Source organism: Edaphobacter sp. FHG110511_03 (genome assembly GCF_059115365.1).
Genome location: NZ_JBZYWL010000002.1, coordinates 288,358 through 403,700 on the forward strand (window position 1 = coordinate 288,358; position 115,343 = coordinate 403,700).

104 protein-coding genes (2 of these 104 only partly in view) are annotated in these 115,343 nt (G+C 58.1%); 56 read left to right on the forward strand and 48 right to left on the reverse strand.

Annotation, left to right across the window (positions count from 1 at the left end; genetic code table 11):
- A protein-coding gene (locus AC5S26_RS10635; RefSeq protein WP_494184869.1) for an IclR family transcriptional regulator domain-containing protein crosses the window boundary here: on the forward strand, positions 1-805 show its 3' portion. 62 nt of this gene lie to the left of the window's left edge; 805 of the gene's 867 nt are visible here — the last part of the coding sequence; its start codon lies off the left edge, out of view; it ends in the stop codon at positions 803-805.
- Between the two features lie 30 nt (positions 806-835).
- On the opposite strand, the gene AC5S26_RS10640 is transcribed toward AC5S26_RS10635, so the two are convergent.
- The 10 genes from AC5S26_RS10640 to AC5S26_RS10685 all read right to left on the reverse strand — a co-directional run bounded on the left by AC5S26_RS10640 (position 836) and on the right by AC5S26_RS10685 (position 15,264).
- A complete protein-coding gene (locus AC5S26_RS10640; protein ID WP_494184870.1) occupies positions 836-1,753 on the reverse strand; it encodes a type I phosphomannose isomerase catalytic subunit in 918 nt (305 codons plus the stop codon).
- A complete protein-coding gene (locus AC5S26_RS10645; RefSeq protein ID WP_494184871.1) occupies positions 1,740-4,532 on the reverse strand; it encodes a beta-propeller fold lactonase family protein in 2,793 nt (930 codons plus the stop codon). Before AC5S26_RS10645 ends, AC5S26_RS10640 begins: the two co-directional genes overlap by 14 nt.
- A 364-nt stretch (positions 4,533-4,896) precedes the next feature.
- Complete coding sequence (locus tag AC5S26_RS10650) at positions 4,897-5,457, reverse strand: DJ-1/PfpI family protein (protein ID WP_494184872.1); 561 nt, start codon at positions 5,455-5,457, stop codon at positions 4,897-4,899.
- Positions 5,458-5,617: 160 nt separating this feature from the next.
- Entirely contained in the window at positions 5,618-6,871 is a 1,254-nt protein-coding gene (locus AC5S26_RS10655; protein WP_494184873.1) for a hypothetical protein, read from the reverse strand.
- A gap of 386 nt (positions 6,872-7,257) precedes the next feature.
- Positions 7,258-8,115 (reverse strand): hypothetical protein, encoded by an 858-nt coding sequence (locus AC5S26_RS10660; protein ID WP_494184874.1) that lies wholly within the window; start codon positions 8,113-8,115, stop codon positions 7,258-7,260.
- Positions 8,069-8,995, reverse strand: a complete 927-nt coding sequence (locus AC5S26_RS10665) for a hypothetical protein (RefSeq protein ID WP_494184875.1) — start codon at positions 8,993-8,995, stop codon at positions 8,069-8,071. The genes AC5S26_RS10660 and AC5S26_RS10665 overlap by 47 nt, the downstream gene beginning before the upstream one ends.
- Positions 8,996-9,679: 684 nt before the next feature.
- Complete coding sequence (locus AC5S26_RS10670; protein ID WP_494184876.1) at positions 9,680-10,714, reverse strand: UDP-glucose--hexose-1-phosphate uridylyltransferase; 1,035 nt, start codon at positions 10,712-10,714, stop codon at positions 9,680-9,682.
- Entirely contained in the window at positions 10,711-11,883 is a 1,173-nt protein-coding gene (gene galK / locus AC5S26_RS10675; protein ID WP_494184877.1) for a galactokinase, read from the reverse strand. The genes AC5S26_RS10670 and galK overlap by 4 nt, the downstream gene beginning before the upstream one ends.
- Positions 11,884-11,968: 85 nt before the next feature.
- Entirely contained in the window at positions 11,969-14,551 is a 2,583-nt protein-coding gene (locus AC5S26_RS10680; RefSeq protein WP_494184878.1) for an ABC transporter permease, read from the reverse strand.
- Between the two features lie 2 nt (positions 14,552-14,553).
- Positions 14,554-15,264, reverse strand: coding sequence for an ABC transporter ATP-binding protein (locus tag AC5S26_RS10685; RefSeq protein ID WP_494184879.1), 711 nt, complete (start codon positions 15,262-15,264; stop codon positions 14,554-14,556).
- A 66-nt stretch (positions 15,265-15,330) separates the two neighbouring features.
- On the opposite strand from AC5S26_RS10685, the gene AC5S26_RS10690 reads away from it, so the two are divergent.
- Positions 15,331-16,077 (forward strand): arylesterase, encoded by a 747-nt coding sequence (locus tag AC5S26_RS10690; RefSeq protein ID WP_494184880.1) that lies wholly within the window; start codon positions 15,331-15,333, stop codon positions 16,075-16,077.
- Here AC5S26_RS10690 and truB read toward each other — a convergent pair.
- Genes truB through AC5S26_RS10715 form a run of 5 tightly spaced genes read right to left on the reverse strand, consistent with a single transcriptional unit; the run spans position 16,058 to position 19,543 of the window.
- Positions 16,058-16,930 carry a tRNA pseudouridine(55) synthase TruB gene (truB, locus tag AC5S26_RS10695; RefSeq protein WP_494184881.1) on the reverse strand — a complete coding sequence of 291 codons (873 nt, stop codon included), beginning with the start codon at positions 16,928-16,930 and terminating at the stop codon, positions 16,058-16,060. The two genes, AC5S26_RS10690 and truB, sit on opposite strands and share 20 nt — an antisense overlap.
- Positions 16,931-16,950: 20 nt before the next feature.
- Entirely contained in the window at positions 16,951-17,559 is a 609-nt protein-coding gene (folE, locus tag AC5S26_RS10700; protein WP_494184882.1) for a GTP cyclohydrolase I FolE, read from the reverse strand.
- A gap of 14 nt (positions 17,560-17,573) precedes the next feature.
- On the reverse strand, positions 17,574-18,002 hold the full coding sequence (locus AC5S26_RS10705) for a 6-carboxytetrahydropterin synthase (RefSeq protein WP_494184883.1): 429 nt from the start codon (positions 18,000-18,002) through the stop codon (positions 17,574-17,576).
- Positions 17,999-18,412, reverse strand: coding sequence for a 6-pyruvoyl trahydropterin synthase family protein (locus AC5S26_RS10710; RefSeq protein ID WP_494184884.1), 414 nt, complete (start codon positions 18,410-18,412; stop codon positions 17,999-18,001). The genes AC5S26_RS10705 and AC5S26_RS10710 overlap by 4 nt, the downstream gene beginning before the upstream one ends.
- A 51-nt stretch (positions 18,413-18,463) precedes the next feature.
- Entirely contained in the window at positions 18,464-19,543 is a 1,080-nt protein-coding gene (locus AC5S26_RS10715; RefSeq protein ID WP_494184885.1) for a glycosyltransferase family 2 protein, read from the reverse strand.
- A gap of 31 nt (positions 19,544-19,574) precedes the next feature.
- Here AC5S26_RS10715 and AC5S26_RS10720 point away from each other — a divergent pair, with 31 nt between their 5' ends.
- Complete coding sequence (locus AC5S26_RS10720) at positions 19,575-20,054, forward strand: TlpA family protein disulfide reductase (protein ID WP_494184886.1); 480 nt, start codon at positions 19,575-19,577, stop codon at positions 20,052-20,054.
- Between the two features lie 8 nt (positions 20,055-20,062).
- On the opposite strand, the gene AC5S26_RS10725 is transcribed toward AC5S26_RS10720, so the two are convergent.
- The 4 genes from AC5S26_RS10725 to AC5S26_RS10740 form a co-directional block, all read right to left on the reverse strand.
- Entirely contained in the window at positions 20,063-20,671 is a 609-nt protein-coding gene (locus AC5S26_RS10725; protein WP_494184887.1) for an HAD family hydrolase, read from the reverse strand.
- A 135-nt stretch (positions 20,672-20,806) separates the two neighbouring features.
- Complete coding sequence (locus AC5S26_RS10730; protein WP_494184888.1) at positions 20,807-21,583, reverse strand: SDR family NAD(P)-dependent oxidoreductase; 777 nt, start codon at positions 21,581-21,583, stop codon at positions 20,807-20,809.
- 27 nt (positions 21,584-21,610) lie between these two features.
- The gene (locus AC5S26_RS10735) at positions 21,611-22,120 is read right to left on the reverse strand and encodes a gluconokinase (RefSeq protein WP_494184889.1); all 510 of its coding nucleotides are present in this window, start codon (positions 22,118-22,120) and stop codon (positions 21,611-21,613) included.
- Positions 22,121-22,186: 66 nt separating this feature from the next.
- Positions 22,187-23,437 carry a tagaturonate epimerase family protein gene (locus tag AC5S26_RS10740; RefSeq protein ID WP_494184890.1) on the reverse strand — a complete coding sequence of 417 codons (1,251 nt, stop codon included), beginning with the start codon at positions 23,435-23,437 and terminating at the stop codon, positions 22,187-22,189.
- A gap of 276 nt (positions 23,438-23,713) precedes the next feature.
- Between AC5S26_RS10740 and AC5S26_RS10745 the strand changes: the two genes are divergently transcribed.
- Positions 23,714-24,232, forward strand: coding sequence for a PEP-CTERM sorting domain-containing protein (locus AC5S26_RS10745; protein WP_494184891.1), 519 nt, complete (start codon positions 23,714-23,716; stop codon positions 24,230-24,232).
- 86 nt (positions 24,233-24,318) lie between these two features.
- Here the strand turns inward: AC5S26_RS10745 and AC5S26_RS10750 are convergent, their stop codons facing one another.
- The gene (locus AC5S26_RS10750; RefSeq protein ID WP_494184892.1) at positions 24,319-25,593 is read right to left on the reverse strand and encodes a nickel-dependent putative hexonate epimerase; all 1,275 of its coding nucleotides are present in this window, start codon (positions 25,591-25,593) and stop codon (positions 24,319-24,321) included.
- 62 nt (positions 25,594-25,655) lie between these two features.
- On the opposite strand from AC5S26_RS10750, the gene AC5S26_RS10755 reads away from it, so the two are divergent.
- Positions 25,656-26,399: a dienelactone hydrolase family protein gene (locus AC5S26_RS10755; protein ID WP_494184893.1), complete on the forward strand. Its 744-nt coding sequence runs from the start codon at positions 25,656-25,658 to the stop codon at positions 26,397-26,399.
- An 18-nt stretch (positions 26,400-26,417) separates the two neighbouring features.
- Here the strand turns inward: AC5S26_RS10755 and AC5S26_RS10760 are convergent, their stop codons facing one another.
- The 4 genes from AC5S26_RS10760 to AC5S26_RS10775 form a co-directional block, all read right to left on the reverse strand.
- The gene (locus tag AC5S26_RS10760; protein WP_494184894.1) at positions 26,418-27,206 is read right to left on the reverse strand and encodes a CAP domain-containing protein; all 789 of its coding nucleotides are present in this window, start codon (positions 27,204-27,206) and stop codon (positions 26,418-26,420) included.
- Positions 27,207-27,492: 286 nt separating this feature from the next.
- On the reverse strand, positions 27,493-28,461 hold the full coding sequence (locus AC5S26_RS10765) for a GDP-L-fucose synthase family protein (protein WP_494184895.1): 969 nt from the start codon (positions 28,459-28,461) through the stop codon (positions 27,493-27,495).
- A gap of 19 nt (positions 28,462-28,480) precedes the next feature.
- Positions 28,481-29,566, reverse strand: coding sequence for a GDP-mannose 4,6-dehydratase (gmd, locus tag AC5S26_RS10770; RefSeq protein WP_494184896.1), 1,086 nt, complete (start codon positions 29,564-29,566; stop codon positions 28,481-28,483).
- A 43-nt stretch (positions 29,567-29,609) separates the two neighbouring features.
- Positions 29,610-30,866: a glycosyltransferase WbuB gene (locus tag AC5S26_RS10775; RefSeq protein ID WP_494184897.1), complete on the reverse strand. Its 1,257-nt coding sequence runs from the start codon at positions 30,864-30,866 to the stop codon at positions 29,610-29,612.
- Between the two features lie 100 nt (positions 30,867-30,966).
- On the opposite strand from AC5S26_RS10775, the gene AC5S26_RS10780 reads away from it, so the two are divergent.
- The 10 genes from AC5S26_RS10780 (at position 30,967) to AC5S26_RS10825 (ending at position 42,150) form a co-directional block, all read left to right on the forward strand.
- A complete protein-coding gene (locus AC5S26_RS10780; RefSeq protein ID WP_494184898.1) occupies positions 30,967-31,791 on the forward strand; it encodes an ABC transporter permease in 825 nt (274 codons plus the stop codon).
- 490 nt (positions 31,792-32,281) lie between these two features.
- Positions 32,282-32,770, forward strand: coding sequence for a hypothetical protein (locus AC5S26_RS10785; protein WP_494184899.1), 489 nt, complete (start codon positions 32,282-32,284; stop codon positions 32,768-32,770).
- Between the two features lie 5 nt (positions 32,771-32,775).
- Positions 32,776-33,255, forward strand: a complete 480-nt coding sequence (locus AC5S26_RS10790) for a metallophosphoesterase family protein (RefSeq protein WP_494184900.1) — start codon at positions 32,776-32,778, stop codon at positions 33,253-33,255.
- A gap of 313 nt (positions 33,256-33,568) precedes the next feature.
- Positions 33,569-34,294 carry an SAM-dependent methyltransferase gene (locus AC5S26_RS10795; RefSeq protein ID WP_494184901.1) on the forward strand — a complete coding sequence of 242 codons (726 nt, stop codon included), beginning with the start codon at positions 33,569-33,571 and terminating at the stop codon, positions 34,292-34,294.
- 343 nt (positions 34,295-34,637) lie between these two features.
- Positions 34,638-35,444 (forward strand): GNAT family N-acetyltransferase, encoded by an 807-nt coding sequence (locus AC5S26_RS10800; RefSeq protein WP_494184902.1) that lies wholly within the window; start codon positions 34,638-34,640, stop codon positions 35,442-35,444.
- A gap of 204 nt (positions 35,445-35,648) precedes the next feature.
- The gene (locus tag AC5S26_RS10805) at positions 35,649-36,863 is read left to right on the forward strand and encodes a cytochrome P450 (RefSeq protein WP_494184903.1); all 1,215 of its coding nucleotides are present in this window, start codon (positions 35,649-35,651) and stop codon (positions 36,861-36,863) included.
- Between the two features lie 386 nt (positions 36,864-37,249).
- Complete coding sequence (locus AC5S26_RS10810) at positions 37,250-38,140, forward strand: class I SAM-dependent methyltransferase (RefSeq protein ID WP_494184904.1); 891 nt, start codon at positions 37,250-37,252, stop codon at positions 38,138-38,140.
- A gap of 354 nt (positions 38,141-38,494) precedes the next feature.
- The gene (locus tag AC5S26_RS10815) at positions 38,495-38,830 is read left to right on the forward strand and encodes a hypothetical protein (RefSeq protein WP_494184905.1); all 336 of its coding nucleotides are present in this window, start codon (positions 38,495-38,497) and stop codon (positions 38,828-38,830) included.
- 8 nt (positions 38,831-38,838) lie between these two features.
- Entirely contained in the window at positions 38,839-39,408 is a 570-nt protein-coding gene (locus AC5S26_RS10820; RefSeq protein ID WP_494184906.1) for a hypothetical protein, read from the forward strand.
- A gap of 165 nt (positions 39,409-39,573) precedes the next feature.
- On the forward strand, positions 39,574-42,150 hold the full coding sequence (locus AC5S26_RS10825; RefSeq protein ID WP_494184907.1) for a hypothetical protein: 2,577 nt from the start codon (positions 39,574-39,576) through the stop codon (positions 42,148-42,150).
- A 35-nt stretch (positions 42,151-42,185) separates the two neighbouring features.
- Here the strand turns inward: AC5S26_RS10825 and AC5S26_RS10830 are convergent, their stop codons facing one another.
- Genes AC5S26_RS10830 through AC5S26_RS10840 form a run of 3 tightly spaced genes read right to left on the reverse strand, consistent with a single transcriptional unit; the run spans position 42,186 to position 45,355 of the window.
- On the reverse strand, positions 42,186-42,803 hold the full coding sequence (locus AC5S26_RS10830; protein WP_494184908.1) for a hypothetical protein: 618 nt from the start codon (positions 42,801-42,803) through the stop codon (positions 42,186-42,188).
- 36 nt (positions 42,804-42,839) lie between these two features.
- Complete coding sequence (locus AC5S26_RS10835; RefSeq protein ID WP_494184909.1) at positions 42,840-43,961, reverse strand: ABC transporter permease; 1,122 nt, start codon at positions 43,959-43,961, stop codon at positions 42,840-42,842.
- On the reverse strand, positions 43,958-45,355 hold the full coding sequence (locus AC5S26_RS10840) for a hemolysin family protein (RefSeq protein WP_494185407.1): 1,398 nt from the start codon (positions 45,353-45,355) through the stop codon (positions 43,958-43,960). The genes AC5S26_RS10835 and AC5S26_RS10840 overlap by 4 nt, the downstream gene beginning before the upstream one ends.
- Positions 45,356-45,454: 99 nt before the next feature.
- Here AC5S26_RS10840 and AC5S26_RS10845 point away from each other — a divergent pair, with 99 nt between their 5' ends.
- On the forward strand, positions 45,455-46,042 hold the full coding sequence (locus tag AC5S26_RS10845) for a hypothetical protein (RefSeq protein WP_494184910.1): 588 nt from the start codon (positions 45,455-45,457) through the stop codon (positions 46,040-46,042).
- A 72-nt stretch (positions 46,043-46,114) separates the two neighbouring features.
- Here the strand turns inward: AC5S26_RS10845 and trxA are convergent, their stop codons facing one another.
- The 3 genes from trxA to thrC all read right to left on the reverse strand — a co-directional run bounded on the left by trxA (position 46,115) and on the right by thrC (position 49,438).
- On the reverse strand, positions 46,115-46,447 hold the full coding sequence (trxA, locus tag AC5S26_RS10850; protein ID WP_494184911.1) for a thioredoxin: 333 nt from the start codon (positions 46,445-46,447) through the stop codon (positions 46,115-46,117).
- Positions 46,448-46,895: 448 nt separating this feature from the next.
- The gene (gene thrB, locus AC5S26_RS10855; protein WP_494184912.1) at positions 46,896-47,825 is read right to left on the reverse strand and encodes a homoserine kinase; all 930 of its coding nucleotides are present in this window, start codon (positions 47,823-47,825) and stop codon (positions 46,896-46,898) included.
- 125 nt (positions 47,826-47,950) lie between these two features.
- Positions 47,951-49,438, reverse strand: a complete 1,488-nt coding sequence (thrC, locus tag AC5S26_RS10860) for a threonine synthase (RefSeq protein ID WP_494184913.1) — start codon at positions 49,436-49,438, stop codon at positions 47,951-47,953.
- On the opposite strand from thrC, the gene modA reads away from it, so the two are divergent.
- The 3 genes from modA to AC5S26_RS10875 are packed head-to-tail and all read left to right on the forward strand — an operon-like array spanning position 49,438 to position 51,638.
- Complete coding sequence (modA, locus tag AC5S26_RS10865; RefSeq protein ID WP_494184914.1) at positions 49,438-50,166, forward strand: molybdate ABC transporter substrate-binding protein; 729 nt, start codon at positions 49,438-49,440, stop codon at positions 50,164-50,166. The two genes, thrC and modA, sit on opposite strands and share 1 nt — an antisense overlap.
- 46 nt (positions 50,167-50,212) lie before the next feature.
- Positions 50,213-50,899, forward strand: coding sequence for a molybdate ABC transporter permease subunit (gene modB, locus AC5S26_RS10870; RefSeq protein ID WP_494184915.1), 687 nt, complete (start codon positions 50,213-50,215; stop codon positions 50,897-50,899).
- Positions 50,900-50,915: 16 nt separating this feature from the next.
- Entirely contained in the window at positions 50,916-51,638 is a 723-nt protein-coding gene (locus AC5S26_RS10875; protein WP_494184916.1) for an ATP-binding cassette domain-containing protein, read from the forward strand.
- Between the two features lie 9 nt (positions 51,639-51,647).
- Here AC5S26_RS10875 and AC5S26_RS10880 read toward each other — a convergent pair whose 3' ends face one another.
- Complete coding sequence (locus tag AC5S26_RS10880; RefSeq protein WP_494184917.1) at positions 51,648-52,703, reverse strand: UDP-N-acetylmuramate dehydrogenase; 1,056 nt, start codon at positions 52,701-52,703, stop codon at positions 51,648-51,650.
- 123 nt (positions 52,704-52,826) lie between these two features.
- Between AC5S26_RS10880 and AC5S26_RS10885 the strand changes: the two genes are divergently transcribed.
- The 5 genes from AC5S26_RS10885 (at position 52,827) to AC5S26_RS10905 (ending at position 58,249) form a co-directional block, all read left to right on the forward strand.
- Positions 52,827-53,252, forward strand: coding sequence for a BrxA/BrxB family bacilliredoxin (locus tag AC5S26_RS10885; protein ID WP_494185408.1), 426 nt, complete (start codon positions 52,827-52,829; stop codon positions 53,250-53,252).
- A gap of 107 nt (positions 53,253-53,359) precedes the next feature.
- Positions 53,360-54,340, forward strand: coding sequence for a sigma-54-dependent transcriptional regulator (locus AC5S26_RS10890; protein ID WP_494184918.1), 981 nt, complete (start codon positions 53,360-53,362; stop codon positions 54,338-54,340).
- Between the two features lie 42 nt (positions 54,341-54,382).
- The gene (locus tag AC5S26_RS10895) at positions 54,383-56,215 is read left to right on the forward strand and encodes a DUF885 domain-containing protein (protein WP_494184919.1); all 1,833 of its coding nucleotides are present in this window, start codon (positions 54,383-54,385) and stop codon (positions 56,213-56,215) included.
- Positions 56,216-56,394: 179 nt separating this feature from the next.
- Positions 56,395-57,249 (forward strand): pyrroline-5-carboxylate reductase, encoded by an 855-nt coding sequence (gene proC, locus AC5S26_RS10900; RefSeq protein ID WP_494184920.1) that lies wholly within the window; start codon positions 56,395-56,397, stop codon positions 57,247-57,249.
- A 55-nt stretch (positions 57,250-57,304) separates the two neighbouring features.
- Entirely contained in the window at positions 57,305-58,249 is a 945-nt protein-coding gene (locus tag AC5S26_RS10905; RefSeq protein ID WP_494184921.1) for a COX15/CtaA family protein, read from the forward strand.
- 73 nt (positions 58,250-58,322) lie between these two features.
- On the opposite strand, the gene AC5S26_RS10910 is transcribed toward AC5S26_RS10905, so the two are convergent.
- The 4 genes from AC5S26_RS10910 to AC5S26_RS10925 all read right to left on the reverse strand — a co-directional run bounded on the left by AC5S26_RS10910 (position 58,323) and on the right by AC5S26_RS10925 (position 59,990).
- Positions 58,323-58,676 (reverse strand): hypothetical protein, encoded by a 354-nt coding sequence (locus AC5S26_RS10910; protein WP_494184922.1) that lies wholly within the window; start codon positions 58,674-58,676, stop codon positions 58,323-58,325.
- A 101-nt stretch (positions 58,677-58,777) separates the two neighbouring features.
- Positions 58,778-58,987, reverse strand: a complete 210-nt coding sequence (locus AC5S26_RS10915) for a hypothetical protein (RefSeq protein WP_494184923.1) — start codon at positions 58,985-58,987, stop codon at positions 58,778-58,780.
- A 53-nt stretch (positions 58,988-59,040) separates the two neighbouring features.
- A complete protein-coding gene (locus tag AC5S26_RS10920) occupies positions 59,041-59,364 on the reverse strand; it encodes a hypothetical protein (RefSeq protein ID WP_494184924.1) in 324 nt (107 codons plus the stop codon).
- Between the two features lie 38 nt (positions 59,365-59,402).
- Positions 59,403-59,990: an RNA polymerase sigma factor gene (locus tag AC5S26_RS10925; protein ID WP_494184925.1), complete on the reverse strand. Its 588-nt coding sequence runs from the start codon at positions 59,988-59,990 to the stop codon at positions 59,403-59,405.
- Between the two features lie 166 nt (positions 59,991-60,156).
- Between AC5S26_RS10925 and ppk1 the strand changes: the two genes are divergently transcribed.
- Positions 60,157-62,289, forward strand: coding sequence for a polyphosphate kinase 1 (gene ppk1, locus AC5S26_RS10930; RefSeq protein ID WP_494184926.1), 2,133 nt, complete (start codon positions 60,157-60,159; stop codon positions 62,287-62,289).
- Positions 62,290-62,362: 73 nt separating this feature from the next.
- Here ppk1 and AC5S26_RS10935 read toward each other — a convergent pair whose 3' ends face one another.
- The 5 genes from AC5S26_RS10935 to AC5S26_RS10955 form a co-directional block, all read right to left on the reverse strand.
- Entirely contained in the window at positions 62,363-65,140 is a 2,778-nt protein-coding gene (locus AC5S26_RS10935; RefSeq protein WP_494184927.1) for a protease pro-enzyme activation domain-containing protein, read from the reverse strand.
- Between the two features lie 337 nt (positions 65,141-65,477).
- On the reverse strand, positions 65,478-67,286 hold the full coding sequence (locus AC5S26_RS10940) for an acyl-CoA dehydrogenase FadE (RefSeq protein WP_494184928.1): 1,809 nt from the start codon (positions 67,284-67,286) through the stop codon (positions 65,478-65,480).
- 24 nt (positions 67,287-67,310) lie between these two features.
- Positions 67,311-68,492, reverse strand: a complete 1,182-nt coding sequence (locus AC5S26_RS10945) for an acetyl-CoA C-acyltransferase (RefSeq protein ID WP_494184929.1) — start codon at positions 68,490-68,492, stop codon at positions 67,311-67,313.
- 8 nt (positions 68,493-68,500) lie between these two features.
- Positions 68,501-70,987, reverse strand: a complete 2,487-nt coding sequence (locus AC5S26_RS10950) for a 3-hydroxyacyl-CoA dehydrogenase/enoyl-CoA hydratase family protein (RefSeq protein WP_494184930.1) — start codon at positions 70,985-70,987, stop codon at positions 68,501-68,503.
- Between the two features lie 281 nt (positions 70,988-71,268).
- On the reverse strand, positions 71,269-72,027 hold the full coding sequence (locus AC5S26_RS10955) for an OmpA family protein (RefSeq protein WP_494184931.1): 759 nt from the start codon (positions 72,025-72,027) through the stop codon (positions 71,269-71,271).
- 274 nt (positions 72,028-72,301) lie between these two features.
- Here AC5S26_RS10955 and uvrC point away from each other — a divergent pair, with 274 nt between their 5' ends.
- Positions 72,302-74,344 (forward strand): excinuclease ABC subunit UvrC, encoded by a 2,043-nt coding sequence (gene uvrC / locus AC5S26_RS10960; RefSeq protein ID WP_494184932.1) that lies wholly within the window; start codon positions 72,302-72,304, stop codon positions 74,342-74,344.
- On the opposite strand, the gene AC5S26_RS10965 is transcribed toward uvrC, so the two are convergent.
- Positions 74,295-75,173, reverse strand: coding sequence for an SGNH/GDSL hydrolase family protein (locus AC5S26_RS10965; protein ID WP_494184933.1), 879 nt, complete (start codon positions 75,171-75,173; stop codon positions 74,295-74,297). The two genes, uvrC and AC5S26_RS10965, sit on opposite strands and share 50 nt — an antisense overlap.
- 191 nt (positions 75,174-75,364) lie before the next feature.
- Between AC5S26_RS10965 and AC5S26_RS10970 the strand changes: the two genes are divergently transcribed.
- The 7 genes from AC5S26_RS10970 (at position 75,365) to AC5S26_RS11000 (ending at position 85,436) form a co-directional block, all read left to right on the forward strand.
- The gene (locus tag AC5S26_RS10970) at positions 75,365-76,603 is read left to right on the forward strand and encodes a Zn-dependent hydrolase (RefSeq protein WP_494184934.1); all 1,239 of its coding nucleotides are present in this window, start codon (positions 75,365-75,367) and stop codon (positions 76,601-76,603) included.
- Positions 76,604-76,663: 60 nt separating this feature from the next.
- Entirely contained in the window at positions 76,664-78,061 is a 1,398-nt protein-coding gene (locus AC5S26_RS10975; protein WP_494184935.1) for an NAD(P)-dependent oxidoreductase, read from the forward strand.
- Positions 78,054-79,433, forward strand: coding sequence for an NAD-dependent dihydropyrimidine dehydrogenase subunit PreA (gene preA, locus AC5S26_RS10980; protein ID WP_494184936.1), 1,380 nt, complete (start codon positions 78,054-78,056; stop codon positions 79,431-79,433). Before AC5S26_RS10975 ends, preA begins: the two co-directional genes overlap by 8 nt.
- 18 nt (positions 79,434-79,451) lie before the next feature.
- The gene (gene hydA / locus AC5S26_RS10985; RefSeq protein WP_494184937.1) at positions 79,452-80,855 is read left to right on the forward strand and encodes a dihydropyrimidinase; all 1,404 of its coding nucleotides are present in this window, start codon (positions 79,452-79,454) and stop codon (positions 80,853-80,855) included.
- On the forward strand, positions 80,852-82,306 hold the full coding sequence (locus AC5S26_RS10990) for an NCS1 family nucleobase:cation symporter-1 (RefSeq protein WP_494184938.1): 1,455 nt from the start codon (positions 80,852-80,854) through the stop codon (positions 82,304-82,306). The genes hydA and AC5S26_RS10990 overlap by 4 nt, the downstream gene beginning before the upstream one ends.
- 278 nt (positions 82,307-82,584) lie before the next feature.
- The gene (locus tag AC5S26_RS10995; RefSeq protein ID WP_494184939.1) at positions 82,585-83,790 is read left to right on the forward strand and encodes a dipeptidase; all 1,206 of its coding nucleotides are present in this window, start codon (positions 82,585-82,587) and stop codon (positions 83,788-83,790) included.
- A 98-nt stretch (positions 83,791-83,888) separates the two neighbouring features.
- On the forward strand, positions 83,889-85,436 hold the full coding sequence (locus tag AC5S26_RS11000; RefSeq protein ID WP_494184940.1) for an FAD-binding oxidoreductase: 1,548 nt from the start codon (positions 83,889-83,891) through the stop codon (positions 85,434-85,436).
- Positions 85,437-85,488: 52 nt separating this feature from the next.
- Here the strand turns inward: AC5S26_RS11000 and ypfJ are convergent, their stop codons facing one another.
- Positions 85,489-86,358 (reverse strand): KPN_02809 family neutral zinc metallopeptidase, encoded by an 870-nt coding sequence (gene ypfJ / locus AC5S26_RS11005; RefSeq protein ID WP_494184941.1) that lies wholly within the window; start codon positions 86,356-86,358, stop codon positions 85,489-85,491.
- A 147-nt stretch (positions 86,359-86,505) separates the two neighbouring features.
- Between ypfJ and AC5S26_RS11010 the strand changes: the two genes are divergently transcribed.
- Complete coding sequence (locus AC5S26_RS11010; protein ID WP_494184942.1) at positions 86,506-88,098, forward strand: ArnT family glycosyltransferase; 1,593 nt, start codon at positions 86,506-86,508, stop codon at positions 88,096-88,098.
- Between the two features lie 22 nt (positions 88,099-88,120).
- Positions 88,121-89,485 (forward strand): APC family permease, encoded by a 1,365-nt coding sequence (locus tag AC5S26_RS11015; protein ID WP_494184943.1) that lies wholly within the window; start codon positions 88,121-88,123, stop codon positions 89,483-89,485.
- Positions 89,486-89,620: 135 nt separating this feature from the next.
- Here AC5S26_RS11015 and AC5S26_RS11020 read toward each other — a convergent pair whose 3' ends face one another.
- Positions 89,621-90,574, reverse strand: coding sequence for an aldo/keto reductase (locus AC5S26_RS11020; RefSeq protein WP_494184944.1), 954 nt, complete (start codon positions 90,572-90,574; stop codon positions 89,621-89,623).
- A 405-nt stretch (positions 90,575-90,979) separates the two neighbouring features.
- Complete coding sequence (gene glgA / locus AC5S26_RS11025) at positions 90,980-92,428, reverse strand: glycogen synthase GlgA (RefSeq protein WP_494184945.1); 1,449 nt, start codon at positions 92,426-92,428, stop codon at positions 90,980-90,982.
- Between the two features lie 80 nt (positions 92,429-92,508).
- Between glgA and rsmA the strand changes: the two genes are divergently transcribed.
- Positions 92,509-93,312, forward strand: a complete 804-nt coding sequence (gene rsmA / locus AC5S26_RS11030) for a 16S rRNA (adenine(1518)-N(6)/adenine(1519)-N(6))-dimethyltransferase RsmA (RefSeq protein ID WP_494184946.1) — start codon at positions 92,509-92,511, stop codon at positions 93,310-93,312.
- A 19-nt stretch (positions 93,313-93,331) separates the two neighbouring features.
- Here rsmA and AC5S26_RS11035 read toward each other — a convergent pair whose 3' ends face one another.
- The 3 genes from AC5S26_RS11035 to AC5S26_RS11045 form a co-directional block, all read right to left on the reverse strand.
- Positions 93,332-94,066 (reverse strand): hypothetical protein, encoded by a 735-nt coding sequence (locus AC5S26_RS11035; protein ID WP_494184947.1) that lies wholly within the window; start codon positions 94,064-94,066, stop codon positions 93,332-93,334.
- Positions 94,063-94,572 carry a crossover junction endodeoxyribonuclease RuvC gene (gene ruvC, locus AC5S26_RS11040; protein WP_494184948.1) on the reverse strand — a complete coding sequence of 170 codons (510 nt, stop codon included), beginning with the start codon at positions 94,570-94,572 and terminating at the stop codon, positions 94,063-94,065. Before ruvC ends, AC5S26_RS11035 begins: the two co-directional genes overlap by 4 nt.
- Before the next feature lie 63 nt (positions 94,573-94,635).
- Complete coding sequence (locus AC5S26_RS11045; protein ID WP_494184949.1) at positions 94,636-95,406, reverse strand: thiazole synthase; 771 nt, start codon at positions 95,404-95,406, stop codon at positions 94,636-94,638.
- 400 nt (positions 95,407-95,806) lie between these two features.
- Between AC5S26_RS11045 and AC5S26_RS11050 the strand changes: the two genes are divergently transcribed.
- From AC5S26_RS11050 to AC5S26_RS11060, 3 genes are all read left to right on the forward strand, one after another.
- Positions 95,807-96,028: a DUF3185 domain-containing protein gene (locus AC5S26_RS11050; RefSeq protein ID WP_494184950.1), complete on the forward strand. Its 222-nt coding sequence runs from the start codon at positions 95,807-95,809 to the stop codon at positions 96,026-96,028.
- Positions 96,029-96,109: 81 nt separating this feature from the next.
- On the forward strand, positions 96,110-96,772 hold the full coding sequence (locus tag AC5S26_RS11055) for a metal-dependent transcriptional regulator (RefSeq protein WP_494184951.1): 663 nt from the start codon (positions 96,110-96,112) through the stop codon (positions 96,770-96,772).
- Positions 96,773-96,833: 61 nt separating this feature from the next.
- The gene (locus tag AC5S26_RS11060; RefSeq protein ID WP_494184952.1) at positions 96,834-98,168 is read left to right on the forward strand and encodes an Nramp family divalent metal transporter; all 1,335 of its coding nucleotides are present in this window, start codon (positions 96,834-96,836) and stop codon (positions 98,166-98,168) included.
- A gap of 12 nt (positions 98,169-98,180) precedes the next feature.
- Here AC5S26_RS11060 and AC5S26_RS11065 read toward each other — a convergent pair whose 3' ends face one another.
- Positions 98,181-98,456, reverse strand: coding sequence for a metal/formaldehyde-sensitive transcriptional repressor (locus AC5S26_RS11065; protein ID WP_494184953.1), 276 nt, complete (start codon positions 98,454-98,456; stop codon positions 98,181-98,183).
- Positions 98,457-98,552: 96 nt separating this feature from the next.
- On the opposite strand from AC5S26_RS11065, the gene AC5S26_RS11070 reads away from it, so the two are divergent.
- The 17 genes from AC5S26_RS11070 to AC5S26_RS11150 all read left to right on the forward strand — a co-directional run.
- Positions 98,553-98,825, forward strand: coding sequence for a hypothetical protein (locus AC5S26_RS11070; protein WP_494184954.1), 273 nt, complete (start codon positions 98,553-98,555; stop codon positions 98,823-98,825).
- The gene (locus AC5S26_RS11075) at positions 98,825-100,249 is read left to right on the forward strand and encodes a carbohydrate porin (protein ID WP_494184955.1); all 1,425 of its coding nucleotides are present in this window, start codon (positions 98,825-98,827) and stop codon (positions 100,247-100,249) included. The genes AC5S26_RS11070 and AC5S26_RS11075 overlap by 1 nt, the downstream gene beginning before the upstream one ends.
- 21 nt (positions 100,250-100,270) lie before the next feature.
- On the forward strand, positions 100,271-101,218 hold the full coding sequence (locus AC5S26_RS11080; protein ID WP_494184956.1) for a prepilin peptidase: 948 nt from the start codon (positions 100,271-100,273) through the stop codon (positions 101,216-101,218).
- Positions 101,219-101,290: 72 nt separating this feature from the next.
- Positions 101,291-101,698: an NADH-quinone oxidoreductase subunit A gene (locus tag AC5S26_RS11085; RefSeq protein ID WP_494185409.1), complete on the forward strand. Its 408-nt coding sequence runs from the start codon at positions 101,291-101,293 to the stop codon at positions 101,696-101,698.
- Positions 101,699-102,181: an NADH-quinone oxidoreductase subunit C gene (locus tag AC5S26_RS11090; protein WP_494184957.1), complete on the forward strand. Its 483-nt coding sequence runs from the start codon at positions 101,699-101,701 to the stop codon at positions 102,179-102,181. It abuts the gene before it with no gap.
- Complete coding sequence (gene nuoD / locus AC5S26_RS11095; protein ID WP_494184958.1) at positions 102,181-103,452, forward strand: NADH dehydrogenase (quinone) subunit D; 1,272 nt, start codon at positions 102,181-102,183, stop codon at positions 103,450-103,452. Before AC5S26_RS11090 ends, nuoD begins: the two co-directional genes overlap by 1 nt.
- A 102-nt stretch (positions 103,453-103,554) precedes the next feature.
- Positions 103,555-103,857: a transcriptional regulator gene (locus tag AC5S26_RS11100; RefSeq protein WP_494184959.1), complete on the forward strand. Its 303-nt coding sequence runs from the start codon at positions 103,555-103,557 to the stop codon at positions 103,855-103,857.
- 78 nt (positions 103,858-103,935) lie between these two features.
- Entirely contained in the window at positions 103,936-104,445 is a 510-nt protein-coding gene (locus AC5S26_RS11105) for an NADH-quinone oxidoreductase subunit NuoE family protein (RefSeq protein ID WP_494184960.1), read from the forward strand.
- A gap of 1 nt (position 104,446) precedes the next feature.
- Positions 104,447-105,778, forward strand: a complete 1,332-nt coding sequence (gene nuoF, locus AC5S26_RS11110; protein ID WP_494184961.1) for an NADH-quinone oxidoreductase subunit NuoF — start codon at positions 104,447-104,449, stop codon at positions 105,776-105,778.
- Between the two features lie 141 nt (positions 105,779-105,919).
- Positions 105,920-108,313: a molybdopterin-dependent oxidoreductase gene (locus AC5S26_RS11115; protein ID WP_494184962.1), complete on the forward strand. Its 2,394-nt coding sequence runs from the start codon at positions 105,920-105,922 to the stop codon at positions 108,311-108,313.
- 25 nt (positions 108,314-108,338) lie between these two features.
- Positions 108,339-109,397: an NADH-quinone oxidoreductase subunit NuoH gene (gene nuoH, locus AC5S26_RS11120; RefSeq protein ID WP_494184963.1), complete on the forward strand. Its 1,059-nt coding sequence runs from the start codon at positions 108,339-108,341 to the stop codon at positions 109,395-109,397.
- 101 nt (positions 109,398-109,498) lie between these two features.
- A complete protein-coding gene (locus AC5S26_RS11125; RefSeq protein ID WP_494184964.1) occupies positions 109,499-110,005 on the forward strand; it encodes an NADH-quinone oxidoreductase subunit J family protein in 507 nt (168 codons plus the stop codon).
- Positions 110,006-110,120: 115 nt separating this feature from the next.
- On the forward strand, positions 110,121-110,318 hold the full coding sequence (locus tag AC5S26_RS11130) for a hypothetical protein (protein ID WP_494184965.1): 198 nt from the start codon (positions 110,121-110,123) through the stop codon (positions 110,316-110,318).
- A 2-nt stretch (positions 110,319-110,320) separates the two neighbouring features.
- Positions 110,321-110,626, forward strand: coding sequence for an NADH-quinone oxidoreductase subunit NuoK (gene nuoK / locus AC5S26_RS11135; protein ID WP_162401703.1), 306 nt, complete (start codon positions 110,321-110,323; stop codon positions 110,624-110,626).
- A gap of 17 nt (positions 110,627-110,643) precedes the next feature.
- Complete coding sequence (gene nuoL, locus AC5S26_RS11140; RefSeq protein ID WP_494184966.1) at positions 110,644-112,623, forward strand: NADH-quinone oxidoreductase subunit L; 1,980 nt, start codon at positions 110,644-110,646, stop codon at positions 112,621-112,623.
- A 47-nt stretch (positions 112,624-112,670) separates the two neighbouring features.
- On the forward strand, positions 112,671-114,320 hold the full coding sequence (locus AC5S26_RS11145) for a complex I subunit 4 family protein (protein WP_494184967.1): 1,650 nt from the start codon (positions 112,671-112,673) through the stop codon (positions 114,318-114,320).
- On the forward strand, positions 114,320-115,343 hold the 5' portion of the coding sequence (locus AC5S26_RS11150; RefSeq protein ID WP_494184968.1) for an NADH-quinone oxidoreductase subunit N. The gene runs 476 nt beyond the window's last position; only the first 1,024 of its 1,500 coding nucleotides appear in the window; it begins with the start codon at positions 114,320-114,322; its stop codon lies beyond the right edge, outside the window. The genes AC5S26_RS11145 and AC5S26_RS11150 overlap by 1 nt, the downstream gene beginning before the upstream one ends.

A 115,343-nucleotide genomic window follows, 5' to 3' on the forward strand; every position in this document is an offset into this window, starting at 1 on the left:
GCCTCCTGTTCAAAAACAAACGCCGGCATCCTCTCTCGATGTCTTTACTGGAGATCCCAATTTCATGACCTCGCTTGCGCGAGGTCTTATCGTTATCCAGGCCTTTACCCAGCAAAATCCTCAGATGACGATCTCGCAGCTCAGCGTGCGCACCGGACTCTCCCGCGCCGCGGTCCGTCGCTGTCTCTACACCCTCACCAAGCTCGGCTTCGCTGGTGCCGAAGACGGATCGCGCTACTCCCTGCGTCCGCGCATGCTCACGCTCTCGCACACTTACACCGCGTCCAGCACGCTTTCCTCGGCAGCCCAGCCCATCCTTGAGCGCATGTCTGCCGCGCTGCGCGAGTCCTTCTCGGTAGCCACTCTTGATGGCGATGACATCGTCTACGTCGCCCGTACGACTGTCAACCGCGTCATGGCCGTCGATCTCCACATCGGCAGCCGCCTTCCTGCCTACTGCACCAGCATGGGACGCATCCTGCTCGCCTATCTCTCCCCTGAGCAGATCGAGGCCTACCTTTCCCGTGTCTCCCTCGTCCCCCATACCACCCGCACCGTCACCTCGGTCGAAAAGCTGCGCATGCTCCTGCGCAACATTCGCCGAAACGGCTATGCCCTCTGCGATCAGGAGTATGAAGTTGGTCTTCGCTCCCTGGCTGTGCCTGTCCTCGCGCCCAACGGACGCGCCGTAGCCACCATCAACCTCAGCGGCAGCGCACCACGCATCTCCGCGCTCGAGATGCAGACCCGCTTCCTTCCGCACCTCCGCAACGCAGCCGCAGAACTGGCAGTCTTCCTGCGCTAAACTCCCTGGATGCCTTGCCGTCTCCGCAGATTAATCTGCGGAGACCGGAGCCACGCACCGCACAAACGTCGCCCCCTCTTCCGCATCCACGATCACCTCGCCGGTGCCCTGCGGAATCACAACAGCCTTACCTGGCTCCAGCTCGACCTCTTCGCCCGGCGTTATTACCCAGGCCTTCCCCTTGAGCCCCACCAGGCATCCAGCGCCGTCCAGCGTCAAGCTCCGCTCTTCCATCCTGCCCAGTTCAAACCGATCCACCACAAAGTACTTCTGTTCGATCAGCCGCGTGAACCCCGCCATCTCTTTCGGTGCAACCTTGCCAGCAGCCGTCTTCGGCTTGATCACCTTTAACCCCTGCTCCAGGTGCAGCTCTCTCGGACGCCCATAGTCGTACAGCCTGTAGGTCACATCGCTCGTCTGCTGCGTCTCCAGCAACACTACGCCGGGCTCGATTGCATGCACGGTGCCCGCATCCACGAACAACATGTCGCCCACGCTCACAGGAACCTTCTCCACCAGGGATTCCATCGTGTTGTCGGCAACCGAGGCGGCCAGCATCTCCGCATCCACGCCGGGCTTGAGTCCCAGCATGACCGAAGCGCCCGGCTCCGCCTCCAGCACATACCAGCACTCCGTCTTGCCCCGAGCCTCACCTGCAGCCTGCGCCTGCACGTCGTCGGGATGCACCTGCACCGACAGCTTCTCGTTCGGGAACAGCAGCTTCACCAGCAGAGGAAACTCTCCGCCTAACGTCTGTGAAAGCGACTCTAATGTCTTACCTTCCAGCTCACCCTCTTCCACAACGCATTGCGGTCCCGTCAGCCAGGCCTCGCCTACTAGTTCATTCGTTCCCGTCTCTTCGTACCATGGCTTCAGGCTCTTCCTTCCCCACGGCCGCTCGCTGAACCACGGCGTCAGCCGGAACGGTGCAATCCTAGTCGTCGTCATCGTCATCTTTCTTGACCTTCTTTCTCTTCTCCAGAAGCATCTGCGGCACGGGCCGGTCGCCCATGGCATCCTTCCATAGGATAACGTTTAGCTTCGCCGGATCGGCACGGTCCGCATGACTGAAGTCGAGTTTCGACGACTCCTTCGCTCCCACCGCTGTCGGCTTATTGGCCGTATAGATCATCCCGTTCTTCTCATTTTTGTAGTCGGCCGTAAAAGGAGCCTGATCCCCCGGCCCCGTAAACAACGGGCTCATCATCGAGCTGAACGCGTCGTTATTGTTCATTGGAGGCAGCCCCAGCAGCGTTTCCATCGTCCGAATTACGCTCACCGTCGAATAGAATCTGCTATCTACAAACGCTTCCCCATCCTTCACCCGTGGCGAATACTTACTGATCACCAGCGCCAGACTCCTGTGCGCGTCCACATGATCTGCGCCCGCCTGAGCATCGTCCTGCAGAATGAAGAACGCCGTATCGTCCCAGTACTTCGAGTGCGACACCCCATCCACCACCCGCCCAATCGCCAGATCGTTGTCCGAGATCGAAGCCTCAGGCGTCGGCGCCCCTGGAGTCGTACCCAGCGTATGGTCGTTCCCCATCCGCATGAGAATGAAGTTCGGCATCGTATCGTTCCCCGCCTCACGATCCTTCACCCATCCATCGAAATGCCGCAAAAACACGTTAGCCCGAAGCTGCTCCGGAACCTTCGGATTGAAGTCCGGCTGCTCCTCCGCAAAGTGCCCCACCAACTCCGGCTTAGTCGCGATATTCTTTGCCAGCAGCGGAATCGGCCACTGGTATTTGCTCGCGCCGCCGCCCCACTCCGCCGGAATCTCCTCACCCGGGTTCACGTTGTTGTGCGCGCACTTCAACCCCTCCAGCAAAGGTCCCTCCTGCGAGCTTCCACTCTTCTTCGCTCCGCAAAACGTCGAAGAGATGTACTCCCCAAAGTGGTAATACGTCTTTCCGTGCCGCGCCAGATTGCCCCACAGATACCCGCTCGAAGGCTCGTTCACATCGGGAATCTTCTGCAACAGCGGATATCCCTCCGCCACCACCCCCTCGAAGTCGTACGTCCTCTGCGATCCGCGATAGCTTTGCTCCCAGGTCTTCTCCAGATAATCGGTGCCGATCGCCGCCGTCGACCACACATGTCCGTCGCCCGAAACCTCGCCTGAGTCGTAAAAATTGTCCAGCACGCCAAACTGCAGCACCAGCGCATGCTGGTTCGGAGTGATGTCCTTGCCATACATCGTCAGGCTGGAATCGCCATTGCCCACGCGCTTCCCGTTCTGCTCCAGGTCTCCAAACACCTGGTCGTAGGTCCGGTTCTCCTTGATGATGTAGATCACATGCTTGATGCGGCTCTCCGTCCCGTCATAAAAGCGGATCTTCTCCTCTGCCGCCTTCATCCGGTTCGACTCCAGTACCTCCGAGGTCAATCGCGGCAGTTCGCTCTCTATCGTCGGCACATCCAGTGAAGCCAGCGAGCCATAGATCAGCGTCCCGATATACGTGAACGTCCGCTTCGGCCTGCCCTTCGTCTCCTCGGTCGCACGCTGAGGAAAGTTGTTCGGTCCCGTTCCCTTCCCTTTCGCTGTCGCAAGATACAGCTTGCCTTTGACTAGAGCCATCGAAACCGGCATCCACTCCGTTGGCACAAACCCTGCCGGTTCCACCATTCCCTGGCTGGCGGCCTTCTTCGTCAGCTTCGCCGTATCGATCACCGCCACCGCATCCGAGGCCGCATTGCCCACGTACAGCCGCTTTCCGTCCGGTGAAATCGCCAACGAATCCGGCTCCGCGCCAAAGTAGCTCTGACCAGGCAACCGCGTGTCGAAATATCCCTTCACCGCGAATTGCTCCTTGTCGAGCTCTACGGCTGCCACCGCGTCCCGGTTCGCCAGCGCTACATACAACGTGCGGCCATCCGGAGCAATCTCCAGCGCGCAGGGATGGGTTCCCGCGGCAATCGGCGACTTCGGCTTCAACAGATCCAGGCGCCGCCCCACCTTTCCCGTCTTCAGGTCCAGCTCCGCGATATCCGATCCATTCCACAACGCGACAAAAGCCCTGCTCTCATCGTTGGTCACCGCCAATGCCACCGGGTAGACCGAAGGCACCGCATTCGTCTCCGCCAGATCAAATCGCTTCTCGATCGCGCCCGTCTTCGCGTCCATCAGCCACACATCGTCGGAGAGATTTCCCGCCACCAGCAGCTTCTCCGTCCCACTCTTCCCCAACACCGCAATCGCCGCCGGAAACGGAACCCCCTGATCGCCCTCCTTGCCATCCACCAGCATCGTCTTCTTGCCTGGGGCAAGCTGTTGCATCGGAATCTTCAGCAATCTGTCGCGAACGACCTTCCCCTCATGGAAGTCGTAAACGATAACTCCGCTGCCCATCTCCTTTTTGCCATCGCCCAAGGGGTCCGTCTCCGACCCAAGACTCGCGTATACATGGCTTCCATCTCCACTAAACGCCAGCCCCGAGTACAGCGTCTGCTTCGCCCCCACCAGGGTCCAGTCGTCCGGAAAGTCCTCGACCTTACCGGTCTTCGTATCCAGAACCGAAAGCGACTGCATGTATCGCGACTCGTAGGTCCCATACCCGGCATTCACCGTCACCACGTAACGCTTATCCGGCGAGACCGCCATAGAGATGGGGAGACTGTTGACCCTCTGCGGTCCGCCTGGAACCGGCGGCAGAATCTGCTTGCTGGTGGGCAGATCAATCGGCTTCTGCGGCCCCTTCTGCGCCCAGGCCATCCCAGCCATGCCCAACCCCACAATCGTCCAACCCGCAAACCTACACTTCGCCACTCCTCGAATCACTCGCCCCCCCAAAAAACCCAGCCCTGCCCAAACCGGGCAACGTTGGCAAAATCTATCTTCTTCACGACATTTCAACCCAGAAGGATTAACTAAGGATAACCGCCGAAAGCATGGGAGTTGGGAGTGCGGGAATCTAAAAAGCGCTTTCAAAGAGGAGTGGAAAGAGTCGATAGCTGGCAGGCTTCATTCCTCGTCATCTCCAACGAGACTGCCATAACCAAAATCTGCCACAGCGCGCTACTGAAAAGAACGGCGCTTCTCGAGATTTTACGCTCGATAGGATCTGCGATTCAGTGAACGCCTGGCTTCAGGACCTACGTTCGGACGCCAGGCAGGCAAAGACCTCCCGATAGAACTCGGGGTGCGATTGCCAGGTCTGTCCAGTGACCATTCGGCCATCACGAACGGCTTGTTGGTCCACAAATGTAGCTCCAGCTTGCTCCGCTTCGAAGCGAACGTGTTCATAGCATGTAATACGTTTGCCTTTCGTAAGGCCTGAGGCGGCGAGTATCTGGATGCCATGGCAGATGGCAAAGATCCATTTCTGCTTCGCATCGAACTCGCGGACAACTTCGAGCAACCGCCGGTCATTGCGGAGGTATTCAGGAGCGCGACCTCCCAGAATGAGGATGGCGTCGTAGTCCTCCACATTGATCTGGTCGAACGAGATGTCGGACTCTAAGCCGTAACCCGGGCGCTCGACGTATGTATCCCACCCCGGCTCGAAGTCGTGCATTACGAGATGGAGGCGACGAGTCGAAGGAGCGGCAACGGTGGTGTGCCAGTATTCCTCTCGAAACCGATGGACAGCGTAAAGCGCTTCGTAAGATTCGCCGGCATCGCCGGTAACAATCAATATCTGTGGCATTTTGGGGCCCAGTTTATCACCTCAGGCAAACTTGAGCCCCGGCTAGAAGAGAGAATTCAAAATGTCTTTCGCGTCCGCAGAGCCACTAGCCCCAATAAGATTTTCCTTGCCGGTTCCGGAGGAGCCTTGGATGCGGACGCGTCGACAGTGTCAATCGGGATTATTGCTGCGTGAGTAAGCCCCAGTTGAATGCGAAGGTTTTCGAGCCATTCAACACGGCGGGAATTGGATTGCCTGTGGGGTTGAACGGCAGAATGTTTGTCGCGGTTGCCGTAGGCATGCCATTCTGCCCATAGGACGCATACTTGTGACACGAGATGCAGGAGGATGCAGCGACTGTGCCGTTCCCAACGATGCCTTCGATGACCGAGTTTCCGAGCGTGTATGGCGTGCCATCCGGCGCGGTGAAGTCGACCTCGGTTGATTTCAGGCAGTAGTTTTGCCACACCGAAGAGAGATTCGCTTTTTGCATCAGCGCTTTCAACGCAGGCGTTTTTTCGCATGCTCCGTAACCCTTGTTGAATTCCTTGCGATTTGGCAGCACCACGGCGTTTTTTGCTCCATACGTGTCAAAGCAACCCATATAGTCGCATCGGCCTGGATTCCTCTGATGTTCAAAGGTTCCCCATACCCAATTAGGATTCTGCCTGCTCGCCACATGGATGCCGACCAGCGCGTATACCGTCCCGTTTGACTCCGCAGTGTAGTACTCGTTATGAACGTCGTCCGGACGAAGCCCTGGAATCCACTGCTGCAGGGTAGGCACTGGAACCCAGTCACCTTTGATCGCAACAGAATCTGGATCCATCTCAAACTGCATGCCTAACTTGTATGCAGCCGCCCGTCCCGCCTGAGTGTTCATATTCCTATTTACGATGTTGTTGTAGTTGGTGCGATTGCGGAAGACCTGTTCTGCAATGCATGGGACCGGGTTGCCAGTGGTTGGGAAATCGCCTGAGGCTGCGCCCTGAGGAGGCTTGGGGGGGTCTCCACCACACGGCACGTCAAGCAAAGCCTTTGCGTTGCTCAAAGTAGCCGCCAGCGGGCGCGTCCCATCTGCCTTCTTCATAAGCTCCAGGACACTTGTATGAAGTTTGAGAGGCTCTACCCCGGATGGCCAATGCGGCTTCGACGTGAATGTGTCCGCATCCGTCGCCCAGGTCTCGAACACCACGTGTGACGGAGCCGTGGGGGCCGGCGCAGCGAATTGTGTGAACACGTCCCATAGGAAGGCATCCGAATTCTCAGTCTTGCCTTCGACAGTTCCAGCCTGTGCTGGAACTGCGACCGACGGTAACGCAGTCGCAGCCGTAGCAACGCTTGCAGGCGCAGCTTTGGGTGCTTCGTTATTGCAGCTTGTAAGGACTAAGGAGGCGCACGAGACCACACCCACCAGGAAACTTCGTATAAGCATTGACATATTCAGCTCCGCGAGTCATGTAGCTTACGAACGAATCGTTGTATGGAAAAACTGCAACAGTATTGCTTCATCATTGTGAACAAGCAAGAACTTTCTTTGACAACGTGCCACAGCACTCTTGCACCTGAGCTGCTCTTCGAGGCGCTGCGCTTGCTAGTGGCCGACGTTTCGCCACCTTATGCAGATCGTCCGTCTGCCAGTTGGCGTTTGGTACGAATGCAAACGGCTTCTTCCCTTCCATGGTCACGCGATTCTTTCAGACGCGAGCTACAGAGGTACTGAGAAATCGGCTTGTAGGAACTGACCGGCTAGCCCCAACACTTCCGCTATCGGCGTTTATCGGGAGTGATCCTGACAATCCAAACTCCGTCAAGAATCGTTTAGAGCTTGTGCCGATTCATATACTCCGGTATCACTTTGTGCTCCCAGTCGTCATAGTCGCGCTTATCAATGCTTTGGGGATCGGCGCCCTCCTTCATGAGCCGTACTCGTAGTATTCCCAGCGTTCCAGCGCCGTAGCGAGTCCACAAAACGAGAACTGCAGTAATGGGTCCTCTGTCGAACTCTCGCTTGAGCGTGGTTTGCGCACGCTGATCGAAGCCGCTCAACCCGATGTGTAGAATCTCCGCCAGCCACATGCCGTCTTCAACGATTCTGCCACCGGTGTGATCCAATTTGATGCGTTGAAGGAATAGTTCGACATGACTGTTCTTCGGTTCGCCCACTATCTCGGCGAGTCGGTTCGAGAGAGAAGCGAAGGCTGTATCTGCGGAATACACCTGAACGCGCTCACGCTCTTTGTCTTCGGCTTTGCGTCGCTCCTCTTCGTTGATCTTGAGGATCGTGTCCTTCGCAAATCTCAGGTAGGAACCTTTCTTGGGCGACACCTTCTTCGTAATGGTCATGAAATCCAACTCGCCACTGTTTTTCGCATCGTGCTCGTCAGACGGGGAAGCAGCAGAGACCTTCTTTGCCATCTGATCGATGGCCTCAAGCACTTCTTTGGGAAAGTCTCCCATCGGCGTCCGCGGTTCGCGCCACTTCGGTAAATACTTGTCCCACAGCCTCGTGGTCAGGAACGAAGTGTCTTCCGGAGGATGCGCGGCAAAGCCAATCAAACCCTTATTCAGCTCATGCTCCGGCAGATGTTTGTAGCGCTCATCGAGACGCTTGAGATCCGTCCTCAAATCGTCACCGTGAACGAATGTCTGGAACGGGTCCATAAATAGGGGGGCCATCTGGACATGAAATTTGTCGCGGGGACGTGAACACGGTGCAGAAAGGAAGGTAGTAGAGGTAAGCCAGGTCTATCGCGTGGCTCTGCTTTACTTTCTTCAGTAACTTCGCCGAAAGTGCCAGTGCAAAGAAGATGTTGATCGAAAGCATGTGAATGAAATACGGCAGATATGAGCGGAGAGTGGGACGGGCATCTTTCTTCCAACGAGACACGGCCCATTCCGTCGCTTCGGGAACATCGAGAATGTGAAGGCCGAACTTTAATAGCCATTCCTGATCGACTGAATCGATGATGCTATCAGTGACCGATTTGGCTTCTTTCAACGAAGTCGGCTTTCTCCGAATACCAGTTGCATTCAAGATGTTGGCATAACCCGCATTCAGTTTGATTCGTTCAATCGCCTGACGCCACTGTTTCGCGACGTCGTGTTCCAACTCCCAGAACTCGCGTCTTGACCAGCGATGGATAGCTTCTTCTTCCTCGCTCTCCCGGAACATGACCCCCTTGGAGTTTCCAGTCGCCACAGGCTCACCTCTCCCCCTCAGTGGGCGGAAATGAACCGTAGTCAGGTCGAACTTACCTGCGAGTTCGCCCTTCAGAATTTGCATGTGAAAGACGTTCCCGCATGCCTGTGAATCCGGTGTCTTTCTGGCCACCGAACCGACCATGCTCTCGGGCGACCCCTTAGACTTCGCACCCTTCATATCGCGGTCAAGATCGGCGAGACATTCGGCGATGAAAACTGGCGTGATATTCGACATATAGAAGTTGTCGAGGAGGACTGCCTCGTCGTCGGTGAGGCATTGAAGCGTCGATTTGTCGAAGATGATTATCGGGCCTTGCGCCATAGAGGAATAATATTCGTGACGAAAGCGGAACATCCCGCATTCCCTGATCGTGTGAGCGCAATTAGCAGCTCCTGGCGGAGGGAACGGCAACGCCCAAGGCCATGAGTTCGAAATAGCTCCACAAGGCCGAATCGCCGAGGCACTCAGCAAAGCCGGATTGGGAACGATAAGTCGGTTTCTCGGTAGCGATGGGCTTGAGTCAACAGAAGGGCGTTTATAAGAGCGGCGCCTCATTCACCGCGCAGTCTCACGAGACATGGGTGGCAATTCGTGCAAGGCGCGAACCGCTTCTAAGTACGCTTGGCTTGGTAGCCCGGCGCTTCAGCATTGGGTTTGTTGGTCCTCTAAAACCCGAGGCTGAAAGCGCAGATCACACAGCCGTAAGCCGGCGCGAAGCCCAAAGACCCGAGTTCCCAACAAGCTCGCTCCTTGGGTGGAAAGGCGAAGCGACCGCCGCCCGGCGCAGCCATGAAAGTCTGTCAAGCCCCAAACCAACCTAACTCAAACAAACGAAACACACATCCGCCTGCCGATCAGTTCCATCCATCCTGCTAAAGTTAAACAAGAAGAAAGAAAAGCCCGGAGTTCTATCTCCGAGCTAAATTACTTGTATTCAATACTTTACAGACAATATCTTTGTTTTGAATACTTTGCAGGTTTAGTCCAAAGCTAAACCAAATAAAATCAAGACTTTGAGCAAAAAACAGGCAGTGGGCCTTACCGTTCCGCGGCCTTCCTGAGCGTCTCGGCTGCAGACTCTGGCGTGATGTCCCTCTGCGGTGAACCCAGCAGCTCAAAACCGACCATGAACTTCCGCACCGTCGCTGACCGCAAAAGCGGCGGATAGAAGTGCAGGTGAAAGTGCCACTCCGGATACTCCTTGCCATCGAACGGCTGCGGATGGAGTCCCATCGAATAAGGAAACGGAGTATCGAAGACCTTATCGTAGGTCGAAGTCACCGACTTCAGCATCGCAGCCAGATCGTCGCGCTCCGCATCCGTCATCGCCGCAAGATCCGCAACATGACGCAACGGCAGAATCATCACCTCGAAAGGCCACACCGCCCAGAAAGGAACCACGGCAACAAAGCTCGCATTCGAAGCCACCACACGCTCGCCGCGCGCGACCTCCATCTCGCGGTACGCGCACAACAGGCAGCAGCCGTGCTCCTGGAGATAAGCCACCTGTGCCGCCTGCTCAACAACAGCCTCATTCGGAACCGACCGGCTCGCCCAGATCTGGCCATGCGGATGAGGATTACTCGCTCCCATCATCGCGCCGCGGTTCTCGAAGACCTGCACGTACGCAATATCGTCACGCGCGCCAAGCTCCTGCGTCTGCGAATCCCAAAGGTCTACGACCTTGCGGATGTCCGCGACCTCCATCTTCGCCAGCGTCAGGTCGTGGCGCGGCGAAAAGCACAGCACGCGGCAGACGCCGCTCTCGCCCTCGGCGATCAGCAGCCCCCGGCCCTCCTCATCGTCGAGAAAGCGAGGAGCATCCGGCTTCAGCGCCGCAAAGTCGTTCTCGAAGACGTAAGTGCTGGCGTAGTTGTCCGTGCGTAGCCCGCCGGCGCGCATGTTGCCGGGGCAGAGGTAGCATTCGGGATCGTACTTCAACGCGGCGGGCTGAACCGGCTTCTCCACCTGTCCCTGCCACGGACGCTGCGTGCGATGCGGAGAGACCAGGACCCACTCCCGCTTCAGCGGATTGAACCTGCGATGCGGATTCTGCTGTGCCAGTGGATTCAAGCGACACCGCCCTTCGAAGCCAACGCCAGGGCTCCGTCGGTCGGCTCGCAGATGAAGCAATCCGCGTCAATTGCAGTGGCCTGGGCATACTCGCGCCGCACCGCTGCAACGAACTCTTCTGCTCTGGATTCGCTCACGACATTCACGGTGCAGCCACCGAAGCCGCCGCCTGTAATCCTCGCGCCGACGCAACCCGGCTGACGCAATGCGATCTCGACCAGCGTATCAACCTCGGTGCAGCTCGCCGCAAAATCATCGCGGAAACTCGCATGAGCCTTCACCATCAGCTCACCGAACCGCTTCATGTCTCCTGCCAGCAAAGCTTCGCGAGCCTCGAGCACGCGTGCGTTCTCAGTGATGATGTGCTTGCACCGCGCAAAGCTTTCGGGAGACATCTTCTCCCTGCACGATTCCAGGTCTGCCACCGAAGCATCGCGCAGAAGTTCGCGACCCAACTCGCTTCGCAATACCGCCTGGCCTGCCTCTACTTCATCGCGGCGGCTTCCATACTCGCCCGTAGCGACTGCATGCTTCACCATCGAGTTGGCGATCACAACCAGCATATCGTCAGGAAGCGGCAGCAGGTCAAACTCCAGCGAGCGACAGTCCAGCATGATCGCTCGATGGGCCACCGCGCCCGCCACGACGAACTGGTCCATGATTCCGCTCTTCGCGCCGACAAACTCGTTCTCTGCACGGCGACACAGCGTAGCAACCGTCTTGAGCGGGAGCGAGACGCCAGCGAGCGCCTGAATCGCCATCGCTGCCGCGACTTCGACCGAGGCGGAAGAGCTGAGCCCTGCACCAAGCGGAACATCGCCAACGAGGGTCATATTGAAGCCGCCAAACTTCACGCCCTCTTTCCGGAGGCTCCAGGCGACGCCTGCAGGGTAATCGCTCCAGTGCCCACGCCGACCGCGCTCCAGGTCTTCCTTTTCAAAGACGCTTTCGGCCTCGTAGTTTTCGGAGTAGAAAAGCATGCGATCGTCCTCACGGGGACTGATGACCGCCGCGGTATGGAAACCAATCGCCATCGGCATCACAAAACCGCCGGTGTAATCGGTATGTTCCCCGATAAGATTCACTCGCGCCGGGGCTTGAAACAGCCTTCCCTGCTGTCCAAACCGATTCTGATGCGCAAGCAGGACCGCTTCGTTCTTAACCTTCATTCACAGCACCGCAAAGATTTCAGAGATTGCAAACCTCCTCCATCCTACAGGCTGTCTACATCCAAGCTCTACAGCGTTCAGGCGGTTACTCCTCCCGAAGCACCTCGAGCGGCTTTTGTCCGAGAACGCGAAAGCTCGCGGCCCAGCCGGTTGCAACCGTGGCTGCGGCAGTGGCCAGCAGGGCGATCGCTGCCCAGCTCCAGTGGAAGTGAAACGGAACCGACATTCTTCCGAGCAGAACGCGCGCGATCAGATTGGCAAAGGCGATCCCGACCAGGCCTGCAACCAGCCCGAGGACAGCAAATTCGATCGAGAAGACGGCGGCGATGCGCGACCTGGTGGCTCCCAGCGTCTTCAGCACGACAACCTCGCGAACCCTGCGATAGCGTGTTCCAGCAATGGCACTCGCCAGAATGACGATTCCCGCGAAGACGCTGAACGCCGCGAGAAACTGAATCACATAGGTGATCTGGATGACCACGGAGCGAACAGTCTCCAGCGCCTGGGCGACGTTGATCACCGTGACCGTGGGATAGGCCTGGTACAGGGCTCGCTGCAACTCGCCCACTCGGTTCGGATTGGCGTGGATCCCGCCATACCAGACGACGGGAAGCCCTTTCAGAACCGCGGAAGGCATCACGAATTCGGCGCGCGAGTATGTATGCTGTCCGTCGGCCTTCGTCAACGCGACCACAGTGGCGACGATCTCCTCGTCCTGCGCGGCAAAGGTCACCTTCGATCCTGGATGGACGTTGAGCCGCTCAGCCTGATGCTGGCCAATCGCAACCACCGGCCTCGTCTCACCGGCTGCCCACCACTTTCCCTCGACAACAGTCGTGCCCGGAGGCGCGCTGGAAAATGAGGTTAGTGAGATCGACCGCAGCATCCTTCGTGGAAAGTTCTTGAGCGCCGCCTTGCCGGCGTCGACTCCGTCGATCGCAACGATTCGCGAGGAGACAACCGGGAGAAGCTCCGGCTCTGCAGTCACGCTGGACTGCGATTTGAGCAGACGCTGAACGCCATCGACCTCCTTGGCAGTGATGTCGACCAGAAAGACGTTCGGCAGGTTCGGGGCGCTCGACAGATGAAGCTCTTTCACAACCGCCTGTTGAACGAGAAACACCGACATGATCTGCATGACCCCCAGTCCAACCGCTGCCAGCAAGGCTGCAGACGGATTGCCGGGACGGTAAAGATTGGCCAGTCCGTGACGAACCGCCGAGGGCAGTTGCAGTCGCGTCCTGCCGAGAAATGCGCGCAACAGTGCAAGAAGGGCGGCACAGGCAGCGAGCAGAACAACTAAAACCGCGACGAGGCCAAGAGAAAATACACGCCCCACCGTTGCGGAATCGGACAACGTGGTGGCGATCGCCGCAAGGCCGGTCAGGATCAGCACTACCGCAGCAATCTGCGAAAGGTTTTGTGTCAGCCTCTTGCGCAGCGCAGTGAGAAACGGGTCAGAGCTTTCTTCGACGGCACGACGAAGGATGAGGATCGGCCGCACCGAACGAATGTCCAGCAATGGCGGCAGGGTAAACAGAAGCGTGGTCAGAATCCCCACACCAAGCCCGGTCAGGACGGTTCTCATCTGCAGATGCACCGTGGTCGGCACGCCGAGCAGCTTACCCAGAAAATAGGGAAAGGCCATCTGCACCGCTCCCCCCAGAGCAACTCCCAACAAACCGCCCAACAAACCAAGCAGGAGCGTCTGGATTAGGTAGATGCGAATAATCTCAACAGATCCGGCACCGAGCGACTTCATGATCGCAATCGTGTCGAGACGCTGCTCCAAATGGGCGCGCATTGCCATCGCAACACCCACGGCGCCAAGGACCAGAGCCACCAGGCTCATCAGCGAAAGCAGGCTGGTCGCGCGGTCGAGTCCCTGGGTCAAAGCAGGATTGGTCTCGCGATAGTCGATCACCTGGGATTCAGGCAGAAGCTTCTCAAGCCGTTCCTTCAGGTTAGCGACCGCCTTCTCGGAGATTGGCGTACCGTCGGCCGGCTTGGGCACTTTGAAGAGATATCGCTGCCCTGCATGACTGCCAGGAGCGAGCAGACCGCTGGCATCCAGCCCATCACGCGAGATAAAGACACGCGGCCCGGCGGCGAAGTTGCCTGAAAGGCGATCCGGCTCATTCACCACAACCGCCGCGATACGAAAGATTCGGCTGCCAATCTTTAGGGAATCGCCCGTGTTCAGATGCAACCTGACAAGCAGGTCATCGGCGACCACGACCGTATCCTTGTTCAGAACATCTTTCAGTTTGCCCGCTGGAGCCAGCTCTACGTCACCATAGAACGGATAACGTGAGGGATCGACCGCCTTGAGCGAGACAAGAAGAGGATCCAGGGTTTTGGCAGAGCTTGCCATCGAAAGCATCTCCGTCACAGGCGTGATCTGGACAGACTCAGCGGCGATGACATCCAACCCCTTCTGCTCTTCAGGAGTGGGCTGCTGAAACATGCGCGCGGAGAGATCCGCCGCCATGATGGACCGGGCACGATCGAGCAACGCGGCCCGAAACGACGAGGAGAAACCGCGAACACCGGTCAGCGCGGCAACCCCTATCGCGACCGAGAGCACGACGAAGAAGAACTTTCCACGAGAGAAACGCAGCTCGCGGCTGGCGATTTTGATGGCGGAACGATAAGACAGTGCGGCCATGGCTATCGAACCATAACCGGATCAGCCGGCTGTTGCAGCTCGTCGGTGGTGACGATTCCGTCGCGAAGCACGATGCGCCTGTCGGCATAGCCTGCCAGCATTGGATCGTGCGTTACCAGAACCAGCGTGGTTCCTAATGTGCGATTGAGATGCAGCAGTAACTCGAGCACATGAGCGCCGTTTGTCGTATCAAGATTTCCTGTCGGCTCGTCCGCCAGAACAATGGGCGGACTAAGGATGAAGGCGCGGGCCAGAGCGACTCTCTGCTGTTCACCTCCGGAGAGCTGCACCGGATAGTGATCCAGACGGTCGCTCAAGCCAACGCTTGCCAACAGTTCGCGGGCTCGCTGTAGTCCGTTGTTGCCGTTCGAATCGTCGGCGTTAAGTTCGTACGGAAGAAGAACGTTCTCGAGCGCGGTGAGCGTGGGAACAAGCTGGTACGACTGAAAGACGAATCCCACGGTTTTGCCGCGAACCTTGGCAAGCTTGTCTTCGGGCAGGTAGGAGATCGCGGTTCCGTTCAGGCGAACCTCTCCGTCGCTGGGAGTATCGAGACCAGCCAGCAGGCCAAGCAGGGTTGATTTACCGCTGCCGGACGAGCCCATGATCGCCACAAACTGTCCGCCCGGAACCGTAAAGCTGATGCCTTTGAGGATATCGACCGTGCGAGCTCCGTTTCGGATCGACTTGCGTAAACCTTCGACCACAATCATTGTGGATCCTTCCGTCACACTCTGCCCCCTCGGCTCAGCTTCAACTTCTTTGATAGATTCGTAGCAATGCGGCGCGTCGCAATTGTTCCTATACTAGCGGTAATTTTGCTCTCTCTTTCCGGCTGCCGATCCAGCCAGGCGCCATCTGTCTCTCCGGCGGAGGAATCGCGGAAGGCCGATTCGCCATCCCCCACAGCTGTTGGAGACGCAGCGCCAGAGCCTTTGCCTGAAAGCGATACACGCCCTCGTATCGTATGTTTCGGCGACAGCTTGACGGCGGGCTATGGAACCGAGCCGGGACAGGCTTACCCGGACTTCCTGCAGACCGAGCTGGATCAGAAGGGCTATAACTATCGAGTCGTGAACGCAGGCGTCAGCGGCAATACGACCAAAGATGGCGTTGAACGAGTCGACAGGGTGATCGCGATGAAACCGGCACTTGTCGTCGTCGAATTTGGCGGCAACGACGGCCTGCGCGGGCTACGGATCGCCGATACCCGGGCCAATCTCGATAAGATCCTCTCCACGCTGGTGGCCAGCGGAACCCGGGTTGTGCTGGCGGGGATTACCCTTCCACCGGACTACGGCCCGGATTACATTCGCCAGTTCGACCAGACGTACGACCTGCTGGCGAAGAAGTATCACGTTCCGATGCTTCCCTTTCTACTCAAAGGAGTTTTTGGTGTAGATGGGATGATGCAGCCGGACCGAACCCACGCGACCGGCGCTGGAAACAAGATTGTCGCGGGCAACGTCTTTGGGCTGATTCAGCCAATGCTCAAGAAGCAGCCGATTAGCCCATCACAACAATAGGCTGTATCAGCGTGCCTGCAATACGCCGTCCAATAGCAAGCAGATCCGTCGGGCTGGTGAAGACTTTGACGTGCATCGCCTGCGAAAAATCGGGAACGTTGACCTGCAGCCCGTTTCGCAGCTTTCCTGCGGTCTGCTCGTCAACCGTGACGCTTGTCATCTCAGGCAGCAAAGTGCGCGGATGCGGAAGACGAGATTCGATTCCGGTCACATCCAACGACTTCAATTCGTCTATTCCGAGTGCCTGGTCCAGAGTAAAGATTCCTGCGCGAATGCGTCGAAGCGATGAGAGATGGGCTCCGCAACCGGCAAGTTGTCCGAGCTCATGCGCTACAGAACGAACGTAACCTCCTGCGGAGACATGCATCGAAAAGGCGACCTCGTCAGCTTCCAGAGAGAGAAGCTGAAAGTCGTGTATGGTGATGCGCGCCGGTTTTACCGGAACCTCCGCGCCGGCGCGAGCCAGCTTATGAGCAGGGACACCCTGAATCTTCTTGGCGGAATAGACAGGGGGAACCTGATCCATCTCACCGCGAAAGGCTTCCGCCAATTTGCGCAGCTGGTCGAGCGAAAGGCTCAGAGATTCGGGAGTCGAAGTCGCCGCGCCTTCGGCGTCAAAGGTATCCGTAGCAAAGCCGAAACGGATTCTGCCGTCATACCATTTCTCCGATTGACCGAAGAACTGCGCCAGACGCGTAAATTTCCCTAACAAAAGAGGCAGAACGCCGGTTGCCATGGGGTCCAGGGTTCCAAGATGGCCGATCGATCGCTCACCAGATGCCCGCCGGACAATCGCGACCACATCGTGCGATGTCATGCCTGCAGGCTTGTCGATAACTAGAAGTCCATTCATTCCATCGTCTAGTTTACCGTCTAAAAGCTGCCGCCGTTGCGCCGAACTAGGGAAAGGAATTCATTTCGAGTCTGCAGCTGCGTTTTGAAGACGCCGAGCATCGCAGAAGTGACGGTAAGCGAGTGTTGCTTCTCCACGCCGCGCATCATCATGCAAAGATGCTGCGCCTCGAGGATTACTGCGACCCCCTGGGGATGGATCGCTTCGGTGATGGCCTCGCCGATCTGGCGCGTCAGCCGCTCCTGCACCTGCAGGCGCCGGGCAAACACATCCACCAGCCTAGGGATCTTGCTTAAACCGATGACTTTGCCATCCGGGACATAGGCGACGTGCGCCTTGCCGAAGAACGGGAGCAGATGATGCTCGCACATTGAGAAGAACTCGACGTCCTTCACGATGACCATCTCGTCGTAATCCACGTCGAACAGCGCTTCGTGAAGCACCGCGGTTACATCCATCTTGTAGCCGCGAGTGAGGAAGGCCATCGCCTTTTCCATTCGTTCCGGCGTACGAATGAGGCCGTCGCGACTTGGATCCTCGCCGATGCGGGTGAGTATCTCGCGATAGAGATCCTGGGTAGAAAAATCGGAGAGTGTTGCAGCTTCAAGCGCGATGTCTGTGCGGGCCATAAGTAGGGCCTTTCTTAATGAGTTCCTTCTGCGGGCAAGGCATCGCCGACATAGTCGAAGGAGTTGTTGCTCGTCTCCTCGATATGAACGCGCTCAAGATGAGCAGCCGAGAAGTTCGAAAAGATGCTATGAATCTCTATGGATAGATTCTCCGTCGTGGAGACACGATTCCGAAAACAATCAAGCGTATTCAGATTCGTCTGATCGAAACGATCGATCAGGTTCGTTTGTGCAAACGCATCCAGGTCTCCAAGATTACAGACCATTCCGGTGACGGGGTCAACCTTGCCGCTGAAGGTAACCTCGACCGTGTAGTTATGGCCATGTCCGTGCGGATTGTTGCATTTGCCGAAGATCTCGCGATTTTGCGCGTCGCCATACGCCTCGCTGTGCAAACGATGCGAGGCGCTGAAGTGATAACGCCGGGAGAGATAGGCCTTCATGCCTGCTCACCATAAAAGTCCGCGAAGAGGTCTGGCATCTCGTAGACACGCACCCGGTGCAGCCGAGCATTGGGAATCTTGTCTGCAAGCCGCTTCCAGATCGCGATGGCGATGTTTTCCGTCGTCGGTACGCTCGTCCGGAACTCGGGGACCTCAAGGTTCAGGTGACGATGGTCGTATACGCTGATAACCTCGCGCTCGAGGATGTCCTTCAACTGCTTGAGATCGACAACGAAGCCGGAGACTGGATCCACCTCACCGGCAACCGTCACCTCCACCGTGTAGTTATGGCCGTGCCCGTTGCGATTGGCGCACTTGCCGAAGACTTTGTAGTTCTCTTCCTCGGACCAGGCTTCGATCCAGTAAAAGTGCGCGGAAGAGAACTCAGCTTTGCGTGTAAGAAAGATCATCGTGCCTCTTCTTTAGTTTAGACGCCTGCGTTCGCAGTGCGATATGTCGTCTCAGCGACGGGTACGATAGCTGCGCCCCTTCCAGATCACAGCCTTCCTTATTCTGTGATGCAGAGTGCTGCGAACCAGCAGAAAAACAAACAGCGGTATGCCAAGGATCGAAAGGGCGACATCCATCGCGGGAAAATTCGATCGGGCTACGCGTGCATAAAAACGCCATAATGTTCGACCCCACAACAAGATAAGTGCCCAACGCTGCCAGTCTACGAGCCATGGAATTCCAAGGGCAAGCACGGGAAGGCCAAAATAAAGAACAAGATCAAGCGTGCGCCAAGCCGCCAGGTAGATGGGCCGTGGAAACAAGACAGCGAGATTCTTCGTCCACCCTTCGATCATGTCTCCCGTGGTTCGATACATGCGCGTTGAGAGCGCATCCGGGGCGTAGCGAAAACGAATTAGCCTTTTGCTCTGCTTGACTGCCCGGGCCAGGGCGACGTCTTCCAGAACATCGGCTGCAACGGCGCGATGACCTCCAATCGCGAAATAGGCCTCACGATCGATCAAAAGAAACTGCCCATTCGCCGCAGCCAGACTCTTCCCGGGGTCATTCACCTCCGCCATGCGGTAGACGCTGGCAAGCTCTGAGAAGACCAGCGGCATCACCACGCGTTGCCAGAATCCGGTAACAATCTGGCGGGGCGAATAGGAGAGAAGAATGGAGTGATGGCGCTCCGCCTCGCGAAGCGAACGCGAGACATCGCCAGGCTCATGAATCGTATCTGCATCGGTAAACAACAGCCATCTGCCTTGGGCAACCTGAGCGGCAGCCCAGCAGGCATTATTTTTCCCGGTAAAAGCGCCTCGCTGGCTCAGATCGAGCGCTGGTGCATCCAGGATGGTGATTCCGGCATGCTGTGAGGCAAATTCAGCGGCGATCGAAGCGGTACGATCGGTCGAATCATCATTGATTACGATCAGTTCCCACTGGCGGCCAAGTTCGAAGCCCGGCTCTGATTGGCGAACGAGCGACTCCAGGCATGCAGGAAGAGAGACCTCTTCATTGCGCGCCGGAACGATTACCGAGAGCTCTCGTTCAGCACTCTCATGGCTTTTGTCCACATACTGCGTCACGATTTCGTATTATAGGAAGGTGGAGCATCAAGTGCGAAGAACGTTGGCGGGTCTTGCTTTCTTGCTATTGGTCATCGGTTGCGATCGAGGCCAGCACCCTGGCAACATCGCCAAGCTCGCGCCCCAATTCGTCCTCAGTGACGGCCCTGACACCGTCGATCTCAGCAAGCTGCGCGGCCACACTGTCATCCTCAATTTCTGGGCGACAAACTGCGCTCCCTGTATCGAAGAGCTGCCGAGCCTTCTCGAGCTTCACAGGCGAATGCCCAATATCGACATTGTCGCCATCAGTATTGATGAAGACCCGGATGCCTACCATCACTTCCTTACCCGGCACCACATTGACCTCAAGACCCTCCGCGACCCCGATCAAAAGATCAATGCCCTCTACGGCACGGCCCAGATTCCCGAAACTTACGTTATCGACAAGAACGGCGTTCTGCGTCGCAAATTCGTAAGCTCGCAGGAATGGACCAGCCCGGAGATCATGAGTTATCTGGCTAGCCTCTAGGAGGTCCGCTAGGCCTCGGTTACCTTCGGCGACCACTCCTCCCGAATATCGAACGCCCTCATTCCGGCACGTGAAGCGGCTTCAAGACCTTCAAAGGAATCTTCAAAGACAATCGCCCGCTCGGGCGTGACCCGCATCCGATCCGCGGCCTCGAGGTAGACGTCAGGAGCCGGCTTAGGACGCTTCACATCGCCAGCAGTGACAATCGTATAGAAGAGCGGACGCAGGCGAGCGGCGATCAGTGTTGCTTCGACATTCTTCCTGACGCCATTCGAAGCGACGGCCATGGGAACGGTGCCAAACCAGCGACGGGCGACATCCGTAACGATTTTGATCTCCTGGATCAAATGAAGATTCGCGAGGAATGCTTCGTTGACGCGCTCATAAAAATCCTCACGAACGAGAGATTCGACCTTGAAGTCAGCCTCGTAGGCGTCCAGAAGATCGTCCGGACCGAGGCCTTGACGGGTGCCATACCACTCTGGCGTCATGGTGAGTCCCAGGGGAGAGAGAGCCCGCTGGATTGAGTAAAGATGAGCGGGCGCGCTGTCCACAAGGGTTCCGTCGCAATCGAAGATCAGAGCGTCGAAGGTCCCTTTTTCCAGTTCAAAAGCCATTGAGAAGATTCTACCGGGCAGCTGAGATCTCGATGGCATTTGATAAAAAACAGCAAAAATGTAGCGACAATTTCCGATGAAATTGTGACGATTTGCCAATGCGGCGCGCAAGTTGCGCTACCTGTGAGCTGAAATTTACTGATTTACTCCACTAGCCAAAAAGCCCCCATCCACCACCAGAATCTCGCCGGTAACAAAGGTCGAAGCATCACTGGCCAGGAAGATAGCTGAGCCGACCAGTTCCTCAGTTTTGCCAAAGCGGCCCATGGGAGTACGCATCAGCAGTTCCTTGCCACGATCGCTCTCATCGAGCAGCTTCTGATTGAGCGCCGTGCGGAAGACTCCGGGCGCAATCGCATTCACCGTAACTCCGCGAGAGCTCCACTCGACGGCAAGCGACTTGGTAAGGGCGCCCACGGCAGCCTTGCTGGCAGCGTAAGCCGTTACTTCTTTCAAGGAGACGAATGTATTCAACGAGGCGATGTTGATGATGCGGCCGTAGCCACGCTCGAGCATGTGATGGCCAAAGATCTGACATGCGCGCAACGTCCCGGTGACATTCGTATCCATGATGTCATTCCACGTCTCTTCAGAGACCGTAAGCGTAGGTTCGCGCTTGATCTTGCCGGCAGAATTGATGAGGATATCGACCTTGCCGAACTCCTTCAGAGTTCCTGCAAGCAGGGCTTCGAGAGAGCCCCGATCGCCCACGTCGGACGTGAGACGGAGAGCGCGGCGGCCCTTGGACTCAATAGCCCGTGCAGCTTCCTCAACCTGTTCGGCTCGGCGGGAGGTTGCGACCACATCGGCTCCGGACTCAGCGAGGCCGACTGCCATCGCCAGTCCAATGCCTGAGGTTCCGCCTACTACAACCGCCGTTTTGCCGGTCAGATCAAATAATGGGTGCGCCATGAAATTCTTCCTCTCCTGCCTTTAGGTTCACTTGGCAGCTTTCGCTGCGGTTGGGATCTTTTTGAGAATGCTATCGACAACCTTGTCGGGAGTCCGATCATTCACTATACGCAAAGCATCGGCCGGCGGCTCGAGAGCGCTGAACTGGCTCTGGAGCAGATTCGGGTTCATGAACTCATGATGGCGCCCCGCAAGCCGTTTCGTAATCTCCTCCGCCGAAAGATCCAGCCACACAAAGGTGACAGCTCCAACCGGTAGATCGGTAGAAAGAGTCTCACGATACTTCTGCTTGAGAGCCGAACAGGCAAGCACACCGCTCTTCCCTTCCTCGAACCATCCACGCATCAGACGGTTGAGCGTCTCGAGCCAGGGTTGACGATCCTCATCATTCAGCGGATGCCCCGCTGCCATCTTTTCTTTATTGGCAGCGGGATGATAGTCATCGGCGTCTGCAAAGATGGCTCCGGAACGCTTGGCAAGAAGCTCGCCGATGGTGGTCTTACCGGATCCGCTGACACCCATCAGTACAACGATCATTCGTTCCAGAGTCCTTTCCGGGCACTGATATCTGGACAATATCTCCAGATATTCTCTCAGTTATTTTTATCCCAGAAAGACAGGACGGATGTGTCGATCAAAGAGATTCGTCGTCACATTTCTAGCGACACTCTCTTCATTGGACTCAAGCGCCTTCAGGTAGCGGTCGCCCATCTTGGCGGCGACCTTGAAGCCTACGTGAAGCAGTTGGCGAAGGCTGGGATTGTAGGCTGGGTTGCTCTGATCGTGACGAAGCGCGGAGACGAACTGCTCGCTGGTCCAACTATCGACGGCTTCAGGCGTCGGCAACTTCGCCGGGTCAATATCAATGACTGTGGCGTACGGGGCGCAAAGCTCCTCGCGGTGGCCATAGGCCTCGCGATAGACCTCTTTGGCGATCTCAAGACCGTTCCCACCCGCTTCCGCAAGGCCGATAATCTCCTCCAGCCATGTGGTTCCGGCGGTCTTCAGATGCACACCCGCTCCCGAACTGGTAACCGCGTCGTGAATCGACTTGTAAATTGAGAACTTGTCCGATCCGGAATGGACGCTGAGCTTCAGGTTCACAGGCAGTCCATATTTCTGCACTGCAAAGGCGATTGCGGCAATGTCCTCCCGAAACTCACGGGCGAACTGGGCGACGTCACCGACATAGTCCACACCCTTGTTGAAGCGTCCGGTGAACTTGGGCGCGATCGTCTGAATCGGGATCTTCTCGTCGGCAATAGCAGCAAGAATAATCAGCAACTCCACCGGCGTCTGCGGCGAATCGGTCTCGTCCATCGAGACTTCGGGAACGAAATTGCCGTCTCCCTTCTTCTCTACCAGGAAGCGATAAATGCGGCCTGCATCCTGAACCGCAGCGAGGAATTTATTGGCCACTGCGGTAACGAACGCCTCATCCGTGTGGAAGGGCTCGGTGATACCGGGGATGGCTACCTTCCCGATGAGTTCAGGATGCCGTCCGACAAAGGCCTTCACGTCGGCAGCGTCGGCGGGCTTACCGATCATCTCGGCGACATCGAGGGTGAAGAAATCACAAGGCGCAAGGAAGCGCTCAACCGTAGAAAGATTGATGTGGTCAGCGTCCAGATAGAAAGGCGCGTTCCAGCCAAGTTCTTTGACCGCCGCATCGGCCGCTTTGCGAGTCTGGGAGGGATCGCTGCCGATGATATTGTGCTCGCGATTCGACTTATTCCAGACCGGTACCGCCTCGATTCCGGCATTCTTCGCCTGAATGCACGCAGCAAGCTGCGCCTTCGCCTGGTGGGCGAAACGGTCGCCTACCCCTATCGAAAACCTCGGAAGCTGTTTCATCAACTCATTCACCCATCAGTAGATATTGGTCCAACCAATCATATGCCTATCATCCTGATTTAGGCAATCCAGGGCATGATTTAGGCAATCAAGGCAGTCATTTGTAAAAATTTGCACCTGGAATTCTCTCGAGACAACCCATTGCATCCAACCTGGGTAGTAAACATAGCTCTATCCATGAGTTCCATCCATTCTCTTCAAAGTCCGCGACCTGCTTGCGGACGATTCCGATGCTTGTCTGCCGAAAATCAAACTGTTGAAAGGGCCACCTCCCCAATGACTCACATTCGTTTTCGTCTGTTCGCCATCGTCGCAACTCTCGCAGCTTCATCGCTTATAGCGCACGCCGATACGTTCAACTTCTCCGTTAACGGCAGCGCTGGAGGGTTTAGTGGTTCGGGTATTCTCACAGCGTCGGACAATGGTTCCGGAGATTTTGTAATCACTGGAATTACTGGCACCGGCGTTACAGGTCTCATCGCACCGAATGGCTTCAATGGCAATGACAACCTACTGTTTCCCTCCAGCCAGCCCACACTCGATTCACACGGCTTCAGCTTTACCGCTGCAAACGGTCCTGATCAATTCGACGTTAATATCTTCAACGATGGAACAGGCTACTTCGCCTTCTTCCGGGATGAGGACGCATTCACGGATACGATCCCGGTCTCCTTCGAAACCAGTTCAACCACTTCCCCCGTCCCCGAACCCTCGACGCTGGTTCTGATCGGTATGGGCCTTCTAGGCGCTGCCGGTACAGTTCGCAGAAAAGCTGGTCAGAATCCGTCTTTGTAAGACGATCAGCAGAAGAGCAGAAGAAAGGGAGGCCAAGGCCTCCCTTTCTTTGTTAATTCAAGTCAGATGCGAATCGTTCCCTGCAGCTACTCTTTGAAGCGCCCCCGGTACGCCCACAGACCCAGGCCCGGGTTAGAGATATAAAAGATCTCTTCGCCATCGACGTTGTTCCAGCCATCCTTGAGAACATCGGGGTTGTACTTAGCCGTCATCTCCGCGAGATCGCCATACTGGAAGTGGACGCTCTCGATCTCTTCGCGCGTGAGATGCCCAGGGCAGTAGCGAATGGTGAAGCGGCCTTCGGAGGATCCGTGGATCAAATGCGCCGCCGCGCTGAGATTTCCAGCCAGAGTCGGATCCTCTTTGACCAGCGCGAGAGTTCGTGGCGTACCGCAATAACCGTATCGACGAATCAGTTTGTCGATGGCGCCATCCTCTCCAAATTCATGTACACCCGGCGCCAGTACGATGAGCTCGGCGCCGTCGGCGAGAGCCATACGGGTGCGATAGACGCTCTTGTTTCCGAGCCAGGTGCTGCGGAACTCGTGCGGATCGAGGAAGACGACCGCTTTTTTGATCTCGCGATCGAGCATCTGGAAATTGACCTGAAGCGAGAGCGCCGCGGCGAGGTTGAAGCATTCAACATCGTCACCGATGTAGAGGCCACGAACAGCGAGCTTGCCTGCCTCATTCTTGCCGACGACGGTCTGCACATAGACGATAGGCAGGTTGCGCGCAAAGTTATCGCTCGCGTAGTTGAGAACCCGGCGAACAGGTGTATCCGCACGGCCCATCATGCGCTCCATCCCGTAGACCGCACCCAGGAAGTGTGAGCGATGAATTCCGATAGAGCCGCCAGTGCCGACGAAGATGTTCTTGTTGTAGTTGGCCATGCCCACAACCTCGTGAGGCACTACCTGCCCGATGGACAGAATCAAGTCATGGCCGCCATCGCGAAGCAGCTTGTTTACCTGCGCGGGCCAGGGGTAATCCACCTTCCCTTCCGAAACGTCATACAAGAAGGAACCGGGAACCTCGCCGAGGGTGACAACGTCGTTTCTCCAGTCATGCACACGGAAGAGGTCTCGCGGCGTCTTGCCGTACATGGTCGCGATCTCAGAGTCGGTCATCCCTTTGTGAGTGCCAAGTGCCGGGAGAACGTCGGTCAAACGATCGCCATAATACTGCCAGGCGAGTTCAGTCAAAGCTCCTGCCTGAGAGTGGAAGCGAGTGAAATCCGGGGGAACGGCTAGAACTTTCTTTTTGCTGCCGATGGCATCCAATGCGGAGAAGAGGGCGGCGCGGAGGTCGTCCGCCGACATCTCGGTGGTCGGACTTCCGGCGGAAAAATAAAGGCTCATGAGAGTCCATCTTACGCCGCGAAACCACGTGGTAAAACCAATTTGCGAATCAGGAGAAGCAAATGACGGAGCAGGATCTCGAGCTTACGGTTCCGGATGGAACAGTTGATGCAGTGTTGTTTACGGTCGAGAACGGGAAGCCGCTTCCCGGCGTCCTCTTCATTCCCACGATCGGGAGCATCAGCGAAAGCATGCGGGAGATGGCGCGCCGCCTGGCCGCAGAGGGATATACCGTGCTGATGCCGAATCCGTTTTACCGGACGAGCAGGCCTCCGGTGTTTTCGTTTCCACGCAAGCCGGACGATCCCGCAACGATGAAGAGGATGGGCGAGCTGATCGCGCCGTTGACTCCTGAGGGCCTCGAGAAAGATCTCGCAGTTTATGTCGACACGCTGAACTCACAGCCCACGACGGCAAAGGGAAAGATCGGCATTGTAGGATTCTGCATCGGCGGCGGCATTGCGTTGCGTGGTGCAGCGGTGAGACCCGAGGCGGTTGCCGCCGTTGCCTCGTTCCACGGAGGAGGGCTGTACAAGGCGAACGATCCCGCGAGCCCGCATCTCGTGCTGCCTCGGGTGAAGGCGAGACTTTATTTGGGCCACGCCACCGACGACAAGAGCATGGACGCCGACGCGATCACGGAGTTTACCAAGGCTCTGAACCAATGGAATGGACGATTTGAGAGCGAGATCTTTGAAGGCGCGCATCACGGCTGGACGGTGCCGGATAGCCCTGCCTACAACCAGCCGCAGGCAGAGCGAGCGTATACGAAGCTGACGGCACTCTTCCGCGAGTCGCTTGGCTAAGATCAGTGAACGCGAAGATCAGGGGTACAGGAGGACGGCAATGTTGTAGGCCGTGAAGGGACCGCTGCTGCTGTCCTGACAGGCTCCGACGACTGCCTGACGGTACTTGCCGGAACGGATGCGACTCTCAAGCTGGCTTGGGAGCCGGTCCAGACGGTCTGCGTTATAGCGCATGATGAACCATGGCTTTTGCCGTCCGGGAAAACCGGAGTCCATGCTGCAGGCCAGCCGGGCCTGGGCGAGGGTCGAGGTGTGGCCGTTGGGTCCGACCTCAAGACCGGTGCGGGAGAGCAGTTCGGTGACCGCCTCCTCTTGACGGTTGAAGCTGAGAGTTTCGACGGTAGAGGCGAAGTCCTCGACCGCATAGTACTGGCCATTGCGAACCACAATCGCGATTCCAATGACGTTGACCTTAGGATCGAGCAGGTTTTCTCGATGCCCTTTGGAGTGCATCCACAGGTCGTGAAACATGGAGGCGTTAGGAGCTTCGGCAACATTCTCCGAGATGAGGGAGAAGTGCACGCCGGCGCTTGAGCCGCGCTGTGAAAGATCGGGCTCACCAGAAAACTGGTGCGAGATGTTGGCATGGGCTGCCATTTGCAGCGCATGAAAGCGGGCGGCCTCGGCCAGAACGGGATCGAAACGGACCTGGGAAATTCCGCGTGCAGCGCGTTCACGATTAGCTGCCGTGAGCAGCATCTGTTCGGCGTTCACGCTGGGACGGGGCAGAGGGCTAGGGATGGAAGCTGCCGCTCCATAGACGGGAAGCGGGGCTAGCGCAGTCAGGAGCAGGGTGATATGGAACAAGAAGTTTCGCGAAGCTGCCGCGCGACGACTCTGAAAAGAAGTCTTCGTGAAAAGCCTGATTCGTTCTGAGGAGTTCTGGTCCATCTGCCTGACTTTCGATCGGTTCGGCCCTTCGAAGTGGCTTATCGACCGGTCTGCTCCCGATGTTAGGGAGGGGGACAGACGGAGGTAATCCCACTTTCGTGGCAGACGAGATCAAAGGCAGAGAAGGCATCAGGCGAGAAACAAAAGAGATGCGAAAACCGCACCTCTTTATATCTCAATTGGGGGATGTTCGTCCCAAAATTTAGGAGGCGGCAGGTAACCGATCGCGTACCTCATCCCAGGTACGCCGAATTCCGGCTTCGAGGCCGGTGGTATGGCGCCAGCCGAGATTGTGGAGGCGGGTTACGTCCATGAGCTTGCGCGGGGTTCCATCGGGCTTGCTGGTGTCGAATTCGAGCGATCCCTTGAACCCGAGCACCCTGGCCACGGTCTCCGCCAACTCGCGGATAGTGACGTCTTCGCCGGTCCCGATGTTGATGAGCGGCGGGTCGTTTTCGGTGAAGAGCGTGTTGTAGCGCTCGTCTTCGAGGGTCATCAAAAAGACACATGCCTGGGCGAGGTCGTCCGAGTAAAGAAGCTCGCGGCGCGGAGTGCCACTTCCCCAGACGGTAACGGAAGGGGCTCCGGTGCGGACGGCATCGGCTGTCTTCCGCATGAGCGCCGGCAGGACGTGGGAGTTGGCAAGGTCGTAGTTGTCGCCAGGACCGTAGAGATTGGTCGGCATGGCGGCGAGGTAACGGGTGCCGTACTGGCGGTTGTAGCTCCAGCACATCTCGATGCCGGCGATCTTCGCGAGCGCATAGGGACGGTTGGTGGGTTCAAGCGGCCCTGTGAGGAGCGAAGATTCGGGCATGGGCTGCGGGGCGAGCTTGGGATAGATGCAGGAGGAGCCGAGGAAGAGCAGGCGCTTGACGTCGTTCCTGTAACTGGCGTCGATGATGTTGGTCTGCAGGATGAGGTTGTCGCGGATGAAGTCTGCGGGGTAGGTATTGTTGGCGAGGATTCCCCCAACCTTGGCCGCGGCGAGGAAGACGTACTCCGGCTTTTCGGCTACGAAGAACTCGTTGACAGCCTCGGTGTCAAGCAGATCAAGCTCGGCACGGGGGCGGGTGAGAACGTGGGTGTAGCCGAGGCGCGTCAGCTCGCGATGGATAGCCGAGCCGACGAGGCCACGATGACCGGCGATGAAGATGCGTGAATCTTTTTTCATGGGGAGTAGCCTGCCTCGTTTAGGTTTCGCGGACGTTATAAGCTTCGAAGCCGTGCTGACGAACCAGCGCGTCGCGCTGAGCGGATTTGAGATCGGCCTCGACCATCTCGTCGACAAGCTGCTCGAAGCTGGTTCGCGGGGTCCATCCGAGCTCGCGCTGAGCCTTGCCGGGATCTCCGAGAAGCGTTTCGACCTCAGTGGGACGGAAGTAGCGAGGATCGACGGCTACGACGAGCTTTCCATCGCGATCGTAGGCCTTTTCCTCGACGCCGCTTCCCTTCCAGACAAGATCAAGCTCGAGGCGTTTGGCGCATCGCTGAACGAACTCGCGCACGCTGTACTGGTGGCCGGTGGCGATGACGAAGTCCTGCGGCTTTTCCTGCTGCAACATAAGCCACTGCATCTCGACGTAGTCCCGGGCATGGCCCCAGTCGCGTTTGGCATCCAGGTTTCCGAGAAAGAGGGTGTCCTGCAGGCCGACCTTGATTCGGGAGAGCCCGCGGGTAATCTTGCGTGTGACGAAGGTCTCGCCGCGCAGGGGCGATTCGTGGTTGAAGAGGATACCGTTGCAGGCAAAGATGCCATAGGCCTCGCGGTAGTTGACGCAGATCCAGAAGGCATACATTTTTGCGACCGCGTAGGGAGAGCGTGGGTAGAAGGGCGTGGTCTCGCGCTGAGGAATCTCCTGGACGAGGCCGTAGAGCTCGGAGGTCGAGGCCTGGTAGAACTTCGTCTTCTTCTCGAGCCCGAGGATACGGATGGCTTCAAGAAGGCGCAGGGGACCCATGGCGTCGGCGTCGGCGGTGTACTCGGGCTGTTCGAAGGAGACCTGTACGTGGGACTGAGCGCCGAGATTGTAGATCTCGTCGGGCTGAACCTTCTGGACGATATGGATGAGCGACGAAGAGTCGGTCAGGTCACCATAGTGAAGAATGAATTGAGGATCGGGATTATGCGGATCCTCGTAGATGTGGTCGATGCGGTTCGTATTGAACAGCGAGGCACGCCGCTTGATGCCGTGAACCTCATAGCCTTTGGCGAGAAGAAACTGGGCAAGGTATGCTCCGTCCTGGCCGGTGACTCCTGTAATTAGGGCTCTCTTCAAACGATGTCTCTCCTTTTGCGATCTGGGGTGGGCTTAAATCAGTTTAGCCGATGCCTGTGACTAGACCTTCAACATCGCGCTCAAACTGAGCGAGGACCTGCTGCCGGCCAAGATGCTGGACCGCATAACTCCGCGCGTTGGCTCCAAGCCGCATACGCAGCCCTGGATCCGCGATCAGGCGCTCTACCGCAGCATGAAGTGCGATCGGGTCCTCGGCAGGGACGACAAGACCGCAGGCTTGCTCGGGCGACGCTCCACTGACCACGCGGGCCACCTGCGTCCCTTCATCTGACGTCGCGATCACGGGGCGTCCGCTCGAGAGCATGCCGGTCAGCTTGGAAGGCATGACGAGATCGGCGGCCCCACCCCGCTGCGGAAGCAGGTGGATATCGGCAGCATTCAGAAGATCGTTCAATCGCTCGAACGGCTGCAGAGGAAGCAGCGTCACGTTGGGTCGCTTGGCGACCAAAGTCTCCAACGTGGGACGGAAGGCTCCGTCGCCGCAAAAGAGGAAGTGGACGCGGGAGTCGCGTTCAAAGGACTCCGCCAGCGGCGCGAGCAGTTCCAGCCCCTGCTTGGCTCCCATGTTGCCGGAGTAGAGCAGGATCATCTTCCCATCGAGCCCCAGCTCGCTGCGGAAGGAGTTGGACGAGGCATTGTCTTGCGGATGGACTGCGTCGACATCGACCCAGTTAGGAAAGAGAGTCACTCGCTCGGGAGGAACGCCCTTGCTCTCGGCGCGCTCGACCATCTTGTGCGAGATGCTGGAGACGCGCGTGAAGGCACGGGTGAAGGCCTGCTCCAGCCCCAGCGCGATCGCATGGACCGGGCCATGCGCGGGCAGCAGGCCGAGGTCGAAGGCTGCGTCTATCTCGAAGTCCTGTACGTGGAGCCAGGAGGCGGCTCCGGTCGCTCGAGCAACCAGAAGAGCCAATGGAGCGCCGAAGAAGGTCGGCTCGACCGTGAAGATGACGTCGGGCTTCCAGAAGCACTGGCGAAGCATCACCGGAAGGCTCCCGAGCATAAACGAAAACAGGTGCACCATGCGCTTGAGGCCGGTGGGCTTCGCGGGAACGTAGAGCGGGGTCCGGTACACCAACGGCTCACCCGGCTGGTGTTCCGTTCGGTACAGCTTGCCGCGGTAGTCCTCGCGGATGCTCCAGGCAGGATAGTAGGGCGGCGCGGTTACGACGCGGACCTCGTGGCCGCGCCGGGCGAGCCAGGAGGACATTTCACCGGTATATTTTCCGATCCCTGTCAGTTCTGGGGAGTAGTTGAGGCCGTAGATCAGAATTCGCACTTTATTGCAGTGTACCGAAGGAGTGTTGCTGACAGATTCCTTCTTGCATTCGCGACGGTTGCGGCTTCATGCTGATGGAGTGGAAGGTTTGTTGAGTCGAATGAATCAGCACCCTCTGGCTGCGGTCGGGGTCGGGTTGTTGATCGTGTTCTTGATTTGCGCGGTGTTTGCACCGTGGCTGGCACCGGACGATCCGGCAGCGCTCGATCTGCATGGGCGGCTGCTAGGACCGAGCGGGTCGCATTGGTTCGGAACCGATGAGCTGGGACGCGATATTCTTTCGCGCACTCTCTATGGGGCACGCATCTCGTTGATCGTCGCGGTGAGTGTGGTCGGGCTCTCGCTGGCCATCGGGCTGGTGGCCGGTTGTGCTGCCGGTTTTTACGGCGGGTGGCTGGATACTGCGATCAATGTTTACGTGATGAATGCGTTTCTGGCTCTGCCCGGCATCCTGCTGGCGATTGCGTTTGTCGCCTTCATGGGGCCGGGATTGTGGAACGTAATCGTGGCGCTGGCGATCTCCGGCTGGGTCGGCTATGCGCGACTGGTCCGCGGACAGGTGATGGCGGTCAAGGAACGCGAGTTTGTAGAGGCAGCGCGAGCGCTTGGAGCCTCGGATCTGCGGATTCTCGGGCGTCACATCCTACCGAACATCCTTCAGCCGTTGATCGTGCAGGCGGCGATCGGAATGGCGACGGCCGTAATGGCGGAGGCCACCCTGAGCTTCCTTGGCCTCGGGGTTCCTCCACCCGCAGCGAGTTGGGGAGCGATGCTGAACGACGCCAGGTCGCATCTGTTCGACTCGCCGCACATGGTCTTCTTTCCCGCTATGGCGGTGATGCTGTGTGTGCTCTCGTTCAACTTCATCGGAGACGCGCTGAGGGATTACATGGATCCACGGACCCGGCTGCGAGTCGGGCTATAGTACCCTCCCCCCGTCAATCTTGCGCAAAGTCTTGGAATCATTATGGTTAGGTCCGGACCTCGATTTCCTGGGTCGGGTCGGTTTCAATTCTTGCCCCTGTATTCAAGTTTACTGAAACCGTGAGGGTGAATCGGCGGATTAATTTTCTTTGTTTTGTTGATGTTACGGGGATTTTCGCTTGACAGGTTTGGAGAATGGATCGCGCTTTTTTGTGCGATGGCTAATCCAGGGCGCTACGCGGAGAAGATGGGGTACCTGATCTCAAATTCTCTGTCAAAGCCGTGGCGAATAAGACGGTGAAGGCGACACGGGCGAAATACAGGGATTCCTCGGCTCGCTGCGCTCGCTCGGAATGACGTTTATGGGTTTTCGCTGCACTCGTTCGGAGTGGCGGCATGAGTTTCGCAGCGCTCGCTTGGAATGACGGCATGGGTTGGATAGAGGAGTTCTCGCGTATGCTGAGCGATATTGCTTTCAAAGGGGGTGGGTCTTGAGGAAGATCACGATTGCACAGGATGAGGGGAAGATCACAGAGTCCGGTTCCTGGCTGGACCTGGAGAAGATTGCCATCGTGGAGATCAGCTCAGAAGACCAGGCCTTTCCAATCGAGTATGCGTTGGGCGGGGCCGCGGGCGAGGCCGCTACGAAGGGATGGCGAGCGGCGGCTCCGGGGCCGCAGAGGATCCGTATTCTGTTCGATCAGCCGCAGGCGATCCGGCGGATTCAGCTTAATTTTGTCGATCCTGTCTCCGAGCGGTCTCAGGAGTTCTCGATTGTGGCGTTCGCCGGGGGTGAGTTGCGCGAAGTAGCTCGTCAGCAGTGGAACTTCTCTCCACAGGGAGCGACGGAGGAGCTTGAGGATTACAGAGTGGAGCTGGACGGGGTGACGGCGCTCGAGCTGCGGGTCGATCCGGACCGCAGCCACGATCCGAAGCAGAGCCAGCACGTGGCCTCGTTGCAGCGGCTGAGGCTGGCGTAGCGGTTATGTTGGTTGGGGTGATCTCAGATACGCATGGCTTGCTGAGGCCGGAGGCCCTGGTGGCTCTGGCCGAGGCGGAACAGATTCTGCATGCGGGTGATGTGGGGGATCCGAAGATACTGGATGCTCTCCAGAAGATCGCACCGGTGACAGCGATCCGCGGCAATGTGGATGTTCATGGGGATTGTTCCCTGCTCCCCGCGACCGAAGCGGTGGAGTTGGGTGGACGGCTGTTTTACCTTGTGCACTCGGTGCGGGATCTCGATATCGACCCGGTGGCGGCGGAGGTGGACGTGGTGGTCAGTGGGCACTCGCACAAGCCGGGAATCGAGCGGAAGAAAGGCGTGATGTACCTCAACCCGGGAAGCGCAGGACCGCGGAGATTCAAACTGCCGGTGAGCGTGGCTCTGGTGACAGTAGGTGAGGGCGGGGTGGAGGCTCGGATTGTGGAACTGGAGGTTCCAGGAACAGAAGCCAGCTTGTAGTCGTGATCTGGCTCAGTGCGTGTGCGATTTGTCGTCAACCGGAGAGTCAGGAGGCGATTAACACGCGACAGCGATGAGGCTGCGGCGGGAAGGATAGTCGAGGTCGAGGCTTGGCGTGCGCCCTCTGCTCTGGGGCATGATTAATTGCAAGATGGAACGAGGGGAGTCGCAGGTGTCAGATTCGATCGAACAAAGAATTAAGCATCTTTCGAAATCGGTCAGGGAATTAGCGCTTATCGGAGCGTGGCTAAAGTTGCAGTCTGGAAAAACAGTTGAACCACTTGTTCGCGAACAGGTGGAGCTCGGAGCTCGAATGGCGTTCGGCTTCGATCCTCCGACGCTCGCGGAGGAGCAGGTGGAGCCGCTGCTCACCACCATCGGGATGGCGCTTGCCGAAAGTGGCGAACTCTTCAATAGTCCGGAAAGAGGAGCCAACTGGCAGGTCGCAGATGTCGAGTTGCTGCGTACACAAGGGCGTGCCTCCAGAAGTGTCGTCAATAGAATCCTGTCGCTTGCCGAGAGCCGTCCCGCAATGCAAGAGGCGCTCAAAGGAGCTTTTCTCGACGTGGGGACGGGGGTCGCCGGGATCGCACTTGAGGCTGCCAAAACATGCCCAAATCTCCAGGTCGACGGCATCGATATCTGGGACCCCGCTTTGGCGATCGCCGAAGAAAACGTCCGGGAGAGCCCCTATGCCGATCGCGTTCGGATCATGAAGCTCGATGTGGCGAACCTGGATGTGCAGAAGCGTTACACTCTGGTCTGGCTGCCCACTATGTTTCTGTCGCGATCGGTGCTGGAGCGTGCCCTTGATCGCATCGCAGCAGCGTCAAAGAGCGGGGCTTATCTGATCGCGGCCATTTATACTCGGCCGGAAGATCCGTTTATGGCTGTTGTCTCGACCCTACGCACCATACGAAGCGGTGGGGAAGTAAGTAGTCCCTCCGAGCTGGAGGCCATGCTTAAGTCTCGCGGGTACGCCAACCTGGAGCGAAACGTTGCGCCGATCGCGACTCTGGTTGTGGGCAAGCTGCCCTAACTCCCCGGAACACATTGCAAAGTTTCGGGCAGAAGAGCCCGGGAAACGATTGGATCTCTTCGCGTGAGGCTGTCCGGAGGAGACGGGAAAAGCCTAACTAGTGACCTTATGGAGGCGGTTCGAGCTGAAGCTCGAATTCCCACTCATGCGATGAAACCGCATGAATGGGGCACCCGGCAACTTGCCAGAGGCATAGCCGGTCCGACCGCGTGAATGAGTGACTTGCCTTGTTACTGACGGTCCGGTTGCCCGTCGACAGATTGTCGGGATCACGGTGCCTCATGGCCACGAAAGCGCGCGTATACTTTGCTACTACGCCAAGCCGCATGCATAGGCGAACGCTATGTACTTTTCTGACCGTCTACTTTCGAAACGTTTGGAGCGCGCCGAAGGACACGCATGCGTTCAGTACGCGGAAGCACGGCGTCGTCTATTCCCGGATAGCGGTGCCGGATGGATTGAATGCGCCGGTACATACGCAGTCTTCGACGGCCTCGAATCTCCCGTCACTCAGACCTTCGGACTCGCTCTATTCGAGGAGCTGAGTCCAGCCTCCCTGGATGTGATTGAACGCTTCTTCCTCGACCGCAAAGCTCCGGTGCTTCACGAAGTGAGTCCTTTCGCAGGGGTTGCTGCGCTGCAAATGCTCAGTGCACGCAATTACAGACCTATCGAGATAAGCAACGTTCTTTGTCGGCCTGTCGAACGGCCCACGGCAGAGGAGCAAAGTGACATCGGTGTGCGGGTCATCGCGCCGGAAGAAGCGCAGTTGTGGAGTGACATAAGCGCGAGGGGCTGGTCCCACGAACATCCCGAACTCAGCGATTTCCTTTTAGATCTGGGTACCGTAACTGCAGCACGCGAGGACAGTCTGTGCTTCCTTGCAGAACATGACGGCAAACCCGGTGCTGCTGGCGTGTTGTCCATTCATAATGGAGTTGCTTTGTTCGGCGGCTCGGCTACGATTCCCGAGCTGCGTCGTCGTGGGTTGCAAGCGGCACTCCTGCATAAGCGTATGTGTTACGCCTTCGATCATGGGTGTGACCTGGCGATGATTGTCGTGCAGCCGGGCAGTGATTCCCAACGCAATGCCGAGCGTAAGGGGTTCCGGATCGTGTACACACGTACAAAATGGCAGTTGTGCACCTAAGGGCCGCCAACTTAGGGATCCGAGCCTGGAGGAAGTGCAATTCGGCGAACCTTTCCGGCACGATCGGAAGGCAATCTTGAATTAACGCCCAACCAGCTCCGTGGTCAAGGCCCGCATGTACCAATCGAATTTCGTCGACAAAAGTCACGAAGGGAATAAATTCGCTCCTGCCGGGTTTATTAAAGGTAGCGCAGGGAGAGAAACTTGAACCGTCAGAAGGCGATCTCAGAGAGCGTAAGTGCATTCAACCCAGAGTTCAGAAACAACCCACATCCGATTCTGGATAAAATTCGCTCCACGCATCCGGTCCTGGTGGATGAATCGACAAAGACGGTCATACTCACCCGGGCGGCTGATATCGCACAACTGATCAACGATCGAAATATTGACACTGACCCGCGCAAATGCAGCCCTGATTCCGAGCTACGACAGGTATTCCGCGTCGATGAAAATTTCAGACCGTCCCTTCTGCGCATGGACGATCCCGATCACAAACGAGTCCGTGATCTCGTCACCAAAGCGTTCAACCAAGCCTCAATCGATGCCCTGCGACCCAGGATTGAGCAAATCGCCTCCGACCTGCTCGACTCTCTTCAGGGGCGTTCCTCCTTCGATCTGATTGCAGACTTTGCTGAACCGCTTCCCATGAGCGCTATCGCCGAGCTGTTGACGGTCGATAAAAGCAAACGCGAAGACTTCCTGCAATGGTCCAAAGCCCTGAATCAGTTATTTAATCCCACGCTCACCCCGGAACAGCTGGAAAGACTCCAATGGGGATCGCAAAATTTCCACGCCTACCTGAAACAAATCTTCGACCAGCGCAGAGAACATCGTGGCACCGATCTGATCAGCTCCCTGATCACCGCACACGAGGGAGAACATAAGCTCACAGAGTGGGAGATCATCAGCACTTGCGAACTCCTGCTCTTCGCCGGCAACGTCACCACGACGGATCTTATCGGCAACGGAATGCTCGCTCTGCTCAGGCATCCCGAGCAGATGGAAAAGCTTCGCGCAAACCCCGCTCTGATGCCCGGAGCGATCGAAGAGATGCTGCGCTTCGACTCCCCGGTAACCCAAGTGGGTCGTGTCGCTAGAGATTCGGCCGGCATCGACGGATGCCCGTTCCACAAAGGTCAGACAATCTATTCTTTCCTGATCGCCGCCAATCATGACCCAGACCTTCATCAGGATCCTCATGCGTTCGATATAGAACGTCTGAACAAGAGACACTATTCATTCGGAGGCGGCGCGCACTTCTGCCTCGGGGCTCATCTGGCTCGTGCAGAAGCACAAATTGCCTTCTCGCGTCTTCTGGAGCGCTTTCCCAGAATCTCACTGAAGCCAGGAACAGTTCCGGTACGAAAGATCGCGCCCTCATTCAACGGATTGGAATCGCTCTGGTTGACCGTAGCCTAGATCCAAGAATCCCAAAGTGATCTACCGATCATGCAAAGACCCAATCACGCAGTCGCAATCGCATGATCATGGCGATGCCCTTACACCTCTGTCTTTCAATTGGACTGCAAGTACTGGAGCGAAGAGAACGAACAGAAGTTACGCCAAACGATGAAGGCATCTTCTCCTCAATAATCCGCGCCGCCAATTTCTCCCCGACAGGAACCGTTCCAGCGTAATCGGAAGACAATCTTGATTTAACGCCCAACCAGCCGAAAACCGCGGTACATTAGTTCCTCCGCATTTTTAGGAGACGGCCCCCTACTCAAAGAGACTCTGGCACTGCCTACGGCGGATACGACGTCCATGACATCTACCGTTCGTGTGAGACAGAGAATTGAGGACCTATGAATGCAGTGCACAACTACGTGCTTCGCCCGATTCGCCGCATTCTCCAGCCTGTACTGCCTCAGAATATCGTTTACGATGCGTCCTACAAATACCTCAGACGGCGTTATCTGGACCTTCTAGACGAGCATTTGAGTCCAGAGTGGGTCAATCGGTACTTCACCGATGGGGCCGCTATGTCGAATCGCCTGCGCCTGCTTACGCGCACTCTCGATAAAGAGATGTTTGAAGCGCCCTATCCCGACAGTCAGTTTTTTTATGAGTCCTATCGGCAGGTCTACCACTTTTTCAAAATACTCCTATCGCACGGCTTCAATTTGCGCACTTGTGGTTCCATCCTGGATTTCGGTTGTGGTTCGGGGCGCATCCTCCGACTTTATCGGTATATGACCGGAGTGCGCCTCGTCGGAGCGGATGCGAACCCTGAGTGCATCGCGTATTGCCGGGAACAGGTGCCGGGATGCGAATTTCATATCAACGACCTGGACCCCCCGCTCGCTTTTGCCAAGGGAAATGACTTCGATTTGATCATTTCTCTTTCGGTGTTCACACACATTCCTCTCGCGCAGCAAATCGTCTGGCTGCAGGAGATGAAGCGCGTGCTCAAGCCAAAGGGTTTCCTGCTTTGCACGGTGGTGGGCTTTTCCCACATCGATGCGCAGTTAGGCGCCGAGGGACGCACCATCATCCAGGAAAAGGGAGAGATCACGCTGGGTAAGGACGATCCCGGAGTGTCTCTTTCGACGCAGGTCGGCGGATCAAACTTCGATGTCTTTCAACGCAGAGACCGCGTCATCGAAGTCTTCGGCGGTGTACTGAGGCTGGTGGATTACATTCCGAGTAGCCGATCCCCCATCGGTCAGGACTTGCTGGTACTGCAGAAGGCCTGATGAAACCGCATTTCTCTTGCGACCCGGCGTTGCGTAGGCTAAAGCTACCTGGGTATTGAATTAGGGCTTGGCAATTTTGCAGCAACTAACTCTTTATTGCCTTTACCCCTGTTAATTCTGTTAGTTGTGCACTCCTGACCCGAAGCCTATACTCTTTTCGCTTCGGTCTTCTATGAGGCGAGACACCCTGCGGTTTCAAGGAGGCCGGTAATGCGAGTCGGATTGCCAGCTCTGGTGCTTTTCCTATTTTCGCCTTGGGCGACAGCTCAATACAATTGTCCGAAAGGATTTCAATACGCGGGTACGTTATCGGGGACAGGTTCTGTATCGACTCCCTTCGACAAGCGAATAGCCGTGAGATTTCCTGAGAATACGACCTTGGATGCGTCCTTTCAGCAGAAAAAAGTCCATGCCACAAACGGCAAGAGCGGTGCTCGTTCCAGCCTTCGCCCCGAAGACATCCCCAAAGGAGTCTTGATCATTACGTACGGGAAAGAGGACAAAATTACTGACGCGGGATGGGCGGTAAGTGCCCCGGAACTGAAAGGCATTGCGCGAGACGGTACGGGAAGAATCACACGATATGAATTTGGTATGAAGCTCTTTTGCACCGTGAACAGCGGAGGAACGAATCCGATGGTCGGTGAGTGCTCAGTGAATGTGGAGGTCTGCTACAAGCCTTCGCGTTAACGATTTCTATGAAAAAAATCAAAACTCTTCTGGTGTCACTCCTCTTCGTAGCAGCATCGTCTTTCAGCGCAAAGAGTCCGGCGCAGGTCGGCACTGTGGATTGGCAGGCAAGACTCAAACAGCAACTTCCACTTCTTGGGCACCGTAATTGGATTTTGATCGTCGACTCCGCCTACCCTCTCCAGGTGTCCCCAGGGATCGAGACGATCGAGACCGGAGCTGGAGAGCTTGCGGTTACGAGCACCGTGCTTTCGGAGCTCGACCACTCCATTCATGTCACGCCTGTTGTTTATCTGGACGCCGAGCTGCCGCATGTGCCTGAACAGAATTTTGTTGGGTTGAACTCCTATCGGGAAGACCTGAAACGAACTCTCAAGGGGCGCACAATCCGATCTCTTCCCCATGAACAGATCCTCAGCAAGATCGGCGAAACGGGCAAGGAGTTCAAAATTCTAGTCTTGAAAACGACGATGGCGATACCCTACACATCCGTCTTTCTTCAATTGGACTGCAAGTACTGGAGCGAAGAGAACGAACAGAAGCTACGCCAAAGCATGAAGGCATCTTCTCCTCAGTGATTCGGAGTTGAATCGCCGTGGGTTGGGCCTTTCACAAATTTTAGCGTTGTCATTCTTCGGCAACCTGTTATACGTTTGTGTTCGAAAAACCTCATTGCACAATCGTCCGTGCTGCCCCCCGGTGTTGTCGGGCCCTCTAGTTCCCTCTCTGAATGGAAGGTCCAGATGACTCTCAACCCTCGAGTTCTAGTCCTATCTGCAGCGCTGGCGGCTCTGGTTCTTTATCCTTCGCGTCCTGTCTCGGCTTCTCGTGCCGACGGAGATTTTCCTACCGGGTGCCAGGCACTGCCGTCTGCCAGCTCTCCAGGGTTTGAGGCGAAGCTCGACACCTTTATCTTCAACACCTGTTACCAGGCGCCGGGATGGAGGCATGATGCAGACATTCGTTCGTCGGGAGGCGTACATCCGTTTGTAAAGATCTGGTACTCGCCGGAGATATGGAAGTGGATGACAATCGACCAGCGCAGGGGCAATCCGCCGGACGGCGCGATGCTGGTGAAGGAGCAATTTCAGAGCACCGATCCCCAGAGCCAGAAGGCGGAGGAGTGGACCGTCCTGGTGAAGGATTCCAAGGGTTCGCACGATGGATGGTACTGGGCAGGTTTGAGCGCTCCGACCTCTTCTTCAAGCGCAAACACCGGGAACGATGAAAGCTCGAAGCGGAAGGGCGGATCTACGCCGCAGTGCCAGCAGGCTGCGTATCCCAGTATTGGTTTCGGACAATACTGTTTGAACTGCCACGCCTCGGCTGCGGGTTCGACTTCGACGTATGCGAATCCGAGCCATGTCACGGGAGCAGAGCCGCCGCCGCCGAGCTCCGACATTCCTCCAAACGACAACATTCATCACCGGCTGGCGCGCCCGCTGTTTAAGCAGGATGTGATCTCCCCGAGCCCGTGCATGATTCCGGAGTCGTTCGATCACGTAGTGGCAAAAGCGGAGGCGAATCACCCATGGCACTTTGTGACATCGGACCAGTGCACGGGCTGCCACAATGCGACGGGCACGCTTTCGCCGACGACGGCGGAGCTGCCACGCATGCTCTGGCCGAATGCGCTGGCGGACCCGATGGTGAACGTGTCGCCGAACGGCGAATGGCGCTTCTCAATGATGGGGCTTTCGGGGAGAGATCCGATCTTCTTCTCACAACTGAACTCGGAGAATACGCTGCACCCGGTTCTGGAAGGGCATCTGCGTGACGCGAAACCCTTTGTACAGGACCTGTGCCTGAGCTGCCACGGCGTAATGGGAGAGCGGCAGTACAAGGCGGACACCGGCAATTTCTTTACCCGGGCGGAGCTGCTAAAGGTGGATTCGCCTTACGGCGCACTGGCGAGGGATGGGGTCTCGTGCGCAGCCTGCCACCATATCGCGGATGCAGGGCTTGGCGATCCATCGACGTTTACGGCGAAGTTCAATCTCGGGCCAGTGAATGAGATTTACGGACCTTACAAGGACAATGTTGCGACGTACTCGATGAAGAGCGCCATCGGCATGGAGCCGAAGGCTACGGACCAGAACCAGATCGAATCGGCGAAACTTTGCGGATCGTGCCACACCATCGTGCTTCCGGTCTTCCGCGCCGATGGCAGGCAGGCGAGGCAGAACGGTAAGCCGTCGCAGTTCTACGAGCAGACGACCTATGTGGAGTGGCTGAACAGCGACTTCCTGAACCAGAGCTGTCAGAGTTGCCATATGCCGCATGACTACAAGGGCAATCCGCTGTCGTACAAGATCGCGAACATCGAGGACAATACGTTTCCGGCGATCACGACACGCGCGCCGAACCAGGACATCACGCTGGTGAACCGCGACGATTACCATCGCCACGCCCTGCTGGGCATCAACATCTTCGCGCTGGAGATGTTCAAGCAGTTCCGCAGCGAGCTTGGACTGTATCAGCAGGATCCGATGCTACGCAGCCCGAACCAGACGGTACCGGGAATCGACACGGCGATTGCAACCAGCCTGGAGAGCGCATCGCAGAAGACAGCAGTAGTTGAAGTGCAGTCGCTGGGAACAGCGGACGACAAGATTGTCGCCGATGTAAAGATTACGAACCTGGTGGGACACAGCTTCCCTTCGGGAGTCGGCTTCCGACGGGCGTTTGTCGACTTCCAATTGCTGGATGAAGACGGCAAGGTGTTGTGGGAGTCGGGGAAGACGAATGAAGACGGCGTGATCACGGATGGAAGAGGGTTTCCTCTTACGACGGAGTTCTTTACGTTATTCCAACAGAGATACCAGAAGCACCACTGGTTAGAGAATCCGATTCGCCGGGAAGACGAAGTACAGATCTACGAGGAACTGGTGGTCAATCCGGAGGGCTTTCTGACGACGAGCTTTATCGCTCTCGATCACAAGGTTAAGGACAATCGTCTGCAGCCTCGAGGATGGAAGTCGACAGGCCCGTTCGCAGATGAAACCGGTCCGGTAGGTACATGTCTGAGCAAGCGTGGGGGCGGCGATTGCGATCCGAACTACGGTGATGGAAGCGGTACGAACGTTATCCGGTATGAGATTCCGCTCAACCGGAAGACGAACAAGGCGACTTCGGTACGGGCTACGTTGTACTACCAGTCGATTCCGCCGTATTACTTGTTCGATCGGGCGACGGACGCGGTGGGAACGGATACAAATCGCCTGATTCGCTTCACGCGCGAGATCAAGCTCGATAACACTCCGGTGAAAAACTGGAGACTTCCGATCGCTTCGGCGCAGCGACCGCTTGGACTGTGTTGACGGAGGTTGCGAAGACGGGACGATGATTAAGGGAATTACTTCTTGTCGAAGGTGACCGTTGTGAGGATGGAATAGAGGCGTTTACGTACCGCGTTCAGCTCGTCCGGAGTCATGTCGCGGACTCCGCTGACGTCACCGCCACAGAAGTTGTGGATGATGAGATCGAAGCGGTAGCAGGCGTTGTTTCGCAGAGCGGTGTAGATCTCGTCGCGCGATTCGGTGCAGATGGTGCCGTGCTCGTCGTAGCCGTGGGTGAAGGTTGCCCCTGCGACCTGGGTCGTGGTGACGGTGCGGGGCGCCTGCGCGGCGGCCTGGGAGCGGCATTGGGATTCGGTCATGCTAGGAGTGACGCTGAAGTAGAAGAGCGCGCCTGAAAAGGTGGATCTGGGGTGCGGGTTGAAGGCGATGGTCGCAAGACCTCGCATCCGGGTGGCGGGCGGCGCGGTGCGGACATCGAGGGAGAAGGTGCTGAGCTCTGCGTCGCGACGAGTGAGGTTCCATCCGGTGGGGATCTGGAAGGCCACACCGTACTGGGCGTCGTGGAGGGTCGTGGCCGGGGTGGTCTGGACGGATGCGGTGCCTGCGGCCTGCGCGCAGAGATTCGTTGTGGAAAGGGCGGAGAGAAGGAGCGCGAAGATGAAGGGCCTGATCATTGCTTTCTCTTTGACGGTACGGCTCGCTTCGCTGGCTCAGAAGGACGAGGAAGCGCGCATGCGGGGGTTCGCGATGGTGTAGGCGACGTCGGTGAGCAGGTTGACGGCGACGTACGTAAGACCGACGGCGAGGATACAGCCCTGCACGAGCGCGTAGTCGCGGTTGTAGATGGCCGAGATGGTGAGGCGGCCGATTCCGGGCCAGCTGAAGATGGTCTCGGTAACGATGGCTCCGGCGAGCAATGAGCCGAACTGGAGGCCGATAACGGTAAGCACGGGGATGAGTGCATTGCGTAGCGCGTGGCGATAGACGACGGTGCGCTCGGAGAGGCCCTTGGCGCGCGCGGTGCGGATGTAGTCCTGCCCGAGCTCCTCGAGCATAGCGGTACGGACCATGCGGGTGAGTACGGCGGCAAGAGACAGTCCGAGGGTGAGTGCGGGGAGGATGAGATGAACGAGGAAGTCTCCTACGCCTCCATTGCCTGCGGTGGAGACGGGAAGCCAGCCTAGCGTGATGGAGAAGAGGAGGATGAGGATGGGGCCAAGGGCGAAGTTGGGGAAGGACAGGCCGACGAGGGAGAGGACTCCGAGGGTGCGGTCCTGCCAGCGATTGCGATGGAGCGCAGAGGCAATGCCTGCAGGTATCGACGCGGCGATGCCGATGACGAGCGCGGCGAGCGTGAGAGCGAGGGTGTAGGGGTAACGCTGCAGGATGAGATGAGTGACGGAGTCGTGCAGACGAAGTGACTGGCCAAGGTTAGCGTGGAGGATTCCGCGCCAGTAATGGGTGTACTGCTGAAGAAGAGGAGCATCGAGACCGTAGGCGTGGCGAAGAGCGTCGATGTCGGAGGCAGCGGCTCCATCGCCCAGCATCTGGACGATGGGGTCGCCAGGGACGAGGTGAATGAGAAGGAAGACGACGGAGACGACAACCCAGAGAACGGGGAGCGTAAGGAGGACGCGACGGATAGGGTGCCAGTAATTGTGGCGCTGCGCGGCCCTGAGTGGCGCTTCGGGCGAAATATAGGGGTTCCTCGACTCAGCGCTGCGCGCTTCGCTCGGAATGACACTTTTATTGTCGGGGGCATTTTGCTGTGCTTCGCCTGAGTTGCCGCCGTGGTTTTGCGGAGCGTTCTCCTGGTTTCCTCCTGTGGTCATTGCGTGGCTTCCCTGCTCTCTTCTTCGTAGGGCACGAGATCAGGACCGGTGAGGGGTTCCACGTTGATATGACTGATGCGATGGCCCGCCATCTCGGCGACGGTGTATCGGCGGCCATCGTACTCGATGCTCTCACCGGAGGTGGGAATGTGTCCGAGTTCGGCGAGAAGGAAGCCAGCCAGGGTTTCGACGCCGGCCTCGCGGGGAAACTCCCAATGAAGCTGATTGCGGAGATCGCGGAGAGAGGTGGCACCGTCGAGGGTCATGATGCCGGTGGCGTTGGAGAGTGCGGAGCGGGTGATGTCAAACTCGTCATCGAGCTCGCCAACGAGCTGTTCAAGGACATCTTCCGCGGTAACGAGGCCGACGGTCGTGCCGAACTCGTCGACCACGATTGCGATCTGGCGGCGATTCTGCTGAAACTCCTGGAGGAGCTCGATGGCGAGCTTGGTCTCGGGAACGACGACCGGTTGGCGCATGATGTGGCGGAGGGTGATGCCGGACTGTACGCGGCTGCCGAGGGCGAGGGCCACGGAGCGGAGGTGCATAAAGCGGGAGACGTCTTTGGAGTAGAGGATGCCGATGATGTTGTCGGTGCCGGGGCTCGCGGGATCGTAGACGGGGACGCGGGAGTGCTGTTCTTCGACGATGCGCGAGCTGGCCTGCTCGACGGGCATATCTGCGGGCAGAGAGAAGATCTTGCCGCGGGGGGTCATGATCTCGCGAACGACGACGTAGTTGAGCTCGATGGCGCGGTGGATGATCTCCTCCTGAAAGACGGGGAGAAGTCCCATGCGACGCGTAGCAGTGGCGATGAGCTTGAGCTCCTCGGGAGAATGGACGCCGCCTTCGCCGCTGAGAGGAGCACGGAAGAGCCTGAGGACGAAGGCTGCGGAGGAGTTCATGAGCCGGACGATGGGGCGGGTGATGCGAATGAAGACATCCATGGGCCCGGCAACGGCTAGGGCGATGCGCTCGGTTCGTTGAAGCGCGAGGGACTTGGGAACGAGCTCGCCGAGAAGGACCTCGAAGTAGGTAATGAGGGCGAAGGCGATGATGACGGCGAGGGTATGCGCGTAAATCAAGGCATGGGGGGGAAGCTGGTGAAGCCGGTCGCCGGCGAAACGCAGAAGGATGTCGGCGACGGCGGGCTCGCCGATCCAGCCGAGGGCAAGGGAGGCAAGGGTGACGCCGAGTTGCACGGCGGGGAGAAATTCGTCGATGGTGTTCTTGAGCTTAAGAACCGTGACGGCTCCGGGCCGGCCGTGGGCGATGAGCTGCTGGACGCGGGTTTCGCGAACGCTGACCAGAGCGAACTCGGCCGCGACGAAGAAACTGCTGGCCAGGATGAAGAAGGCCACCAGGATGATGCGAAAGAGGATCCACTCAAGCATTGATGACCAGTGTAATAGCTGCACAAAATCAGTCGCCTTCGGTCAAAACGGGCAAAAGATCGAGCAGCTTGCTGGGGGCGTATCCAAGGAGTATTTTTGATGGCAACGGGTTGCTTGAAGGAGAGTGCTATGCGGCTTGCTTCGATGTCATTCGCGCTGTTGTTTACTCCAGTGATTGCGCTGGCGCAGAGCTCCGGATCGCAGTTCCCGGCACCCAATGCGACCTCGTTAAATCTGCCGTCTGGGATGGCAGCTCGGCTCTCGGAAATGACTGGAACGTGTCCGGTTGGTCTGCGCGCCCAGCGTCGTGGCGAAACCAGCATGCTAACGGTCGATGAGAAGGCGCAACGCAAGGCCGGACAGACTGTCCGGCTGATGGTCAATAATCTTCAGGCCAAGAACATTGCTAGTGCGATCGTTCGGGTCCAAGGCTATGACGCGTCACCCCAACTGTTTCCAGTACGAAGAATGAGCCCGACTGGCAAGATGACAAAGACGGTTTCGCTGAAGCTGAATGTCGCCGGAGGAAAGAACGGTGAGGCGGATGTGACCGCAGAGAAGTTCGGATCTATCAGCAGAATCTATCTTGAGTCGATGCAGTATGCCGATGGTACAGAGTGGCGTGCCGACGCGGAGCAGCCGTGCTACGTGGAACCGGATCTGTTGATGCTGGTTGCCGATAGATAGACAGATCCATGTGAAGAGAAAAAGGCTCGGCGCTGCGGTGAGCGTCGAGCCTTTTCTATAAATCTGAACTGCTTACGCGAGAACCTTGGTGACCGACTTGTCGATTGTGTCCTTGGGGACGTAGCCAACGATCTGCTCGGCGACCTTGCCATCCTTGAAGATAAGGAGCGCTGGAATACCGCGGATGCCATAACGCATCGGGGTTGCGGTGTTGGCGTCAACATCCATCTTCATGACCTTGAGCTGGCCCTGGTAGTGGCTGGCCACTTCGTCCACAACGGGAGCGAGAGCGCGACATGGTCCGCACCAGGCTGCCCAGAAATCCACGAGCACAGGCTGCTCTGATTGAAGGACATCTTTCTCAAAATTCGAGTCGCTAACTTCGGTTACGAACTGACCTGCCATCTATCTTCCTCCGAGGAATTGCTCTTGCGATTGCCACCCAAGCTGGCCGAGCAACCTTCACAATAATAGATGCGCGAAGGCGATTGTGGTTTCAAATCTGGACAACGAGTGTAGAAAACTGGAACCTCTCTCCCCAAAAGGAACCGGATTTGTCAAGGTCTGGTGGATCTGGAAAGGGTATGTCCCAATCTGTGTTGTACATCCGTGACGGTATCGGCAAATACGGGGATTCTTCCACTCCCCTCGGCGCTTCGCTTGCTCGAGGTCGCTCAGAATGACGCTAAGGAGAGCTTTCAGGATGACAGCAGGAAAGGCATTAAGTAGGAAACGCCCGGACCCCTGAAAGGGGTCAACGGGCGCTGTAGCAGCCCTCCCCAGAACTGCTTACACGCTCAAGGTACGCAAGTTAAGGGAGAACGTAAAGAAATCTTAAGTAACTAAATACAGATTACCCGGTTGACAATGGTGCAAAATTCCCAAATTGGGATATTGCCCCACTTGCAATGGTAGTTTCGAGGATTTCTACGTCTGAATCCTGGGAGGCTTGGCGGATAGCGGACAGGACAGAAGCAGAGGATTCCTCCGTAAAAAGCAGAACAGATGGTCCGGCCCCACTGAGCGCAACTCCGAGAATTCCGGGAGTTCCCGAGAGAGGAAGCAGACGGGCAAGCAGTGGGCAGGCCTCCATGCGGTAGGGCTGGTGGATGCGATCCTGCATCGCAGAAGCCAGCAGATCAGCCCGACGTTGGGCGAAGGCAGAGACCAGCAACGCTGTCGCCTGGATATTGGCTACCGTATCTTCGCGAGAGTAGCGGTCGGGAAGCAGAGCTCGGGCCTTGCTGGTGGAGAGGCTGGCCGAGGGGAGCGCCAACACGAGATTCCAGTTTAAGTTATCTGTGTATGTCGCTGTCTTTACAGCTCCATCTCGCATCGCCGATACGGTCATTCCGCCATGAAAACAGGCAGCGACATTGTCCGGATGCCCCTCTCGACGGCAAGCCTCTTCAAGGATCTGCTGCGGAGTCCAGCCGAGCTCGCCGAAGTGATTGGACAACATGACCCCCGCCAGCAGGGCGGCGGCGCTCGACCCGCAGCCCATGCCCAGCGGAATCTGGTTATGGAGCTTCAGATGAAGGCGCGGGGAGAATTTGCCGGCACTTGCTAAAACGTCGACGTAGGTCGTCAGGATGAGATTGTTCTCGATTGCCGAACAGGCGGCTGCATCGCGGCCCGTGGCATCGATGTGGAAGGCCCCGGAGTCGGCGACGCGGGCCTCGATGGTGAGATAGAGCGCCATGGCGAGGCCGAGCGCATCGAAGCCGGGACCCAGGTTGGCAGAGGTGGCGGGAAGTCGGAGATGAAGCGGAGGTATGGTCATACTTGATCCGAAGGACGAGCTGTTTTGCACCATTCGAGCGAACCGCAGGTCCTTCGACTGCGCCTGGCGCATATGCGCCAGGCTTCGCTCAGGATGACACTTTTGTTAAGAGTAGCGCGGCTTCTTTATGCGTGAACCAGCTTCATCTGTGACTCCAACTCGCGGAAGACTGTGTCCGTATCAGGCTCAAGGACGATGGGAGGCTTGCGCAACGCGGTGTGGAGGGCCTGATCGGATGAGGAGATCTGAGAGTTCTCCTGATCGGTAAAGAGTTCGCCGCGATGGTAGTCGATGGTGTAGTTGGAGTCCTTGAGGGTGTGGCCGGTGAGGATGAGCACGACGCGCTCTTCCCTGCCTATCTTGCCCTGCGCGACGAGTTTTTTGAGGCCGGCGAGGGTGACGGCGGAGGCGGGCTCGCAGCCGACGCCTTCGAAGCCGATCTCAGCCTTGGCCAGTGCGATCTCCTGCTCGGAGACCTGCTCGCACCAGCCGCCGGTAGTGCGAAGCGCGCGAAGAGCCTTACGCCAGGAGGCCGGGTTTCCAATGCGGATGGCGGTGGCGCGGGTATTGGCCTTGACCGGGATCAGCTCGGTCCCGTTGTTTTCCTGGAGGCTGCGATAGAGGGGGTTGGCTCCCTCGGCCTGGATGATGCTGACCTTGGGGACACGGGAGATGAGGCCGAGATGATGCATCTCGGAGAAGCCCTTGGCCAGTGCGGAGCCGTTGGCTAGATTGCCGCCGGGAACGATGATGTGCTCGGGGACCTGCCACTCGAGCTGCTCGAGAAGCTCGAAGGCGGGGGTCTTCTGGCCTTCAAGGCGGTAAGGGTTCACGGAGTTGAGCAGATAGATGGGAAAGCGGCTGACGAGCTCGGTGAGGACCCGAACGCAGCCGTCGAAGTCGGTGCGGAGCTGTACGGTGAGCGCACCGTAGTCCATGGACTGGGAGAGCTTGCCCCAGGCGATCTTACCTTCGGGGATAAAGACGATGGAGCGCAGGTCGGCGCGGGCGGCATAGGCGGCCATGGCAGCGGAGGTGTTGCCGGTGGAGGCGCAGGCGACCCACTCGAAGCCCCGCTCGCGGGCGACGGAGAGGGCGGCGGTCATGCCGGTGTCCTTGAAGGACCCGGTGGGATTCATCCCCTGGTGCTTGGCAAGGATCCAGTTAAGGCCGAGGGCCTTCGAGGCGCGGGGAAGGTCGTAGAGGGGCGTGTTGCCCTCGCGAAGGGTCACGACGTTGTCGAGGTCGTCGAGGATGGGAAATAGGTCTCGGAAGCGCCAGACGCCAGACTGGTCGATGGGCATCGTGGAGGTGCGGCGCTCCTGCCAGAGCCAGCGAAGCGCGCTGACATTGGGCAGATTGCTGTCGGACGCGGGAGTATCGCCATTGGGCAAGGAGGACCAGGGATAAATGACGTCATAAAGTCCGTTGCAATCGGGGCAGCGGAATATGCTATTGACAGCGCTGCCGGCAATTCTGGCGCCGCACTCTGTGCATCGGAGCTGATGTGTCGCGACTTTCATGGTTTCAGCTAGGGTATCGTACTCGGCGAGGTCAGCCAAAGGGCCGCCGATGGACATTGGGGTTATCGATGGCTTTGGGCGCGCTTGCAATGGCTTCTCCGCTGTGGGCGCAGCAGGCGAAAAAGGAGCTCCGGGTGGCGGCGGCGTCGGACCTGCAGCCGATTTTACCGGTTTTGGCAGAACGCTATGAGAAGGCCACCGGCGTAAAGCTTTTAGTCAGTTACGGTTCGTCGGGAAACCTCGCGACGCAGATTATCAACGGAGCGCCGATGGATTTGTTTCTGGGCGCGGACTTCGTCTTTCCTGAGAAGGTGGTTGCGGCAGGTCTGGCGGACGGAACTGCCCCGACCCAGTATGCCCGGGGGACGCTGGTACTGTGGGCGCGCAAGGATTCTCCGTTGCAACCGATCAGCCTGGATTCACTGACGGATAAGCGGGTAACGGCCGTGGCGATAGCAAACGATCTTCACGCTCCTTATGGGCGGGCCGCGGTGATGGCTCTGCAACGGTTGAAGATGTACGACACGGTGAAACCGCACCTGGTAATCGCGGAGAACATCGCGCAGGCGGCGCAGTTCGTTGAGTCAGGCAACGCGCAGCTGGGGCTGATCTCGCTAACGGCGGCGAGCACATCGAAATTTCAGGCAGAAGGAACTTTTGTCCGCGTGCCACGATCGACATATTCGCCGATCATGCAGTGCGCGGTGGTGATGAAGACATCTGACCGCCGAACCGAGGCGCACGCATTTCTGGACTGGCTGTTGAAGTCGGAGGTGCAGGCGAGCCTAGTGCCGATGGGGCTGGAGCCGGTGCGGTAATTGCGTCCGCCTGTTATCCCAATCGCTCTGTGTAGACTTGCGCTGTATGGATCTTGAAGCCCTTTGGCTGACGCTGCGGCTGGCAGCGAGCACGACGGCGATTCTGCTGCTGATTGCAGTGCCGCTGGCGTGGTGGATTGCATCGGGCCATGGGATGGCGAGGGCACTGGTGCAGGCAGTGGTGGCGCTGCCGCTGGTGCTGCCTCCGACGGTGCTGGGGTTTTATCTGCTGGTAGTGATGGGGCCTCTCACGGCGCCTGGGCGGCTGTTGATCCGCGTGTTCGGGCATCCTCTGGCCTTCAGCTTCGGGGGATTGCTGATCGGCTCGGTGCTGTACAGCCTGCCGTTTGCGGTACAGCCGCTGGTAGCGGGATTCGAGGCGGTGGATCGCGGATATGTTGAAGCAGCGGCGGGACTGGGAGCTTCGCCGTGGAGGGTGTTTGTTTCGGTCATGCTTCCAATGGCACGCGGTTCCCTGCTGACCAGCACGGTGCTGACGTTTACCCATACGGTGGGTGAATTTGGCGTGGTGCTGATGCTGGGGGGAAATATTCCTGGGGCGACGCGGACGCTTTCGATCTCACTGTACGACCTGGTTCAGGACGGGAACTACGCGGCTGCAAACCGAACGGCGCTTGCGCTGGTGGGGTTCGCGATCGTCGCGTTAGTGGTGATCTATCTGCTCCCGAGCGTGCGCAGGAGCGATGGAAGGCAGGCCGACGTTGTCCGATAAAGTGCTGAGCGTAAGGATGAAGCATCGCGTAGGCGGAATTGCGCTGGATGTGGATTTTTCCCTGACCGAGCCGTGGACGGTGCTGTTCGGGCCTTCGGGCAGCGGAAAGACGACCGTGCTGCGGGCGATTGCCGGGTTGATTCGACCAGCGGATGGGCGAATTGTTAAAGGCAGCGAGGTGCTGTCGGATAGCTCTGCGGGAGTCTTTCTTCCGACCTATCGACGTCCTGTGCGCAGTGCTGCGCAGACGGCGTGGTTGTTTCCACACAAGACGGTGCGTGAGAATTTGCAATATGGCTGCGGCTCGCGAACAAAGGCCGATGATGTGCGAAAGATTACCGAAGAGGCGATGTCGTTGTTTCGTATTCTCGAGCTCGCGGATCGAATGCCGAACGAACTGAGCGGAGGCGAGAAGCAGCGGACTGGGGTTGCGCGAGCACTTGTATCGGCAATGACGTTCGACGGACCGGATCAACCGCTGCTACTGCTGGACGAGCCCTTCACGGGTCTCGATGCCGCGTTGCGGGATGAACTTCTGCTGGGACTGAAAGAGCGCCTTGGACGACGGAAGGTACCTGTCCTGTCGGTAACCCACTCTCTTGGAGAGGCGTTTCAATTGGCGGCGGAGGTCATCAAGATTGCTGACGGAAAGATTCTGGAGCAGGGACCGGCGGAGGTGGTGTTGGCTCGAGAACGGCACCGGCTGCTGGAGCAGCTTGGAATAAATGCCAACGGGTGATCCGTCGATCTAGCCAAGCTGAACGGGTTCCTGCTCGAGCCGGATTCCGAAGAGGGCCTTTACTTTTTGCTGGATTGCGTCGCGCAGAACGAAGATATCGGTGGCGGTGGCGCTGCCTCGATTTATAAGCGCAAGGGTGTGGCGGGAGGAGATTCCAGCGTTGCCCATGACGTATCCCTTGACGAAGCCTGCCTGCTCAAGGAGCCATGCGGCGGGCAGTTTGAGGTGATCGTCTTTTGCGGGCCAGTGGGGGATCTTCTCCTGGGGGAGATTGAGAGCTGAAGCTATGCGCTCAAGGATCGCTCGCTCGACGATGGGGTTCTTGAAGAAGGAACCTGCTGAGCGGGAGTCGGGCTCGCCTTCGACGATCAGCATGCCTTTGCCATGGCGGATCTCGCGGACGACGTGGTAGACCTCGAGGGGCGTGGGCTGGGCAGCACCGAAGCGTCGGGTGAGGTCGGCGTAGGTGAGCTGCGGCTTGCGTGACGGGTCGAAGCGGAAGGTGACCGCGGTGACGATGTAGCGGTCGCGATGGGTGGTGTTGAAGATACTGCGGCGATAGGCGAAGCCGCATTCTGTGTTTGAGAGATCGATGAAGCGTATGGTTTCGAGATCGAGAGCTCGGACCGATGTAATGGTTTCGGCGACTTCCTGCCCGTAGGCGCCTACATTCTGGACGGGGGTTCCGCCGACGGTGCCGGGGATTCCGGCGAGGCACTCGATGCCGCTGATTCCCTGCTCACAGACGGAAAGAACGAAGGCGTTCCACTCGATGCCAGCGGGGACGGTGTAGTCGATGTGGCTGTCGCGTGGCGCTGGAACAATGGGGCTGTCGAGGGCAATATGCAGGACGAGGCCATCAAAACCGGTATCGGCAACGAGGAGATTGCTCCCGCCGCCGAGGATAAAGGTTTTCAGCGAGTGGTGGCGGGCGTAGGCGAGGGCTTCGAGCAGCTCGGCTTCAGTGCGGACGTCGCAGAAGAAGCGGGCAGGACCACCAATCCCGAGGGTCGTGAAAGGGGCTAAGGGGATGTTTTGTTGGATCCGGATCGTGGTGGACTGCACGGGTTTGAGGGTACATCAGGGAGGGTCCCGAGGCGAGGATGACGCTGTTTGGAGCAACCCGGTACAATAGAAAAGAAGGAACGTGCCTTATTGCAGGTTCGCAATCTTCAAGGGGGAAGGCTTATGTATCCAGAGATTATGGTGATTCCGATGCGCGAGGAGCTGACGCGCGCGGGGGTGAACGAGGTTCGCACAGCGGCTGAGGTAGACACGGCGCTGGCACAGCCCGGAACCACAATGGTTGTCGTGAACTCGATCTGCGGTTGCGCGGCAGGCAAGATGCGGCCTGGCGTCCGGCTGGCGATGCAGCATGCAACCAAGCCGGATCACTCGGTAACGGTGTTCGCAGGCCAGGACCGCGAGGCAACCGAGAAGGCGCGCGGCTACTTCGGCGGACATCCGCCCACGTCGCCAGCGATTGCGATTCTGCGCGACGGGCAGCTGGTGTACCTGATGCAGCGCTCCGCCATCGAGACCTCGACGGCACCGGCGATTGCGCAAGAGCTGACCCGCGCCTTCGATACTTACTGCGCGACCACAACCGCGTAGAAGCGACGCTGAAGCTTCAGGCCGGATATCGGGTTCGCCCCGGTATCCGGCTTTTCTGTTTTTTGCGCCTCATCCTGAGGCCGGGCCTGCCGATAGATGGAAGTAACATGACCACCTCCGGCTTCGTCCCTGCTGGCATCTCGCAGGCATCTTTCGACACTTCCCCACTCTCGACTGAGATATCTGCCGGGGCGGCTACCTTGGCAGGCGATGGAGCTGCCATGCGACGGCTGCGTCTGCAGATTGAACGGATCGGGCCGCATTTCCGCACCGTTCTGGTCCGTGGAGCGGTCGGCACCGGCAAGGAACTGGTTGCGCGGGCGCTGCATGCGAAGAGCGACCGGGCCGGGGGACCGTTTGTCATCTGCCATGCGGCCAGAATTTCAGAGATCGACGAAGAGGCGCATAGTGGCGATGTGATCCAGGCCATGGCGGAATCGGCACAAGAGGGAACACTATATCTGGATGGCGTGGAGGAGATGAGCGCCCGCGCACAGAAAAGGCTTCTGCGGCTCCTGGATCGGAAGACGGCACCAAGAACGATTGCGGCAAGCAGCCAGGATTTGCGCGTTCTGGCAGCAGCAGGAATTTTTCGCCAGGATGTCTATCATCGGCTCGCGATGATCGAGATCACACTTGAACCTCTGCGACAACGAAAGGAAGACATTCCGACGCTGGTGATGCATTTTCTGAAGCGGTTTGCTTCGCAATACAAAAAACCGGTCGATGCCATTGCTCGCGATGCGATGGAGAAGCTGTTGCTGCACGAGTGGCCGGGGAATGTTCGTGAGTTGGAGAATGTCCTGCACAACGGCGTGCTTCAGTGCGAGGATACGATGTTGAGCATGGCAGATCTGTCTTTGCCTACAGGGGCGGCAGGGGCGACGGGAGCAGCCCTACCCATAGAGCTGCGACAGAGCGAGCCGCCGATGCGATTGCAGGACGTGATCGACCGGCACGTTCTGCGCGTGTTGCGCGAATGCTCCGGGAACAAGGTGCGAGCGGCGGAGGTGCTGGGAATCAGCCGGTCAACGCTTTACCGGATGCTGGAGGGATGCTCGGCGCAGGCCGGTGAATCTCACCTTTGAGGCGCTCGCAAGATACACTGACCGATGAAGGTTGAGGTGTTCATGAAGAGATTTTCTTCGGTCCGGGCTCGGGTTACGGCTGGTGTTGTAGTGCTTTCATTGGGTGGAATTGTGCCACTCCACGCGCGAGGACAGGCGGGGCCGCTGGGACAGCCCGCTGCGGCGCAGAAGGCTCCACAGACCGCGGAGGAACGCAGCAAGGCCCTCGCTGCCCTGTTCGACGAGATATGGCAGGACCGTCTGAAGCACTCGCCTGAGTTTGCCTCGTTCCTTGGCGACAAGCGATACAACGACCAGTGGAGCGACTACTCGGTGAAGGAGGTAAACGCCTCTCTGGAACGGGGACGCGTCTTCCTGGAGCGGTTGAGCGAGATCGACGTGACAGGGCTGAAGCCGCAGGAGGTGCTTTCGCGTGACCTGATGATCCGCGACCTGACGGATGCGCAGGAGGGTGCTCATTTCAAGGAGTGGGAGATGCCGGTGAACCAGTTCAGCGGCTTCCACACCGACATGGTGCAACTGGTCAGCAGTCTGTCGTTTGAGAACGTAAAGGACTATGACGATTACATTGCGCGCCTGAAGGCGATTCCTACTGTCTTCTCGCAGAACATGACCAACATGCAGCTGGGAATGGACGAGAGACGTGTTCCTCCCGCGTTCCTGCTTGAAAAAGTGGTCACGCAAACGGAGGCACTGGCTACGCAGAAGCCTGAGGAGAGCCCTTTCGCGCAGCCACTCAAGAAGTTTCCGGCATCGATGAGTGCGGCCGATCGTAAGCGTGTCTCTCAGGAGATGGCGGAGGCGATCGTAAACACTGTGCTTCCCACTTATGGACGCTTTGCACGATTTCTGAAGGCCCAGTATGCTCCAGCCGGACGCAAGGAGCCGGGCGCGTGGTCGCTGCCCGATGGGGATGCCTACTACGCCTATCGGGTTCGCCAGAGCACTACGGAGGATAAGCCCCCTGCCGAGATTCACCAGATTGGCCTGGATGAGGTCAAGCGCGACGAGACCGAGATGCTGGCCATCGTCAAGAAGCTGGGGTTCCAGGACATCAAGAGCTTCAGCGCCGCAATGAAGACCAATCCCAAGCTGCATCCGGCGTCGAAAGAAGCATTGCTGGATGCTTACAAGGGCTATATCGCGAAGATGCAGCCGAAGCTGCCGGAGCTGTTCGGCATATTGCCGAAGGCGCAGCTGGAGGTGCTTCCGGTGCCTGCTTACATCGAAAAAGACCAGTCTGCGGCGTATTACTACCCCAGCAGCCAGGATGGAAAGCGTCCGGGTAAGGTTTACGTGAACACCTACAACTTCGCGGAACGCTCCCTGGCGCCAGTCGAGGCTGTCTCGTACCACGAGGGGATTCCCGGACATCATCTCCAGACCTCGATTTCGCAGGAGCTGACGGGCCTGCCTACCTTCCGCAAGCAGGAGTACTTTACGGCCTACACGGAGGGCTGGGGCCTCTACAGCGAGAGGCTGGGCAAGGATCTTGGCTTCTACCAGGACCCCTATAGCGACTATGGGCGGCTGGAGGCGGACATCTGGCGGGCGATCCGGCTGGTGGTCGATACCGGTGTCCACTCCCAGCACTGGACCCGACAGCAAATGGTGGACTACTTCCACGAACACTCCGCCATCGACGAGACGAATGTGCAGGCCGAGGTAGACCGCTATATCGCGTGGCCGGGGCAGGCGCTTGGCTACAAGATGGGCCAGTTGAAGATCCTCGAACTACGGCAGAAGGCAAAGACGGAGCTGGGACCGAAGTTCGATCTGAAGGGATTTCACGATGCTGTGCTGGATTCCGGAGCGCTGCCTATGGACCTGCTGGAGAAGCAGTTGGATGCATGGATCGCGGCACAGAAGAAGTAGCTGGTTTTTCCTGGTTCGGCGCTCACCCCTAACCAGGAAAAACCGCAGATCCTTCGACTCGCGGCTCCGCCCACTCGCTCAGGATGACACTTGGAAGCGAGTCTCATCCATCGAGTTCAGGGAGAGTTGCATCAGGCAATTTTCCTGAACGCGGCAATACGGTCTGATAGCCTTTTGAGATGAGCGAAGAGACATATGAAGTGATAGCGCCTGCCCCGGCCATGCCCCAGCTGCGCGTGGCGATTCTGGGCACCGGCAAGATGGGCGGCATCCTTCTGCAGGCGTTCCTGAAGAACAACCTGCTGGGAGCCGACCAGATCTTTGCCACGGTCCATCATCCAGAGCGTGCACAAGCACTCTCTGTGCAGTATGGCATTGAGATGTCTACAGATAACCTGGCTGCAGCCAGCCAGGCGGATGTGATTCTGCTGGGCGTGAAACCGGTCCAGGTCCCAGCGCTGGTCGAACAGATCCGGCCCGCGCTCTCAACGGAGAAGCTGGTCCTCTCGATTGCGGCCTCCGTCAAGACACGCAGCATTGAAGACGTTGCAGGATGCGATCTTGCGGTCATCCGCGCCATGCCCAATACTCCTGCCATGCTGGCGGCTGGCATTACTGCGCTTTGCGCGGGAAGATTCGTATCGGAACCACAGATGGCCATTGCCCAGAGGATCTTCCAGACGGTAGGCCGCACCGTGGTGGTCGATGAGAAGCATATGGACGCAGTGACGGGTCTGTCAGGCTCGGGACCGGCGTTCCTTTACATCATCATTGAAGCCCTGGCGGAGGCTGGCGTAAACGTTGGCCTGCCGCGCGATGTGGCGACCCTGCTGGCGGCGCAGACGACACTGGGCTCGGCACGCATGGTGCTCGAGACGGGCTATCACCCGGCGCTGTTGAAAGATGCGGTAACGACACCTGCGGGCTGTACGGTGGACGGCATCCTTGAGCTGGAGGAAGGCGGACTGCGCGTCACCTTGATCAAGGCCGTTAAACGCGCTACGCAGCGAGCGAAGGAGCTGGCGAGCGGGTAGAGGGCGGCACCTTTCATCCCGGCAGGAGGCAGCATCCTGCTCGTAGAATAGAACTATGGCCACAACGACCGCGATTACCGTGAAGAAAGCTCCAAGCAAACTAGTGCGCTATGCATGGGCCGTGGTGGCATACAACATCCTGGTAATCCTATGGGGAGCCCTGGTGCGGGCGACGGGGTCGGGTGCGGGCTGTGGCAATCACTGGCCCCTGTGCAATGGGCAAGTGGTGCCGCTTGCGCCTCGGATCGATACGATCATCGAGTTCACGCATCGATGCATGACTGGCGGATCGACGTTCGCCGTGGCAGGCCTTCTGCTGTGGACATTTCGCTCCACGGTAAAGGGTGCCGCGGCGCGCACGATGGCCGTCATCTCGACCGTGCTGCTGGTGAACGAGGCTATCCTTGGGGCGCTGCTGGTGAAGCTGGGCTACGTAACCGGAAATCAGTCCGTGGGCCGCGTGGTGATGCTGTCCATCCACTTGAGCAACACGCTGTTGCTGCTTGGAGCGCTGACACTAACCGCTGTAATGCTGTATACGGGACAGAGCACGCGCGAACTAAGGTTGCGCGGAACAAAGGCGGCTTGGACGATTGCCGGACTGGCCGCAACGATCGTGGTGGGAGTCAGCGGGTCGCTGGCGGCGCTGGGCGATACGCTTTTTCCAGCCTCAAGTTTGCGCGCGGCGTTTGAACAGGATATCTCCTCGAGTTCTCCGCTCCTGCTGCGGCTGCGTGGCATACACCCTTTGAGTGCGGTGATCGCTGCTGTTTTTGTGGTCTGGATCGTACGCGAGGCAAGACGTACAGGTGCGCACCGCTTGGCGACAGCGGTACTTGCTCTGTTGGGTGCACAGTTTCTGCTGGGATTGGTGGACGTCGCTTTGCTGGCGCCGACATGGATGCAGATCCTGCATCTGCTGGGGGCTGATCTTTACTGGACTGCGTTGGTCGCATTGGCGGCAAAGACAGTTTGGCCGCCTTCGCTCCGTAACGTCTGAGCACCAATCGGGGGATGAAAAGACGAGAGCCCATCTTCCGATGGGCCCGTCACATAAAAAAACAGAGAAGTTGTTATTTCCCTGTTACCTTGTCAGCCGCTTTCTTGGTCCCGTCTGCGGTCTTGCCGGCTACTTTCTTGGTCCCGTCGGCGGTCTTATCGGCCACGTCCTTGGTCCCGTCGGCGGTCTTGTGGTACGCCTTTTTGGTCCCGCTTGCGGTCTTATCGTAGGCCTTTTCCGTTCCCTCGGCGGTCTTGTGGTACACCTTCTTCGTTCCCTTGGTTACGCCGTGCGCAGTATCTTTTGTCGCGGACTTGGTTTCACTTCCGGCCTTCTTCAAATCCTGCGAAGCATCCTGAGCGACTGCGCAGAGGGAAAGCGAGGTTGCCAGTGCGAGTGTAAAGATTCCAAACTTTACAGTTTTCATTTTTCTATCTCCTGCCGTGCCGGGCTTCAGACACGGTCTGCTAAAAATATAGCCCGGAGCCCGGCCATACGGCTATGGCGTCCCGCATTCGCCGCGAGCAGTTATTCCGCCGGCCTGCGGAGCTGTTGATTCTTTAGAAGCAGCTCTGCAACCAAGCGTTGCAGCCGGTTATTTTCGATCTCCAGTTCGGCGATCCGGGCTTTGGTCGCGACCGGGGCCAGGGACAGATCGCCATCAAACGCATTGGGAAGGGTTGTCACGGGATACCCGGAACTGGTGGATGCGACCTTAAGGCCTTCTTTATTCGTCATAAAATAGCTCCGTTTATAGGACCAGAGAATCGGCAAGCGGCGGCTGGCCTCCATCAGGGCTCCACAGGACGATTGAACGGACGCCGGCCGCAGCGCATGCCTTCTCGAAATCGTTCCCGCTCTTCTGGGCTCATCTGTTCAACACGCTCGCGCATGCCTTTATTCCACCGACCACCGGAGTGGCGATGAAAACCGCCGAAGAGAATCTTGGCGAGGACGAGCAGGCCGAGGGCCTGCCAGAAGGTAAGCCTGTGCCAACCGAAGAGCCCCGGCATCAAAGCGTTCCATAGCTCCTTGACGATGAAGCCAAAAGCGGTCGCCGCTACGAGCACGAACAGCAGAATTTTGATTGCCTTTTCAGCTTTGTGAGGTTGCATTCGTTTCTCCTTACTTAGGTAGTCCAGATTCGATTGGTTCATCCCTCGGCTCCCAGACCGTCATAGAACGACTGCAGGCGCCGCCGGAGGTATTGAACGGCGTATCGTTTGCGGGAGAGGAGGGTGTTGATACTGATGCCTGTCTTTGCGGCGTAATCCTTGAAACTCGTTCCCATAACTTCGTTTTCGATAAAGATCTCGCGCTGCTCGGCGGGCAGCTCCTCGAGGGCTTCTTCAAGGGCCTCGAGCATGAGGCTGCGCGCATAGGCAGCATCTGGTCCTTCCCCGGCAGAGGGCAAGAGGTCTTCGAGCGTCAAAGATCGATCCTCGCCGTCTATCGCCGCGGGATCATTCAGCGATCCGGGACGCGCGCGACGGAACAGATCTACCATGCGATTGCGAGCGACACGAAAGAGCCAGCCGCTGACGTGCTCGATCGGCTTCATCATCCGGTAGGCCGATAACAGCTCGTAGAAGACGTCCTGAAGGATATCTTCTGCTTCCCCGGTGTCTCCCACGTAGCGACGTATGAAGCTGCGCAGACGAGGCTTGTCGCGCTCCATGGCCTCGGAGAAGAGGCGATCCTGTTCGGAGAGTCTCCAACCGTCGATGGGAACCTGGGGCATCTGCTGGAAAGACGTTTCGGAGGAGAGGAATATTGTAATCCGGGCAAAAGAAATTTCTGCCAGCCGACATTTGCCGGATTGTTCACATTCGGATAGACCGGGTGCGGTAAGCTCGTAGACCTCTATGAGTGCTGAAAATAAAACCCCAACCGCGAGAACAAAAGTCATGGGAAGGAAGAAGGCAGCCGATTCGGCTCCAACCACGGAGAGCTTCTTCTTCAACCGCGATGAGTCCTGGATGAAGTTTAACCAGCGGGTTCTGGAAGAGGCGCAGGACCCTGAGAACCCGTTGCTGGAACGGGTAAAGTTTCTAGCGATTACCGCAAGCAACCTGGATGAGTTTTTCGAGATTCGAGTAGCGGGCTCGTTGCAGCGCATTGAGGAGGGCTACAACCAGCCCCTTCCCCCCGATGAGGGCGGAATGACGCCGCAGGAGCGGTTGGACCAGTTGAGCGAACGGATGACTGAGTTTGTGACGGCGCAGTATCAGTGCTGGAACGAACTTCTTCCCGCCATGGACAAGGAGAAGATCCGGGTTCTGCGATGGGAAGATCTAAGTGACGCAGCGCGCAGCCAAGCTCTGCAGTTCTATGCCAATGAAGTCGATCCTCTTCTTACACCGGTCACCATTGATCCGTCGCATCCTTTTCCGCGCGTGCTGAACAAGGCTCTCTGTCTCGGACTTCTGCTGCGGCACAAGCGAAAGCTAACTGGAGCGAGAAGTATCCCGGCAGCGCTCGGGGTGGTTACGGTACCGCGATCTCTTCCCAGGCTCATTTGCCTGCCGTGCGAAGAAGGCTACAGCGACTTCATCATGCTGCACGAGTTGATCGAGTCGCAGGTGGAGAAGATGTTCCGCGGCTACGAGGTCTTGACGCGCGCTGCCTTTCGCGTCACTCGCAATAGCAACCTGTACATGCAGGAAGAGGAGTCGCGCTCTGTACTGGAGAGCGTGCGTAGCGAGCTCCATAACCGGCGCAAGGGCGATGCGGTCCGCCTGGAGATCGAGAGCAGCGCTCCGGAAGAGATTATCGAGCGGCTGAGAATCAATTTCGAGCTCGATCCCTGGCAGGTCTTCAAGACGGATGGGCCGGTGAACCTATCGCGACTGATGAACCTCTACTACGAGGTGAAGCGGCCAGCACTGAAGTTCCCGCCGTTTGTGGGCAAGGAGTTCAGGCTCAGCGCGAAGTCTACCGATATCTTTGACGAATTGAGAAAACGAGATGTGATGCTTCACCATCCCTTTGACTCCTACTCGGCAGTCGAGGGTTTTATTGAAGCCGGCGCGGTAGATCCATGCGTCATCTCCATGAAGCAGACACTCTACAGGACCAGCAAGGATTCTCCTATCTTCCGGGCTCTGATCGAGGCGGCGCAGAGCAAGGACGTAACCGTTGTCGTGGAGCTGATGGCGCGCTTCGATGAGGACTCCAACATTCGCTGGGCTCGAGAGCTGGAAGATGCGGGAGTTGGTGTTTACCACGGAATCTTCGGCTACAAGACGCACTGCAAACTCGCTCTTCTGGTCCGTCGCGATCCGGATGGCGTGGTGCGACGATACGCCCACCTTGGAACAGGCAATTACAACCCGGTCACGGCCCGGTTCTACACCGATATCAGCCTGCTTACATCGCGCATTGAACTGACGTCGGCCGTCCAGAAAGTGTTCAACCACCTGACGGCAGACACCGAGTCGACCAACTACGACCCCCTCCTGGTGGCTCCGATTACCCTGGCGGACAAGCTGGTTGGGTTGATCGAACGGGAGGCGGAACACGCTAAGGCAGGGAGACCTGCTGCGATCGTCGCCAAGATGAACGGTCTGATCGACCGGCGCACGGTCGAATCGCTTTATGCCGCATCCCGGGCCGGAGTGGAGATTGACCTGATCGTTCGTGGTATGTGTTCGCTACGACCGGGTGTAAAAGGGTTGAGCGAAAGTATACGGGTCCGCAGCATCGTTGGAAGATTCCTGGAGCACAGCCGCATCTTCCACTTCGCGAACGGAGGCGAGGACGATCTTTACTGCGGCAGCGCAGATTGGATGCCTCGCAATCTTGTAGAGCGCTGCGAGGTTGTTTTTCCGGTCGTCCAGGTTGATCTGAAAAAGCGGCTGAAGGATGAGATTCTCAAAGCCTATTTGAACGACAACACCAAGGCACGCCTGTTACAGCCGGATGGCCAGTACGTACGAGCCCCGAAACACGGAACTCCATTCACGGCTCAGGACTACCTTATGGGTCTTGCGGAAGGTAGTGAAGAGAAGACCGTCATACGGAAGTTCGCCGGAGATTAATCCAGCGAGACGTCAGTCGAAGAAGAGGCTGTCCTGTGCGAATCCCGTTCGCCGGACAGCCTCTCTTCTGTTTTTAATTCACCTTCAAGGCGACGACCGAGGTGTGAACCAGCCCGTTCGCCGCAGTGGCTATCACATTGAGCGTATAGGTGCCAGGACGGGCATTCGTCGTGGCTGGCCCGGTTGGATTTCTGATACTGCTGCCACCGCCACCGCAGCCGGAGACGCTGAAGACTCCTACTGAAAGCAGGAGCGCCACAAGAGGTGTAAACCGGCGACGCTTCGGCAAGACCAGCAGGAAGATTCCAGCCAGCGCTGTTCCGGAGCCGACGGCATACCAGGGTGAGCGCGAGCCGGGTTGAGCGTTGGGCGAGTTCGAGGCCGTCGCGCTCTGGGCAGCCGTGATGACCAGGGTTGTCGTGGCTGGAGAGCCGGAAACGGTAACCGGCGAGGCCGAAAAGGAGTAGTTCGCGGCGATCGACGAGGTCGCGGCGACCGTGAAGGAGACCGCGCCGGAAAATCCGTTCGCTGGCGTCACGGTAAAGGTGATTCCACCGGCCGTGGCTCCGGAGTTGACGGCAACCGCCGGAGTACATGGGGTGAGGGCGAAGTCCGGGCTGGTGGTGGAGACGAAGTCGGCTACCAGGGTTCCCTTTGAGGCGGCATAGGTGCCGTCGCCCGAGTAGATGGCGTTGACGGTGTGTCCCCCTGTAGCGGAGGACGGGCTAAGCTGATAGGTCGCCGTTCCATTACTAAGCTGGATGGCAGAATCGCCGGCCGGGATGGCGCCATCGACGAGAATCTGTACCGTCCCGGTAGGTGCGGCCAGGGAGCTGCTTCCGCTGCCGTTGGCCACGGTAATCGAAAGGGTCAACTGGCCGGTAATGCTGCACACGGCGCTGGTCGTGCTGATGGTTGTGGAGGAAATGGATGCGCCGACACCGGTCGACGAGCCGCCGGCTGGGGGTACGATGCTCCACTTGTTGGCTAGCTGAGCTACATCGATCGTGCCCCAACCTGTGGCCTGATCATAACCGGGTCCGGCGGTGTAGCCGATGCTGCCGCCGCTGGGGCAGTTGGTCGTGCCGAGCTGGCAGGGGCTGCTGTTGTTGCCGCTGGTCGTATCGTGGAAGACGTTGCCGGAATATTGACTGGCCCCGATGCCATAGATATTCGGGTTAACGTTGCCGAGACCACCCTTGCCTAACTGCTGCTCCAGTAGCGCGAAGATGCCAGCCAGCGCCGGAGCTACCACGGAGGTTCCGCCTACGACGTTGAGATTCCCTGCCGAGTTGCGGAAGCCATTGGTGCACGATCCCTGGGAGCAGAAGAGATAGCCGTCGTGATTGGCTGCAGCATTCAGGGAGATATCGGGAACGTCGCGAGAGGAGTCAGCTGGAACACCGGGGCCTACCTGCCATGCGGGCTTAGAGAAATAGGCACTGACGCCACCGCCTCCCGAGCTCAGACCAGTGGAGGTGGATTCGTTCCAGACAGCTTCGGGAATGTAGCCTTTGGCTGAACTTATATTGTCTGTGTTTGCATTGGTCGCGGCATTCCAGTACGAAGTACCGCCGGTCGCGGAGCCCTCGTTGAACATGGTTCCGCCCGCGGACGTCGCGAAAGGAGAGCTACCCGGGAAGTCGACGGTGAGACCGAAATCTGCTGGGGGAGCCGGATCACAGTCAGTTGCTCCCGAATCGCCAGAGGCGCTGATAAATGTGATGCCCTGAGCATTGGCCTGCTGGAGCTCTTGATTGACGGCATTGAGACCGGCTTGTCCCCCATTCCACATTGATTCGCAGCTTCCATAGCTCATGGAGATGATGGATATATTAGGCGTCACTTTATTGGAATTGGAGATTGCGTAAGAGAGAGCGTCTGTGACGTCGGCAGTGTTGCTGGCTCCCACAGTTACAAATTGGATGGTTGCATTCGGAGCGACAGCACCCGCCCACTCGACATCCAGCTGGGCTTCGTCGATATCCCCCGAGACTGTACCTGCAACATAGCCTGCTGCCTTCACGATGTTGGGTGGATTTGCGGAGAGTCCTGATGCAGATCGGAAGGCCGCTACATCCGCAAGGCTGATATCGGTTTGGCCCACAATAGCGATAGAGACGCCGGTGCCGTTGATGTTTTGGGTAAGCAATGGGTTGACATCGTAGATGGTGGAGAAATCACCAGGCGCGACGTAGTGCGTGCCCGTAACCGAAGAGGTGAAGTGAGGCTGGACGATGGCGTGCGAACGCGGCTTGAAGTCGTTCAAGCCAGTGATTCCGGTCACGAGGTTGGCAATAGCCGAAGGAAGCTGCGGGTCGGTCACGTTCGAGATGTGCTGTTCGCCGTTTTCAGAGAGCGAGTGAATCGTCGTACTGAAGGCACTTTCGATCTGTCGGACAGAACCGCTGACCGTGATATAGGTCATGCTTGGAGCCACAAAGGTAACCGTAAGCCCCTTTCCTGCGAGCCATGTCTGCACCTTCGTCAGATCGGCGCTCGAGAGACCGAACCGCGCTCCATACTGTTGTGGCGTAAGCCACTGGTGATGGTGGGGAGACGCAGGATTCTGCTGGTCAGCGAGCAACTGCGTCAGATCGGCCTGTTGGGCGTCCGTCAGGTTGAAATGAAGACTGACCGAAGAGAGCATGCGGTCCGAAGACGCTTCACCGAGATCCGCCGCCCGCAGTGCGCGAGACGGAATGGTCTGGCGAACAGAGGCTCGATCGGCATCGGAGATCGCTCTGCTAAGTCGGCTTTGGGGCGCGGCGTGCGCAGAGATGGCCGAAGCCCCGAGAACAGCGAGGACGGGAACCAGTAGACGGGAAACCAGGCAGCTACGAATAGACATTTTCTGTTCGACAACCTATCTTACGTTGGTACGACGGCGCCTTCAGAGAGGCAGGTAAAACCCGGGAACGCCCTGACTCAGGAAAAACTTTCCTGTATAGACCAGAAGTACGGGAAAAGGTTTCGGTAGACCAGAATGCAGTTCGTCATGAATAGACGCCGCTAAATCGAAACAGGATGCAGCTTAGAAGAAAGTTTCTGCTAAACCAAGCAGGAACAAGCATGACAGAGGATCTCTCCAGAGACGAGCGGAAAACGTTGCGGGTGTTCCCGAATCGGTATCGCTCGATCTCAAGAACTTGAGATTTGCGGATTCTGAACGTTGGCAACCATGCTCTTCAGAGAGCGTATTTCCCTGCCCGGATGACATGCCTGGCGATCTCGCGGCGCAGCCCAATGGTATCCACGGGATCATGCTTTGCCAGTCTGCGCAGGATGGTCAGCTGTGTCCGCAGCATGTCGCCTTCGGCCACGGCCGCGATAACGCGTCGCGCGGCAAGCTCGATCTTCTCCATCGCCACCTCAGCATAGATGCGCGCCATTGAAATGGGAATTTCGACATTTCCCTTCGCGGACATCTTGTCCGCCCGCAAGATGCCGGATTCCATTGCGTAGACCTCGATGATCATATCGGCGATGGCTCCCATCACCTCCTGTTGGTCGGCGAGCTGCTGCATGTACCTCTGGGTTGCGGCCCCAGCAGCAAAGAGGGTCAGCTTCTTCGCACTCGCGAGCAAAGCGTACTCTTCCGCCAGAGGGCCTTCGCGGTCTTCCTGCTCGAGAGGGCCTGCCATTACGTCGTCCATCAACTGCTTGATCGCAGGCATCAGAGCGAGCTTGCCCGACATCGCCGACTTCATCAGCCAACCCGTGATGATGAGGCGGTTGATCTCGTTCGTACCTTCGAAGATGCGGTTGACACGTGAGTCGCGATAGGCTCGCTCCGCGGGATACTCTTCGACGTAGCCATAGCCGGCGTAGATCTGGACCACATCATCGACGACCTGGTCCAGCATTTCGGAGTCCCATACCTTCACGATGGAGCACTCGACGGCGTAGTCTTCAATGGCCTTCTGGATGGCGGAGGTATCGTGCTTGTCGACTCCAGCAAGCGCAGCATCGATCATCCCCACGGTGCGATAGGAGAGAGCCTCACCAATGAAGATTCCCACGGCGCAGTTCGCAAGCTTCTCCTGGATCATCCCGAACTCCGAGATTGTTTTCCCGAAGGCCTTGCGCTCTTTGGCATAGCGGATGCCGTTGCCGGTGCACATGCGGGCAGCTCCTACAGCGGCGTTGCCAAGCTTATAGCGGCCTACATTGAGGATGTTGAAGGCGATGTGATGTCCCTTGCCGACCTCGCCCAGGAGATTCGCTGCCGGGATGTTGCAATCCGCGAGGATGAGGGAGCAGGTAGAGCTGCCGCGGATGCCGAGCTTGTGCTCCTCCTTGCCGACGGTAAAGCCCGGCGTCCCTCGCTCTACGAGGAAGGCTGTAAGCCGTTCCTTGCCTGCATCCTTGCCTTCTTTTACTTCGCAACGGGCAAAGACTGTGAAAAGGTCGGCAAAGCCGGCATTCGAGATCCACATCTTCTCGCCGTTGAGCGTGTAGCTCTGGCCGTCGTTAGAGAGGACCGCCAGGGTTCGCGCGTTGAGGGCATCAGAGCCAGAGGTTGACTCCGAAAGCGCGTAGGCGCCGATGAATTCGCCGCTGGCCAGCTTTGGCAGATACTTCTTTTTCTGATCGGGCGTGCCATACCAGACGATAGGAAGGGTTCCGATGCCTACATGGGCGGAGAACGCAACCGAGAAGCTGCCCTGCTTGGCGATGTTTTCGGCCACGATGGCAGAAGTAACCTTATCCATCTCCAGCCCGCCGTACTCCTCGGGAATATCGACCGAAGTAAGGCCGAGCTCGCTGGCCTCCTTGATAAGCCGTCGCGTCACCGCGAAATCCTTGGCCTCGATCTGATCGGACATAGGCACAATTTCATTCATCGCGAACTCAGAGGTCGTCTGCGCGATCTGACGATGCTCCTCTGTAAAGTCCTCGGGGAAGAAGCAGTCGGCGGGCGTTGGATTAGCAATGAGGAAGCTTCCGCCGGGAATAACTTTTCTATCAACAGATGTGGGAGCTAGTGTGGCCATTGCATCACCTCGAACATAGAGCCTCTAATGAATCGCTTCGAAAATCCCTGCTGCGCCCATGCCCCCGCCGACGCACATCGTTACCATGCCGTATTTTGCGTTGCGGCGAGGCATCTCGCGCAGCAGAGTTGCCGTGAGTTTGGCCCCGGTACAGCCGAGCGGATGACCGAGAGCGATCGCCCCGCCATTCAGGTTGAGCTTAGCCGGGTCAATGCCGAGAACCTTGATGACCGCGAGCGATTGCGCAGCAAAGGCCTCGTTGAGCTCGATGACGTCGATCTGATCCAGTGACAGCCCCGCCATCTTGAGCGCCTTGGGGATGGCATGAACAGGACCGATGCCCATCTCCTCGGGATCGCACCCCGCGTAGGCGAAGGCGATGAATCTTGCCATGGGCTGGATGCCGAGCTGCGCCGCGCGTTCGGCTGACATCACAACTGCGGCCGCCGCACCATCGGAGGTCTGCGATGAGTTTCCTGCAGTGATGGTTCCTGTGGCATGGAAGACGGGTTTCAATTTAGCGAGGGCTTCGAGCGATGTATCCGAACGAGGGCCTTCATCTGCCTTGAAGAGAGATTCGACAGCCTGGGTCTTCCCCTTTTCGTCAACTGCAGTTGTTGTGACTTTGATCGGAACAATCTCGTCATCGAACCTGCCGGCTTGAATTGCAGCGAGAGCCTTCTGATGGCTCTGGTAGGAGAACTCATCCATCTGCTCGCGCGAGATGCCGTAGTGAGACGCAACCCGCTCCGCAGTCAGCCCCATGGACATGTAAGAGCCAGGGTAGTTGTCGACCAGCCACGGATTGACCGAGATCTTATTTCCCCCAAAAGGAACGTAGGACATGCTCTCTGTGCCTCCGGCTATGATGACGTCGGCCGAGCCTCCCCGGATGCGATCCGCAGCAAGCGCGATCGATTGCAACCCGGAGGCGCAGTATCGATTGATCGTCATCGCCGAGGCTGTCACGGGCAGCCCGGCGCGAAAGCTCGCGACTCGAGCGACGTTCATTCCCTGCTCTGCCTCAGGCATGGCGCAACCCAGGATTACGTCTTCAATCTCTGATCGATCCAGTTGCGGCAGCCGCTCGAGTGCACCGCCGATGGCAAAGGCAGCAAGATCGTCAGGCCGTGTGGTACGAAGCGTACCGCGTGGAGCTTTGCCGATGGGGGTACGGACTGCGGATGCGATGATGACTTCCTTCATAAAGACTCCTAATTTCTCAGCGGCTTGCCTGTCTTCAACGTGAAGGCGATCCGCTCCTGGGTCTTCTTTTCTCCGCAGAGAGATAGAAAGGCCTCCCGCTCGAGATCCAGCAGATATTGTTCGCTCACCATCGTGCCGGGGCTAACCTTACCCCCGGCCAGTACATACGCAGCCCAGTTGGCGACCTTCACGTCGTGGTCGGAGATGTACTTTCCTTCGCGCATCGTCCACACCGCAAGCTTCAACGTAGCGAGTACAGATTCGCCCGGTGCAGGAATATCGGCGCGCGGCACCGGCGGCGTATAACCTGCATCAACGAGAGAACGTGCCCGCTGTTTCGCATCCATTACCAGACGGTCGCGATTCACGGTGATGCCATCGCTGTTCCGCAGAAAATTCAGCCCGCGCGCCTCAGCGGCAGATGTGGAGACTGTTGCTTTAGCAATCGTCTCGAAGTTCTTTTTGACGGCCTCGAAGATCTCTACGGATTCGCCGCGGGCATCGGGCCGAATGCTTGACCCCGCTTCGATGGAGCGCAAGAGCATCTCCTTGCAGCCGCCGCCTCCCGGGATAAGTCCGACGCCCGTCTCCACGAGACCCATGTAGAGCTCCGCGTGGGGCTGGCGCGCTGCCGCATGCAGGCTGATCTCAACGCCACCGCCAAGACACATTCCAAAAGGTGCTACCACGACCGGTCGTGGGCAGAACTTCACGGCCTGAGTCATGTTCTGGAAGGCTCGTACCGCAAGCTCGACCTCATCCCATTCCTGGTCCTGCATGGTCAGCAGCAGCTGCATCAGGTTGGCGCCTACGGAGAAATTGCTGGAGTCTCCCGTGATGACAAAGGCTTCAAAGCTTGCCACCGCTTCGCTCGAAGGCTTCAGCGTCTGCGTGATGAGCGAGACGATATCGCCACCAAGCGCGTTCATCTTCGAATGCAGTTCGATCGCCGCCACACCATCGCCGAGATCGACGACGGAAGCGCCCGCATTCTTCTTCACGACACCGCGAGCCTTCTTGATCGTCGCAATCGATGCCGTCCCCTCGGCTGCCGGCACGGGCTTGTAGCTTTCGCTAAAGGGATCGAAGTAACGGCGTCCGCTGGGAACGGTCGGATCCTCTTTGTACCAGGTGGGATTTGCATCTCCATTCTTGTCGGCCCATGCCAGGAGCCGCTGGACGTTCGCGGCAACGGCTGCTCCCGCAGCGAGCATCTTTTCGGTAGTTGTCCGCACACCTACGGCGTCAAAGAGCTCAAACGGGCCCAACTCCCAGGTGAAGCCCGTGCGCATGGCCGTATCTATCTCAACGATGCTGGCAGCAGGCTCATTGTCTTTCTCGGAGATGCGGTTCGCCGCATAGGTAAAGAGTTCCGTCAGCAGTGGCCAGTAGAAGCGTGCCGCCTTGTCATGGTCCGGGGATGCGTGAAACAGCTGCGAGACGCGTGCCGGCGTTGATTCCACATTCTTCGCCATCTCCAGCAATGGAAATTTCGGACGCTCTGCTGGTCGATAGTCGAGCGTCTGCCAGTCGAGTACGTGGCGCAGATCGCGCCCTTCGGCGTCTCTCCCTGCCTTTTTGTAAAAGCCCTGGCCTGCCTTGTCGCCAAGCCATCTCTTCTCAAGCATCGTGCCGATGAAGGCAGGAAGCTTCACGTCCGTGCGCTCGTCGCCAATGTCCGCTGCCTTCGATGCGAAATTCCGTGCCACATGCGCGAACACATCGATGCCCACCATATCGCTCAGACGAAAGGTTCCAGTCTTCGGCCACCCCAAGGCAGTCCCCGTCAACACGTCGATCTCTTCAATCGTCAGGCCCTGCTCCTGCATCAGGCGAATCGCGTTTCCTATAGAGAAGGTACCGATCCGGTTGGCGATGAAGTTGGGCGTGTCGCGTGAGGTGACGATCGCTTTTCCTAGTCTCTGGTTGCAGAAGTGGGAGATGAGGGCGAGAGCGCTCGCATCTGTCTCCGGCAGCGGGATCAGTTCCAGCAATCGCATGTAACGCGGCGGATTGAAGAAGTGCGTTCCCAGGAAGAGCGGTTTTACATCTGGAGGCAGCGCCTCGGCAAGGCTGGCGATGGGCAGCCCACTGGTATTTGTCGTCAGGACGGCATCCGCACGCCGGTGCTGCAGGACCTTCGCGTAAAGGGCATGCTTGATCTCGAGATTCTCTGCAACAGCCTCAAGGATCCAGTCGCAATCGGCGATCTGCGCCATGTCGTCTTCGAAATTTCCCACCGTAATCAGGCGCGCTGAATCCGCAGCATAGAAAGCTGCCGGCCTGCTCTTCTTCAGGCTTTCGAGGGCCGCCAGAGCGAATCTGCTTCTCTCCGACTTCGCGGCTCCGGCCTCCACCCCGGGAGGCACAATATCCAGCAGGACCACCGGAAGCCCCGCATTTGCAATATGTGCGGCGATTCGCGAGCCCATCGTTCCTGCGCCAAGGACGGCGACCTTGCGAATGGTGCGGACTGGCGCGGAACTTTTCTCCATTAAGAGAGTTTCTCCCCGGCTTAGACAAAGCTTCCTACGCGAGGAGCATACTGAATGGCCATTCAGTGGGTCAAGAAAACCCTACGAATCCTCGATGAATTTCGGATCTGTGGCCAGATAAGGGAATTTCAAGAGAACAAAAGGAGGGTGGCTGGCAGGGTCTTTCTTATGCTGCCCTGCCGCCGCTGGGAGAGGATAAAAGGCGCCGAGCCGCAGCATATCGAGCCGGCGCCTTGCGGTATGTAGGTCGTGCAGATTGGGTGGTGCGGGAAAAACTATCTCTATCGGCTCGCTGATGTTGCCGTAGAAGCCTGCTGATCCATATTCGTCATCAGCTTTACTTCGACCCTGCGATTCTTAGCACGGCCAGCTGCGGTGCTATCGCTGGCTACCTGCTTATCCTTACCGATACCTATGAGATAGAACTTATGGGGTGGAATGTTGTATTTGGTCGCGAGATAATTTACGACTGCGTCCGCTCTTCGCTGGCTAAGGCCGTAGTTGTAATTCGCATCGCCGGTGGAGTCGGTTCCGCCAGTCACCGCGAGAATATAGCTTCGCTTCTCGGCGAGTCCAGCCGCGAAATCGTCCAGTGTTTTCTTGTCATCCGCGGTAAGGACAGACTTGTCGAACCCAAACGTTACGTTCACATCCGACACTGACTTGTAGTTGTCCAGGTTTGCAACCACGCCGCTCAGCGTGTCTACACGGTTGTAAGCTTCCTGTGCCGACTTGCCAGCCGCATCCGCGGACTGCCCTGCCGCCATTGCGTGCTGATCAGCGGTGTCAGCCGAACCCTGTGCTTTCGCAATCCCCGATTTGGCACGGTCGTCTGTATCGAGGATCGTGCGGTGGTCACTCGCCGTCTTTGCATCGAGCTGGTTGGTCTTGTCGACCAGAGGCGCCGTCTGCGATCGAACATAATTCTTGCTCGAGCAGCCGACGGTAAACGTAAGCAACAGCGCGCTGGTAAGAACAACAGTTCCGGCAGAACCGAACTTCATCTCTTTGCCAAAATGAAAACCTGTCATGGAGCTCATTTGCGTACTCTCCTTCGTGCAGTCAGACTGCAACAGTTGCGCTTATGGCAACTGCAATCGTGATGCCAAATAGACGACACATGTAAGTAGCTTTTTTTCAGTCATATACAAGAAGTATCCGCCTCCCTGCCTCGACGGATCCCCCTTTCGGATCTGGAACTTTTGTTGTGAATTTGCGTCAAATCTACTCAGGCAACCTTTTATTCCAAAGGCGTCTACACTGAAAGCTAAGCCCTCTGCCGCCAACATTTGCGTCGTGCGGCTCCGAACTGGAATGGATCTTCAGCAAAAAATCCGGACCCTCCCTACCTCTCCCGGTTGCTATCTCTATAAGAACGCCGAGGGCGAGGTCATCTATGTGGGCAAGGCGAAGAACCTGCGCGCGCGCGTTCGCTCCTACTTCCTTGAAACTTCGCAGGCAAATGCCAAGACCGGCACCTTGATGCGCGAAGCGGTCGATGTCGACTACATCACCGTAGCTAACGAACATGAAGCCCTGGCTCTTGAGAACAACCTGATCAAGCAGCGCAAGCCACGCTTCAATATTCTGCTTCGAGACGACAAAACCTACCCTTACATTAAGTTGACGATGGGAGACCGCTACCCCAAGGTCTTCGTTACTCGCCGTTTGCGTAGGGATGGCAGCGCCTACTTTGGCCCCTATTTTCCTGGCAATCTCGCCCATCGTCTGGTGGACCTGATCCACCGCAGTTTCCTGATCCCCAGCTGTAAGGTCGATCTTTCCCGCTATCATCCGCGCGCCTGTTTGCAGTACTACATTAAGCGATGCCTGGGCCCATGCGTGGAGGGCTTCACGACGCCTGAAGAGTACGCTCAGTCCATTCGCGATGTGCAACTCTTTCTTGAGGGCCGCCCCGGTGAACTGGAGCAGCGGTTGACCACCCGGATGCAGCGTGCAGCTGAAGCAGAGCAATATGAACTTGCCGCACGGATGCGTGACCAGCTCTCCACCGTCCATCAGATGCTCGACAAGCAGCGCATCGCAACCACCGACAACGAAGATGCTGACGTCTTCGGCTTCCACTACGAAAACGAGATGCTTGCGGTGAATCTGTTCCACATGCGCTCCGGCAAGATCGTCGACCGTCGCGACTTTTTCTGGGAGGACCTGCCGGAGTTTATGGAAGCGTCCTCTGATGAAGATGCGACAGTCAGCCACGACGCGGCGGCGCGCGCTCAGTCGCATGTGCCGGCAACTCTCTCTTCAACTGAGTCCCTTCCTTCGCTCGAGCCTGACCCGTCTTGTACGGCTCCCGAGATTGGCGAGGGATCTCCTCTCACCCAGCACGCGAGCATCGCCGAACCTGGTTCCGCCTTCAGTCCCTCTGCATTCTTTTCGGCCCTGCTTAAACAGCTCTATCTCGATCAAGGCTATGTTCCGCGGGCGATCCTGGTACCCGTCGACTTCTCCGACCGCGCGATTCTCGCCGATCTTCTTGCCGAGCGCACCGGGCATCGCATTGAAATTCTTGCTCCGCAGCGCGGGGAGAAGCGCTCGCTCCTGGATCTGGTGGGACAAAACGCCAAACAGTCTTACGATCAACGCTTCCGTGTCCTTTTACCTTCGCAAAAAGCCATTGTCGAAGCCCTGCAGGACGCGCTCATGCTCGAAGAACCGCCACGCCGGATTGAATGCTTCGACATCTCGCATATCCAGGGCGCGGAGACCGTAGCGTCGATGGTGGTCTGGGAAGACGGCGCGATGAAGAAGTCCGACTACCGCAAGTTTCAGGTGCGTACAGTGACGGGAGTCGACGACTTCGCTTCGATGAGGGAGATTGTTCATCGCCGCTACAAGCGGCTTCTCGACGAGAAGAAACCTTTTCCATCGTTGATTCTGATCGACGGCGGACTAGGCCAGCTGCATGCCGCCGCAGACGCACTGAATGAGATCGGCGTAACGCTGCAGCCCCTGGCCTCCATCGCAAAACGCGAAGAGGTGATCTACGTGTATGGCCAGGAAAACGACCCGGTTGTCCTTGACCGCCGCTCCCCTGTGCTTCACCTTGTTCAAAAGATTCGCGACGAATCGCACCGGTTCGCAATCTCGTACCATCGCAAACGACGAGAGATGCGGGATCGTGACTCGGAACTGCTCGCTATCCCGGGCGTCGGCCCACGCACGCGCCAGCGTCTGCTCGAACATTTCGGCTCGGTCCGTGCAATCCGCCAGACCGCTGAGAAGACTCCCCATGCTTTAACCGCTGTCGTAAACAGTGCGACTGCCGACAAGATTCGCCGCTACTTCACGGACGAGGCGACTGCGGCGGGGACGGCTCTGCATGTGCTGCCTTAGTGGTCGTCGCTTTAGTGCTGGTCATCTCCTTGTACAACATGTCACCGACCAGCTTGTGAACCGCTGTTGAGGGGTGCCCCTTGTGATAGTAGTAATGGTTCGCCGGAGTCGCACACGGCGTTGCGTCTTCGTCGAAGATCGCACGGCCTGCGCACTGGTTCGCAGTATCGGTGATGCCGTATTTGTCGGCATGATCCATCACAAGGTCATAGAACGTACCCCACTGGCTGGATTCCACCTCTGCGCCCTTTAGCTTGGACCGCATCTCTTCCGGAATAGCGCGCAACGCAGGGTTGAGCCGCTTACCTACCTCGCTGAAGGCGGGAATCTTCTCAGGTAATACGGCGATCCTGAATCGTCGAGCTCCTGCTGCGTATAAGGCGTCCATCTCTCCCTCGAGATTGGCCACGGTCTGCTCGGTCGTGATGCGCTTGTCATTGAGGCCACCGGCGAGGAAGAAGATGGTCGTATCCGCATCGAAGGCAATAGAGCCGTCATGCACTCGCGCGACGAATTCAGCAACCTGGTTTTTCATACCGAGCCCCAGCCAGCCTTTGGGAACGATATGGCCGGGACTCTCTCCGGTAGGCGCTCCGCTCACCGCGAAGTCGAGACTTTTCTCCTCCGCGTCGTGAGCATTGGAAGGCACCATCGTCAATCCCATCCGATGCGCCAGATACGCGACTGCTGTGGGTCCATCACTGTCGACCCATCCTCGGCCAATGTCCGAGTAGCTGTCGCCGAATACATAGATTCGATCCACCGAAGTCTGGGCCTGTGAAAGTCCGCAAAAGCTGATCATCACCAATAAAACAAGTATGCTTTGCATGCCAGATCATCCTACCCCGACGACAGCCTCGCGCCCAAGTCTTAATCACCGGCGAACATCAGTTTCCTGAGGGCAAGCATTCTTCAAGAGGGATCGCCCTGCCTGAAATAAAAACCTGTACTATGCCTGATATTCCGATTTCTCCTGTTAGAAGGTTTACAGGTCGAAGGTCTTTCGGGGACGAAGAGGCTATGCCAATCGATCCAAAAAAAGTGGTGTCAAACCTGCAGGAGCTTCGCGCCCTCACCGCTGACAGTAACGGCGCTCAACGTGTCGCATGGTCTGCGATGTGGCTCAAGGCGCAGGCCTGGTTCGAGACAAAGCTGCGCGATCTTCCAGTCGAAAAGCACTATGATGCCAGCGGAAATTTATGGATTACGCTGAGAGGCCGTTCTGAGAAGGCGCTGCTCCTTGGCGGACACCTCGACTCCGTCCCCAACGGAGGATGGTTGGACGGGTGCCTTGGCGTGCTCACCAGTCTCGAAGTTCTGCAAGGCATCGCGGAGGATTTCCAAGGCGTACCGCCTGTCACCATTCGTTTGGTCGATTGGGCTGACGAGGAGGGTGCTCGTTTCGGTCGTAGCCTCTTCGGGTCCTCCGCCTTCGCAGGGACCCACACGATTGCAGCAGATCGAGGTCGAACCGACCACGACGGGACTCGTCTTGAAGATGCTCTGCGCGAATGTGGTTTTGACATCGAAAATATTGGAGATGCGGCAAAAGAGCAGGCTCATGCGGCAGCTTATCTCGAGTTGCACATCGAGCAGGGTCCGGTTCTCGAACAACTCCAGCTTCCCCTAGGCGTCGTTCTAGGCACAAAGGGCGTGGAGCGCCATGCCATTACCTTCCTGGGCCAGGAGGCCCACTCCGGTTCCACGCCGATGGCCGCTCGGCGCGACGCTCTGGCTGCAGCGGCGAAGCTGGCCCTCGAGATCCGTCCAATTGCGCTCGCCCATGCAGACTCCGTTGCAACTATGGGAAGCGTCAAAACCTTCCCCGGAATTGTAACCGCCGTCGTCGGACGCTGCGAGACGACGCTCGACATGCGCGATCTCAATGCAGACGTTCTCGCGCAGATGTTCGGCGATGCAATGGCAGCAAGCGAGCGCTTCGCCGCAGAGGAGAATTGCAGCGTTGAGTGGTCGCGCATCTGGAGCATTGAACCGGTACCCTTTCACCCGGAATTGATCGAGCTATGCGACGCAGCCCTGCGTGAGACCGTAGGTGCCTCCCATCGTCTTCCTTCAGGACCACTGCACGACGCGGCAGAAGTTGCACGAGCAGGAATTCCGACTGTCATGATGTTCGCGCAGTCACTTGCAGGCCTTAGCCACAATAAAGCAGAGGATACGAAGATCGAGCACATTGAGCTAGCCGCACAGGCGTTCGACAATCTGGCGAGAAAGACAATGCGCTGGATCGCCCGTTGATCCCGATATACCTATCCAGAATTCGCGAAATCGCTTAACATTCTTTCCAAATCATGGATAATGATCTCTCCTGCAGCCGGACAGGCGACATACAGACAGGCTGCCACAGGGGTCGTGATGACCGAAGATGCAAGCTTCCGCCGGCGATTCACACAGTCTCCAGAGATCGCTGCGCGCTTTCCCGACCTGCATCCTCCCTTGGACCGGCAAGCAGCTCTGGTTGAGTCGAATCGGTGTCTTTACTGCTTCGATGCGCCCTGCACCACTGCCTGTCCAACGCATATCGATGTACCAGGGTTCATCAAAAAGATCGCAAGCGGCAATCTTGCAGGTTCCGCACGAACCATTCTGGACGCCAATATCCTTGGCGCCAGTTGTTCGCGCGCGTGCCCTGTGGCCGTACTGTGCGAAGGCGCCTGCGTGATGCACCGTTATAATAAACAGCCGATTGAGATCGCACGGCTCCAGCGCTTCGCGATGGATTCTTTCCATGAGAGCGGCGCGCCCCTGCCGTTTACGCCCGCTGCCGACACCGGACTCAGCGTAGCGCTGGTCGGCGCGGGCCCCGCATCGCTCGCCTGCGCCGCCGAGCTTCGCCGGCGCGGAGTCCGCGCGATCCTCTTTGAAGCAGGTCAGCTTCCCGGCGGCCTGAACACCTATGGTATTGCCGAGTACAAGCTCCCCCTCGCAGAGAGCCTTCGCGAGATCGATCTGCTTTCGCAACTCGGTGTAGAGTTCCGCTTTAATGCTCGCATTGATGCGGCAAAACTAGCTGAGCTCGAGCGCACACACGATGCAGTCTTCCTTGGCGTGGGGCTCGGTGCAATTCATCAACTTGGCATCGTCGGCGAACAGCTGCATGGAGTTACCAATGCGCTTGACTTCATCGCAGGCTACAAGTCCAGTACGATCCTCTCCGTTCCTCAACGGGTTGCGGTGATTGGCGCAGGAAATACCGCCATCGATGCAGCCAACGCAGCCGTTCGACTAGGCGCGACCGAAGTTCACATAGTTTATCGCCGTGGTCCGGAAAAGATGTCGGCCTTCGACTTTGAATATAAGCATGCCCGTGAAGAAGGCGTTAAATTCCTTTGGCACACACAGCCTATCGGCATCGAAAGCACGGATAGAGTGGAAGCCCTGAAGCTGCAAAAACTCACCATTACGGAAGACGATCTGCCTATGCCGCAGGCGGGCTCGGAGTTTTCTCTCCCTGTGGATCTCATCATCCTCGCCATTGGGCAGTCAACACACGCGACATTTCTTTCCGACAGAATCATGCTTGAGGACGGACGCATCTTCATTGACCGAATCACCGGGCAAACCTCCAACCCAAAGTTCTTCGCTGGCGGAGACTGCACCAATGGCGGCCGCGAAGTTGTCGATGCGGTTGCAGATGGCAAACGCGCCGGCATCGGAATTGCCGCATGGCTGGAGGCCCAACTCGCCAATGCCTAAGCCCACACTCGAGACCACGTTCTGCGGCATTCAGTGCCTCAACCCCTTCTGGTTGGCATCGGCGCCGCCTTCTAATTGCGGCGAACAGGTGATGCGCGCCTTCGATGCAGGCTGGGGAGGCGCAGTCTGGAAGACTATCGGTGAGCCTATCACCAACGTCAGCTCGCGTTACTCTTCCATCGACTGGAATGGCCAACGCATGATGGGCTTCAACAATATCGAACTCATCTCCGATCGCCCCATCGGGGTAAACCTGGAGGAGATCGCCGAGGTTAAGCGCCGCTATCCGAAGCATGTCATCATCGCGTCACTCATGGTCGAGAGCCGGCGCGAGGCCTGGCACGATATCGTCAAGCGTGCCGAAGACGCAGGCGCCGATGGTCTCGAGCTCAACTTCGGCTGTCCACATGGCATGAGCGAGCGCGGCATGGGCTCCGCGGTCGGCCAGGTGCCCGAATACGCCGAGCGCATCACCGGCTGGGCCAAGGAGAAGGCTCGTACCCCCGTCATTGTCAAACTCACCCCTAACATCACTGACATTCGCGCTACGGCTCGCGCTGCGAAGCGCGCAGGCGCTGATGCGCTCTCCGCGATCAACACCATCAACTCCATCACCGGCATCGACCTCGATACGCTCGAGCCCAATCCAAACGTCGGCGGCCTCAGTTCGCACGGCGGATACTGCGGCCCCGCAGTAAAGCCAATCGCTCTCAACATGGTTCACCAGGTCATGTCCGATCCCGCGTCGGCCCTCCCGATGTCAGGTATCGGAGGCATTGGCTCGTGGCGCGATGCCGTCGAGTTCATTCTTCTCGGCAGTGGAACAGTTCAGGTCTGCACTGCCGTCATGCACTATGGCTACCGCATTATCGAAGATATGGCTGACGGGATGCTGCAATGGATGGCCGAAAAAGGCTATTCGACCATCGACGATTTTCGAGGCCTCTCCATCCCCAAGGTTCGCGAATGGAAGGATCTTGATCTCAACTTCAAAATTGTTGCCAGGATCCATGAAGAGCTCTGCATCGGATGTCAGCTCTGCTATACCGCTTGCTGGGACGGCGCACATCAATGCATCCATCTCGACCGCACTTCGCCCATGCCTGACACCACGCGCACACCCGCGATGGTCGCTGCAGAATCCAGTAGGCGCATCGCGATAACGCCCATCCCCAAGCTCGATCCTGGCAATTCAGGCGTAAGCAGCGCCATAACACCCCTGGAGCGCATCCCGCGGGTCGACGAGCACCACTGCGTCGGTTGCAATCTCTGCTCGCTCGTCTGTCCTGTCGAAAACTGCATCACCATGGAACGCGTCGACACAGGTCTCGCCCCCGAGACATGGGCCGAGCGCACATCCACGCCTGCCTAATAAATTTGTAGGAGCCGCATGGGAACGCTGATTCAGAATGGAACCGTTGTCAATGCCGATGGTACGCAGAAGGCTGACCTCCTCATCGAAAACGACAAAGTCAGCGATGTTCGTAGTGGCATCGCTGCCAATGGCCATACTCTGATCGATGCAACAGGTCTGCTCGTCCTTCCTGGCGGTATCGATGCGCACACGCACATGGACATGCCATTCGGCGGTACCGTCTCCGCCGACGATTTTCTCACCGGGACACGCGCCGCTGCCATTGGCGGTACCACGACCATCGTCGATTTCGCCATCCAGGGTCGGGGTGCGCGGATGCGCGACGCCCTCGACATCTGGCGCGCCAAAGCCGAGGGCAAGGCCTGCATCGACTACGGCCTGCATATGATCGTCACCGACCTTGGCTCTGATGCAGGCAGGCAGGGCCTCGACGATATGGATGACATGGTGCGCGAGGGAGTCGCCAGCTTCAAACTCTTTATGGCGTATCCCAATGTGCTCATGGTCGATGACGGCACCATCTTCAAGGCGCTCAAGCAGACCGCGAAAAACGGTGCTCTTATCTGCATGCACGCCGAGAATGGCTCTGCGATCGACGTCATCGTCCAACAGGCGCTCGCCGAAGGAAAAACGGCGCCGATCTATCACGCACTCACGCGTCCCACCAAAGCCGAAGCCGAGGCCGTTCATCGTTCCATCGCTCTTGCCGAGATGGCCGGGGTTCCTGTCTACATCGTCCACCTCTCCAGCGAGGACGCGCTGAATCAGGTTCGTGAAGCGCGCGACCGCGGACTGCCTGCATTTGCAGAGACCTGTCCGCAGTATCTTCTGCTCTCGCTCGAAGACCAGATGCCCGGCAAGAGCTTCGAAGAAGCGAAATACGTCTTCACTCCACCACTGCGCGAGAAAAAGAATCAGCCCAAGCTATGGGACGGACTTGTCCATGACCATCTGCAGGTCGTTTCTACTGACCACTGCCCCTTTTGCTTCGCAGACCAGAAACAACTCGGAAAGGACGATTTCACCAAAATCCCCAACGGTGGTCCTGGTGTAGAGAATCGGATGCAGCTTCTCTATCATTTTGGAGTCAACGCTGGAAAGATTACTCTGGAACGATTTGTTGAGATCACCTCCACAGCGCCCGCGCGCATCTTTGGCTTGTATCCGAGGAAGGGTGTCCTCCAGATAGGCGCGGATGCCGACATTGTTCTCTGGGATCCAAATGCTGAACACTTGATCTCCGCAGCAACGCATCATATGCGCTGCGACTTCTCCTTGTTTGAGGGCTGGAAGGTCAAAGGAAATGCCAGCAAGGTCTTTTCTCGCGGCGAACTTGTAGTGGATGACGGCAGCTACATCGCTGCCACTGGTCGCGGGACGTACCTGCGCCGTGAGGCTCGAGGCGGAGCGTGGCAATGATGCCGGCCTCGCGCGTCGATATCTCTTCTGCCCCTGTCTACAGCGACGTCCCGCACGACCCACGCCTGTACAACGAAGATCTCGCACCAACTCCACCTGAACGCCGAACCTGGAGTACCTACAATTACATCGCCCTCTGGTTCTCCATGTCGATGGAGGTGACGACGTATATGCTTGCGTCGTCGCTCATTGCAGGCGGCATGAACTGGAAGCAGGCCGTCGGCACCATCCTGCTCGGCAATCTCATCGTACTGTTGCCGATGATTCTCAACGCGCATGCAGGCTCAAAGTATGGAATCCCGTTTCCTGTCTTCGTGCGCGCATCGTTCGGTACGCGTGGCGCGAACATTCCGGCGCTGCTGCGTGCCATCGTCGCCTGCGGCTGGTTCGGCATCCAATCGTGGCTCGGTGGACAGGCAATCTTCGCGATGCTTAACGTACTCTGGCCACAAACAGCGAATCAGCCCGGTGTGCAGTGGGCTTGCTTTCTCGGTTTCTGGCTGTTGAACATGCTGATCGTCTGGCGAGGCGTCGAATCCATTCGCTTTCTGCAAAGTTTCTCCGCGCCCTTCATGCTGATCATGTCGCTGACACTGCTCTTCTGGATGCTGCATAAAGCGGGAGGATTTGGTCCCATGCTTTCTGCGCCCAGTCGATTCCATTCAACGGGTGCCTTTCTCAGGTTCTTCTTCCCTTCGCTTACAGCGATGGTGGGATACTGGGCGACGCTGTCGCTCAATATTCCCGACTTTACCCGCTATGCCAAAAGTCAGGATGCACAGATTGTCGGGCAGTCCTTAGGGCTTCCAATGGCGATGACGCTCTATTCCTTCATCGGCATTGCCTGCACCTCGGCGTCGGTGGCCATCTTCGGAGAGCCTATCTGGTCGCCGATCACACTGTTAGGCCGTTTTCATCAACCTTTCGTCGCATTTCTCGCACTGATCGCCCTGTTGATCGCTACCCTCAACGTCAACATCGGCGCGAATGTCGTCTCGCCTTCAAACGATTTTTCCAATCTCGCACCGCGCTACATCAGCTTCCGAACCGGCGGCCTGATTACCGGATTTCTAGGGCTCGCGATGATGCCGTGGAAGCTGATGAGCAGCTTCGGAAGCTACATCTTCGGATGGCTCATTGGCTACTCTGCCCTGCTCGGCCCGATCGCCGGGATCATGATCACAGACTATTTCCTGATTCGCCGAACCAGGCTGGATGTCGATTCGCTCTATCGAAGAGATGGAGCCTACGAATATTCACGTGGCATCCATCCCAGCGCGATTGCCGCACTCGTCATGGGAGCCTTCGCCGCCCTGATCGGTCTTGTGATTCCCTCGCTTCGACCGCTCTACGACTATGCATGGTTCATCGGATTCTTCATCGCAAGCGCTGTCTATCTTCTGTCTTTCCGTCTCTCCGCCGCGCGTAAATCAGGTTCGAATGTATTGTGATTCCGACAGAGGCGAAACCCGAACCGCTCCATTCGCGCTGCACTGAGATAGCCTGGGGCTCCCAGCCTCGAACAAACGTAATTGATCCTGTATACTGCCCCGAATGAAGCAGAGCCACAGGCGCCCCATGGTGCAATAGGCTCGCTCAATACAATAAAAACAGACACAGATTGGCAGCTCGTGACCAAAATCCATCTCACCGTGCTCATAACTTCAGGGGGAACCTCGTGCTGAGTCGTCGCCGTTTTTTAAGTTTCAGCGCATTGGCTCCGATCGCAATGAATCCAGCTCTTCGGGCTGATTTTTTACAGGAAGCAGTTGCTCAGAATCAGACGGCTCCACAAATTTCTTCTCAGGCACGCGCAATCCACCAACGCGCGTTCATCTTTGACGGCCACGTACATGCCCTAGATCGCGAGTTCTACCACGGTGGCAGCATGGGTGAGCAAAAGCCCGATGGCCAATGGGATCTTCCGCGCGCACGTGAGGGCGGCGAAGGTGCCTTCTTTCTCTCCGTCTTCGTTCCAGAGGAGTATTGCCCTGGTCGTTTTGAGACCAAGCAAACACTACGCCGTATCGATCATGCTTTGCGGCAATTGGACGAAAATCGCGACCAGGCCGAGCTGGCCCTGAATGCCGATGATGTCGTGCGCATACGGGCGAAAAACAAGATGGCGGCAGTGCTCGATATTGAGGGCAGCTACGATCTTGACGGAGATCTTGGCGTCCTGCGCGATCTTCACGGAATGGGTCTACGGGCGGCACAGCTTTCGGCCCACAACTGGAACCAGAACTATGCGGACTCCTGTTGTTCTCCCCCGAAGTCGAATGGCATCAGCTCCCATGGTCGCGACGTAATTCGGGAGATGAATCGTTTGGGCATGATGATTAACGTCTCTCACTCTGCCGACGATACGATCTCGCAGGTGATCGACGTCAGCGATGTCCCGGTTATTGCAACGCATCACGGACTGCGAAGTGTTAACAATATTCCTCGCAATATGCCGGACTGGCTTTTAAAAAAGCTGGCGGCAAAAGGCGGCATCATCGGATTCCAGATTGGCAGCGAATTCAGCTATCCAAAGGAATACGACTGGCTCACGGCACAACGCGGCAAAACATTCTTCGATACCAGCAGTATTCCTGACCGGGTCAAAGGCAAAACAATCTATGAAATCGATGCACTGGTGGCAGCTCAGTTCCCGATGCGCGGGGCTACGGTTCCGGATTCCGTGATGATGGCAGTGGACAACTGGGTCGCCGTGGTCGACAAGGCTATCCAGATGGTGGGAGAGGATCACGTTGCCCTCGGCACAGATTTTGACGGCGGCCCCACTCTGGCAAGAGGGATGCGTGACGTCCGCGATTTGCCCATGATCACCGACGCCATGCTGCGACGCGGCTATAGTGAGGAGCGCATCAAGAAGTTTTGGGGAGAAAATCTACTGCGATTCTTCCGTCAGGTAAGCCAGCACACAGCTTGAGTTATCCATGGAATTTGATGTCCCTCCGCAGTAGGTCGAATGCCTTATTCCCGGCTGTAAATATCTACTGATATTGTGCGAATAGAGGAATTTCCTGCATGTCCATTGAAATTGTGTCGCCCGGCGACATTCGATTTGATCGGCTTAGCCGGGGGCAGAATGCGCGTTTCCCTGAAAGTGGCGACAGAGCCAGCCGCGTAGCACTTTGTGATACCAGTGACGATGTCGCCGAGGCATTGCAACGCTTCGTGCACGCCGGGTTGCGGCCGACAGTTCGTTCGGGAGGACACTGCTATGAAGACTTCGTTGATAACAATCCCGGCGGAGCCATTATCGACATAAGCCTGCTGGCGGGCACCGCTCCGCCTCCGAACGGGCCTAAGTACAGACTAGGTGCAGGCACAACCTTGGGACAGGCTTATCCCGAACTGTACAAGCGGGCCCTGGTAACCATCCCAGGAGGCACCTGCCCTCCGGTAGGAGCAGGCGGACACATAACGGGTGGAGGCTATGGGCTGCTATCGCGGCTGCACGGAATTACTCCGGACTGGGTAACTGCGGTCGATATCGTCACCATAGATCACGCTGGAAACGCTCGTGTCCGCCGTGCCGACAAGCATAACGATGCGGATTTGTTACGTGCATGCCGCGGCGGCGGTGGGGGCAACTTCGGCATCATTACAAATTTTTATTTCGACACTCTTCCCAAGGCCCCCACTGAGGTCTTACGCGGGAGTGTAAGTTTTGGCTGGGATGGAATGACCGAGGAACGCTTTTCCCGCATTCTCTACCTGTTCGGAAACTATTGGGAGACAAGAGGCAGGGATCCAGAGACCTGGGGCCTCTTCTCCATCTTCAATCTTTCGCACCGAAGCTCTGACCATCTGGGAATGTCCGTAACCTTCACGAATCCGGACGGAACAGTAAAGGACACGCGCGTCGTCGAAGAGTTTCTGTCGATGTTCGACGAGTGCAAGCCAGTAGCTCAGCTCTCCGTCCATCCAACGATGGCAGAGCACCATCCGGAGCCGGCACACCCAGGAACCAACCTCTGTTTAGCGAAGCATACGTTAAGCAAGATGCGTTGGATCGATTCGCACGAAAGAGGCGGACGGAACTCCGCGGGCCCTCCCATGGATTACCGTCACAAGTACAAATCCAGTTTTATGAAGAGAGGTTTCAGCAAGGAAGAGATCGCCTGTTTCTATAAGCATCTGACTCGCGAGATAGACGGAGTCGATCTTTCCGGGAACACCGTTCTGGCAGATTCGTTCGGCGGAGCCGTGAACCAGAAACAGAAGTTCGAAGAGACAGCCTCTCCCCAGCGAGATTCCTGCATGAAACTACAGTTCATCGCGAGCTGGACAGATCCGGCTGAGGACCAGGGCCAGATTCAGTGGATGAGAGATTTTTATAAGGACCTGTACGCCGCAACCGGCCCGATGGAGAAGTACGCTGGGACACCGTTCTGGAGCGACCGTTATGAGGGGTGCTACATCAATTATCCCGACGTAGATATGTTGCAACACCCCTATTGGCCGCAACTGTATTACGGTACCGGCGATCTTTATCCCTTTCTGCAGAACGTGAAGCGGAAGTACGACCCAAACAACATTTTTCATCACGCGCTGTCGGTACGGGTCTGAACTGCCGCGTTCGATCGCTCCAAAATTCGGCCTTCTGATCCTTCCGCGGAAATTAGAAGCTTTCGTTGGACCGGGTCTGAAAGGTATTGCACTGGTTTACATCGCCTGATTGCAGGCCGCGCGTAAACCAGCTCTGCCGCTGGGCAGAGGATCCGTGGGTGAAGCTTTCTGGCGATACTGCGCCACGTGACATCTTCTGAATGTGGTCATCGCCAACAGCGGCAGCAGCTTTCAACCCGTCATTTACATCGGCTTGGTCGATCTTGCCGCGCTGCGCCGCCGTATGAGCCCATACCCCAGCAAAACAATCCGCCTGGAGCTCGAGCATCACCGAAAGCTGATTTTTCGCCCCCGGATTTCGCGCCTGAAGCTGCCGCATCTGCTGGTCGATCCCGAGAATATTCTGCACGTGGTGTCCGAGTTCGTGCGCGATCACATAAGCCTGCGCAAAGTCAGCCGTGCTTCCCCCAATGCGGCGAAGCTCATCCCAGAAGCTCAGGTCGATGTAGACCTTCTCATCTGCTGGGCAATAGAACGGTCCCGTCTGGGACTGTGCCGCGCCGCAACCCGATCTCGTGTAGCCACGAAAAAGCACCAGTTTCGCGTGGCGGTAGGATTGTCGTGCCTGCTCCGGCAACAGCCTCTCCCATTGCTGCTGCACGTCGTCCAGCACGAAAGACACAAGTTGTGCCGACCTGTCTTCTGCGGGCGAGGAGGTGGCAGGACGGCTGTTCGTCGTCGCGACGTGTCCTCCACCGGAGAGATAGCTGCCAATGTAGTTGCGACCCGTGACCAGGCTGATAATGACCAGGAAGATGAAGCCGACAATGCCTAACCCGCCTCCGCCGCCAAAGCCGCCGCCCCCCGAAGATCCACGCCTATCCTCAACATCTCTGCTGAGCCCGCCAGGAGTCCAGTCCATCTCTCACCCCACTCAAATTTCAAAACCAGGTATTCCGGGCCCAATGAATTGCCAATGGCACCATGTTAGATCAGGGAACGAAAAATTACCCCGCACCGTAACCATCTGAGAAAGAATAGTATCGAATTCTTCTCCGGAGAACCTCTCTTGTCCACAAGTACGGCAGATGCACCGACTACGATTGTGCGCCCCTTGGATAGCTCACTACGCGATGCTCTCCGCCTAGCATTCCTGTTCGCTGCCATTAAGCTCGTCCTTCATATTGCGACCAATCTCTGGCAGGCGCACCTGGGCTGGGGATACTTCCGTGACGAGATGTACTACATCATCTGCGGACGCCACCTTGCATGGGGTTATGTCGATCACGGTCCCATCGTCGCCGTGCAGGCCCGGCTCGGCGAGGCTCTCTTCGGCGATTCGCTCGCCGGAATCCGCATGTTCTCTGCTCTTGCCGGGGCAGCGCGTGTCTTCCTCACCGGCCTCCTCGCCTGGTCGCTCGGCGGCCGCCGCCCCGCGCAGGCGCTGGCGATGATCTGCATTCTCGTGGCACCGCAGTACCTCGGCATCGATAGCTTCCTCTCCATGAACTCCTTTGAGTCAATGTTCTGGATGCCCTGCCTGCTCGCACTCATTCTCATTCTGCGCGGCGGCAGCGAGCGATGGTGGCTTCTGTTCGGAATTTCCGCAGGCATCGGATTGTTGAACAAGCCTTCTATGGCCTTCTTCCTCATAGCGCTGCTCATCGCTCTGTTGCTTACACCACAAAGACGCCTGCTCGCCAACCGCTGGGCTCTGGTCGCCGTGACTTTGCTCATTCTGATCGCCCTACCCAACCTGCTGTGGCAGGTTCACAACCAGTGGCCCACCCTCGAATTCCTGCACAATGGCAGAGTCCATCACAAGAACGTCGAGCTGGGCCCAGTCGACTTTCTGCTGACGCAGATCAAAAATCTCCACCCACTGACCCTGCTCGTCTGGGGCGCCGGCCTTGTTCGGTTGCTGCGTTCACGCGACTACCGTTGGCTTGGGCTCATGTTTGTCTTCTTACTCGCAGCCATGATGGCGTTGCACGCGAAGGACTATTATTTGATTCCCGTTTATCCGATTCTCTTCGCTGCGGGCGGCGTCGCATGGGAGAACTACTACGCCCGCTACTCCCGCGTCTCCCAGAATCGCGCCTTTGCCTTTCCCCTGCTCGAAGGCGCGCTCATTCTCACTGGCGTAGCTCTCATGCCACTCGCCATCCCCGTTCTGAGGCCGGAGCCATGGATCGCTTATGCACGCGCCTTGCACCTCTATGAGGTCACCAGCAGCGAACACCAAGTCTCCAGCTCACTGCCGCAGTTCTACGCCGACCGATTCGGTTGGCAGGAGTATGCCGATCAGGTGGAGCGCATCTACAAAAGCCTTACCCCACAGGAACAAGCGGTCGCCGTCATCTTCGGAGATGACTACGGCCTCTCAAGCGCCATCAACTTCCTCGGACACGATCTCCCATTTGCCATCGGCCGACACAACAACTACTTTCTTTGGGGACCTCAAGGAAAAACCGGCGAAGTCTTCATCCTGCTCGGGAGCGATGGCAAAGGTCTCACAGACCGATGGAACTCCGTCACCGTTGTTGGTGAGATGAACAATCCCTACGCCATGCCCTACGAGCGCCGGAAGATCTATCTCTGTCGAGGGCTCAAGATGCCACCTCTACCGCAAGTGTGGCCGAAACTGAAGCACTACATTTGATGTGCTACTCTCCCAACAACCCATGCAACAGACAGAGCAGCCACAGACGGAGCTTCCGCGTGTCCTAAACGCCTCGCACGCCACGTCCATTGTGGTCGGAATCATCATCGGCAGCGGAATCTTCCTGGTTCCACGCGAGATGATGGCTGCGGTTGGCTCCTCGGGGATGGTCTATGCGGTATGGATCGTCGGGGGCCTGCTCTCGCTCTTCGGAGCCATGACCTACGCCGAGATCGCCGCCCTCCACCCGAAGTACGGTGGCGAGTATGCCTTTCTCCGCGAGGCCTACGGCGATCTCGTCGGCTTCCTCTACATGTGGACCTGGATCACCATCGCAAAACCTGCCTCCATCGCCACCATCGCCGCAGGCTTGGCCCGCGTACTCGCAACCTTCCCCGTCTTCCACTTCTTCGAAGACCGCGCCTTTGGCCCGCTCCTGTGGAGTCAGATCTTCGCTATCGCCATGACGTGGCTCATCACCGGGCTGAACATCCTCGGCACTCGTAAGTCCGGCAACGTGCAACTAGCCCTCACTTGGCTCAAGATTCTGCTGATCGTCATCATCGCGGGTGTCTGCTTTGGAGCAGCCGGGCATCATGGTTCCTGGCATAACTTCGCCACCGAGTTCACCGGGGCCCGCGGAGGATTCTCCGGCTTCATGATCGCTCTCATCGCCGCACTCTGGGCCTACGACGGTTGGAGCGACGTCACCCAGATGGCCGGCGAAGTACAGAAACCGCAGCGCAGCCTTCCACTGGCATTAGTAGGCGGAGTAGCCATCGTAGGCGGCCTCTACATGCTCACCAACGCCGCCATCCAATACGTCATGCCCGCAGCAGCCATCGCCGCATCGGATCGTCCGGCAGCGGATGCCCTGCAGTCGATCGTTGGAGCGTGGGGAGCAGGTCTCGTCTCAGTTGGAATGGCGGTCAGCATCTGCGCGACCTTCGTAGGCTCCTCACTCTCGGGTGCCCGCGTTCCCTTCGCCGCCGCCTACGATGGACTCTTCTTCCATCAGCTCGCACACGTCCATCCGCGCTTTCGCACACCTTCCACGTCGCTGATCCTGCAGGCCGTCCTAAGCTCGCTCCTTCTGCTCGCCATAGGTCGCTTCCAGGCGCTGTTCTCGCTCGCCATCTTCGCGGAGTGGTTCTTCTATGCGTTGACCGCCAGCACCGTCTTCGTCTTCCGCCGCCGAGAGCCCAACCTGGCCCGCCCCTACAGCGTCTGGGGATACCCCGTGATTCCACTACTCTTCATCGCCGCTGCTGTGGTGCTGCTCGTCTTCTCCTTCGCCGACCAGCCAAGGAACTCCATCATCGGAACCATCATCATTCTTCTGGGAATCCCACTGCACTATGCCTTCCAGAAGAGAGCTCGCGCATAGCGACAGGAACCGAAGAGGCCACAATCATTGTCGTCTCGACTGAAGCCCGCCACCGTCATCTCGACCGGAGCGCAGCGGAGCGGAGAGATCCCTGTATTCCCCACTCCGGGCACCACAAACAAATTACCAATGCAACTAGGCAACATGCTCCGCCAGATAATCCCGAATCTCTCCATACTCCGCATCGGAAAGCCTGAAGGCAGCCGCAGGAATCGTCCCCTCCACCTGCTTCGCATTACGTCCGCCCACAATCGCCGCTGTAACCGCGGGGTTGTGCAGCGTCCACGCAATCGCCACGACGCCGGCACTCACATCATGGCGTGCACCGATCTTTCCAAGAAACTCCGCCACAGCAAGGTTTCGTGACAGCAGCGGCTCCTGATAGTTCTTCGCATTGCGCCGAAAATCATCCTTAGGAAAGTTGGCAACGCGCTCCTTTGTCATGGCACCCGTCAATAGACCAGAGTGCATCGGCGCATAGTTGACCGTGCCAATGTTGTTCTTCAGGCAGAAGGGCAGAATCTCCGCCTCCACCGTTCGGTTCAGCATGGAGTAGGGTGGCTGATTCGAAGTGATGGGAGCGATCTTCATCGCGCGTTCCATCTGGTTCACGTTGAAGTTCGAAACGCCAATCCAGCGAACCTTGCCCTCCTTCTTCAGATCCGCCATCACACTCCACGCCTCTTCGACATCCTCATCCGGCTTAGGCCAGTGCATCTGGTAAAGGTCGATGGCATCCACCTGGAGACGACGAAGGCTGTCTTCTAACTCGCGCCGAACCTGCTTCAGGCTGTTGGTCACCTCACGTTTCTCATCCCACACCAGGCCGCACTTGGTAAAGACATAGGGCTTGTGAGAGCTCGTCTTCAAAGCCCTCGCCACCACCTCTTCGGAGTGGCCCAACCCATAGACTGCAGCCGTGTCGATCCAGTTGATCCCCAGATCGAGCGCCTTATGAATGGCCGCAACCGAATCGTTGTCGTCCTGCGGTCCCCAGGCGAACTGCCAGTCCCCTCCCCCGATAGCCCAAGCGCCAAAACCAAGGGGTGTCAGCTCCAGATCCGAATTGCCTAATCTCTTCTTTTCCATCTCGTCACTTCTCCTATGCTGTTCAAAGCTCGCTATCTCGTGAAACACGTTACAGACCTCCATGCATCACGCATGAAGGCCACCCAAAGTCTGTCAAGGCACCCACCCACCTAACCTGAACAAATCAAGACAAATCCACTTGCCGATTCGTTCCACTCAACCAGCTAAACTTAATCCATAAGACTCACACGCTATTTACTTCCGAAAGTCGGTTTCAAAGCTGGATCCAGTCCAATGGCTTCAGCCCCTGAAGAACTCTTTAAGACCGACCATGCTAAATCGTCGCTCGTTTTATCCAACACAAAATCAAGGACTTGCACTAAACAACCTGAATTCAAGACTTTGCAAAGTTAGTCCAAAGCTAAAGTTAATAGAATGAAGACTTTGCGCAAGTTTACGGGGTGCCTAGGTGCGGTTCTGAATGACCCGCTCGTAGACTCGTACATATTCCTGAGCTGGCTTATCCCAGGAGAAGTCCAGAGCCATCGCACGCTGCATCATCTTCTTCCAGGTCTTCTTATCCTGGAAGGTCGTTAGAGCGCGCTGCACAGCATCGAGCAGAGCGCTTGCGTCGTAGCCCGTGAACACGAAGCCGTCTCCTTCTCCGTCAGGCTTCTCCTCCACGGAGTCCTGCAGCCCTCCTGTCGCACGGACAACAGGAATCGTGCCGTACTTCAGGCTGTAGATCTGGTTCAGCCCCCCCGGCTCATAGCGTGAGGGCATCAGGAAGATATCCGATCCGGCCTCGATCTTGTGCGCCATCACGTTGTCGAACTTCACCTGCACGCGCATCTTCTCCGGATAACGCTCGGCCATCTCGGTCAACAGGCGCTCGTAATACTCCTCGCCGCTGCCCAGCATCACCAGCACCACGTCCTCCTGCAGCAGGCGGTCGAGGATATTGACAATAAGATCGATTCCCTTCTGGGTTGCGAAGCGCGAGACCACGCCGATGACGGCGGTGCTGTCTTCGATATCCTCCAATCGCAAGGCGTGAAGCAGATCGCGCCGGCACTCCTTCTTGCCATCGAGCTTGTCCGCCGTGTAATGCGCGGCGATGTTCGGGTCGATCGCAGGATCCCACTCACTGTAGTCGGCTCCGTTGAGGATGCCGAAGAGATCGCCGGACCGGCGGCGCAAAGTATCTTCAAGCCCGTTTCCAAACTCCGCCGTCTGAATCTCCAGCGCGTAGGTCTGGCTGACGGTGGTGATGGCATCCGAATACACGACGCCGCCCTTCAGGAAGTTCACCTTGTCGTACTGCTCGAGCGCGTCCATCTTGAACATGTCCCACGGCAGCAGCAGTGTCTCCATCGTGCGCGGGGGAAACCATCCCTGGTAACCGGCGTTGTGAATCGTCAGCACTGCAGGGACGTGACGGAAGACCGGATCGAAGTAGTAGATTGATCGGAGCATGACGGCGGCCATCGCGGCCTGCCAGTCGTGGACATGAAATACATCCGGAACTCCAATGACCTTCGTCGCTTCGATCACTGCGCGGCAGAAGGTTCCAAAACGCTCTGCGTTGTCGGGGTAGTCGCCGGAGGGAGTCGCGTAAAAACTCTCCCGGTCAAATAGCTCCGGACTATCAACAAAGTACATCTGCACGCCATCGACACTTCCGCCATCCAGAATCCGGACAAAGCGGTTATACGACGGAAAAGGGATCGTTACGCTCTCCAGGACCATCGGAGGGTTCGATATCGCCTTCGCAACCTGACGATAGTACGGAATGAAAACCTGCACCTTGTGCCCCATCTTCACCAGCATCTTCGGCAGGGCGCTGATCACATCTGCCAGTCCTCCAGTCTTCGCCCAGGGTGCGCACTCCGATGCCGCGAACACAATATGCATGCCGTCTCCTCTTCCTTCTTCGACCAAAACGTTAGTCTATACAAAGAGATGCAGAAAATAGATATCAGGCTTCCGAACCTATGAAACGTAAACCAAAACTTGGCCAGAATTTCCTCATTGACGACCGCGCGCGCCACGCCATCGCCGACGCCCTCGGCGATGTGAGCCAGCGGACCGTCCTCGAGATCGGTCCCGGTCACGGAGCCATCACCGAAATTCTTGCCCTGCGAGCGGGACGCCTCATCGCACTTGAGCTCGACCGAGAGCTCGCCCCTGCCCTCGCACACCGCTTCGCGGATCAACCCCAGGTCAAAGTGGTCGAGATCGATATTCTCAAGGCCGACTTCCCCTCCCTCATCCCACCAGGAGAGACCGCCGACGTCATCGGCAACCTGCCCTATTACATTACCTCCGATATCCTGTTGAAGCTCTTCGCTGCGGGTTCGGCAGGGCTGCTATCCCGCGCCGTGGTCATGATGCAGCGTGAGGTTGCTGACCGCGTCTCTGCATCGCCCGGCGTCCGCGACTACGGCCTGCTTTCTGCCACCGCGCAGATGAACGCACAGGTGGAGAACCTCTTCACACTTCCGCCTTCCGCCTTTTCGCCGGCTCCAGAGGTGTACTCGACGGTGCTTCGGCTGCATTTCGCTCCGCGCTTCACAGAGCTGGGGGTCGATCCGACCGACTTCAATAAATTCTTGAAGCAAAGCTTCGCGCAGAAGCGCAAGACGCTAGAAAACAACCTTCGCGCCGCTGGATATTCTCCTTCTCATCTGGCTGCAATATGGCCCGAAGCCATCCATCGGCAGGCACGCGCCGAGTCCCTCAGCCTGGAAGTCATGGCCATGCTCCACCGTTCCCTCGCACAAGCTGCTGCGGGATAGAGGTGCCGATTCGTTGAAGCTATTTGGGAGGCTCTTCCGCTTGGGCCAGCAACCTCGCGGCTCGCTCCCGCACACGCTGCATCAGCGCCTCATCTGCGACGATCGAACGCAACGCCGGGGCGATGTTGCCAAGCTCGAGCGCTCTCTTTTCCTCGATCTCATGATTGAAGACGTCAATCTCGGAGTAAAGACCCAGCCGGTCAAATCGATGCATGAATTCCAGCTTCCGCCCTTCGTCCATGGTGAAGGCAATAGCCTGAAACATCTCCGTGAGCTGGGTAACGCCTTTGTTCTCCGAGTAATTGTAGAGACACGATCCCTGCCCATCGGCGCCCTTGTAGCTAAGGGTTTTCTTGCCCGTATCAGCTATATTCTTCGCCTTAGACGCACACTCCATGTTGAAATGATCCAGCGACTGGGCAGTCTTGAAGATCGTCTCGGTCGTCGCAGAACTGATCTTGAGGGGTCGATTTACCGGGGGACTTGTGGCTGCCGGCTGCATCGCCGCCGCCCCGCCACCGCTGACCGCGGCAATCTGAGCCTGGTAGGTTCCTGTGCCATCTTCACGAACCACGATCGTAAACTTCGGCACCGACAGTCCCACTCGCTCAAACTGGAAGCTGACCTCCGAACTCGCAGACGCTGGCGAACTCGCAGGCGTTGGCGTAGGAGAGGGTGCGGGGTCCGCAGCCTGTACCACCGCCTGGGCACAACAGACCGTCGTCAAGCTTAGGAATAAACCGAGTATCTTCATCGAAGAGAACCTTGTGCTAGAAGGGTCTGCGCGGTGTGGATATGGCAGATGGCGATGGCCAGCGCATCGGCCGCATCCGCCGAATCTGGAGCCTCATCGAGTTCCAGTAAGCGAGTCACCATAAACTGCACTTGCTCCTTCGCTGCCAGTCCATACCCGACGACAGAGCTCTTGATCTTCAGCGGCGCATACTCCACGATCTCCAGGCCCAGACTGGCCGCTGCCAGCATGGCTACGCCGCGTACCTGTCCCAGCTTCAGCGCCGATTTCGCATTGGCCGAGAAGAAGACCTCCTCAATCGCCACCACGTCCGGCTCATGCAGGGCCATTCCCGCCGTCAGCTCTGCATACACCTGCGCCAGCCGCTGCGGTGTCTTCTCTTTCTTATTGAGCCGAATGGTTCCCGCCGCGACGTGAAGCAGGCGCGGCATCCGTGCCTCGCAATCCACCTCGACAACACCATATCCGGTGAACTCCGTTCCGCAGTCAATCCCGAAGACCCGCATGGGCGAAGTTTACTTCATTTCGCTAGCGCCTTCGGCTATCGAAATTGAGTCCGGCGAGTTCCGCTACTTCGAGATTCCCTCAAGTGGCGAGCTCGCCGTGGCATAGAGCTTGCGAGGCATTCTTCCTGCAAGGTAAGCCTGGCGCCCTGCCAGCACGGCGTGCTGCATCGCCTCTGCCATCAGGAGGGGGTCCTTCGCCTGGGCGATCGCTGTATTCATCAGCACGCCGTCAAAACCCAGTTCCATCGCCACCGTGGCATCCGACGCCGTTCCCACTCCCGCGTCGACGATCAGAGGAACCTCGGTAATCAGCTCACGGAGAATCCTCAGGTTAGCCGTGTTCTGCAGCCCGAGCCCGCTTCCGATCGGGGCGCCCAAAGGCATAACGGCCGCTGCTCCAGCATCGATCAATCTCTTCGCAAATACAATATCATCAGAAGTATACGGAAGAACTGTAAACCCTTCCTTTACCAATACTCTGGTGGCTTCAAGCGTTGCCTGAACGTCAGGATAGAGCGTGGCCTGATCGCCGATCACCTCTATCTTCACCCAGTTCGACAACCCCACTTCACGTCCAAGTCGAGCCGCCCGGATTGCCTCTTCCGCCGTATAGCAACCTGCTGTATTGGGAAGTAGAAAATAGCGCTGCGGATCGATAAAGTCGAGCAGGGATTCACTCGAGCGATCGAGATTGATTCGTCGCACCGCGACCGTGACCATCTCCGCCCCCGAGGCCTCGATGGCGGCTTGTGTCTCCGGCCCATCCTTGTACTTCCCCGTCCCTACGATCAGCCGTGATTGAAAGGCTCTTCCCGCGATTACCAGAGGTGTCATGCAATCCATTCTAAGACCAAACGCGAACGGCCCGCGCTCCTGAGAGCTGCGGGCCGTTGCCGGTGAACTGTTGAGATTGACCTGAGGCGTCCAATGCCCGGACTTACCTCGGCGGAGTATTCAGCGAGTTACTGAAGATCGCCAGGACCAAGAGCAGGGACGCTCTAAGCCTCAGTCACCTCACGTACATGGATCGTACTCGAACTGTCTGTTTTCATAGGCTGGATCATCCTCCTTTCCCGTGTACTGCAAGCGTAACCCCTCAGCCTGCCCGGAATCAAGTTCACCAGCCGTCTCCGTACATCTCGCTACAGGGGGGTGGGCATCGGACCTGTAACGACACGGGGCCGCCAAGAACAGCCCTGAGCCAATCTGCCGCACGAAAGGTTCTCTGAGAAAAATGAAACCCGCAACCATCATTGGAATCGTTCTTATTCTGTTAGGAATTGTCGGCTTCGCTACGGGTGGATTCAGCTTTACCCATCAGCATAAAGATGTCGATGCCGGCCCTATCCAGATCTCCCACGACAAGAAAGAAACGGTTCCGATCTCTCCCATCCTAAGCACAGTTGCTCTCATCGCCGGAGCTGGATTGGTCGTCGTTGGAGCAAAAGCCCGGTAAGCACGGAGTCTCTATCCTTCGACCTTTTGCATTAGCTATAGTTAATGCTGATCCCCAGATCTGCATGTGCGAAAGGTCCGGATGAGAGACTCCATCACGGTTTCCAAAGAAGACTATCTAAAAGCAATTCTCGAAGCTGAGTCCGAAGGTCAGCACGTAATCTCTGCCACACTGGCCCATTGGCTGTCGGTGTCGCCACCGGCAGTCACAATGGCTCTCAAGCGGCTGAAGCGGGATGGATACGTGCTCGTCAAGACGGACGGCACCCTCCAGCTTTCCGCAAAAGGTAAGGAGACGGCCTATCGGACTGCACTTCGTCACCACCTGATTGAGCGCATGCTGGCGGAGATCTTCGGCATGGAGTGGTACCGGATTCACGATGAAGCCGAACGCCTGGAGCATGCAGTTTCCCCTGCCTTCGAGGCCAAACTGATCGAAAAACTGGGGGAACGTGGAACCTGTCCTCACGGAAACCAGGTTCTGCCCGAGAGCCCGGCACGCAGAAAAAAGCGTGGCCTGATCCAGCTCTCCGAGGCCGAAGAACGGGGGGAATACACGGTGGCAAGCCTGTACGAGCGCGACCCCAAGCTGCTTCTGTTCCTGCATAAGCTTGGAATCGACCCCCAATCTCCGATTCGGATCGTCGCAAAGAACTACGACGAGACGCTCGCCATCGAGACGGATAAAGGCGCTTTCACGCTGGGCCGACCCGCGGCCGATAAAGTATGGGTTCGAACGAAATAACCTAAACTTAAAATAATTCTGTTAACCACAGTTAACACCCTGTGGCATACTGGTCTCAAGAGTGACCCCAACATCCATTTCGATGCGGCGGGAGACGGCCCTCCGCCCTTCTCTGTCAGGCGTCAACTCCAGTGTGCGCGTCTCGGAGTCTCATCGGCTCTGGAAGCGCGCCGCCGGATTCATTGGCCCTGGATTTATGGTGGCTGTCGGCTATATGGACCCAGGCAACTGGGCCACCGATCTGGCGGCAGGGTCGAAGTACGGCTATACCCTTCTCTTTGTCATCATGGCTTCGAACCTGATGGCGATCCTTCTGCAGAGCCTCTCGCTCAAGCTCGGCATCGCCTCGGAGCGTGATCTTGCCCAGGCCTGCCGCGAACGCTACAGTCGCCCTGTCACCCTGGCGCTCTGGATCTTCGCCGAGATCGCCATCGCGGCCTGCGATCTGGCGGAGGTCATCGGTTCGGCAATCGCGCTCCAGCTTCTCTTCGGAATTCCGCTGATTGCAGGCGTCATCATCACCAGTCTCGATGTCTTCCTTATTCTTCTCCTCGAAAATAAGGGTTTCCGCTACCTTGAAGCATTCGTCATGGTGCTGATCGGGACGATCGCAGTTCTCTTCGGCGTTGAGATCATTCTGTCGCGTCCTGAGTGGCTGCCCATTGCCCACCATCTGTTTGTCCCGTCCAAGGCTGTGCTGGCCAATCCCGAGATGCTCTACATCGCGATCAGCATCCTTGGCGCGACGGTCATGCCGCATAACCTCTATCTGCACTCTTCCATCGTGCAGACGAGAGACTATCCGCGCACGAAATCCGGCAAACGTGAGGCTATCCGCCTGGCGAACTTCGACAGTGCCACGGCCCTCACCTTGGCGCTGTTCATCAACGCCGCCATCCTCATCGTGGCCGCAGCCGTCTTCCATCGCTCAGGCCATACCGAGGTTGCAGAGATCGGGGATGCCTACAAACTTCTGAGTCCCCTGTTGGGATATACCGGTGCCAGCATGATGTTTGCGCTCGCCCTGCTGGCCTCTGGTCAAAACTCCACCGTGACCGGAACCCTCGCAGGACAGATTGTGATGGAAGGCTTTCTCGATATACACCTTCCTAACTGGCTGCGTCGGCTTATTACACGACTGGTGGCTATCGTTCCTACCGTCATCGTGACCGCCCTCTATGGAACATCGGGTACGGGACGGCTGCTCGTCTTCAGCCAGGTCATTCTCAGCATGCAGCTCAGCTTTGCAGTCTTTCCCCTCGTTCGGTTTACAAGCGATCCAAAGATGATGGGACCGTTCGTTAACAGGCCTTGGGTGCGCGTGCTCAGCTGGATGGTGGCTCTCCTGATCGCAGGACTGAACGCCTGGCTGCTCGTTCAGGTTTTTCGTGCTTGATATCCGTAGCCACTACTTCAGATAGGCCCTGACCAATTCGATCAAATCCTCACCTAAATCAGGAGTTAACGGAGCATGACCGTCTTCCAGAAGATGCAAACGGATATGATCCTCTAAAACCTCGGCCATCAGGCCGTTAATTCCACCCCGTACTGCAGCCAGTTGCATCAACACTTCGGCACATTCATGATCGTTTGAGCCAAGCTTCCTCTCCACTGCCTCCATTTGGCCGCGAATCCGCTTGATTCGATTCTGCAGCTTCGTTCGCTCTCGATCATTTTGGGCCATTTTTATCTCCTCTTAATACCGGTAGGGGGTATAGTATTCCCAATCATACTTTGCGATCCATAGTTTTCAAAGTTCGCGGAAAGGAGAAGAACGCCAATGATCCAAGCCTTTTTTACACGGGCCCGACTTCGCCGGCTCCAGGCGAAACCGCAGCCTGAGATCCACTCCCGCTGGGTCCAGACTGCCGACGAACGATGTCCTATTGCCTGCACCTGGTTCACCCTTCCTGAGAGTTTCGACGAACAAGACGATGACCCAGGATCAGCATGGCCTGCCCTTCTCCGCTTTGGGTGGAGGGCAGGCGTTCTCTCACTCTTCCGCCCTCTTCCGCAGCCTCAACCCAATTTCTATGGATATCTTGAAGCCTGATGCGATCGCTGACCCTCTTGCTGATTGTTGCTTTTTCTCCTTTCGCTGTCGCTCAGACGAATGGGTTACTCCCTGCGTCGGACACTTCGAGCTCACTCCCTGACGCCCCGTCGACCGACACACCCACAACCGTCTTTCCGCATTCTGATACCACCCCGTACTTCATCGCCGGACAGGCCAACATCGTCTTTCAGGCGCATGGCCCTTTTCACTCGCCCTACGACGGAACAAACAGCCTGCAGGGACGAGGCGAATACAAGACCTCCCTCGTAGGAACGCTCTTTCTCGGCCTTCAGCTTCACCACAAGTGGCGCTATGCCACCGATGCCATCGTAGATTTCGAATCCGCCGGAGGCCGCGGCATCAGTCAAGCGCTCGGTCTGGCGGGCTTTACGAATCTCGATGTCGTCCGGAATCCCAGCCTGGGCTCAAAGCCCTACCTGGCGCGAGTCGTAATTCATCAGGTGCTCGGCCTCAGCAACACGCTCGTCGAAACCGATCGCACCCCGAACTCCCTCTCCACGCAATTACCGGAGCGACGCTTCGAGCTCCACGCTGGCAAGATGAGCATGCCCGACTACTTCGATGTGAATTCAGTCGGCTCCGACAGCCATCTCCAATTCCTCAACTGGACCGTCGACAACGATGGCGCCTGGGACTACGCCGCAGATACCCGCGGATATACCTTTGCGGCAGTTCTCGAGTACCACGATCGCTCCTGGTCGGCCCGTTATGGCATTGCAGCCATGCCCACGGTTGCCAACGGCATCGATCTCGATTGGGCCTTCAGCCGAGCGAACGGTCAGAACTTCGAGTTTGAACTGCGCAAATCGCTCCTCGGCCATCTTGTTTCTCCCGAACGCAAAGGAACCGTGCGTGTTCTCAGCTTCGTCAACCACGCGCATATGGGTCTTTATCGCGACGCAGTCAACGCGTACCTCTCCGGTCAAGATGCAAAGCCCGATATTGCAGCCCATGCAAAGTTCGGCGCGGTGAAATATGGTTTTGCTCTTAATGCCGAGCAGGAGATCACCTCGAACCTGCGCACGTATCTGCGCGTCGGCTGGAACGAGGGCCAGCATGAGTCCTACGCCTATACCGAGGTGGACCAGACCGTCGCCTTTGGCGGCGACTACTCCGGCCGCGCCTTCTCCCGCCCCAATGACAAAATCGGCCTCACCTTCGTCTCGAACGCGATCAAGCGCGACCACCAGAACTATCTGCGCTACGGAGGCCTCGGCTTCATTCTCGGCGACGGCAACCTGAACTATGCCCGCGAAGACATTCTCGAGAGCTACTACAACCTGCACGCCTGGCGTGGCGTCTTCTACGCTCTCAACCTGCAGTTCGTCGATCATCCCGGCTACAACAAGGACCGCGGCCCCGTCCTCGTCGAGGCCGTTCGCATGCACGTCGACTTCTAACAATCGCCGTATACTTTCGTTGTGACCTCTCGCATCGCCTACGAAGCAGCTGGTTTTCTGTTGGGCCTGATCTTCGGCAGCTTCCTCAACGTGTGCATCTCTCGCCTGCCCCGCCAGGGCTCCATCGTCCGACCCGCCTCCCACTGTCCCGAGTGCAACGCCCCCATCCGCTGGTACGATAACTTTCCCGTCGTAAGCTGGCTCCTGCTGCACGGACGCTGCCGCGACTGCGGCCAACCGATCCCCTGGCGGTATCCCCTCGTCGAGCTTGGCACCGGAATCTGGTTCGCGATTCAGGCAGCGCGTCTCCACACCGTACTGCACTTCTATTTCTTCAATCCCAGCCGCGAAGTGCCTTCCTCTTACGCTCCCTTTGCCATCCTGGCCAACCTCGCGGTCACGATCCTCGGCTTCCTCCTGATCGGTCTTATGGTTATGGATTGGCAGACTGGTTTGCTGCCTGACTCTTTCACGCTCACCGGCATCTTCCTTGGATTCGTATTGATCTGCGCCCAAGCAATCTTTCTGGGACCTGCCGAGGGTCAGGTCATGCTGCCCCCAAACAGCATCCAACTCACCAGCGTTGGTGCCGCCACGGAAACCGGAAATGTCTTCCTGACAGGTCCCGAGGCTCTCATCGGGGGACGCATCCTCGCCGTTCTTGGAGTCGCACTCTTTCTCCTGGTCGTTCGCTGGCTCTACCGTGCACTCCGCCACCGCGAAGGCATGGGATTGGGCGACGTCAAGATGCTCGCCCTGATCGCTGCTCTGCTGGGTTTCTGGCCGGCAATGCTTTCCTTCTTCTTTGGAGCCCTCGCAGCCAGCGTCTATGGCATCTACCTGCTCGCCCGCAAGCGCGCCGGAGCATCTTCAAAGCTTCCCTTCGGCAGCTTTCTTGCCGCAGGCGGCCTTCTCGCAGCCCAGATCGGTGACCGCATTATCGATGCTTACTCGCAGCTCTTACGCTGATAGCGCGATAGCCGCACAAACCGCTGTTCGGCTTGACACTGGACAGCCACAAACTTAGAGTCGAAGATGGCCATGCACAATTATCCCTACATCTGGAACTATCTTCCGCTTGTCCTGCAAATACTGGTAGCTCTTGGTCTTGCGTGCGGAATGGTAGGTGTCTCGTTCTTGGTCGGAAAGCATAAGAACTCCCGGACCAAAGCCGGCCCTTATGAGTGCGGCATGGACCCCGTGGGGGATGCCCGAGGCCGCTTCTCGGTCCGCTTTTATATGGTGGCCATGCTCTTCATTCTCTTCGACGTTGAGGCGGTCTTCATGCTGCCCTGGGCCGTCATCTTCCGCCGCCTTCCCCAGATCACCGGATCGAAGATGTTTGGCTTCTATGAGATGCTCGTCTATCTGGGCTTCGTCGCCGTAGGCCTCTTTTATGTTTGGAAGAAAGGCATCCTCGACTGGTCTACCGACAGGGGGGACCTCTAAATGAATCCCGCAATCCTCGGCACCCAGGCCGTCTTTGAAGCTCTTCCCGATGAACCCGCCGTCAAGGCTCTCGCCGAACTCGCAGTCGACGCCAAGTACGATCGCGCCGAGTTGACCATCACTGTCTCCCGTGAGAACGTCATTGCCGCCTGCGAGGCCCTGAAGCGCGCCGGATACAACTTCTTTGAAGACGTGACCGCCGTCGATTGGTATCCCTCCGAGCCCCGCTTCCAGATCAGCTACAGCCTCCTCTCGCACTCGCTAAAGCGCCGGGTGCGGCTGGTTGTGCGTCTGGCGGGAGACGACGCTTCGCTCGACAGCATTGTTAATGTCTGGCCCGCGGCAAACTTCTACGAGCGCGAGATCTTCGATCTCTTCGGCGTTCACTTTGCGGGTCATCCCAACCTGCGCCGCATCATGATGCCCGAAGACTGGCAGGGACATCCCCTGCGTAAGGACTACCCCGTGGAGGGCTACCGCTAATGTCCCCTGTCGCCGCTCCCGTTCCCGCTCCAGATCAGATCAATCCCGGCATCGAAGACGTCATCGCCGATTCCGAGCGCCGTCACCATGGCAACGACCCCATCTCCGACCAGACCATGGTCATCAACATGGGGCCGCAGCATCCGTCCACGCATGGTGTTCTCCGCCTCGTGCTTGAGATCGACGGCGAAACCGTCGTCTCCCTCGCTCCCGATATCGGCTATCTCCATACCGGCATAGAAAAGACCTGCGAGGCTAAGTTCTACCAGCAGGTCGTCCCTCTGACCGACCGGATCGACTACCTTTCGCCGATGACCAACAACACAGCATATGCCCTGGCTGTCGAAAAGTTGCTGGATCTCGAGATTCCGGAGAAGGCGCAATGGCTGCGCGTGCTCTTCAACGAGCTGATGCGGCTGAATTCGCACCTGGTCTGGCTGGGCACCCACGCCATGGACATCGGCGCGCTCACCGTCTTCCTCTACTGTTTCCGTGAGCGCGAGCAGCTGATGCGCATCTTCGAAGCCGTCAGCGGCCAGCGGATGATGACCAGCTATATCCGCATTGGCGGTGTAAGCCTTGAGCCACCTCTGGGGCTTTACGACTCCATCCGCGCCTTCCTCATGGACTTTCCCTCGAAGATCGATGAGTACGAGAGCCTTCTCACCGGCAATCCCATCTGGATCAACCGCCTGAAGGGTGTCGGTTATATCTCGCCCGAGAATGCGATTGCGCTGGGCGTCACCGGTCCACCGTTGCGCGCCGCCGGCATCGACTTCGATGTCCGTCGCGACATGCCGTACTCTAGCTACGAGAAGTTCCAGTTCAAGGTGCCCGTTACGACCGAGAGCGACGTCTGGGCTCGCTACGTGTTGCGTCTGGAAGAGATGCGCGAGTCCATCAAGATCTGCCTGCAGGCGCTGGACGGTATGCCTGAAGGCCGCATCGTCGCCGACGCGCCCAAGATCATCCTTCCCGACCGTGAGCAGATGAAGACCCAGATGGAGTCGCTGATCCATCACTTCAAGATCGTCACCGAGGGTTTTGCGGTTCCCGCCGGCGAGGCCACCAGTTCCGTCGAAGCGGCGCACGGCATGATGAACTACTACGTCGTCTCCGACGGCACGGCCAAGCCTTACCGCGTGCACATGCGCAACGCCGACTATTCAAATCTTCAGGCACTCGAGGTTATGTGTAAGGGCCAGCTGCTCGCCGATGTTGTTGCTGTGATCGGCTCCATCGACATCGTGCTGGGGGCGATCGACCGCTAGTTTTCGGTCCCTTGGGACCAGGTTGTGTTTGTTAAGGGTACGGCGTCAGCCGCGCCGCAACGTGAATGAACCGATTTGGGGCTTTAGCCCCTGAGGTACTGGTTGGACAATCGACTTCGTACCGAACTTTGGACCTCCTGGGCCTCCCTGCTCCGCGCCTACGCAGCCGCCCACGGACTCAACAGCCGGCATCACGCAGTCGTCGAGGTCGGCGCAGACGAGATCACGCTCCGCGTAGCCGCTCGCTGGCTTCGCTTCACGCACGATCTCATGGAAGACAGCGAAGGAAATCGCTCCTCCTTCTCGCTTCAGGAAGATGGAACGGTTAAACTGAAGGAACACACCCAGGAGATGGACCTTGCCGCCGAACAACTGGCGCGGGAGATGATGCACAGTGAGTCTTAAGAGTTTTGGTTGTCATTCCGACCGAAGCGTAGCGAAGTGGAGGAATCTGCTTCACCGTACCGCCCAGGAAGCCACACGATGAGCACGATTGCAAACTCGATCTTCACTCCGGCCACAGCCGCCCGCTTCGACCATCTGGTCACCATTTACCCGGTCAAGCGCTCCGCCCTCGTTCCCATGCTGCTCTACGCGCAGGACGAAGTAGGCTATGTCTCCGACGCCGTCGTCACAGAGATCGCCCAGCGGCTGGACCTGCTCGAGCTCGACGTACGCAACGTCCTCTCGTACTACTCCATGCTCCGCACCCAACCTGCGGGCAAGTACAACGTGCAGGTCTGCACCAACATCTCCTGCATGCTGCGCGGCGGCTACGAGATTCTCGACCACTGCAGATCGACGCTCGGCATCGGCCACAAAGAAGTCACTGCCGACAAGGTCTTCTCGCTCGAAGAGGTCGAGTGCATCGGAGCCTGTTGCTGGGCCCCGGCCATGCAGGTCAACTACGACTTCCACGACAACCTCACCACGGTCAAGGTTGATGAAATCCTCGCCACTTACCGTGCAGGCCAGGGAAAGGATGTGAAGTAGCATGCCCACCCTCGTCTCCCACCCCGATGAAGTAAAGGTGCTCTCCCGCCGCTTCGGCCAGGGTGCAGCCAACATCGACAAGTACATTGAGCTCGACGGCTACAAGGCCGTCCAGAAGGCCATCGCCGAAGGCCCTGAAAAGATGGCCTCCTGGATCATCGACACGATGAAAGCCTCAGGCCTCCGTGGCCGCGGTGGCGCCGGCTTCCCAACCGGCATGAAGTGGTCCTTCGTTCCTAAGCAGTCCGAGAAGCCGAAATACGTCCTCGTCAACGGCGACGAGTCCGAGCCTGGAACCTGCAAAGACCACATCATCTTTCTCGAAGACCCCCACGCCGTCATTGAAGGCACCATGATCGCCGGCCTCGCCATCGGCTCGAAGATGGGCTTCATCTATCTTCGCGGCGAGTATCGTTACCTTCTCAAGATTATGGAGAAGGCCGTCGCCGACGCCTATGCCAAGGGCTTCCTTGGAAAGAACATCTTCGGCTCGGGCATCGACTTCGACGTCATCACCCAGTCCGGCGCGGGAGCCTACGAGGTCGGCGAAGAGTCCGCCCTCATGGAATCGCTCGAGGGCAAGCGCGGCGTTCCCCGCATCAAGCCGCCCTTCCCCGCGGTCGTCGGCCTCTATGGCGGCCCCACCGTCATCAATAACGCCGAGACCATCGCCTCGGCCCCGCACATCCTCCTGATGGGCGGAGAAGCCTATGCCAAGCTCGGCTCGGAGCGCAACGGCGGAACCCGTCTCTTCGGAATCTCAGGCCATGTCGAACGCCCCGGCGTCTACGAGCTTCCCATGGGCTACAACCTCAAGAAGGCGATCTATGATGTCGCGGGCGGTATCAAGGACGGCAAGAAGCTCAAAGCCGTCGTCCCCGGCGGAGCCTCTTGCCCGGTCCTCACCGCGGATGAGATTGACGTAGGCCTCGACTTCGACCAGATGGGTAAAGCGGGCACCATGCTCGGGTCCGGTGGCATCGTCGTCCTCGACGAGACCGTCTCCATCGTCGAGTTCGCCCTGCGCACCATATCGTTCTACCAGCACGAGTCTTGTGGCTGGTGCATCCCCTGCCGCGAGGGCACGGACTGGATCAAGAAGACCCTCACCCGCGTCTACAACGGCGGCGGCTCAAAGAAGGACGTTGCCAACGTTCAATACCTCGCCGAGAACATGTTGGGCCGCACCTTCTGCCCGCTAGGCGATGCCGCCGCGATGCCTACACTCGGCTTCGTCAAGAAGTTCCGCAAGGAGTTCGAGGACTACATCGAAGGCCATAAGGCCGGAACTCCCATCATTACCGTGCAGCAACTTGTAGGAGCCGGTCATTGAACAGCGCATTACCCAAACTCGTCTGGATCATGGTCGCAATCGTACTTTTGATCGGACTAATTAGGGTAGTGATAACGACACGTACTCACCGCAGCTCCGATCAGCAGATTCTGATCGAGAAGTCGAAGTAGAGGGATTCACATGCCAGACGTAACCTTCACCGTAGACGGCAAACAACTCACCGCACCCGCGGGCACGCTGCTCATTGACGCCTGCAAGTCCGCCGGCATTGAAGTCCCCGCCTTCTGCTACTATCCCGGGCTCTCTCTCCAGGCCGCCTGCCGCATGTGCGTCGTTCGCATCGAGAAGATGCCCAAGCTCCAGACCGCCTGCACCACACCGGTCGCCGCAGGCATGGTTGTCCAGACCGAGACCCCCGAGATCGCACAGGCCCGCAAGGCCACCCTCCAGCTTCTCCTCGGCAACCACCCGCTTGACTGCCCCGTCTGCGACGCCGGCGGCGAGTGCGAGCTGCAGGACATGACCTTCAAGTACGGAGCGGGCGAGAGCCTCTACGCGGAAGCCAAGAATCACCGCGAAGAGCAGAAGTGGTCGCCAGTGGTCTACTTCGACCGCCCCCGCTGCATCCTCTGTTATCGCTGCGTCCGCATGTGCGGAGAAGGTATGGACGTCTTCGCCCTCGGCATCCAGAATCGCGGATCTTCTTCCGTGATTGCACCAAACATTCCCGCCGACCTCTCCCCCGATCACCTCGCGCACGTCGACTGCGAGCAGTGCGGCATGTGTATCGATGCCTGCCCTGTCGGTGCCCTCACCAGCGGAACCTATCGCTACAAGACCCGCCCCTGGGAGATGAATCACGTCACTACCGTCTGCACCCACTGCGGCGACGGCTGCAAGACCACCCTCGGAGTGCGCTCCACCTCCGACGGTGCCGAGATCGTTCGCGGCGATAACCGCGACAAGTCCGGCATCAACGGCGACTTCCTCTGCAACAAGGGGCGCTACGCCTTCGACTTCGCCAACCAGCCCGAACGCATCACCTCGCCTCTCGTCCGCCAGTCCAACGGCGAGCTCAAGGAAGTCTCCTGGGAAGAGGCCTTCCACCACGCCGGCAAAAAACTCCGCGAGCTGCGCGACGCCCGCGGCGGCAAGTCGATCGGCGTCATTGGCGGCAATCGCCTCACGAACGAAGAGGCCTACCTGCTTCAGAAGTTCGCCCGCACCGTCCTCGGCACCAACAACATCGATCATCACCGCACCGCCGACTACGTCACCTTCGCCCAGGCACTCGCTGGGCAGAAGGGCCGCACCGCCTCGATACGCGATACTCAAAACTTCCCGGCCGTATTGATCGTCGGCGGCGATCCTACCAATCAGGCTCCCGGAACCGCGTGGAACCTCCGCACCGACGTTCGCCTGAACAAAGCCCGGCTCTACGTCGCCAACACCGACGAGATCAAGCTCCGCCGCCAGGCAAAGACCTTCCTTCAGGTCGCTCCTTTCGGCTACGGCTCGCTTGCAGGCTATCTCACCGGCGATGCCGCCTCCGCCTCGAACGCCGCTGCGGATACGCAGGCGCTCGCAGCCTTTCGTGACGCAGTCAAGGCCGAAGAAAAGCTCCTCATCCTCATCGGCTCCGAGCTGCGCGGCGCCGATCTTAAGCGTCTCATCGACTTCGGCCTCACCCTTCCCGGCGCGAAGTTCGCCCTGCTCTCTGACTACGCCAACTCCCACGGCGCAGCCGACATGGGCCTGCTCCCCGACATGCTCCCCGGCTACGTTCCGGTCTCGAACCCCGGACCCTTCGCCGAACACAACGCCCCCACCGCACCCGGCCTCGACATGCTCGAGATCTTCGAAGCTGCAGGCCGAGGCGAGCTCTCCGCTCTCTACGTCGTCAACTCCAACCCCATCGCCCGCTATAACGTCGATCCCGCCTTCCTCAAGGACACCTTCGTCATCGTGCAGGAGATGTTCCTCACCGAGACCGCGCAGCTGGCCGACATCATCCTTCCCGCCGCCAACCTCTACGAGAAGGGCGGCTCCGTCACCAACAGCTACGGCGATCTCCAGCTCGTCCAGAAGGCAGGCGACCGCGCCGGTGTCCGCACCGACTTCGAAATGATCGTCCGCATCGCCGACAAGATGGGGGCCGACATCAAGTCCCTCGTCCCCTTCGGAAAAGGTCTCCGCGCCGACATGGGTCAGTCCCGTGGCGCGCAGTCCGGCGAGGCTGACCGCCACGCCGTCTGGCTCACCGCCAACAACCTCGAGCCCAAGCTCTCGCCCTTCGATCCCTGGGCCATCCTCGACGAGATTCAGCGTCTCGTCCCCGGCTACAACCTGCTTCGCCTGCAGCTTCTCAGCGGCAACGACCAGCACCTCGAGCCCGCCGCTACCACCTCTACCGCCAACCGCCGCGATCTCGTCCTTCCCTCCGGCGATACCCTCTTCACCTCCGGAACCCTGGGCCGATTCTCACCCTCGCTCAACGAAGTGCAGCGGTATCAGGCCGGTGAGCCGCTGATCCAGATTCACACTGCAGCAGAATTCGGCGACACCATTGCATAACGACGAGAGGCGACGAGACTAACGAATGCACCTGACCGACTTCCAGACCTTTCTGCTGCTCTCGATCCTCAAGATCGTCGTCGTGCTCGTCATCACCCTGACGGCCGTCGCCTATACAGTCTTGCTTGAGCGCAAACTCCTCGGCCGCATGCAGAACCGCTGGGGCCCTTCGCGCGTCGGTCCCTTTGGCCTTTTGCAGCCGCTGGCCGACGGCATCAAGCTCTTCCTCAAGGAAGACCTGATGCCAATGGCCGCCGAAAAGCCGCTCTTCATCGCCGCTCCCATCATCGCTTTGACCTGCGCTCTCATCTCGATCGCGGTCGTTCCCTTTGGCGGGATTACACACATCGCAGGCGTCGACATGTTCACCATCGCGGACGTCAATATCGGTCTCCTGGTGATCCTCGGCATCACCTCGATCGGTGTCTACGGCATCGCGCTGTCGGGCTGGTCGTCGAACAACAAGTTCGCCCTGCTCGGCTCGCTCCGCGCCACCTCGCAGGTCATCAGCTACGAACTCGCTCTGGGCCTCTCGCTGGTAGGAGTCGTCCTCCGAGCCGGTTCTCTCCGCCTCCGCGACATCGTCGCCAGCCAGTCCGGACACGGCCTCCTTTCCTGGAACATCTTCGGAGGCTTCCAGATCGTGGCCTTCTTCATCTACATGATGGCCGCTTACGCCGAGACCAATCGCGCTCCCTTCGACCTTCCCGAGGCTGAGTCCGAGCTGGTCGCCGGATACCACACCGAGTACTCCTCCATGAAGTTCGCCATGTTCTTCATGGCCGAGTACGCCAACATGATCACCGTCGCCTGTGTCGCTGCGTTGTTGTTCCTCGGCGGTCCGACCAGCCCCCTCGGACACCTCCTGCCCGACGACTTCGGCGGCCCTGTTCTCTCTGCAATCTTCCCCATCCTTTGGTTCGTAGCCAAAGTCCTCGCGTTCATCATGCTCTATATCTGGGTTCGCGCTACACTTCCCCGTTTCCGGTATGACCAGCTCATGGCCTTCGGCTGGAAGTTTCTGCTTCCCGTCGCCATCCTCAACATCATCGCCACCTCGCTCGTCCTGGCTTTACGCGGATGAGCCCCGGCTACCTGCTTTACAATCAACAGGTAGCCCTCGAAAACTTTGCGCTGTCTCGAATGATTCAAGCGATTCACTGAAGAAGGAATCCGCGGAGCATCATGCAACTGGCACTCTTCATTATCTTTGGCCTGCTCGCCGTCGCCGGAGCTATCAACTTCCTGCTGCAGCGGCATCCCATCAACTCGGCGCTCTCGCTGGTCGTCGTCATGATGTCGCTGGCCGTCCTCTACTGGTCGCTTGGGGCTGAGTTCCTCGCCGCCGCTCAGGTCATCGTCTACTCTGGCGCCGTCATGGTGCTCTTTGTCTTCGTCGTCATGCTCTTGAACGCAGGCGAAGAAGAACGTACCCATGGCAGCCGAGCCGCCTATCTCGCAGGCGTCCCCGGAGCCACCGCTATCTTCTGCCTGCTCAGCTTCATCTTCCTCACCAACAGCAAGGCCTTCGGCTCCACCGACCTCACCAGCCACCTCACCCACGCCGTCAACAACATCGCCGAGATATCGACGGTCCTCTTCCGCGACCTCCTTCTTCCCTTCGAGGTCACCAGCATCCTCATCCTCGTCGCCATCCTCGGAGCCGTCGTGCTCGCGCGAAAGGAGCAATAGTATGTGCCTCAACATCTGCTACATTGCCCCCGTCACCGGATCCTCCGCAGCCGCCATCGCCGGTCTTGCTGCAGTCGTAGCTGCCCGCAAAAAGAGAAAGAAGGGAGAGTAGTCCATGGTGAGCTTTCTCAGCACTCCAAACCGCGGCCCCGAGAGGCTTGCCGCCTTTGGCCCCATTGGCTGTCTCTTCGCCGTAATACTCGGGCACAACGGACACCTTTCGATGATTCCGTTGGCACTCGGTGCCGGATTAGGATTTCTCAGTCTCATGCTCAAGTTCGTTCGTCGCGAGATGACAGAGGAGGAGCGTTAATCATGACCGTTCCCATCTCCTACTACCTGGTCCTAGCCGCCGTACTCTTCTCCATCGGCGTCGCCAGCTTCCTCATCAAGCGCAATATCATCACTATCTTCATGTCGATTGAGCTGATGCTCAACGCCGTCAACCTCACCTTCGTCGCCTTCGCGCACATGTGGCACCAGATCACCGGACAGATCTTCGTCTTCTTCGTCATGGTCGTCGCCGCAGCTGAAGCCGCCGTCGGCCTGGCCATCATCATTGCTATCTTCCGGACCCGCCAGACCCTCAACGTCGACCAGGTCAACCTGCTTAAGAACTAAGGACACGAGACTCCAAGATGCCCGCTGACTATCTCTGGCTGATTCCGCTGCTTCCCTTCGCCGGATTCCTCATCAACGGAACCCTCGGCCGGCGTCTGCCCCGCGCCCTCGTCTCCGCCGTCGCTCTTATCCCCACCTTCCTCTCGGCCTGCCTCTGGATCTGGCTCTGGTTCACCATGAAGGCCGACGGCGCCCCCGAATCCGTCCACTCCGTCGCAACCCTCTTCGGAAACTCCTGGATCGCCATCTCCGGCTTCCACGCCGAATTCGCCTTCACCGTCGACCACCTCACGCTCATCATGCTGGGTGTCGTCACCTGCGTCGGCTTCCTCATCCATCTCTACTCGGTCGGCTACATGGCCCACGAAGAGGGCTACTGGCGCTTCTTCGCCTACCTGAACCTGTTCATGTTCTTCATGCTGGTTCTGGTCCTCGCTGCCAACTTCCTCCTCCTCTTCGTCGGCTGGGAGGGCGTCGGTCTCGCCTCCTACCTGCTCATCGGCTTTTACTTCAAGAAGGACTCCGCCGCCAACGCCGGCAAGAAGGCCTTCGTCGTCAACCGCATCGGCGACTTCGGTTTCCTGCTCGCGATGTTCCTCCTCATCGCGCACTTCGGCTCGCTCGACTTCGCGACCATCTTCTCCACCGTCTCCCAGCACCCTGAGTGGCAGGGCGGCTTCCTCACCGCCATCGCTCTCCTCTTCGTCGTAGGAGCTGCCGGCAAGTCAGCACAGATTCCCCTCTACGTCTGGCTTCCGGACGCGATGGAAGGCCCCACGCCGGTCTCCGCGCTCATTCACGCGGCCACCATGGTCACCGCGGGCATCTACATGGTCGCCCGCACGCACACCATCTTCGACCGCAGCCCGTATGCCCTCGGCGTAGTCGCCATCATCGGAGCCGCAACGGCCATCTTCGCCGCATGCATCGGCATGGTGCAGCACGACATCAAGCGCGTCCTGGCCTACTCCACCGTCTCGCAACTCGGCTATATGTTCCTGGCCTGCGGAGTAGGAGCCTACACCGCCGGAATCTTCCACCTTCTCACCCACGCCTTCTTCAAAGCCCTGCTCTTCCTCTCCGCCGGTTCCGTCATTCACGCCCTGTCAGGCGAGCAGGACATGCGCCTCATGGGCGGTCTGCGCAAGCGCATTCCCGTCACCTTCTGGACGATGACGATCGGCGTCTTCGCCATCTCAGGAATCCCCCCGTTCGCAGGCTTCTTCTCCAAGGACGAGATTCTCTTCCGCGCCTACGTCTCACCGAATCCCATCGGAAAGCTGCTCTGGCTCGTCGCCCTCGTTACCGCCGGAATGACTTCCTTCTACATGTTCCGGCTCTGGTTCAAGACCTTCTTCGGCGCAGAGCGCTTCGAGGAACACCACGACGCCCATGGTCACGGAGATCACGGCCACGTCGGTGTACACGAGTCCCCACTGGTCATGACTCTTCCGCTCATGGTCCTCGCCCTGCTCTCCTTCGTCGGAGGCTGGGTTGGCATCCCTCATGCTATGGGCGGCCACGACGAGATTGGTAGATTTCTCGATCCTTTCTCTTCGACAGGCGCGGGCATAGCCGAGGGCCCGATTAAAGATCTCGAGCTCATCCTCGCTGTCGTCTCCGTCCTCGTCGCGCTCCTCGGCCTCTTCATCGCCTACGTCCTCTACTACAAGAAGCCCGGAACAGCAGCCTCCTACGCGCAACGCTTCCCCGCCCTTTACCGCATCGTCGAGAACAAGTTCTACGTCGACGAGATCTACCAGGCCGTCATCGTTACGCCATTACTCATGTTCTCCCGGCTTATCCTTGGAGGCCTCATCGACGGAGGTCTTGTCAACGGATCCGGATACACCGCCGGAGCTTCCGCTCGCGGCCTCGGCTCGCTTGTCCGCAAGGTCCAGTCCGGCAACATTCGCTCTTACGCCGGCTGGCTCGCGCTTGGCGCCGCTGCCGTCATCGCCGTCATGATCTTCGGCCACTCACTCTGGTTGAACTAATTTTGGTTGTCATCCCGTAGGGATCTGCTTTCGTACTAAGGGAAACGATGAATATCGACCACTCAATTTTGACGATCATCACCTTCACGCCGCTGGCTGGAGCCATCCTGCTCGCCCTCCTGCCTGATCGTGATCGCATTCAGCAGTGGGGAGCACTTTTTGTCACGCTGCTCACCTTCCTCTTTACCCTTCATCTTCCCTTCCATTACCAACCAAGCACTGTTCTTCCTGAATGTCTCGTTGGGCGGCCATGCATTCCAATGGGTGGTTTTGCCTTCCAGCAGAACCTCTCCTGGATCGCCTCCCCCGCCATCCGCTACCACGTCGGCGTCGATGGCCTCTCCATGTGGCTCATCGTCCTCACCGGCCTGCTCGCTCCGCTCGGCGTCCTCATCTCCTGGCGCGTTATCGACAACCGCCGCCGCCTCTTCTATAGCCTCTTCCTGCTTCAGCAGGTCGCGATGCTCGGCATCTTCGTCTCGCTCGACCTCTTCCTCTACTACGCTTACTGGGAGCTTTCGCTCGTCCCCATGGCGCTGTTGATCGCCGTCTTCGGCCGCACCGAGAACCGCCGCCGCGCCGCCATCAAGTTCTTCCTCTACGCCTTCATCCCCTCGGCCATCCTTCTGGTCGGCATGCTCTGGCTCTACGCCCGCACCGGCACCTTCGACTACCCCCAGCTGGCCCAGATGGCCGCGGCGCACGACATCTCCTCCAGCCCCGCCGCCCTCTGGCTTGCCTCGCTCGCCTTTCTGGTCGCCTTCGCAGTCAAAGTCCCGATCTTCCCACTGCACGGCTGGCTCGCTGACGCCATATCAGAAGCTCCCACTGCTGCCGTCATGGTCATCGCCGGAAAGCTCGGCCTCTACTCCATCCTGCGCTTCTCCTTCGGCATCTTTCCTGGCCAGTCGCACCGGATCGCCCCCCTGATGCTCGCGCTCGGAGCCATCGGCATCGTCTACGGTGCCCTGCTCGCCCTCGTCCAGAAGGACCTCAAAAAACTCGCAGCCTATGGAACCCTCGGCCACGTCAGCGTAGTCATCCTCGGGATCTTCGCTTTCACCGTCTCCGGCATCGACGGCGGCATCTACCAGACCCTCAACGAAGGCATCGGCGGTGGGGCTCTCTTCATGCTTCTCGGCCTGCTCTACGAGCGTTACCGCACCTACGACATGCGCGAGTACGGTGGCCTCGCCGCGCGACTCCCGTGGATCGTCACCATGTTCGTCCTCACTGCACTCTCCGTCGTCGGCCTGCCCATGCTCAACGGCTTCGTCGGCGAGTTCCTCGTCTTCTCAGGAGCCATGCAGTCGACCATCGCCCACCACATCGGCTGGACCGTACTCGGCACGTCGAGCGTCATCCTCACCGCCTCGTACATGCTCTGGATGATCCAGCGCATCTTCTACGGTGAGCTTGGGCGCCGTCCCGAGACTGTCCCCGCAGTCGACCTCACTGCCCGCGAGCATCTGGCTCTCTGGCCTCTGGTCGCGCTCTTCCTCTTCATGGGCATTGCCTCCCCCGTCTGGCTCCGCGCCATCGACACTGCGGGAGCGCGCATCACCGCCGTCGTCAACCGCAGCCAGGCCGTCACCGTCAACTTTGACGCCTCCTTGCACCCCAGCAAGTCCGCCCAGAGCCCCGAGACCGCACTCAACATGACGACACCCTCCTCCGCGACGAAAGGAGCACAGTAATGTCTCCCAACGTTCTCTCTCTTCTGCCTGAGATCATCCTCACCCTCACCGCCGTCCTCATCATGCTGGCCGACCCGCTCTTCCCACCGGAGCAGACCCGCAAGCCCCTCGGCTGGCTCGCCATTCTCGGCACCCTTGCTGCAGGTCTTGCCAGCTGGTACCAGCTCGGCTTCGGAACCATCCACGGCTACTTCGGCACCATTCAGGTCGATGCCTTCTCGGTCTTCTTCCACCTCCTCATCGCGGCCATCGTCCTGGTCACCCTACTCAGTTCGCTCGACTACTTCGAAGGCCACGCCACTCACGCCGGAGAGTACTTCGCGCTCGTGCTCTTCGGTGCCGTCGGCATGATGCTCATGACCTGTTCGGTCGAGCTGCTGATGGTCTTCGTCGGCCTCGAGATCTCCTCCATCTCCACCTACATCCTGGCCGGCTTCCGCAAGGGCCAGGCCTCCTCCACCGAAGCCTCCATCAAATACTTCCTCCTCGGCTCCTTCGCTACCGCCTTCTTCCTCTACGGCATCGCCTTGGCCTTCGGTGCCACCGGCTCCACCCGCATCGACTCCATCTCGCTCGGCCTCTCGACCACCGCCACCCCGGCCCTCGCGATCCTTGCGCTCGCTCTCATCATCATCGGAATCGGTTTCAAGGTCTCCGCCGCTCCCTTCCACGTCTGGACCCCCGACGTCTACCAGGGCGCTCCCGCTCCTGTCGTCGGCCTCATGTCCACCGCGCCCAAGGCCGCCGCCTTCGCCGTCCTGCTCCGCATTCTCTTCTCCGGCTTCCCCTCCTACGAGCCTCGCTGGGCCTCGCTCATCTGGATCATCGCCGTGCTCTCGATGTTCGTCGGCAACCTGGGGGCCCTGATGCAGCGCGACGTCAAGCGCATGCTCGCCTATTCGTCGATCGCTCACGCGGGCTACCTGCTCGTTGCCTACACAGCCTTCCCCGCAGACGGCATCGCCTCAGCCTGCTTCTATACCGCTGCCTACTCCGCCATGAACGTCGGAGCCTTTACTGTCA

Bases quoted from the DNA above. Each gene is read 5' to 3' on its own strand.
- AC5S26_RS11035 (WP_494184947.1), bottom strand. From the start codon at position 94,066: ATGAAGATACTCGGTTTATTCCTAAGCTTGACGACGGTCTGTTGTGCC.
- AC5S26_RS11090 (WP_494184957.1), top strand. From the start codon at position 101,699: ATGAATCCCGCAATCCTCGGCACCCAGGCCGTCTTTGAAGCTCTTCCC.
- AC5S26_RS10795 (WP_494184901.1), top strand. From the start codon at position 33,569: ATGGCGTTCGGCTTCGATCCTCCGACGCTCGCGGAGGAGCAGGTGGAG.
- AC5S26_RS11045 (WP_494184949.1), bottom strand. From the start codon at position 95,406: ATGACACCTCTGGTAATCGCGGGAAGAGCCTTTCAATCACGGCTGATC.
- nuoD (WP_494184958.1), top strand. From the start codon at position 102,181: ATGTCCCCTGTCGCCGCTCCCGTTCCCGCTCCAGATCAGATCAATCCC.
- nuoK (WP_162401703.1), top strand. From the start codon at position 110,321: ATGACCGTTCCCATCTCCTACTACCTGGTCCTAGCCGCCGTACTCTTC.
- AC5S26_RS11020 (WP_494184944.1), bottom strand. From the start codon at position 90,574: ATGGAAAAGAAGAGATTAGGCAATTCGGATCTGGAGCTGACACCCCTT.
- modB (WP_494184915.1), top strand. From the start codon at position 50,213: ATGGATCTTGAAGCCCTTTGGCTGACGCTGCGGCTGGCAGCGAGCACG.
- AC5S26_RS10725 (WP_494184887.1), bottom strand. From the start codon at position 20,671: ATGGCTTTTGAACTGGAAAAAGGGACCTTCGACGCTCTGATCTTCGAT.
- uvrC (WP_494184932.1), top strand. From the start codon at position 72,302: ATGGATCTTCAGCAAAAAATCCGGACCCTCCCTACCTCTCCCGGTTGC.
- AC5S26_RS10955 (WP_494184931.1), bottom strand. From the start codon at position 72,027: ATGAGCTCCATGACAGGTTTTCATTTTGGCAAAGAGATGAAGTTCGGT.
- AC5S26_RS11115 (WP_494184962.1), top strand. From the start codon at position 105,920: ATGCCAGACGTAACCTTCACCGTAGACGGCAAACAACTCACCGCACCC.
- AC5S26_RS11105 (WP_494184960.1), top strand. From the start codon at position 103,936: ATGAGCACGATTGCAAACTCGATCTTCACTCCGGCCACAGCCGCCCGC.
- AC5S26_RS10905 (WP_494184921.1), top strand. From the start codon at position 57,305: ATGGCCACAACGACCGCGATTACCGTGAAGAAAGCTCCAAGCAAACTA.
- preA (WP_494184936.1), top strand. From the start codon at position 78,054: ATGCCTAAGCCCACACTCGAGACCACGTTCTGCGGCATTCAGTGCCTC.
- AC5S26_RS11070 (WP_494184954.1), top strand. From the start codon at position 98,553: ATGATCCAAGCCTTTTTTACACGGGCCCGACTTCGCCGGCTCCAGGCG.
- AC5S26_RS10640 (WP_494184870.1), bottom strand. From the start codon at position 1,753: ATGACGACGACTAGGATTGCACCGTTCCGGCTGACGCCGTGGTTCAGC.
- AC5S26_RS10890 (WP_494184918.1), top strand. From the start codon at position 53,360: ATGACCACCTCCGGCTTCGTCCCTGCTGGCATCTCGCAGGCATCTTTC.
- AC5S26_RS10730 (WP_494184888.1), bottom strand. From the start codon at position 21,583: ATGGCGCACCCATTATTTGATCTGACCGGCAAAACGGCGGTTGTAGTA.
- AC5S26_RS11050 (WP_494184950.1), top strand. From the start codon at position 95,807: ATGAAACCCGCAACCATCATTGGAATCGTTCTTATTCTGTTAGGAATT.
- thrB (WP_494184912.1), bottom strand. From the start codon at position 47,825: ATGACCATACCTCCGCTTCATCTCCGACTTCCCGCCACCTCTGCCAAC.
- AC5S26_RS10665 (WP_494184875.1), bottom strand. From the start codon at position 8,995: ATGTTCCGCTTTCGTCACGAATATTATTCCTCTATGGCGCAAGGCCCG.
- AC5S26_RS10925 (WP_494184925.1), bottom strand. From the start codon at position 59,990: ATGCCCCAGGTTCCCATCGACGGTTGGAGACTCTCCGAACAGGATCGC.
- AC5S26_RS10895 (WP_494184919.1), top strand. From the start codon at position 54,383: ATGAAGAGATTTTCTTCGGTCCGGGCTCGGGTTACGGCTGGTGTTGTA.
- modA (WP_494184914.1), top strand. From the start codon at position 49,438: ATGGCTTCTCCGCTGTGGGCGCAGCAGGCGAAAAAGGAGCTCCGGGTG.
- AC5S26_RS10755 (WP_494184893.1), top strand. From the start codon at position 25,656: ATGACGGAGCAGGATCTCGAGCTTACGGTTCCGGATGGAACAGTTGAT.
- ppk1 (WP_494184926.1), top strand. From the start codon at position 60,157: ATGGGAAGGAAGAAGGCAGCCGATTCGGCTCCAACCACGGAGAGCTTC.
- AC5S26_RS10765 (WP_494184895.1), bottom strand. From the start codon at position 28,461: ATGAAAAAAGATTCACGCATCTTCATCGCCGGTCATCGTGGCCTCGTC.
- rsmA (WP_494184946.1), top strand. From the start codon at position 92,509: ATGAAACGTAAACCAAAACTTGGCCAGAATTTCCTCATTGACGACCGC.
- AC5S26_RS10680 (WP_494184878.1), bottom strand. From the start codon at position 14,551: ATGGCCGCACTGTCTTATCGTTCCGCCATCAAAATCGCCAGCCGCGAG.
- AC5S26_RS11000 (WP_494184940.1), top strand. From the start codon at position 83,889: ATGTCCATTGAAATTGTGTCGCCCGGCGACATTCGATTTGATCGGCTT.
- nuoL (WP_494184966.1), top strand. From the start codon at position 110,644: ATGCCCGCTGACTATCTCTGGCTGATTCCGCTGCTTCCCTTCGCCGGA.
- AC5S26_RS10825 (WP_494184907.1), top strand. From the start codon at position 39,574: ATGACTCTCAACCCTCGAGTTCTAGTCCTATCTGCAGCGCTGGCGGCT.
- AC5S26_RS10945 (WP_494184929.1), bottom strand. From the start codon at position 68,492: ATGAAGGAAGTCATCATCGCATCCGCAGTCCGTACCCCCATCGGCAAA.
- AC5S26_RS10750 (WP_494184892.1), bottom strand. From the start codon at position 25,593: ATGAGCCTTTATTTTTCCGCCGGAAGTCCGACCACCGAGATGTCGGCG.
- AC5S26_RS11125 (WP_494184964.1), top strand. From the start codon at position 109,499: ATGCAACTGGCACTCTTCATTATCTTTGGCCTGCTCGCCGTCGCCGGA.
- AC5S26_RS10800 (WP_494184902.1), top strand. From the start codon at position 34,638: ATGTACTTTTCTGACCGTCTACTTTCGAAACGTTTGGAGCGCGCCGAA.
- AC5S26_RS10735 (WP_494184889.1), bottom strand. From the start codon at position 22,120: ATGATCGTTGTACTGATGGGTGTCAGCGGATCCGGTAAGACCACCATC.
- AC5S26_RS10810 (WP_494184904.1), top strand. From the start codon at position 37,250: ATGAATGCAGTGCACAACTACGTGCTTCGCCCGATTCGCCGCATTCTC.
- AC5S26_RS11075 (WP_494184955.1), top strand. From the start codon at position 98,825: ATGCGATCGCTGACCCTCTTGCTGATTGTTGCTTTTTCTCCTTTCGCT.
- AC5S26_RS11085 (WP_494185409.1), top strand. From the start codon at position 101,291: ATGCACAATTATCCCTACATCTGGAACTATCTTCCGCTTGTCCTGCAA.
- truB (WP_494184881.1), bottom strand. From the start codon at position 16,930: ATGAATGGACTTCTAGTTATCGACAAGCCTGCAGGCATGACATCGCAC.
- AC5S26_RS10650 (WP_494184872.1), bottom strand. From the start codon at position 5,457: ATGCCACAGATATTGATTGTTACCGGCGATGCCGGCGAATCTTACGAA.
- AC5S26_RS10645 (WP_494184871.1), bottom strand. From the start codon at position 4,532: ATGGCTGGGATGGCCTGGGCGCAGAAGGGGCCGCAGAAGCCGATTGAT.
- AC5S26_RS10820 (WP_494184906.1), top strand. From the start codon at position 38,839: ATGAAAAAAATCAAAACTCTTCTGGTGTCACTCCTCTTCGTAGCAGCA.
- AC5S26_RS10740 (WP_494184890.1), bottom strand. From the start codon at position 23,437: ATGAAACAGCTTCCGAGGTTTTCGATAGGGGTAGGCGACCGTTTCGCC.
- trxA (WP_494184911.1), bottom strand. From the start codon at position 46,447: ATGGCAGGTCAGTTCGTAACCGAAGTTAGCGACTCGAATTTTGAGAAA.
- AC5S26_RS10845 (WP_494184910.1), top strand. From the start codon at position 45,455: ATGGCAACGGGTTGCTTGAAGGAGAGTGCTATGCGGCTTGCTTCGATG.
- proC (WP_494184920.1), top strand. From the start codon at position 56,395: ATGAGCGAAGAGACATATGAAGTGATAGCGCCTGCCCCGGCCATGCCC.
- AC5S26_RS11055 (WP_494184951.1), top strand. From the start codon at position 96,110: ATGAGAGACTCCATCACGGTTTCCAAAGAAGACTATCTAAAAGCAATT.
- AC5S26_RS10685 (WP_494184879.1), bottom strand. From the start codon at position 15,264: ATGATTGTGGTCGAAGGTTTACGCAAGTCGATCCGAAACGGAGCTCGC.
- AC5S26_RS11130 (WP_494184965.1), top strand. From the start codon at position 110,121: ATGGTGAGCTTTCTCAGCACTCCAAACCGCGGCCCCGAGAGGCTTGCC.
- AC5S26_RS10710 (WP_494184884.1), bottom strand. From the start codon at position 18,412: ATGATCTTTCTTACACGCAAAGCTGAGTTCTCTTCCGCGCACTTTTAC.
- AC5S26_RS10975 (WP_494184935.1), top strand. From the start codon at position 76,664: ATGATCTCTCCTGCAGCCGGACAGGCGACATACAGACAGGCTGCCACA.
- AC5S26_RS10990 (WP_494184938.1), top strand. From the start codon at position 80,852: ATGATGCCGGCCTCGCGCGTCGATATCTCTTCTGCCCCTGTCTACAGC.
- AC5S26_RS10995 (WP_494184939.1), top strand. From the start codon at position 82,585: ATGAATCCAGCTCTTCGGGCTGATTTTTTACAGGAAGCAGTTGCTCAG.
- AC5S26_RS10705 (WP_494184883.1), bottom strand. From the start codon at position 18,002: ATGAAGGCCTATCTCTCCCGGCGTTATCACTTCAGCGCCTCGCATCGT.
- AC5S26_RS10885 (WP_494185408.1), top strand. From the start codon at position 52,827: ATGTATCCAGAGATTATGGTGATTCCGATGCGCGAGGAGCTGACGCGC.
- AC5S26_RS10840 (WP_494185407.1), bottom strand. From the start codon at position 45,355: ATGCTTGAGTGGATCCTCTTTCGCATCATCCTGGTGGCCTTCTTCATC.
- AC5S26_RS10655 (WP_494184873.1), bottom strand. From the start codon at position 6,871: ATGCTTATACGAAGTTTCCTGGTGGGTGTGGTCTCGTGCGCCTCCTTA.
- AC5S26_RS10950 (WP_494184930.1), bottom strand. From the start codon at position 70,987: ATGGAGAAAAGTTCCGCGCCAGTCCGCACCATTCGCAAGGTCGCCGTC.
- AC5S26_RS10920 (WP_494184924.1), bottom strand. From the start codon at position 59,364: ATGCAACCTCACAAAGCTGAAAAGGCAATCAAAATTCTGCTGTTCGTG.
- AC5S26_RS10690 (WP_494184880.1), top strand. From the start codon at position 15,331: ATGCGGCGCGTCGCAATTGTTCCTATACTAGCGGTAATTTTGCTCTCT.
- AC5S26_RS10745 (WP_494184891.1), top strand. From the start codon at position 23,714: ATGACTCACATTCGTTTTCGTCTGTTCGCCATCGTCGCAACTCTCGCA.
- AC5S26_RS11145 (WP_494184967.1), top strand. From the start codon at position 112,671: ATGAATATCGACCACTCAATTTTGACGATCATCACCTTCACGCCGCTG.
- AC5S26_RS10790 (WP_494184900.1), top strand. From the start codon at position 32,776: ATGTTGGTTGGGGTGATCTCAGATACGCATGGCTTGCTGAGGCCGGAG.
- nuoH (WP_494184963.1), top strand. From the start codon at position 108,339: ATGCACCTGACCGACTTCCAGACCTTTCTGCTGCTCTCGATCCTCAAG.
- AC5S26_RS10835 (WP_494184909.1), bottom strand. From the start codon at position 43,961: ATGACCACAGGAGGAAACCAGGAGAACGCTCCGCAAAACCACGGCGGC.
- AC5S26_RS10660 (WP_494184874.1), bottom strand. From the start codon at position 8,115: ATGGCCCCCCTATTTATGGACCCGTTCCAGACATTCGTTCACGGTGAC.
- AC5S26_RS10935 (WP_494184927.1), bottom strand. From the start codon at position 65,140: ATGTCTATTCGTAGCTGCCTGGTTTCCCGTCTACTGGTTCCCGTCCTC.
- AC5S26_RS10910 (WP_494184922.1), bottom strand. From the start codon at position 58,676: ATGAAAACTGTAAAGTTTGGAATCTTTACACTCGCACTGGCAACCTCG.
- ypfJ (WP_494184941.1), bottom strand. From the start codon at position 86,358: ATGGACTGGACTCCTGGCGGGCTCAGCAGAGATGTTGAGGATAGGCGT.
- AC5S26_RS10915 (WP_494184923.1), bottom strand. From the start codon at position 58,987: ATGACGAATAAAGAAGGCCTTAAGGTCGCATCCACCAGTTCCGGGTAT.
- glgA (WP_494184945.1), bottom strand. From the start codon at position 92,428: ATGCATATTGTGTTCGCGGCATCGGAGTGCGCACCCTGGGCGAAGACT.
- folE (WP_494184882.1), bottom strand. From the start codon at position 17,559: ATGGCCCGCACAGACATCGCGCTTGAAGCTGCAACACTCTCCGATTTT.
- AC5S26_RS11065 (WP_494184953.1), bottom strand. From the start codon at position 98,456: ATGGCCCAAAATGATCGAGAGCGAACGAAGCTGCAGAATCGAATCAAG.
- AC5S26_RS10875 (WP_494184916.1), top strand. From the start codon at position 50,916: ATGAAGCATCGCGTAGGCGGAATTGCGCTGGATGTGGATTTTTCCCTG.
- AC5S26_RS10965 (WP_494184933.1), bottom strand. From the start codon at position 75,173: ATGCAAAGCATACTTGTTTTATTGGTGATGATCAGCTTTTGCGGACTT.
- AC5S26_RS10830 (WP_494184908.1), bottom strand. From the start codon at position 42,803: ATGATCAGGCCCTTCATCTTCGCGCTCCTTCTCTCCGCCCTTTCCACA.
- nuoF (WP_494184961.1), top strand. From the start codon at position 104,447: ATGCCCACCCTCGTCTCCCACCCCGATGAAGTAAAGGTGCTCTCCCGC.
- hydA (WP_494184937.1), top strand. From the start codon at position 79,452: ATGGGAACGCTGATTCAGAATGGAACCGTTGTCAATGCCGATGGTACG.
- AC5S26_RS10780 (WP_494184898.1), top strand. From the start codon at position 30,967: ATGAATCAGCACCCTCTGGCTGCGGTCGGGGTCGGGTTGTTGATCGTG.
- ruvC (WP_494184948.1), bottom strand. From the start codon at position 94,572: ATGCGGGTCTTCGGGATTGACTGCGGAACGGAGTTCACCGGATATGGT.
- galK (WP_494184877.1), bottom strand. From the start codon at position 11,883: ATGAAGGTTAAGAACGAAGCGGTCCTGCTTGCGCATCAGAATCGGTTT.
- AC5S26_RS11015 (WP_494184943.1), top strand. From the start codon at position 88,121: ATGCAACAGACAGAGCAGCCACAGACGGAGCTTCCGCGTGTCCTAAAC.
- AC5S26_RS10940 (WP_494184928.1), bottom strand. From the start codon at position 67,286: ATGGCCACACTAGCTCCCACATCTGTTGATAGAAAAGTTATTCCCGGC.
- AC5S26_RS10970 (WP_494184934.1), top strand. From the start codon at position 75,365: ATGCCAATCGATCCAAAAAAAGTGGTGTCAAACCTGCAGGAGCTTCGC.